At 60.4% G+C, this 115,343-nt stretch carries 67 protein-coding genes and 28 pseudogenes (2 of these 95 cut by a window edge); 37 read left to right on the top strand and 58 right to left on the bottom strand.

Annotated elements, in window-relative coordinates; translation table 11 throughout:
• On the top strand, positions 1–86 hold the 3' end of the coding sequence (locus WS87_RS00940) for a response regulator transcription factor (protein WP_107938073.1). 598 nt of this gene lie to the left of the window's left edge; 86 of the gene's 684 nt are visible here — the last part of the coding sequence; the start codon falls outside the window, past its left edge; its stop codon occupies positions 84–86.
• A gap of 149 nt (positions 87–235) precedes the next feature.
• Here the strand turns inward: WS87_RS00940 and WS87_RS00935 are convergent, their stop codons facing one another.
• Positions 236–3,451: a C2 family cysteine protease gene (locus WS87_RS00935; protein WP_159085624.1), complete on the bottom strand. Its 3,216-nt coding sequence runs from the start codon at positions 3,449–3,451 to the stop codon at positions 236–238.
• A 1,338-nt stretch (positions 3,452–4,789) separates the two neighbouring features.
• On the opposite strand from WS87_RS00935, the gene WS87_RS00930 reads away from it, so the two are divergent.
• The 3 genes from WS87_RS00930 (at position 4,790) to WS87_RS33435 (ending at position 8,596) form a co-directional block, all read left to right on the top strand.
• Positions 4,790–6,772, top strand: a complete 1,983-nt coding sequence (locus WS87_RS00930) for a glycoside hydrolase family 28 protein (protein ID WP_107938071.1) — start codon at positions 4,790–4,792, stop codon at positions 6,770–6,772.
• 259 nt (positions 6,773–7,031) lie between these two features.
• A complete protein-coding gene (locus WS87_RS33440; protein ID WP_159085623.1) occupies positions 7,032–7,484 on the top strand; it encodes a hypothetical protein in 453 nt (150 codons plus the stop codon).
• A gap of 422 nt (positions 7,485–7,906) precedes the next feature.
• Positions 7,907–8,596, top strand: coding sequence for a hypothetical protein (locus tag WS87_RS33435; RefSeq protein ID WP_159085622.1), 690 nt, complete (start codon positions 7,907–7,909; stop codon positions 8,594–8,596).
• A 367-nt stretch (positions 8,597–8,963) separates the two neighbouring features.
• Here WS87_RS33435 and WS87_RS00920 read toward each other — a convergent pair.
• The 14 genes and pseudogenes from WS87_RS00920 to istB (WS87_RS00850) all read right to left on the bottom strand — a co-directional run.
• Positions 8,964–10,103, bottom strand: a pseudogene (locus tag WS87_RS00920) (IS701 family transposase); the annotation flags it as partial.
• A 275-nt stretch (positions 10,104–10,378) separates the two neighbouring features.
• A complete protein-coding gene (locus WS87_RS00915; protein WP_107938069.1) occupies positions 10,379–11,953 on the bottom strand; it encodes a DUF3138 family protein in 1,575 nt (524 codons plus the stop codon).
• A 100-nt stretch (positions 11,954–12,053) separates the two neighbouring features.
• On the bottom strand, positions 12,054–12,893 hold the full coding sequence (locus tag WS87_RS00910; protein ID WP_059819900.1) for an ABC transporter permease subunit: 840 nt from the start codon (positions 12,891–12,893) through the stop codon (positions 12,054–12,056).
• Positions 12,890–13,876 carry an ABC transporter permease subunit gene (locus WS87_RS00905; RefSeq protein WP_059820002.1) on the bottom strand — a complete coding sequence of 329 codons (987 nt, stop codon included), beginning with the start codon at positions 13,874–13,876 and terminating at the stop codon, positions 12,890–12,892. The genes WS87_RS00910 and WS87_RS00905 overlap by 4 nt, the downstream gene beginning before the upstream one ends.
• Positions 13,877–13,886: 10 nt before the next feature.
• Entirely contained in the window at positions 13,887–15,041 is a 1,155-nt protein-coding gene (locus WS87_RS00900; protein WP_059504576.1) for an ABC transporter ATP-binding protein, read from the bottom strand.
• Positions 15,042–15,231: 190 nt separating this feature from the next.
• A complete protein-coding gene (locus WS87_RS00895) occupies positions 15,232–16,314 on the bottom strand; it encodes a polyamine ABC transporter substrate-binding protein (RefSeq protein WP_442861399.1) in 1,083 nt (360 codons plus the stop codon).
• Positions 16,315–16,495: 181 nt separating this feature from the next.
• The gene (locus WS87_RS00890; RefSeq protein WP_107938068.1) at positions 16,496–17,878 is read right to left on the bottom strand and encodes an aspartate aminotransferase family protein; all 1,383 of its coding nucleotides are present in this window, start codon (positions 17,876–17,878) and stop codon (positions 16,496–16,498) included.
• Positions 17,879–17,983: 105 nt separating this feature from the next.
• A complete protein-coding gene (locus tag WS87_RS00885; RefSeq protein ID WP_107938067.1) occupies positions 17,984–19,480 on the bottom strand; it encodes an aldehyde dehydrogenase in 1,497 nt (498 codons plus the stop codon).
• Positions 19,481–20,776: 1,296 nt separating this feature from the next.
• Positions 20,777–21,559 (bottom strand): amino acid ABC transporter ATP-binding protein, encoded by a 783-nt coding sequence (locus tag WS87_RS00875; protein ID WP_107938066.1) that lies wholly within the window; start codon positions 21,557–21,559, stop codon positions 20,777–20,779.
• Positions 21,560–21,591: 32 nt separating this feature from the next.
• Positions 21,592–22,560 (bottom strand): amino acid ABC transporter permease, encoded by a 969-nt coding sequence (locus WS87_RS00870; RefSeq protein ID WP_107938065.1) that lies wholly within the window; start codon positions 22,558–22,560, stop codon positions 21,592–21,594.
• Between the two features lie 47 nt (positions 22,561–22,607).
• Positions 22,608–23,891 (bottom strand): NAD(P)/FAD-dependent oxidoreductase, encoded by a 1,284-nt coding sequence (locus WS87_RS00865; protein ID WP_107938064.1) that lies wholly within the window; start codon positions 23,889–23,891, stop codon positions 22,608–22,610.
• Between the two features lie 91 nt (positions 23,892–23,982).
• On the bottom strand, positions 23,983–24,822 hold the full coding sequence (locus WS87_RS00860; RefSeq protein WP_107938063.1) for a transporter substrate-binding domain-containing protein: 840 nt from the start codon (positions 24,820–24,822) through the stop codon (positions 23,983–23,985).
• A 422-nt stretch (positions 24,823–25,244) separates the two neighbouring features.
• Positions 25,245–25,571 (bottom strand): annotated as a pseudogene (locus WS87_RS00855) (integrase core domain-containing protein); the annotation flags it as partial.
• A 71-nt stretch (positions 25,572–25,642) separates the two neighbouring features.
• Positions 25,643–26,509 carry an IS21-like element ISBcen28 family helper ATPase IstB gene (gene istB, locus WS87_RS00850; RefSeq protein WP_107938061.1) on the bottom strand — a complete coding sequence of 289 codons (867 nt, stop codon included), beginning with the start codon at positions 26,507–26,509 and terminating at the stop codon, positions 25,643–25,645.
• Between the two features lie 198 nt (positions 26,510–26,707).
• On the opposite strand from istB (WS87_RS00850), the gene WS87_RS00840 reads away from it, so the two are divergent.
• A protein-coding gene (locus WS87_RS00840; RefSeq protein WP_107938028.1) for an IS5 family transposase occupies positions 26,708–27,525 on the top strand; the annotation gives its coding sequence in 2 pieces (ribosomal slippage) (positions 26,708–27,056 and positions 27,056–27,525; 819 coding nt in all).
• A gap of 5 nt (positions 27,526–27,530) precedes the next feature.
• Here the strand turns inward: WS87_RS00840 and istA (WS87_RS00835) are convergent.
• The 3 genes and pseudogenes from istA (WS87_RS00835) to WS87_RS00825 all read right to left on the bottom strand — a co-directional run.
• A pseudogene (istA, locus tag WS87_RS00835) lies at positions 27,531–28,646 on the bottom strand (IS21 family transposase); the annotation flags it as partial.
• Between the two features lie 116 nt (positions 28,647–28,762).
• A complete protein-coding gene (locus WS87_RS00830) occupies positions 28,763–29,305 on the bottom strand; it encodes an IS3 family transposase (RefSeq protein ID WP_107938059.1) in 543 nt (180 codons plus the stop codon).
• 38 nt (positions 29,306–29,343) lie between these two features.
• A complete protein-coding gene (locus WS87_RS00825; protein ID WP_009687316.1) occupies positions 29,344–29,604 on the bottom strand; it encodes a transposase in 261 nt (86 codons plus the stop codon).
• 91 nt (positions 29,605–29,695) lie between these two features.
• Between WS87_RS00825 and WS87_RS00820 the strand changes: the two genes are divergently transcribed.
• A protein-coding gene (locus WS87_RS00820) for an IS3-like element ISBvi7 family transposase (RefSeq protein WP_107938004.1) occupies positions 29,696–30,819 on the top strand; the annotation gives its coding sequence in 2 pieces (ribosomal slippage) (positions 29,696–29,957 and positions 29,957–30,819; 1,125 coding nt in all).
• Positions 30,820–30,935: 116 nt separating this feature from the next.
• Here the strand turns inward: WS87_RS00820 and WS87_RS34650 are convergent.
• The 3 genes and pseudogenes from WS87_RS34650 to WS87_RS00805 form a co-directional block, all read right to left on the bottom strand.
• Positions 30,936–31,068: pseudogene (locus tag WS87_RS34650) on the bottom strand (ISNCY family transposase); the annotation flags it as partial.
• A gap of 792 nt (positions 31,069–31,860) precedes the next feature.
• Positions 31,861–33,333, bottom strand: a complete 1,473-nt coding sequence (locus WS87_RS00810) for an ISNCY family transposase (protein ID WP_107938058.1) — start codon at positions 33,331–33,333, stop codon at positions 31,861–31,863.
• A gap of 183 nt (positions 33,334–33,516) precedes the next feature.
• Complete coding sequence (locus WS87_RS00805) at positions 33,517–33,840, bottom strand: hypothetical protein (protein ID WP_107938057.1); 324 nt, start codon at positions 33,838–33,840, stop codon at positions 33,517–33,519.
• Positions 33,841–34,249: 409 nt separating this feature from the next.
• On the opposite strand from WS87_RS00805, the gene WS87_RS00795 reads away from it, so the two are divergent.
• The 3 genes and pseudogenes from WS87_RS00795 to WS87_RS00780 form a co-directional block, all read left to right on the top strand.
• A protein-coding gene (locus WS87_RS00795; protein WP_107937997.1) for an IS3 family transposase occupies positions 34,250–35,412 on the top strand; the annotation gives its coding sequence in 2 pieces (ribosomal slippage) (positions 34,250–34,505 and positions 34,505–35,412; 1,164 coding nt in all).
• Between the two features lie 793 nt (positions 35,413–36,205).
• Positions 36,206–36,526, top strand: coding sequence for an IS66 family insertion sequence element accessory protein TnpB (gene tnpB / locus WS87_RS00785; protein ID WP_107938055.1), 321 nt, complete (start codon positions 36,206–36,208; stop codon positions 36,524–36,526).
• Between the two features lie 99 nt (positions 36,527–36,625).
• A pseudogene (locus tag WS87_RS00780) lies at positions 36,626–37,204 on the top strand (transposase); the annotation flags it as partial.
• Here WS87_RS00780 and WS87_RS00775 read toward each other — a convergent pair.
• A pseudogene (locus WS87_RS00775) lies at positions 37,201–38,682 on the bottom strand (DUF4158 domain-containing protein); the annotation flags it as partial. The pseudogenes WS87_RS00780 and WS87_RS00775 overlap by 4 nt on opposite strands.
• Positions 38,683–38,815: 133 nt before the next feature.
• On the opposite strand from WS87_RS00775, the pseudogene tnpC reads away from it, so the two are divergent.
• Positions 38,816–39,569 (top strand): annotated as a pseudogene (gene tnpC, locus WS87_RS00770) (IS66 family transposase); the annotation flags it as partial.
• 267 nt (positions 39,570–39,836) lie between these two features.
• Here tnpC and WS87_RS00765 read toward each other — a convergent pair.
• From WS87_RS00765 to mdeB, 3 genes are all read right to left on the bottom strand, one after another.
• On the bottom strand, positions 39,837–41,240 hold the full coding sequence (locus WS87_RS00765; RefSeq protein WP_107938054.1) for an MFS transporter: 1,404 nt from the start codon (positions 41,238–41,240) through the stop codon (positions 39,837–39,839).
• A gap of 51 nt (positions 41,241–41,291) precedes the next feature.
• The gene (locus WS87_RS00760; protein ID WP_107938053.1) at positions 41,292–42,542 is read right to left on the bottom strand and encodes a metal-dependent hydrolase family protein; all 1,251 of its coding nucleotides are present in this window, start codon (positions 42,540–42,542) and stop codon (positions 41,292–41,294) included.
• 657 nt (positions 42,543–43,199) lie between these two features.
• A complete protein-coding gene (gene mdeB / locus WS87_RS00755; protein ID WP_107938052.1) occupies positions 43,200–45,923 on the bottom strand; it encodes an alpha-ketoglutarate dehydrogenase in 2,724 nt (907 codons plus the stop codon).
• Between the two features lie 152 nt (positions 45,924–46,075).
• Between mdeB and WS87_RS00750 the strand changes: the two genes are divergently transcribed.
• On the top strand, positions 46,076–46,597 hold the full coding sequence (locus WS87_RS00750; RefSeq protein WP_107938051.1) for an Lrp/AsnC family transcriptional regulator: 522 nt from the start codon (positions 46,076–46,078) through the stop codon (positions 46,595–46,597).
• 290 nt (positions 46,598–46,887) lie between these two features.
• Here WS87_RS00750 and WS87_RS00745 read toward each other — a convergent pair whose 3' ends face one another.
• Positions 46,888–51,165: an autotransporter outer membrane beta-barrel domain-containing protein gene (locus WS87_RS00745; RefSeq protein WP_159085620.1), complete on the bottom strand. Its 4,278-nt coding sequence runs from the start codon at positions 51,163–51,165 to the stop codon at positions 46,888–46,890.
• Positions 51,166–51,640: 475 nt separating this feature from the next.
• Here WS87_RS00745 and WS87_RS00740 point away from each other — a divergent pair.
• From WS87_RS00740 to WS87_RS00730, 3 genes and pseudogenes are all read left to right on the top strand, one after another.
• A pseudogene (locus WS87_RS00740) lies at positions 51,641–51,757 on the top strand (transposase); the annotation flags it as partial.
• A gap of 321 nt (positions 51,758–52,078) precedes the next feature.
• A pseudogene (locus WS87_RS00735) lies at positions 52,079–52,681 on the top strand (IS3 family transposase); the annotation flags it as partial.
• Positions 52,682–52,724: 43 nt separating this feature from the next.
• Positions 52,725–53,848 (top strand): IS3-like element ISBvi7 family transposase gene (locus WS87_RS00730; protein WP_107938004.1). Its coding sequence is split into 2 segments (ribosomal slippage): positions 52,725–52,986 and positions 52,986–53,848, totalling 1,125 coding nucleotides; the frame shifts between segments, so codons are not numbered across the junction.
• A 180-nt stretch (positions 53,849–54,028) separates the two neighbouring features.
• On the opposite strand, the gene WS87_RS00725 is transcribed toward WS87_RS00730, so the two are convergent.
• Together WS87_RS00725 and WS87_RS00720 are read right to left on the bottom strand one after the other, a co-directional pair.
• Positions 54,029–57,217, bottom strand: coding sequence for an ATP-binding protein (locus tag WS87_RS00725; RefSeq protein WP_107938048.1), 3,189 nt, complete (start codon positions 57,215–57,217; stop codon positions 54,029–54,031).
• 97 nt (positions 57,218–57,314) lie between these two features.
• Complete coding sequence (locus WS87_RS00720; RefSeq protein WP_107938047.1) at positions 57,315–57,923, bottom strand: response regulator transcription factor; 609 nt, start codon at positions 57,921–57,923, stop codon at positions 57,315–57,317.
• 540 nt (positions 57,924–58,463) lie between these two features.
• Between WS87_RS00720 and WS87_RS00715 the strand changes: the two genes are divergently transcribed.
• Complete coding sequence (locus WS87_RS00715; protein ID WP_107938046.1) at positions 58,464–59,201, top strand: response regulator transcription factor; 738 nt, start codon at positions 58,464–58,466, stop codon at positions 59,199–59,201.
• A gap of 307 nt (positions 59,202–59,508) precedes the next feature.
• Positions 59,509–60,221: pseudogene (locus WS87_RS00710) on the top strand (IS110 family transposase); the annotation flags it as partial.
• On the opposite strand, the pseudogene WS87_RS00705 reads toward WS87_RS00710, so the two are convergent.
• The 3 genes and pseudogenes from WS87_RS00705 to WS87_RS00695 form a co-directional block, all read right to left on the bottom strand.
• Positions 60,203–60,403 (bottom strand): annotated as a pseudogene (locus WS87_RS00705) (IS5/IS1182 family transposase); the annotation flags it as partial. The pseudogenes WS87_RS00710 and WS87_RS00705 sit on opposite strands and share 19 nt — an antisense overlap.
• Before the next feature lie 82 nt (positions 60,404–60,485).
• Positions 60,486–61,609 (bottom strand): IS3-like element ISBvi7 family transposase gene (locus WS87_RS00700; RefSeq protein ID WP_107938004.1). Its coding sequence is split into 2 segments (ribosomal slippage): positions 60,486–61,348 and positions 61,348–61,609, totalling 1,125 coding nucleotides; the frame shifts between segments, so codons are not numbered across the junction.
• Between the two features lie 86 nt (positions 61,610–61,695).
• Positions 61,696–62,408, bottom strand: a pseudogene (locus WS87_RS00695) (IS5 family transposase); the annotation flags it as partial.
• Between the two features lie 717 nt (positions 62,409–63,125).
• Between WS87_RS00695 and WS87_RS00685 the strand changes: the two are divergent.
• From WS87_RS00685 to WS87_RS00675, 3 genes are read left to right on the top strand one after another with little or no spacing between them, the layout of a single operon-like run.
• Positions 63,126–65,297: a type I secretion system permease/ATPase gene (locus WS87_RS00685; protein WP_257792230.1), complete on the top strand. Its 2,172-nt coding sequence runs from the start codon at positions 63,126–63,128 to the stop codon at positions 65,295–65,297.
• On the top strand, positions 65,294–66,718 hold the full coding sequence (locus tag WS87_RS00680; RefSeq protein WP_107938043.1) for an HlyD family type I secretion periplasmic adaptor subunit: 1,425 nt from the start codon (positions 65,294–65,296) through the stop codon (positions 66,716–66,718). Before WS87_RS00685 ends, WS87_RS00680 begins: the two co-directional genes overlap by 4 nt.
• The gene (locus WS87_RS00675) at positions 66,708–68,150 is read left to right on the top strand and encodes a TolC family protein (protein WP_107938042.1); all 1,443 of its coding nucleotides are present in this window, start codon (positions 66,708–66,710) and stop codon (positions 68,148–68,150) included. The genes WS87_RS00680 and WS87_RS00675 overlap by 11 nt, the downstream gene beginning before the upstream one ends.
• Positions 68,151–68,557: 407 nt before the next feature.
• Here the strand turns inward: WS87_RS00675 and WS87_RS34645 are convergent.
• The 4 genes and pseudogenes from WS87_RS34645 to WS87_RS33430 all read right to left on the bottom strand — a co-directional run.
• Positions 68,558–68,779, bottom strand: a pseudogene (locus tag WS87_RS34645) (integrase core domain-containing protein); the annotation flags it as partial.
• Between the two features lie 27 nt (positions 68,780–68,806).
• Positions 68,807–69,040, bottom strand: a pseudogene (locus WS87_RS00665) (DDE-type integrase/transposase/recombinase); the annotation flags it as partial.
• On the bottom strand, positions 69,013–69,285 hold the full coding sequence (locus WS87_RS34640) for an IS3 family transposase (RefSeq protein ID WP_442861398.1): 273 nt from the start codon (positions 69,283–69,285) through the stop codon (positions 69,013–69,015). The gene WS87_RS34640 and the pseudogene WS87_RS00665, both read right to left, overlap by 28 nt.
• A gap of 137 nt (positions 69,286–69,422) precedes the next feature.
• Entirely contained in the window at positions 69,423–69,755 is a 333-nt protein-coding gene (locus WS87_RS33430; RefSeq protein ID WP_159085617.1) for a transposase, read from the bottom strand.
• 539 nt (positions 69,756–70,294) lie between these two features.
• Here WS87_RS33430 and WS87_RS00650 point away from each other — a divergent pair.
• Positions 70,295–70,612, top strand: a pseudogene (locus WS87_RS00650) (reverse transcriptase N-terminal domain-containing protein); the annotation flags it as partial.
• Between the two features lie 97 nt (positions 70,613–70,709).
• On the opposite strand, the gene WS87_RS33920 reads toward WS87_RS00650, so the two are convergent.
• Entirely contained in the window at positions 70,710–70,847 is a 138-nt protein-coding gene (locus WS87_RS33920; RefSeq protein WP_017924734.1) for a hypothetical protein, read from the bottom strand.
• 48 nt (positions 70,848–70,895) lie between these two features.
• Here WS87_RS33920 and istA (WS87_RS00645) point away from each other — a divergent pair, with 48 nt between their 5' ends.
• The 4 genes and pseudogenes from istA (WS87_RS00645) (at position 70,896) to WS87_RS00630 (ending at position 75,554) form a co-directional block, all read left to right on the top strand.
• A complete protein-coding gene (istA, locus tag WS87_RS00645; RefSeq protein ID WP_107938037.1) occupies positions 70,896–72,446 on the top strand; it encodes an IS21 family transposase in 1,551 nt (516 codons plus the stop codon).
• Positions 72,447–72,460: 14 nt separating this feature from the next.
• Entirely contained in the window at positions 72,461–73,210 is a 750-nt protein-coding gene (gene istB, locus WS87_RS00640) for an IS21-like element ISBmu3 family helper ATPase IstB (RefSeq protein ID WP_107938036.1), read from the top strand.
• Between the two features lie 96 nt (positions 73,211–73,306).
• A pseudogene (gene ltrA / locus WS87_RS00635) lies at positions 73,307–74,497 on the top strand (group II intron reverse transcriptase/maturase); the annotation flags it as partial.
• Between the two features lie 70 nt (positions 74,498–74,567).
• Positions 74,568–75,554, top strand: a pseudogene (locus WS87_RS00630) (IS110 family transposase).
• A gap of 225 nt (positions 75,555–75,779) precedes the next feature.
• Here the strand turns inward: WS87_RS00630 and WS87_RS00625 are convergent.
• Positions 75,780–75,896 (bottom strand): annotated as a pseudogene (locus WS87_RS00625) (transposase); the annotation flags it as partial.
• Between the two features lie 293 nt (positions 75,897–76,189).
• Between WS87_RS00625 and WS87_RS33425 the strand changes: the two are divergent.
• Entirely contained in the window at positions 76,190–76,543 is a 354-nt protein-coding gene (locus WS87_RS33425) for a hypothetical protein (RefSeq protein ID WP_159085616.1), read from the top strand.
• A gap of 565 nt (positions 76,544–77,108) precedes the next feature.
• On the opposite strand, the pseudogene WS87_RS00620 reads toward WS87_RS33425, so the two are convergent.
• The 10 genes and pseudogenes from WS87_RS00620 to WS87_RS00575 all read right to left on the bottom strand — a co-directional run.
• A pseudogene (locus tag WS87_RS00620) lies at positions 77,109–82,679 on the bottom strand (YadA-like family protein); the annotation flags it as partial.
• A 144-nt stretch (positions 82,680–82,823) separates the two neighbouring features.
• Positions 82,824–82,955: pseudogene (locus WS87_RS34635) on the bottom strand (ESPR domain-containing protein); the annotation flags it as partial.
• A gap of 863 nt (positions 82,956–83,818) precedes the next feature.
• Positions 83,819–84,112 (bottom strand): H-NS histone family protein, encoded by a 294-nt coding sequence (locus WS87_RS00615; RefSeq protein ID WP_107938035.1) that lies wholly within the window; start codon positions 84,110–84,112, stop codon positions 83,819–83,821.
• Positions 84,113–84,190: 78 nt separating this feature from the next.
• Positions 84,191–84,904, bottom strand: a complete 714-nt coding sequence (locus WS87_RS00610) for a response regulator transcription factor (protein WP_159085615.1) — start codon at positions 84,902–84,904, stop codon at positions 84,191–84,193.
• 1,181 nt (positions 84,905–86,085) lie between these two features.
• On the bottom strand, positions 86,086–86,346 hold the full coding sequence (locus WS87_RS00600; protein WP_107938033.1) for a hypothetical protein: 261 nt from the start codon (positions 86,344–86,346) through the stop codon (positions 86,086–86,088).
• A gap of 549 nt (positions 86,347–86,895) precedes the next feature.
• Entirely contained in the window at positions 86,896–88,488 is a 1,593-nt protein-coding gene (locus tag WS87_RS00595) for a gamma-glutamyltransferase family protein (RefSeq protein WP_107938032.1), read from the bottom strand.
• A 172-nt stretch (positions 88,489–88,660) separates the two neighbouring features.
• The gene (locus WS87_RS00590) at positions 88,661–89,473 is read right to left on the bottom strand and encodes an amino acid ABC transporter ATP-binding protein (RefSeq protein ID WP_107938031.1); all 813 of its coding nucleotides are present in this window, start codon (positions 89,471–89,473) and stop codon (positions 88,661–88,663) included.
• Position 89,474: 1 nt separating this feature from the next.
• A complete protein-coding gene (locus WS87_RS00585; protein ID WP_107938030.1) occupies positions 89,475–90,242 on the bottom strand; it encodes an amino acid ABC transporter permease in 768 nt (255 codons plus the stop codon).
• Between the two features lie 13 nt (positions 90,243–90,255).
• Positions 90,256–91,062 (bottom strand): ABC transporter substrate-binding protein, encoded by an 807-nt coding sequence (locus WS87_RS00580; RefSeq protein WP_442861397.1) that lies wholly within the window; start codon positions 91,060–91,062, stop codon positions 90,256–90,258.
• 116 nt (positions 91,063–91,178) lie between these two features.
• On the bottom strand, positions 91,179–91,856 hold the full coding sequence (locus tag WS87_RS00575; protein WP_107938029.1) for a GntR family transcriptional regulator: 678 nt from the start codon (positions 91,854–91,856) through the stop codon (positions 91,179–91,181).
• A gap of 272 nt (positions 91,857–92,128) precedes the next feature.
• Here WS87_RS00575 and WS87_RS00570 point away from each other — a divergent pair.
• Positions 92,129–92,946, top strand: a protein-coding gene (locus WS87_RS00570) for an IS5 family transposase (protein ID WP_107938028.1) whose coding sequence is annotated in 2 segments (ribosomal slippage) — positions 92,129–92,477 and positions 92,477–92,946 — 819 coding nt in all. Because the reading frame shifts where the segments join, the coding sequence is not laid out codon by codon here.
• Between the two features lie 13 nt (positions 92,947–92,959).
• Positions 92,960–93,658: pseudogene (gene istA / locus WS87_RS00565) on the top strand (IS21 family transposase); the annotation flags it as partial.
• Here the strand turns inward: istA (WS87_RS00565) and WS87_RS00560 are convergent.
• Positions 93,654–94,045 (bottom strand): annotated as a pseudogene (locus WS87_RS00560) (IS3 family transposase); the annotation flags it as partial. The pseudogenes istA (WS87_RS00565) and WS87_RS00560 sit on opposite strands and share 5 nt — an antisense overlap.
• Positions 94,046–94,406: 361 nt before the next feature.
• Positions 94,407–95,780 (bottom strand): pectate lyase family protein, encoded by a 1,374-nt coding sequence (locus tag WS87_RS00555; RefSeq protein ID WP_107938026.1) that lies wholly within the window; start codon positions 95,778–95,780, stop codon positions 94,407–94,409.
• 299 nt (positions 95,781–96,079) lie between these two features.
• On the opposite strand from WS87_RS00555, the pseudogene WS87_RS00550 reads away from it, so the two are divergent.
• The 4 genes and pseudogenes from WS87_RS00550 to WS87_RS00535 all read left to right on the top strand — a co-directional run.
• Positions 96,080–96,327 (top strand): annotated as a pseudogene (locus tag WS87_RS00550) (transposase); the annotation flags it as partial.
• 64 nt (positions 96,328–96,391) lie between these two features.
• A pseudogene (locus WS87_RS00545) lies at positions 96,392–97,548 on the top strand (IS30 family transposase).
• 6 nt (positions 97,549–97,554) lie between these two features.
• A pseudogene (locus WS87_RS00540) lies at positions 97,555–98,447 on the top strand (IS3 family transposase); the annotation flags it as partial.
• Positions 98,448–98,810: 363 nt separating this feature from the next.
• A complete protein-coding gene (locus WS87_RS00535) occupies positions 98,811–99,116 on the top strand; it encodes a transposase (RefSeq protein ID WP_107938025.1) in 306 nt (101 codons plus the stop codon).
• A gap of 252 nt (positions 99,117–99,368) precedes the next feature.
• Here WS87_RS00535 and WS87_RS00530 read toward each other — a convergent pair.
• Positions 99,369–99,629 (bottom strand): annotated as a pseudogene (locus WS87_RS00530) (transposase); the annotation flags it as partial.
• Between the two features lie 248 nt (positions 99,630–99,877).
• Here WS87_RS00530 and WS87_RS00525 point away from each other — a divergent pair.
• Positions 99,878–100,150: pseudogene (locus WS87_RS00525) on the top strand (IS3 family transposase); the annotation flags it as partial.
• 162 nt (positions 100,151–100,312) lie between these two features.
• Here the strand turns inward: WS87_RS00525 and WS87_RS00520 are convergent.
• From WS87_RS00520 to WS87_RS00510, 3 genes are read right to left on the bottom strand one after another with little or no spacing between them, the layout of a single operon-like run.
• On the bottom strand, positions 100,313–101,665 hold the full coding sequence (locus WS87_RS00520) for a TRAP transporter large permease (RefSeq protein ID WP_107938024.1): 1,353 nt from the start codon (positions 101,663–101,665) through the stop codon (positions 100,313–100,315).
• 4 nt (positions 101,666–101,669) lie between these two features.
• The gene (locus WS87_RS00515; protein WP_059540303.1) at positions 101,670–102,248 is read right to left on the bottom strand and encodes a TRAP transporter small permease; all 579 of its coding nucleotides are present in this window, start codon (positions 102,246–102,248) and stop codon (positions 101,670–101,672) included.
• The gene (locus WS87_RS00510) at positions 102,245–103,231 is read right to left on the bottom strand and encodes a TRAP transporter substrate-binding protein (protein WP_107938023.1); all 987 of its coding nucleotides are present in this window, start codon (positions 103,229–103,231) and stop codon (positions 102,245–102,247) included. Before WS87_RS00510 ends, WS87_RS00515 begins: the two co-directional genes overlap by 4 nt.
• Positions 103,232–103,807: 576 nt before the next feature.
• Here WS87_RS00510 and WS87_RS00505 point away from each other — a divergent pair.
• Complete coding sequence (locus WS87_RS00505) at positions 103,808–105,961, top strand: glycoside hydrolase family 28 protein (protein ID WP_107938022.1); 2,154 nt, start codon at positions 103,808–103,810, stop codon at positions 105,959–105,961.
• Between the two features lie 244 nt (positions 105,962–106,205).
• Here the strand turns inward: WS87_RS00505 and WS87_RS00500 are convergent, their stop codons facing one another.
• The 5 genes and pseudogenes from WS87_RS00500 to WS87_RS00480 all read right to left on the bottom strand — a co-directional run bounded on the left by WS87_RS00500 (position 106,206) and on the right by WS87_RS00480 (position 109,691).
• Entirely contained in the window at positions 106,206–106,595 is a 390-nt protein-coding gene (locus WS87_RS00500) for a helix-turn-helix transcriptional regulator (protein ID WP_236873167.1), read from the bottom strand.
• Positions 106,596–106,665: 70 nt separating this feature from the next.
• Complete coding sequence (locus WS87_RS33420; protein ID WP_159085613.1) at positions 106,666–106,869, bottom strand: hypothetical protein; 204 nt, start codon at positions 106,867–106,869, stop codon at positions 106,666–106,668.
• Between the two features lie 40 nt (positions 106,870–106,909).
• The gene (locus WS87_RS00495) at positions 106,910–107,284 is read right to left on the bottom strand and encodes a tyrosine-type recombinase/integrase (protein WP_236873166.1); all 375 of its coding nucleotides are present in this window, start codon (positions 107,282–107,284) and stop codon (positions 106,910–106,912) included.
• Between the two features lie 272 nt (positions 107,285–107,556).
• Positions 107,557–108,686: pseudogene (locus tag WS87_RS00485) on the bottom strand (IS3 family transposase).
• A gap of 270 nt (positions 108,687–108,956) precedes the next feature.
• On the bottom strand, positions 108,957–109,691 hold the full coding sequence (locus tag WS87_RS00480; protein WP_107938021.1) for a FadR/GntR family transcriptional regulator: 735 nt from the start codon (positions 109,689–109,691) through the stop codon (positions 108,957–108,959).
• 199 nt (positions 109,692–109,890) lie between these two features.
• On the opposite strand from WS87_RS00480, the gene WS87_RS00475 reads away from it, so the two are divergent.
• From WS87_RS00475 to WS87_RS00460, 4 genes are all read left to right on the top strand, one after another.
• Positions 109,891–111,045, top strand: coding sequence for a mandelate racemase family protein (locus WS87_RS00475; RefSeq protein ID WP_107938020.1), 1,155 nt, complete (start codon positions 109,891–109,893; stop codon positions 111,043–111,045).
• A 206-nt stretch (positions 111,046–111,251) separates the two neighbouring features.
• Positions 111,252–112,442, top strand: coding sequence for a porin (locus tag WS87_RS00470; RefSeq protein WP_159085612.1), 1,191 nt, complete (start codon positions 111,252–111,254; stop codon positions 112,440–112,442).
• Between the two features lie 60 nt (positions 112,443–112,502).
• Positions 112,503–114,299: a sodium:solute symporter family transporter gene (locus WS87_RS00465; RefSeq protein WP_107938018.1), complete on the top strand. Its 1,797-nt coding sequence runs from the start codon at positions 112,503–112,505 to the stop codon at positions 114,297–114,299.
• A 70-nt stretch (positions 114,300–114,369) separates the two neighbouring features.
• Positions 114,370–115,343: the 5' portion of an oligogalacturonate lyase family protein gene (locus WS87_RS00460; protein ID WP_107938017.1), read on the top strand. It continues 181 nt past the right edge of the window; the window shows 974 of its 1,155 coding nt (coding positions 1–974); its start codon is at positions 114,370–114,372; the stop codon falls past the right edge of the window.

Raw genomic sequence — 115,343 nt, 5'->3', positions numbered from 1 at the left:
GCAGGTTGGGTTTTCAGGTGGATGGCGGGGTTGCACTGCGGGCTATCTATACGGTCGGGTATCGCCTCGAGTACTGCGGAAAATAACGCCGTTCATCGCGCGCGCGAGCTGCTGACGCGATCGACTCTGGAATTCCTCATGCACCCAGCAGTTCGCCTAGGCGCACGAGGAGCGGTGGTTTTAATCTTCAACGCTGACACGAACCCCGATTTCTACCGGGGCCCGCCCGCTTAAGTTACGCGTGAGCGCTTGCAACCAACATCGGCACGGGTTGAGTTGGCGGGGGGGACATGCTGGCGGCACTTAACGTGCCCGCGGCGGGTACGTCTAGGGTGGCCATAGCCTGGACCAACGGCGCAGACGAGTACTGCGGAGCGACGGCGTCGGACGGGGCACTGTTCGTGGCCCAGATGAATCCGCTGCTGGAGCCGGAGCCGGTCGATCCGGCCCACAGTTGGTCCATGGTTAACTGGAACTCGCCGTTCCAATTCGCTCCGCCTGCCGCGCCCCAGGGGTTTTGCAGCGTAAATTCCCCGGTTGCCGCGTCGTAGCCGGTAACCGCGAATTGATGGTTAGAAACCAGGTCTGTCTTGCCATTGCCGGCATCCGTGGTGTTCTGATAGCTACCGTACATAACCTCCTCATTATTGTTAAGCGCATTGATGACGCTGCTCTCAATCGACGTGTCCCATGTCTGTTCGTTGGTCTTAGCGCACGACTCCCAAGCAGTATGCTTGCCCGTGATCGCAGCCAAAGCTTCATTCCAGCCACCATTGATCGACGCGTAGGCGTTCGCCTTGCCGTTTTCCTCAACTGTATATTCGACAAAGGCCTTCTCGAGCAGAGGAACCCAGCTGTCGGCAAGCGTGGATGTGGCGACGCCGCTCGCCGGCAACGAATCGTTGACGGTCACATAGACAGGATTGTCATTGGCGTCATAGAAACGGACTCCATAGGTACCGTTGCCATTGTTGGTGAACATTGACTCGAGTATGCCTGGGTCGTCCTTAGCCGTCGTGATCAGGGTCGACATCACCCAGCAATCGCCGACGCCTCCCTGACGCACTTCGGATGACTGCGGGCCGCTCACGGTAAAGAGGGGGGCATTGTCAGATTGATAGCTCGAGGTATTGTTGATTTCCATCGTCGGCAGATCCGTGCCCAGCAGCCATTTGCCCATCAGATCGGTGAACTGGGTGTTCGGGCTGCCGACAGCCAGGTTGCCGAGCATTGTGCTGCTGGTCGCGCCGCCGGTCCAGGTCGCGTTGGCGCTATTGCCGTTCACCATATTGTCGAGCACCTGGAATAAGTAGGAATTGGTGCCATCGGCGCCGCCGTATGCCTGAGCCAGCGTTTGCAGATCGGTCATCTGGGCTTGGCTGAGTCCCGCATCGCCGATAGTGGCATCGACGCCGTTCAGCACAGCAACGAGCCCGTTGTAGCTAAGCAGTGAATCTCCCGCATTGATGACGGCCTGAACCTGGTCAAGAATCCCGGCACTGCTGAGATTGTTGAGCAGCGTGGCAACGGTTGAACTTGCATTCTGCACGGCTGCCTGCTGGCTGCTCGAGAGCGCGGCGAATTGCTGGGAACTCAGATCGGAGCCGACATTTTCGAGGCTGTTGTTGCTCAGGCTGGTGACTGCGGCCACACTGAGCGACTGGATATTCGTCCCCATTGCTGCGAGCTGCGATGCACTCAGGACGTCGGCCTGATCCGGCGACAATGCAGCGATCTGCTGCGGACTCAACATAGCGATCTGGGAGGGAGTGAGGTTGCTAAGTTGCGCACCGGACATCTGCTGAATGGTCGAAACCGGAAGTGCGGCGATCACCAAACCATTCAGATCGCCGATGTTGCTGCCCAGCGCTGTGATTTGCGCTGTGCTCAGGGCGCCTCCGGCTGCGGCACTGAGTGCGGCGACCTGCGCCGGAAGCAGTGCCGTGATTTGCGCAGTAGTCATCGACGCGACCTGGGTTCCAGTGAGCGCGCCGATCTGGCCGGCCGAAAGTGCGCCGAGCTGTTTGGTGTTGAGCGCGGCGATGTCGGCGTTGCTGATTGCCGCAATCTGCGTAGTCGTCAGTGCGCCGATTTGCGAGTTGGTAAGTGCAGCTACCTGAGCGGTACTCAGTGCGGCGATATGAGTGGCGTCGAGTCCGGAGAGGTTCGATTGTGCGATTTGCGCAATGCCGGTTGGTGGGATGGCGGCGAAGACGTCTGGAGACAGGGCGTTGAGCCACGCCGAATTCATCCAGGCCCAGGTGGTGCTGATTGCCTGCACCTGGGCGGCCGACAGGCCGGATGCTCCGGCTGGACTCAGCCACCCAGGATCCACCATCGCGGCGATTTGCGCGGTTGTCATGGCTGCAACGTGCGCTGCATCGAGGCTGCCAATTTGCGTTCCGAGTTTCGCGATGCCCGCTGGCGGAATGGCGGCAAAGGCACTGGGGGAAAGCGTGTTGTACCAGGTAGCAGTGAGGCCGTTCCAGTTGACATTGGGACTCAGCGCGGCGATCTGGCTAGCCGTAAGCGAACCAATCTGGGAGGCGGTCATGAAGTAAAGCTGAGTCGTGGTCAGCGCGCCAAGCTGTGCGGTGCTCATTGCCTCGAGCTGCGCGGTCGTCAGCGCACCGATTTCCTGCGTGGTCATTGCCGCTATCTGAGTGGTAGTCAATGCGGCGAAGTGAGCGGCATCGAGCCCCACGATGTTGGAGCTCTGCAACTGGGCGATGGCAGCCGCTGGAATGGCGGCGAAGACGGTTGTTGGAAGCGCATCGAGCCAAGCGGAACTCATCCAGTACCAAGTGACGCTGATCGCTTGTACTTGTGCGCCCGACAGGCAAGCCACGGCGGCCACGCTCAGCGCCTGGGGCGACTGCATCGCGGCGATCTGGGCGGTCGTCATCTCGGCGACAGACGCAGCGCCGAGCGCCGCGGTTTGTCCCGAACTCAGTGCGCCGATCTGTGAAGTGCTCAATGCCGATACCTGAGCCGTGCTCAGTACACCAATCTGCGTCGCCGACAGCCCTTTGATCTGTGCGGTGCTCAACGCAGACATCTGATCAGTGGTCAGCGAGGCGATCTCCGCATTCGTCAATGCTCCAATCTGGGATGCCGTGAGAGCGGCAAACTGAGACGATGTGAGCGCGGCGAAGTGAGCGGCATCGAGTCCCGCGAGGTTCGATTCCTGCAATTTGGCGATTCCGGATACTGGAATCGCGGCGAAGGCATTGAGGGAAAGCGCATCGAGCCAGGCGGAACTCATCCAGTACCAGCTAGTACTGATCAAGGGAATCTGCGCTGCGGAAAAGCCAGCGACTGCCGCTGGGGATAGCCAACTCGCGTGTGCAAGATTTGCAACCTGTGAGTCGGTGAGTGATGCGATGTCGTCGGCTGTCGCGCTTTGATACTGCGCTTGAGTCCACGTCGACGTGTCTGCGGGCAATGTCATGACAATCTCCTCGCTTGGCCTCGAAACGTTTCTAGGCGGCCGATGGGCCGCAGCTACATCTAAGCCAAATTGTGGCAAATTGGTTCTCACCAATTCTGAACATCGAGCAACTCCTTTTTGACACTTCCATGACTTTGGAGAAGAGTACGTTCCGATTGCCAATCGACCGTCACCGGGGATGTTCATCCTGATACCAGATTGCACTTTGCAAGTCTCCGTCAATCGGAATCATTCGCCCGGAAATGGATCAGCCGCCGCAGCAGCCCAGAGAGACGGTGAGCGCTACGGCGCTTCGCAAGATCGCGTCGACGCGTCCGCCAAATCGCCTAACTCCCCAGTTGCATGACTATGGACGTCCCGGTTAGCTTCAGATGAAGCACCGCTTGGACCGGCCAGTCTTTCGCTGAAATCTGCGATGCATAGTTTATGGCAACCTAGAAGATCAGTATGAGCAACAAGCGGTACATGGATTAGTTCAAGACCGAGGCGGTCAAGCAGGTGACTTTGCGCGGTCATACCGTTGGATTTCCACGGCGACAGCCGGGGGAGGGCGAACGGCACTTGGCGTCGCTCGGAAGAATCCCTGTGCCTGTCCGACCGTATCTTGAGCATGCTCTCCGCGTATCGCGTCGACCGTGCGTTGGCTAAGCTGGTGCGGACCAGCACGTGTGCGACGTAGAAGCAGCCGTGCGGCTTCGGCTTCAATCAGTCGGGCGCCTATCCGCTTGCGGTCGAGGAGTTGTGGCCCGCTCTTGCCGTCCACTGGACCGGCCGCCGCATGGGCCTTCTCGACGAGATCGGAAATACCCGGTCGGAAACGCCGGAACGACTGGAGATCGTGGCGTACGGCGGGGCAAACTAACGACGAGTCGTTCGACAAGCGGAACGACGGTTCCCTTCTCCATCCCGACGTGCACGATGCCCGATCAGTTTGGCTGCCAACGGGTGGGTCGTTGTGCTGCCAGATCTGCAGGTAATGTTGCCGGTACACGGCGGATGGCGGGGTACCGACGGCATCATCTTATCGGTTGTCTTATGATCGAGGGACAAATCTGGCTTGCCGTGCCTGCGCAGCGAGCTTGGCTAGTTTCTTTTTGTCACTGATACGAAAATGCTCTAGATGTGTGAGAAATGGGCCGAAAAAATGGTTCAACTTATATCGAGCGCAGCCGATTTACCCGGGAATGTCCCGAGTGTCGTTCTCGTGACGCGACCTTATAGTCGGGTTCATTGTCGTACGACATCCTATTAGTCGGCCTCGGTAATCAGCCGGATCTCTACCAGACAGCAATAGAGGAGGGACGTCCCTTGTTTCGGAGACATGATGTGCATCAATTGATGGGGATCAGCGATGAGCGATTTGGTGTTTCGCGGAGAACGTTCCTGGGATTCGGCGGTGTACTCGCCTGTAGCGTGTTGCTTGGCGGTTGTGGCGGCGAGGAGACGTCGGGTAACGCGTTGTCGGATGGCACGTTGCCGCCAGTCGGGACGGACGATCCTGTCTGGGGTGCGAGCGGTGCGGCCACGGCGATTGTCACTGCGCTCCAGCACGTTGCTCAGTCCGCGTTTCCGCCCGTTGATTTTCCGGTGACAGCATATGGCGCACAGTCCTGCACGGTCGTCACACAGGCGAGTCCATATACGGATGCGGCAAAATCCCCGGTTAGCACCGGGGCGGAACGGACCGTGGCCGCACCCGCATTCGATTCGCGCGCCGCGTTCCTTGCGGCGATCGCCGCGTGCCATACTGCCGGCGGTGGCAGAGTCGTGGTGCCGGCAGGCGCCTGGTATTGCGCGGGCCCTATCGTGCTGCAGGACAACGTGAACTTCCACCTGAGCTCGAACTGCACGATCTACTTCAGTCCCAATCCGGCCGATTATGCAAAAGATGGCCCCGTTGTATGCGGCGCTAACGGCAATCTCTACTACAGCCGCTGGCAATCGAACGATTGTCTGAATTTCGGCTCGCCGGTCTATGCGCGCAACGCGACGAACGTTGCGCTAACGGGCGAGGGCGACACATCAGTATTGAACGGACAAGCGATGACGCCGTTCGCCGGCGCCGGTAACACGAGCGTCTGCTGGTGGACGTACAAGGGAACGAACGGCGCGTATGGGTGCGTCAACGCATCGACGCCGTCGCAAGCATATACGAATCCGGACAACATCGATCTGAAACTCGCCGTGCCCGGCATGTCCGACGCGCTGTACGCGAAGCTCACGAATCCGGCGACTCCTTGGCCGCAGGACCAGAATTACTTGCCCGCCCTGTCGGAAGCAGGTGTCGCGGTCGAAGCTCGAATCTTCGGGCTCGGCCACTACCTGCGGCCGTGTATGGTCGAATTCATCGGCTGCACGAATGTGCTGATGGAAAACTATCGTACCGAGAACACGCCGTTCTGGCAGCATCATCCGACCAACTGCAAGAACGTTGTGATCCGCGGCGTGACAGTCGACAGCATCGGCCCGAACAACGACGGATTCGATCCGGACGCGTGCGACATGGTGCTGTGCGAGAACGTGACGTTCAACACCGGTGACGATTGCATCGCGATCAAGTCCGGCAAGGATCTCGACACTGAATACGGCCCCGCACAGAACCATGTGATCCAGAACTGCACGATGAACAGCGGGCACGGCGGCATTACGCTCGGCAGCGAAATGGGCGGTGGCGTGCAGAATATTTATGCGCGAAACCTGACGATGTTGAACGCGTTCTGGGCGACCAACCCGCTCAACATCGCGATTCGCGTGAAGACCAACATGAATCGCGGCGGTTACGTCAAGAATTTCTATGTCGACGGCGTCACGCTGCCGCACGGCGTGAGCCTCTCGGGCGGCGGCTATGGCAGCAGCATGCTCGCCGGCAGCCCGATCAACGCGACGGTGCCGCTCGGCGTGGCCACGGCGAGCGCGGCGAATCCGTCTGCATCGCAAGGCGGCCTCATCACGTTCGACTGCGACTATCAGCCGTCGAAGGATGCGATCCGCACGCGGCCGGCACTCGTGCAGAACGTCAATATCTCGAACGTGAAGGTCACGAACGTCACGGTCGGCAGCGTGACGGGCTCGTGCTTCCAGGCGATCGTTGCACAAGGCCCGGTTGCGTTCGACTATAACGGCCCGTTGCCCGTCCCTGCGATTCCGCCCATTTCCGGCGTGACGATTTCCGAATGCGACTTCGGTACGCCGACTGCGGTCGGGCCGGCGAGCGCGACGATACCGGGGCCGATCTATGCCTATAACGTGCACGATATCGTGCTGAAAAACGTCACGATCGCAGGCAAACTCTACAACACGACGGTTTCCGACGTGCGTTGACGACAGCTCGCCGACGCTGCTCTAACTACGGCAATATCGGATGCTATTCAGCTTGCAAAGAGGAGCGAAGGTGGGGAGGCGTAAGGCTGGCGACGTGCATTGCGTCGCCGGACTACTGCCTCTGAAGGCATGCGCTCAGGAACGCATCACTCGCATTGCACGAGTGCCTTCACCTGGTCGCGATGGATGCTGAACTCTTCGATTGCGCCATTGAAGAGGTAGTGTTGGCGGAGCGCTTGGCTACAATATTCAAGGTGCGATGACGGCCGCGCAAAACGAGACGCTGAATAATTGGGCGGCGCATGTTGGGTTGGCCGGCAGCGTGCACATTCCGGGGACGGGAGCAAACTACGCTTTTGGTTTTGGTGTGTTGGTGGACAGTAACGGCAATGTCGGCCTTTACAAAAATACGCCATCGACGGTACTTCCAGGGGTAAGCACAGGAGGAGCCGGATCAGTTGGAGTTAGCGTTGGCATCTATCCTGCTGCTTCGACGATCCTAGACTATGCTGGCCCCTTCAACAATATTTCAGTCGGTGCCGGAGACGGAGGTTACGTAGGCGCGGATATATTCCAAAATACATCGAAGTCCCCACTCAATCCCGCTTCCTATGGAGTGGGCTTTACGCTTGGTCTCGGTGTTGGTGCAGGTGGATCAGCTACTCAAGCGAACAAAAAAGTATGTACCGTTCAGTCGGGGAAGTTGATCTGAAAATGAACATGTCGCTAGACCGCAGACGAAAAATTGCCGCTGTCTTGACTATTGACCTATGGACAATAGTTGCGATTGCGACCTGCGTGGGGCTGTATTTCTCGAATCGCCTCATTCAAGCGCCATTGACGCCAAATTCGGTTTCATGGCATTTCATTCCGTTTAATAATCATGGGAAGACGGTCTATATAACGCAGTTCGACGATCAAATGACGACTTGGGGGCCATCGCTTGCGGTTGTGCTATGCGGGCTAGGATGGTGGATAAAAAAATTCAAGAAAGGTAAGGGCGATGCAGGATAGGTTTGCACCGGTTCTTGCCCGGACAGCAAGCGACGAGACAGTGTGTCGGATCATGATCGTTTAAGGATTGACTAATCATCAGGATTTTCCAACCAACTGAAAAAATGGAGAACTGCCAACATGAATCTAAAAACTCTTTCAGCAGTCTTGTGTCTTGCTGCATTGGCTGGATGTGCGACGACGCCACCGATTTCCCTGACGATGCAGGAGCAGCATGAGCTTGGAAATGTCACGGGAAGATTGTTCATCCCTCAGAACAGTTTGATGGTGACGGTGACGCCGACGAATCCGGGGGCTACAGGACTTCTTGGGGCGCTGATTACAGCGGGTATTGATGCTGCGCGGCGCTCCTCGGCAGAAAAAACTGCTTCCCCAATTCTTGAAAAACTGCGTGACTACGATTTCCGTGCGGTAATGAAACAGGCAACCAACGATGCGGTTTCGACGCTTCATGATATCAAGTTTAGTGCTTTGGATGTCGATGCCGTCGATTCGGACTCGCAGAGGAGGATAGTCTTCGACAATTCGTCGGCAAGCGCCATTTTGTTTGTGGACGTAGGTTACCAACTGCAATCGGGAAACCTCTATATTTCTGCTCGCGCCACCATGTATCCGAAATCTGAAAACTTGCTGCAGTTCAGAAAGAAGCCCGATGAGACGAATCCACTGGCCGCCGGAAACGCAATATATCGAAAGACGTTTAACTTCAGTAAATTTAATGTTGCCGAAGTCGATATTAAAGGCGATCTGACGGAAGGCGCAAATAGCATCGCGTCACAACTGGCGGCCGATCTGAACCATCCTTTGTAAGGTGTTGCTGAAACGGCTGGTAAGCATCAGAAACACACACAGATCCGTCCGCGTGCCGGGTTTGTCGCTTGTCGTGCCGGCGAGCGTGACGGAGCTGTTCCGATTTGTTTTCTTCATCGTCAGCCGCGTGCCGGCGTTCGTCCGCTAGAAAATCCTCCCCGCCACCGCGCGGCGCACGTCTTCGTCTCGGTGCAACCTTGGCACGAGTTACCTTCTGCTCCTGAGTCATGGTGGACTCCTTGCTGTTCGCGGCGCGCATTGCCGCTACGGGCTACGCCCTCTGCGCCAATGCGCTCCAGCATGAAAAACCAACCACTGTCAGATTTAGTCTTACTGTGTCAATAAATCAGCATTGGAAGCTGAACAGGTGGTGGAATCCACGCCAGCCACGTCCTTCGAAGTGTCCCAGGCCGAATTCCTGCTTGAGATCCTGATAGTCCTGCTCGATACGCCAGCGCATCTTGGCGACGTGAACCAGACGTTCGAGTGTCGTGTCTAGGGGCAGTGTCGAAAGCCAATATTTGAGCGGCTCCGGATCACCTTCGGGCCATTCGATCAGCAGCCATTCCTCATCGCGCAGTGTGGAACGCCAGTAATCGCGGTGTGAAGCACGCACACGCACGGCGACAAAGCGCGAACTGAGTGCGGTACACGTACCTTCACGCCATATCACCGTGCGATAGTGCGAGGCATCGAGCATCAAGGCCAGATCTTTGACGCCGATCGGCTCATGCCCAGGCGCGCGCCATAATAAGCTGCGTGGCCGGCCCGACTTCCCCGCGGAGGGCACGGGCGGCAGAGGAGCCGTACCCGGCGCCCATACGCGTGTGTTCGAGCGAATGCCTACTGCATACTGCAATCCGAGCTCGCTGACGGCCTCGCGAAACGAGGTGTCGTCTCCATACCCAGCATCGGTCAGAACGACACCGTCGGGCGCGCCGCTTTGCCGAGCTTCGCGCAACTGTCCGGCCGCAATCTCCGGTTTGGTTGCAAACTCAATTTGCTCGGGCACGCCGGCTTTCTGTCGTCGCTCGGGATCGTCGCTCCATTCACGCGGCAGATACAGCCGATACGACACCGGCAAGCTTGCCTCTGCCGTCGCCACCGACAGGCTCACCGCCATCTGGCAGTTGTCCTGCTTGCCCAGTTGACCGCAGTATTGCCGCGCCACGCCGACCGAATGCTTGCCCTTCTTGGGAAAACCCGTGTCGTCAATGATCCAGTACAACCCGCCAGCCGGGTCCATGTGCGGCAGCACCCAGCGCCGCACTTGCTCAAGCAGCGCCTCATCGGACCATTCCGACTTCGCCACGAAATGATGCAGCGACTGGTGCCGCGCGCCCACATGCTCCGGCTCCAGATGTGCCGCCAGCGGCTCGACGCTCTTGCGCCGAATTGGCAACATCAGCCCTTGGCAATAGCCCCTCAATCCTGATTCTCGGTCGTTATGCCCAAGCGCTTCACACAAATGTGCCAGATACGCCTCGAATGACGTCTCAAAGTCCATCATTGCTCACGCCATGGACGAAGAAGTGCCTATAGTGGCATGAATTTATTGACACAGTAGGACTAGCAGTTACGCAATATTTAGGGGGCATGACAGGACGGGCTCGCGTAGCCATCCATGTTCGCGGGGCGCAATCCATCGGATTTATCGCCGAGTACGTCCTATGACGAGCGGGCCCGGTCTCGTCACGGAGCCGCGCCGCGCGCATGGGGCGAGCGAGCTTCCAACCGCCCGACTGGCTTTGTCGGGCTGTCGCACACTGCACGTATGGCGTTTTAGAACGAATAAATGAGCTGCGTCGCGAGCAGGTCGTTGGACTTGCCGTACGAGCCGTCGTTGCGCAGGAACACCTTGTTGTTCGCCCAGTCGTGCCGGTATTCGACCTTCACGGTGATCTGCTGGGTCGGATAGAACAGCAGGTCGAGCGCGACGTCCTGGCGAACCGCGCCCTTGCACTCGAAGCCCAGGCCGCCGCCGGCCTGCGACATCGCCAGGCAGTCCGCATCGACGCCGAAGCCGTTGTTCGGATCCATCCCGTTGCCGTTCAGTGCAATGCCGCCGCCGCCGCCGCCGTTCTTCGTGTTGGCGAGCAGGTCGTAGCGCAGCGTCACGCCCATGCGGCCGACCACCGGCGCGTTGAACTTGCGGTGCGCGAGCAGCGACAGACCGTACCACTGCGCGAGCCCGCCGTTGAACGCCGCATGCTGCTGCCGGCCGTAGTCGACTTCGGCGTTGTACTGAACGTCGGCGAGCGTGTAGGTCGCGTCGAGTTCGCCGAAGAAGAACGAACCATAGGCGCTCGGTGCCGCGCCGCCCGGGCCGTAGTGGACGACGCCGTTCGCATCGACCGCGCTCGCCAGCGTCTGCCGCCCGATGTTGAACGACCCGCCGATATCGAGCGCGCTCGACCACGTGTAGTCCGCGCGTGCCGTGAAGGTCGGCACCTTGTTGCTGGTGCTGATCGGATCGCCGAGCGCATTGGTGCCCGTCTGCGTGACCGAACCGTACGTGCGGTACTGCTCGTTGCCGAGGAAGAACTTCCACGCCCAGTTGCCCTTCGTGTAGTTCGCGCCGACGCCGACGTAGCTGCCCGGATCCGAGAAATCGTACAGCAGGTTGTGCGTGAGCGTGAGCATCTGGTTCGACTGCTGCACCTCGTAGCCGCCGAAGCTCGGGATCAAACCGGCGACGAGCGTCGTCGACGCGGTGATCGGCACGTTGACGACCGCCGTGTTCAGCAGGTTGTCGGTGATCGAGCCGCGCGAGTTCTGCAGCAGCGTGATGCCGTTGCCGCGGTTCGGCATCAGCGTGATCTCCGCCGACGGCGCCATCGGGCCGACGCCGAAGGTCTTCTTGATGTCGAGGTAGAGATCGCCGAACGTGCTGTTGAAGTAGTTGTACGCGTTCTCGTGGTTCGCGAACAGGAACGACGACGTGCCGGCCGCGCGGTTGTAGATGTAGGTCGGGTCGATGTAGCCGGTGACCGACAGGCCCGCGAGCGGCCCGGTGTTGGCCGCGTCTGTCAGCGAGTCGACCTTCAGCTGCTGGTTCGCGATCTGCTGCTTCATTTCGCTGACTTCGTCGTTGGTCAGCGTGGCCTGGGCACGGCCGTAGTCCGGCGAGGACGGATCGGCGGCCACCATTGCCGGCTTGGCGGAGGCCGTCGCGCCGGCCTGCGCGACAGATGCGCCGCCCGGCTTCGCGGCGAGCTGCGCCTGCATGGCCTTCATCTGTTTCTGCAGCGCGGCGACCTGCGCCTGCAGTGCCTTGATTTCGGCGGAGGTCGAGTCGGCCAGCGCGATGCCCGGCAACGCGCCGGCCACCAGCAGGCAGATCAGTTTCTTCTTCATTGCGGATTCTCCTTGTCGTGGGCCTGTCAATGTGTGATCGGTTCGCGCGCCGCATCGTGCGGCGCGCGGGTCTTGTTATCGATGGAAAGGAAGAGGGAAGTCAGGCCGCCGCGAACGCCGCCTTCAAGTCGGCCACCCGGCGCCGTTCGCGCGCGATCATCATCTGGTTCACGACGATCACGCCGATCGTCACCGCCGTGATGAACAGCGTCGCCAGCGCGTTCATCTCCGGGTTCAGCCCGAGCCGCACGCGCGAGAACACCACCAGCGGCAGCGTCGTCGAGCCCGGCCCCGACAGGAACGCCGACAGCACCAGATCGTCGATCGACAGCGTGAACGACAGCAGCCAGCCCGACAGCAGCGCCTGCGAGATCAGCGGCAGCGTCACCACGAAGAACACCTTCAGCGGCGTCGCGCCCAGATCGAGCGCGGCTTCCTCCAGCGACTTGTTCATCTCCTTGACGCGCGACTGCACGATGATCGCCACGTACGACACGCACAGCATCACGTGGCCGATCCAGATCGTCACCATCCCGCGACCCTTCGGCCAGCCGAACATCTGCTCCAGCGCCACGAACAGCAGCAGCAGCGAGATCCCCTGGATCACCTCCGGAATCACCAGCGGCGCGTTGATCATCCCCGTGTACAGCGTGAAGCCCTTGAAGCGGCCGAAGCGCGCGAGCACGAAGCCCGCCCACGTGCCGATCGCGACCGACGCGGTGGCCGTCAACAGGCCGATCTTCAGCGACAGCCACGCGGCCGTGAGCAGCTCGTCGTCCTGCCACAGCGCCGCGTACCACTTCAGCGAGAAGCCCGACCACACCGTCACCAGCTTCGACTCGTTGAACGAGTACACGACCAGGCTGATGATCGGGATGTACAGGAACAGGAAGCCGAAGGCGAGAACGCCCGTCGACAGCGGTTTGCTCGGCTTGATCATTTCGCTTCCTCCAGTTCCTTGACCTGGTAGTACTGGAACAGCGCCATCGGCACCAGCAACAGCAGCACCATCGCGACCGTCACCGCGGACGCCATCGGCCAGTCCATGTTGTTGAAGAACTCGTCCCACATCACGCGGCCGATCATCAGCGTGTCGGCGCCGCCGAGCAGTTCCGGAATCACGTACTCGCCGACCGCCGGAATGAACACCAGCAGGCTGCCGGCGATGATCCCGTTCTTCGACAGCGGCAGCGTGATGCGCGTGAACGCGACCCACGGCTTGGCGCCCAGGTCGTACGCGGCCTCGAGCAGCGTGAGATCCATCTTCACGAGGTGCGCGTACAGCGGCATCACCATGAACGGCAGGTACGAATAGACCATCCCGATGTAGACGCCCGCGTCGCTGTGGTAGAGGCGCAGCGGCGTGTGGATGATGCCCAGTGCGATCAGCGTGTGGTTCAGGAGACCGTCATCCTTCAGGATGCCGATCCATGCGTACACGCGAATCAGGAACGACGTCCAGAACGGCAGCATCACGGCCATCATCAGCACGTTGCGCCGGCCCGGTTCCGATCGCGCGATGTAGTACGCCATCGGGTAACCGATCAGCAGACACAGCACCGTCGACACGGCGGCCATCTTCAGCGAGCTGAGGTAGGTCGCGATGTACAGGTCGTCCTGCAGCAGGAACGCGTAGTGCGACAGCTGCAGTGCGAAGTGCACGACGCCGTCCTTGATCTCGACCAGCGACGTGTACGGCGGGATGCCCATCACCTGGTCGGCGAAGCTGATCTTGAACACCAGCACGAACGGCAGCGCGAAGAAGATCGTGAGCCACAGGAACGGCACGCCGATCGCGATGCCGCGGCCCGACGGCAGGAAGCGCGACAGCGCGGCGAAGCGGCTGCGGCGTTTGGCGGCATGTGTGGCAGCGGTGGCGCCGGTCTGGACCGGCGCGGACGGCGTGGAGGCGGAAGTTCTCATCATGTCGCCCTCACTGCGTCAGCACGACGCCGCTGGCCGGCGACCACGACACGAACACGTCGTCGTTCCACGCCGGCGCGCTGTCGTGCATCAGGTGCGAGCTCGACAGGTTCGACACGACCGTCTTGCCGCTCGGCAGACGCACGTGATACAGCGAGTACGCACCCATGTACGCGATGTCGGTCACCACACCGCGCGCCCAGTTGTGATGCGAGCCGGGTTTTTCGCGGGACACGTGCACGCGTTCCGGACGCACCGAGATGCCGACCGGCATGCCGAGCGGGCCCGTCACGCCGTGGCTCACGTACATGCGTGCCTCGAGGTCGTCGCTCTCGACGAAGATGTGATCGGGTTCGTCCTCGACCACGCGCCCTTCGAACAGGTTCGTCGAGCCGATGAACTCGGCCGAGAAGCGGCTGTTCGGGTATTCGTACACTTCGCCCGGCGTGCCGATCTGCACGATCTTGCCTTCGCTCATCACCGCGAGGCGGCTCGCCATCGTCATCGCTTCTTCCTGGTCGTGCGTGACCATCACGCAGGTCACGTCGACCTTCTCGATGATGTTCACGAGTTCGAGCTGGGTCTTCTGGCGGATCTTCTTGTCGAGCGCGGACATCGGCTCGTCGAGCAGCAGCAGCTTCGGGCGCTTCACCAGCGAGCGGGCGAGCGCGACGCGCTGCTGTTGGCCGCCCGACAGTTGATGCGGCTTGCGCTTCGCGTACTTGCTCATCTGCACGAGCGCGAGCGCGTCGGCCACGCGTTCCTTGATTTCGTTCTTCGGCGTGCCTTCCTGCTTCAGTCCGAACGCGACGTTCGACTCGACCGACATGTGCGGAAACAGCGCGTACGACTGGAACATCATGTTCACCGGCCGGCGGTACGGCGGCAGCGACGCGAGGTCCTCGCCGTCGACGAAGATCTTGCCGGAGGTGGCCGTTTCCAGCCCGGCGAGCATGCGCAGGAGCGTCGACTTGCCGCAGCCCGAGCTGCCGAGCAGTGCGAACAATTCGTTCTTCGCGATCGTCAGGTTGACGTTGTCGACGGCCGTGCTGTCGCCGAACTTCTTCACGACGTTTTCGATGCGCACGAAGGCGTCGTTCTTGGTACGGGCCGTGGCGGCCGGTTGGGTCTGGCGTGCGGCAGCGGAAGAGGGTATCGATTGCATGGGAGTCACCATTCGTTCTTCACGGATTGCGGGCGTGAGCGTCCCCGCGCGAGGCGCGCAACGCGACTCGCGGACAACGGCTCATGCCGGATGGAACAGTGCGCGCGGTGCGCGCGGGCGAACGGAGGTCCGCGTAACTCGCGGCGGGCAGGCGTTCAGCCGCTGCCTGCGCCGCCGCGATGGATTGCGATCAGCGGCCCGTCTTCAGCTGCGCCCACAGACGACCTTCGAGGCGCAGAATGTCGGCGGGAAGCGGCTTCAGCAAGGTCATGCGTTTCAGGACGCCTTCCGGCGGGTAAACGCTTGCATCGTTGGCGACCGATGTGGTGACGAATGGCCGTGCTGCCTTGTTTGGCGTCGGATAGAACACTTCGTTGGTGATTCCGGCGTTGACCTTCGGATCCTCGATGTAGTTGATCCAGGCGAGTGCCGCTTGAGGATGCGGCGCGTCCTTCGGGATCACCATGCTGTCGAACCAAATCAGTCCACCTTCCTTGGCGTTCGAAAACCGGATCTCGTACGATCGCTTGGCATCGAGCGCTCGGCGACGCGCAATGCCGACGTCGCCCGACCACCCGAATGTCACACAGATGTCGTTGTTGGCAAGATCGTTGATGTAGCCCGACGAGTTGAACTGGGTGACGTACGGCCTGACTTTCTTGAGGACCTCAAATGCAGCCTGGTAGTCACCGGGATTCTTGCTGTTTGGATCCCGGCCCATGTACTGCAGCGTGGCCGCGAACACGTCGACGGCCTGGTCGAGGAACGACACGCCGCAGCTTTTCAGCTTTTCCATGTTGGCCGGGTCGAACACCAGCGCCCAGCTGTCGACCGGTGCCTTGTCGCCGAGCGCCTTCTTCACCGCCTGCACGTTATACCCGATGCCATCGGTGCCATACGCGTAAGGCGCGGCGTATTGGTTACCCGGGTCGGCCTGCGCAATGATCTGCATAAGTCCCGGGTCGAGATGCGCGAGGTTAGGAAGCTTCGATTTGTCGAGCTTCTGATACACGCCGGCCTGGATCTGCTTGGCCATGTAGTTCGACGTGGGCACGACAATGTCGTAGCCCGAGCTGCCCGCCAGCAGTTTCGCCTGAAGCGTGTCGTCGCTGTCGTAATTGTCGTATTTGACTTTGATCCCGGCCTGCTTCTCGAAATCGGGAACGGTGTTTTTACCGATGTAATCGGACCAGTTGTAAACATTCAGCTCAGTATCGTTTGCGAAGCCCGACGTTGGAGCGATACATACCGACGTGATCGAGGCAACGGCGATGGTGGTGCGAATGGACACGCGAAAACGGATGCTTTGCACGGCATGGACCTCACGAATGGACGATCCAACGCCGACATGCACGTGCTGACACGTGCTGTCGTTCGGCGTTTGAGCTCGTCGGACCGGAACGGAAAATGAAAGGAGTTGTCTCGGGAGTCGAACAAGTCGCTGTTTGACGTGACTAGCACGCCATGGTGCGCATGGTTTCATCGACCGCCTTGCGCATCGTGCCAACCAGTTCGTCGATTTGCGCATGATCGATCACGAGCGGCGGCGCCACGATCAGCCGACCGTTCGTCGAACGCACGATCGCGCCGAGCTCGAAACCGACCGTCCGGCTGTGCCATGTCAGGTCGGCCTCGTTCGAGAAGCGCTCGCGCGTGGCCTTGTTCTTCGCGAACTGGATCGCGCCGACCGCACCGGTGCCCTGGATCTCACCGACGAGCGGGTGACCGTCGAACGCGTCGCGCAATGCCTTCTGCAGGTACGGGCCGGTGTCCGTCTTAGTCCGCTCGACGAGGCCCTCGCGCTGGAGCACATCGAGATTAGCGAGCGCGACGGCGGCCGCGACAGGGTGGCCCGAATAGGTCAACCCATGCGCGTAGACGCCGCCTTTTTCGACCAGCGCATCGCCTACGCGGTGGCTCATGATCAGCCCGCCCATCGGCACGTAACCCGACGTCAGCCCCTTGGCGATGCAGATCAGGTCCGGCTCGAAGCCGAAATGGCGATGCGCGAACCATTCGCCGGTGCGGCCGAAGCCGCCGATCACTTCGTCCGCACACAGCAGCACGTCGTATTGCCGGCAGATGCGCTCGATCTCCTGCCAGTAGCCGTCCGGCGGGAAAATCATGCCGCCGGCGCCCTGGAATGGCTCCGCGATGAAGGCGGCGACCCGCTCGGCACCGATCTCCAGAATCTTGCGTTCGAGCGACAGCGCCGCCTGCTTGCCGAATGCCTCCGGGCTGAGGTCGCCGCCGTTCGCATACCAGTACGGCTCGTCGACGTGCGTGATGTTCGGGATTGGTAAGTCGCCCATCTCGTGCATGAACGCCATGCCGCCAAGCGACGCACTGCCGACCGTCGACCCGTGATAACCGTTCATGCGGCCGATCAGCACCTTTTTCCGGGGCTTGCCCATCACGTCCCAGAAGCGCCGCACTGTGCGAATCAAGACTTCATTCGATTCGGATCCCGAATTGGTATAGACGACATGACTGAAGCGATTCCCCAGCAGCGCGAACAGCCGCTCGGACAGCTCGATTACCGACGGGTGCGTCGTATGGAAGAACATGTTGTAGTACGACAGTTCCTTCATCTGGCGCACCGCGGCGTCGATCAGTTCCGGCCGGCCGTAGCCGACGTTGGTACACCACAGGCCCGACATCCCGTCAAGATAGCGGTTGCCGTCGTTGTCCCACAGATAAACGCCTTCACCGCGCACCATCACGCGCGCGCCTTCCTGATTCAACGCTTTCTGGTCGACGAACGCATGCAGGTGATGCGCGGCGTCGCTGCGTTGATAGTCCTGCGTCGTGCGGTGCAGAAAGTTGGCCGCATTCATAGGCAAGTCTCCGGTTCGTTTTGTCGATCAAAGGAAAGGGCTGCCGGCGCAGCGAAGCTTCATCTACCCGGCAGCGATATGTACGGTGCGGTTCGCCGCGCCGGATCAGTAACTGATCCAGGTCGTCTTGAGGCCCGTGTACTTGTTGATCGCGTGCAGCGACAGATCGCGCCCGAAACCCGACTGGCGGAACCCGCCGAACGGCGTCTGCGCGCTCAGCGCGTCGACGGTATTGACGGACACGGTGCCCGCACGCAGACGGTCCGACACGCGATGCGCCCGCGACAGGCTGCCGGTCCACACCGACGCGGCAAGACCGTAGATCGAATCGTTCGCGAGACGGACGGCCTCGTCCTCGGTGTCGAACGACATCACCGATAGGACGGGGCCGAAGATCTCGTCGCGCGCGATCGGAGCGTCGTGCTTCACGTCGATGAAGATCGTCGGCTCGACGAAGTAGCCTTTGCCATCGATGCGCGGCGCGCCCCCGCCGACCGCGAGTGTCGCGCTCTTGCGTCCGCGTTCGATCCAGTCGCACACGCGCCGATGCTGGTGTTCGTCGACGATCGCGCCCATGCCGCTCGCCGGATCGAGCGGATCGCCCGGCATGAATGCGGCGGCATGCGCAATCAGCCGGTCGACGAACGCATCGTGAATCGCGCGTTGAACCAGTAGCCGCGAGTTCGCGGAGCACACTTCGCCCTGGTTGAAGAAGATGCCGAAGCAGGCCTTGCGGGCCGCGAGATCGAGATCGTCCGTGTCGTCGAACACGAGGTTCGGGCTCTTGCCGCCGCATTCGAGCCATACCTGCTTCATGTTCGACTGCGCCGCGTATTCGAGGAATTTCTTGCCGACGGCCGTCGATCCCGTGAACGCAAGCACGTCGACGTCGGGGTGCAGGCCGAGCGCACGCCCGGCGGTCTCGCCATAGCCCGGCACGACGTTGAGGATGCCGGGCGGCAGTCCGGCCTCGAGCGCCAACTCGGCGAAACGCAGCGCGGAGAGCGGCGATTGTTCGGCGGGCTTCAGCACGACGCTGTTCCCGGCCGCGAGCGCCGGCGCCACCTTCCACGCGACCATGTCGAGTGGGAAATTCCACGGCACGACGGCACCGACCACGCCGAGCGGCTCGCGAGTGACGATCGCGAGATTGCCGGGGTCGGTCGACGCGACTTCACCGTTCAGCTTGTCGACGGCTTCGCCGTACCAGCTGAACAGGGCGCCGGCGGCCGGCACATCGATGCTGATTGCATCTGCGACGCGCTTACCCATGTTGAGCGAATCGAGCAACGCAAGCTCCGCGCCGTGCGATGTGACGAGTTCGCCGAGTCGACACAGCACGCGCTTGCGTTCGGCAGGCGCGCAACGCGACCACACGCCCGATTCGAATGCGGCGCGCGCGGCATGCACCGCGTCATCTATATCGGCTGCGTCACAAGACGCGACGTCTGCAATGGCGACTTCCGTGGCCGGATTGATCGCGGGGAAGGTCCCGCCGGAGCGAGCATTGACATAGCGGCCGTTGATCCATGCCTGTGTTCTCGGCTTGATGCCGCTGGCAAGGCTTTGCCACTCTGCGTGGCTGGGGCAAGTGGAAGACATGTCGGTCGATGGGAATGCGATTGAGTGATTGAACGTTTCCGGATGTCCTGCGCTACGCGAGCGCCGGCCGGCCCAGAAGCAGCATCTTCCAGTGCGGCGGTGTGGAATACGCCGGAAGCCGGATATGGATGCGCTCTCGGTGACATCGTGATCAATCTATCAAGCCAAATTGACTCGGAAAGTATTGTTTTTAGATCCAGTGGTAAGCTTTTTCCTATGGAGGTCCGAAATATTCATGCCGCCTGTTCGTACTCCTCCATCGATCATGCTGCAGTGCACTAACGCGCAAACACGTAGTTCTACAGCTTGGCCGACGCTGCCTGCCGCTAGATGATTGAGATCGGTGCCGGTGCCGGTGCCTTGACGATCCTGTCGCCAGAATGGACCGGGAAAGGTTAGTACGACGGCGACCACGGCCATCTGATCGAAATGGGCGTCGATCCGGCGCGGTTGTGCCCCGCCGGCAAGTGCGCGACATGCTTGCGGTCAATATCGAGCGTGACAAGATTGCCGGCGTGCCGCAACGCCATCCTCAACGTCGCCCTGAAAGGACAAACCCTCGGCGTGCACGAATTTACGCATCTGGAACCGTGCGCCGGGGCGGTACGTCAGCGGCGTCAGGCATGCCGATATCTGGAACCCTGAGCATCGGCGACTCGGCATCGGTATCGTACGTGAAGGCGATGGCGGTGCTTCTTGCGCGCTTCTCGCTCGATTCAGTCCGGTTCGAGTCGCCGGCCGACACCATGGGTGCCAATCGCGTCAAGGCATGGCATCGGCGCCAATGCGCAGGGAGAGGGCGCGTCCGATTACGAATGCCGACCGAAAAATCTTCGTCGTCGAATTGCTGCCCGACATCGGCAAGGCTTCGCGGAATTCGCTCCTAGGGTCGAACGTATAAACGGAATACCGCCGCAGTCGCCCCAGCGGCGTGGCCTACCTGCACCTTGCCGCTGCGCAATGGCGTAACGGCGAGGAATATCAGATACGTCTCGCCGAGCACTGTCATGGCGACGAAGATCTGCGGCAGTGTCACCATCACGGCGCCGACGCCTAACGCCGCGACCGCCACAACAACACCTTGCGTAGCAGATTACCGCCGCGGTTTCCATAGCGGGCCGAATTGCGGATTACCAGCAGAACGTTCGGTCCCGACGAAATGGTGGTGGCAGATAGGCGGCAGCGAAAAGCAACCAGATATGAAAGGACATGGCAAGCACAGCAGTCCGTTGAGAATGGGCTCCGACAGACCGGACATGATGCCATGGAACAAATCGATGCGGCCATCGCCGAGCGCTAATTGTTACGCACCACCTGACACAAAAACTGTTTCAGGCGCGCGCTTTGCGGGTGATCGAAAACTTCCCGCGGCGTGCCGGTTTCGATGATTTCGCCTCGGTCCATGAATACGACGCGGTCCGCGACCTGGCGTGCGAAGCCCATTTCGTGCGTCACGCAGATCATCGTCATGCCCGAGTGGGCGAGGCCAATCATGGTTTCGAGGACTTCTTTGATCATCTCGGGATCGAGCGCCGACGTGGGTTCGTCGAACAGCATGATCTCAGGTTCCATGCACAGCGCACGCGCAATCGCTACGCGCTGCTGCTGGCCGCCCGACAGTTGCGTCGGATACTTGTGCGCCTGCTCGGGAATGCGCACGCGTTCGATATAGTGCATCGCGAGCGTCCGCGCGTCGGCCTTGCTCATGCCGCGCACATGCGTCGATGCGAGCATACAGTTTTCCATCACGGTCAGATGCGGAAACAGATTGAACGACTGAAACACCATGCCGACCTTGCGGCGAATCGCGTGCAAGGTACGCACGTCATCGGTGATTTCGACGTCGCCGACGAGGATGCGCCCCCGCTGATGCCGCTCAAGGCGATTAATACAGCGGATCAGCGTCGACTTGCCCGAGCCCGACGGCCCAAGCACTACGACGCGCTCGCCCGGAGCAACATTCAGGCTCACATCGCGCAACACATGGATCGAACCGTACCATTTGTTGACGCGCTCCAGCTTAACGGCCTGCGGGGCTGGCGTGCACATCGGGTGCGCAGTGCTCACTGTGGCTTCCATCGTACTGTTTCCTCGAGTGTCGGCGAGTGTCGTCATCGTGCGGACTTCCTGAAGCGGCGCTCAATGCGCGATTGGATCACTTCGAGCACCATCGACAGGAGCCAGTAGATCACCGACGCGCTGATCAACATCTCCATGTGGCGGAATTCGCGCTGGCCTTCGGTGGTCGCGACATAGGTCAGCTCCCAGACGCCGACGACCGACACAAGCGAGCTATCCTTCAGCATCGCAATGAACTGGTTGCCGGTCGGTGGAATGATCACGCGCAATGCCTGCGGCAGAATCACGAGCCGCATCATCATGCTATGGCTCAGACCCAGCGCGCGCGCCGCGTCCCACTGTCCTTTGGGGATGCTTTCGATTCCGGCGCGAAAGATTTCTGTCATGTACGCGCCGTAGCAAAGTGACAAGGCAGCCACGCCAGCCGGAATCGGATTCACGATATAGCCAAGCTGCGGTAAGCCGAGATATAGAATGAAGATCTGCATCAGCAATGGCAGGCCGCGAAACAGCGACGTATAAAACGACGCGATGCCGATAGCGATACCGTTCGACGATAGCTTCGCCAATGCACCGATCAGTGCGAGCAAGAACGCGAGGACGATCGAAATCGCCGAGATATAGAGCGTCGTGGTCGCGCCTTGCAGTATCAGATAACCGATCTTGCGCTCGATGAATTCGGCGCTCAAATTAAACGTCGAAAAGAACAGCACGACCAGCATCGCGAGTTCGCCCCACACTACGGTGATCTGCCAACGCAGCGACAGTCGCAGTAGCAGATAGACATTGGCGCCCAGCGCCGCAATCGCGACAGCGCCGCCCAACAGCATTTGCGACAATGTCGCGCTGATGCCGAGCGTGGGCACGCCTTGCCTGATGCCGGTGATCCAGGCCGGCGCGTGCTGCACCTCGAGGTATCCACCGATCAGCAACGCACCGAGCAGGACGAGTACCGGGCCCGGATTGCGTTTCTCGACACCCTCTGCATCTTCTGCAAACATGTGTTTCTCCATAGATCCGCGCCGCTCGCGTCGAACGACAGGCGGTCTTAAGTCGCGCGCTCGCGCATGAAATCCATCAACTGGTAATACCAGTAGGTAAGTTGAACGGCCGCCGTACCCATCGGTCCGCCGTTCCATTCGAGACCGAACGGCGCGAACAGACGATAGCGGTCGACTTCGTTCGTGATGCCTTGGGCAATCAGCCGACCACCGACCGCCGTCGTGTTCATGCCGTGGCCCCCGAAACCCATGCAGTACCAGACGCCCGTATGTAACCGACCGATCAGTGGCATCAGATGCCTTGCATACGACATGCGGCCGGACCACGCGAGCGCAACCTTTAGTTCGGAAAGTTGCGGATAGGTATCGACCATACGCCGGCGCAGCAACTCGGCGAGCCGGTCCGGCTCTGACTTGCGCGTCGTGATCATGCCACCCCACAGAATGCGCTCACCGTCGGCAACGAGACGGTAATAGTCGCTTGCGCGGCGGCTGTCCCCTACCGACGCGCGCGTGCGAATCGCACTCGCGATCAAATCCGGTGCCGGTTCGGTGACGAGCATGTAGGTCGAGATCGGTAAATAACTGCGCGCGAGTTGCGGCACCACATTGCCCGTGTAGCCGCCGCACGTAAACACCACATCGCGCGCCGTCACCGTGCCGTGTGCGGTCCTCAACCGCTTCACCGCGGACGAGCCAGCGAGCGACAAGACTTCTGAGTCCTCGAATACCTGTCCGCCCAGCCGCTCGACTTCGGCAATCAGACCACGTGCGTAGTTCAATGGATGGAAATGGAAGCCGCGCTCGTTATAGAGCGCATGACGGTACTTATCCGATACGAGCCACTCGCGAATCTCGTTGTGCGTCTTGAACGTGACGTCGTACTGAAACTCGTTGGCAAGCCACGCCTGCTGTGCCTGCATATCGGCGGTGTTCTCGTGACGCGAGACGCGCAGAACGCCATGCACGGCCTGCGCTTCTTCGATGCCGAGTTGACGAATGTTGTCCGATACGATGTCGACACCCTCGATTGACATCCGGTAGATTGATTTTGCGTCTTCTAGGCCGACCCTTTGCGCAATCCGTTCGAAGCTCGTCGAATAGCCTGGACTGACCACGCCGCCGTTGCGGCCCGACGCGCCCCACGACACGCGCTGCGCTTCGAGGAGAATCACCGAGCGGCCACGGCGCAGCAATTCGAGCGCCGTCGTGATGCCGGCCATGCCGGCGCCGACCACACATACATCGGCTTGCAGCGAGCCGCTCAGCGCCGGGCGGGATTCGACCGTGCGCATCGTGCGCGTGTAATATGTATCGAGGTAGGAAGCCATCTCGTGATGGTTGAAGTCTTGTTCGTGGCTATGAGTGATGGCCGCGCGGCTGACGCGAAGACGGCATGGACCGCCGCGCACGGATCAATGCTTACTTTGTGTAGTCGTTGCCGAACCATTTCATGCTAAGCTTGGTCAGCGTGCCGTCCCGCTTCATCTGCGCCACGATGTCGCCGATCTTCTTGTCCCACTCGGCGTCACCCTTGTCGGCGACGATCGCGAGCGGCTCGCGAAATGCGAAGTCGCCCGGGATGATCTTCACCGGATAGCCGTTCTTGATCGCGTTAAGCGCGGTCTGCACCGGTGTCACGATGCCATCGACGCGCTTGCCGTCTCCAAGACGCAGATCGTCGTACGGCAGCATCGAATCCGCGTACGTCTTGATCTCCTTCGGCGGCTGCGTCATGTACTGGAACGGCGGCACCTCGGGGCCTGCGATATTGAGGTGATTGCGTACATAGTCTTCCGATGTGGTGCCCGCTTCGACACCGATCACCTTACCGTTCAGATCAGCACGCGTCTTCGCCTTCGAGTCCTTGTTTACGACGAACACGTATGGGCTGTAGTAATAGACCGCTGGGAAATCGAGCAATTCGGCGCGCGATTTGGTCGGCGTGACGGAAAGCACTGACAGATCCCAACGGCCATGCCAGTGGCCGCCGGTCATCAGGCTGAATTGCGGCGTATCGAATGTGACTTTCGCGCCGAGGCGACGCCCGATTTCTTTCGCGACGTCGATATCGAAGCCGTCGAATTCGTGCTTGTCGTTGAGAAACGCTTGTGGCGGCCACTTACCGCTCGTCGCGACCGTCATCGTGCCGTTCTTCATGACGCGATCCAACGTGGCACCCGCGTGAGCGCTAAAGGCGCTCAAAGCCACGCCGGCGCCGAGTGTGAAGCCGAGCAGGCGGTTCAGGATGGACTTAGCCATGGTGCGTGTCTCCGATGTTTGTTTTTGCGTGGTTCTTGCCTTCGTTTTTCGCGTACCAGGCGTCTTCGAACTTCTCCGGGCCCGGTCCACGTTGGGGCGATCTTATGTCATCGCAGAATCCTCGGCCATTGATAATTCGGCACCAAGTAATTCCGGAAGCGCATCAAGTAGAGCCCGAATATCCGTGCAATTGCTCCGCCGCACCGGACAAACACGGCACGTGCTACCTCTCTTCGACGCACGTAAGCAAGTTTCCGACTGACAACCAGGGAGGTCGATAACGGAGGCGGAGAGGATCACATGCGCGATGTTGTGCGCGACCACGCTCGCCGCGATGTGCGGGTCGCCAGACACGTTGCCGCAGGCGCCAGGCCTGCAACCGCTCGATTGCACGTCGAGCAGACCGTGACCTGCCCCCGGTTTTAGTCCGAACTACAGTTAGAGTCCGAGGTTAAAAACTGCTGCTTCGCGTCGTGCGCCCGGGCGAACTGCGCAGGCGTCAGATAGCCGAGCGAACTATGAGGCCGCTCGGTGTTGTACTCGATACGCCATTCCTCAATCAGCCGCTTGGCGTGGCGCATTGAGACGAACCAGTGCTCGTTCAGGCATTCGTCGCGGAAGCGACCGTTGAAGCTCTCGATATAGGCATTCTCCACCGGCTTGCCAGGCCTGATGAACGACAGCGTGACACCGGCTTCGTAGGCCCATGCATCCAGCACCTTACCAGCGAACTCCGGCCCGTTGTCGACCGTGTGTCAACGTCGGACGTAATTTCCCCAGAAGTGTCGAAGTAAAATTCCCCACCCTGTTCGGACGGTGATCAGCCGGCGATGTGATCGGATGAGCTCCTTCGAGGACGGCCCGGGCGCCGACGAACCGGTTCGGAGGGCACGGGATTCAGAGAGGACGGTCGGTTGCGCAGATGGTCGGGCAGCAGATCAGCGTGTTCTCGCAGGCGGTACGATGTGCCTTCGATCTGCACGACGATCGCGTGGTGCAGCAGCCGGTCGAGCAACGCCGCGGCCACCACGCTATCGCCGAACACGTCGCCCCACTCACCGAAGCTGCGATTGGACGTCAGGATGATCGCGCAGCGCTTGTAGCAGGCGTTGACGAGCTGGAAGAACAGGTTGCCACCGTTGGAGCCGATGGGTAGGTAGCCGATCTCGTCGACGATGAGCAGGCTGTTACGGGCAAGGAAGCGCACGCGCTGCGCCAGGTTGCCTTCGCGTTCGGCCTTGGCCATCGAGTTCACGATCTCGGCCAGCGAGCCGAAGTAGACGCTCTTGCCCGCGCGTACGGCTTCCACGCCCAGCGCAATGGACAGGTGCGATTTGCCCGTGCCGGGCGGCCCCAGGAAGTGAACGGTCTGCCGTCGTTCGATGAACTCGAGTTGCGCAAGCGTCATGATGCGATCGCGATCCAGGCTCGGCTGGAAGCTGAAGTCGTAGCCGGCCAGCGTCTTGATCGTGCCGAGCCGCGCGGTTTGCAGCGCCATCCGGATGCGGCGTGTTTCGCGCGTCGTGAACTCCTCGCCCAGCAACGTTTCCAGCACTTCGAGCAGCGAGCTGTCGCCTTGCTCGAAGCGGTTCAGGGTGGCATCCAGCGTTTCGAGCGCGCGCGGCATGCGCAGGCCGACGAGATAGCGCCGGATGCGCTCCAGTGTCGAGGCAGGCATGCTGTTCATGCGGTCCTCCCGGCGTTCGCGAGGCGTCTGGCGACCTGGTCATAGAACGACAGGGGCCGGCGAGCGACGCTCGCCGTCCCCGATGGCATGGGGTGCCGTGCCGGCTGCTTAGAGACGGTTTCAAAATGGCCCCTTGGGGCTGTTAACTTTCGCGGCGAGCTGTTAACCTCAGGCATCGAAACAACCGAGACTGAGGAGATGGCCAAGCCGATCATCGACGACGAGTTGTGGACACTGATCGAGCCGTTACTGCCGCCATCCAAGCCACGGCGCAAGAAGAACCCGGGCCGCCTGCCGGTTTCGAACCGCGCCGCGCTGACCGGCATCTTGTTCGTTCTCAAGACCGGACTGCGCTGGCGCGATCTGCCTGCCGAGATGGGTTGCGGCTCGGGCGTGACATGTTGGCGACGGCTACGCGACTGGCAGGTTGCCGGCGTGTGGGACCGCTTGCACGAGCTGCTGCTCGCGAAGCTGCGAGCAGCAGACCAGATCGACTTCTCTCGAGCCGCTGTCGATTCATCATCGATTCGCGCCGTTGGGGCAGGCCAAAAACTGGGCCAAACCCTACCGATCGCGCGCGACCCGGTTCCAAGCACCACATCGTCACCGACGCCAACGGCACGCCGCTCGCCGCGATCCTGACCGGCGCGAACGTCAACGACGTCACGCAATTGCTGCCGCTGATCGACGCGATTCCGCCGATTCGCGGTTTGCGCGGCCACCCGCTGCACAGACCGCGTGTGGTCTACGCCGATCGCGGATACGATTCCGAGCGACATCGACGTGCGTTGCGCAATCGCGGTATCGAGCCGGTGATCGCCAAGCGCCGTACCGAACACGGCAGCGGCCTTGGCAAATATCGCTGGGTCGTGGAACGCACGCATGCCTGGCTGCATCACTTCCGTCGTCTCCGTATTCGTTTCGAGCGCCGTGCTGACATTCACGGCGCGTTCCTCAAACTCGGTTGCTGCCTGATCTGCTGGAATACCCTCCGGCGCGCCGAACAGCCTTTATGAAACCGTCTCTTACGCTGATTCGCACGCCGATGACCGGGCAGCAGCGAGGTTCGTCGCCGGCCTTCCAGCACGGGATGAACCGCCAGTAGTTCACCGTCCTCGTAGATGCGGATCTCGTGAGCCAGACTGTGGACGTCGAGCACGCGCTTGCGCGTACGATCGGGCACGCTGTAGTAGTTGCCACCGACCGAGACGAGGCCTTCGTGGCTCACGCGCCGCTCAAGCCGGATCACGCCATTGAAGGTGCCTGCCGGCAACGCCTGCAGCGCGCGACGCTCCTCACTGAAGTGCTGAGCGACGACGCGGTGCGTGGTACCGTGCACGCGGACATTGGCAACCGTGTCGAGCCACTCGCGCAACTGTCGGTTCAGGTCGGCGAGGTTCTGGAAGCGGCGCGCCAGGAAGAAGTCCTGCCGGATATAGCGATACGGGCGCTCGACCTTGCCTTTGGTCTTGGCGCGATATGCCTTGCAGGCGCGCGGCGCGAAGCCGTAGTGCTGCGCAAACGCGACCAGCTTCGCGTTGTAGACGATGTGCTTCTCGACTTCGCCCAGCACGGCCGCCTTCATCCGGTCGTACAGAATCTCGCGCGGAGCGCCGCCGAGGTGCTCGAACGCTTCCATGTGGCAGCGCAGGACGGTCTGCAGGTCCTGATGCTCGACGAAGCGTCCCCAGAGATAACGGCTGTGCCCAAGCACGATCGAGAACAGCCAGATCGAACGTCGCTGACCAGGCGCGTCGTCGAACTCGACATTGAAGTGGGCGAAATCCACCTGCGCTTGATGCCCCGCAGGCGTCTCAAAGCGCACCTCGAAGCCGCGCTGGCGTGGCGGGCGGACCTCCCGAACGAGGTCGCCCAGCGCCGTGCGGCCGCCCGCGTAACCCATGGCTCGAATCTCGCGCAGCAGACGCTCGACGCTCAGGTCGGGAAACTCGCGGACACGTTCGGTGACGTAGTGGACGAACGGATCGACCACGCACGGTCGCGGTGCGCGCGGACCGTAACGCGGCGCCTGAACGCCATTCCTAATGTATTTACGAACGGTCTTGCGGTCCATACTCAGTCGAGCAGCGATGGCCGAAATACTCAGCCCTTGCCGATGCAATTCCAGAATCGTCATCACTTCCTCCAGCTCGACCACCGACACCCCTACGACGGATCTCCAGGGCGATATGGTCGGCGATCGACAGGACGGTGCCGCTACCGCGGCGCCGTCAGACAAAAAACTGGGGAAAATTACTTCGACGAAAGTGGGGAGTATCTATCCGACGCTGACACCGTGATGGATGCGGGTAAGCCTCGCATCTCCTTGAGCCGCTCGAGCACTTGCTGAACGCGTAGGCCCGGCAATGAAGTATCGACCTCGATGGCCAAGCACTCGCGCGTGTAGTCGTCGACCACGTTCAGGCATCGAAACCGCCGACCATAGGCCAGCCCGTCAGAAACGAAGTCCATCGACCAGCTCTGATTCGGGCCTGTTGGTAACGGTAGCGGCGTGCGCTCGACAGCCGCAATACGCTTGCGTCGCCGCTTGCGCACGCTCAGTCCCGCCTTGCTGTACAGGCGCCAGATGCGCTTGTGGTTGGCGAAGCAGCCATCCCGCTGCAACAACACGTGAATCCGGCGATAGCCGTAACGACGCTTCTGCGCGGCGATGGCCATCATCCGGCCAGTCAGCGCTTCGTCGTCAACTCGGCGGCGTGATTCGTAATAGAACAGCGAGCGCGAAATCCCTACCAGCCCGCAGGCCCGGGTAACACCCATGGCGCGTTCGGTCATCAAGATTCGGACCGCTTCGCGCTTGGCCTGCGGGCTTGCTACTTTCGGGCCAACAGGTCCTTCAGCGCGGCGTTGTCGAGCATCGATTCGGCCAACAGACGCTTGAGCTTACTATTCTCCTGCTCCAGTTCCTTCAGGCGCTGCGCTTCGGAGACCGTCATCCCGCCGAACTTCGCTTTCCAGTTGTAGTAGGTCGCTTCCGAGATGCCGTACTTGCGACACAGCTCCGCCGGCTTCAGGCCAGCCTCGGCTTCCTTCAAGATACCGATGATTTGTTCTTCGGTGAATCGCTTTTTCATTGCCGTTCCTCTCTTGAGCGGCCCCCAGCAAACAGTGCCATGATGTAAGCGAGTTTTCGGCGGACTTTTTCAGTATGAAAGGAGCCGTACGATGAAACGCAAGCGCTTCAGTGTGGAGCAGATTGTGGCGGTGTTGAAACAGGCCGAAGCAGGCATGCCGGTAGCGGAACTGATTCGTCACGTGGGCATTTCGGAGCAAACCTTCTATCGCTGGAAGAAGGTATATGCCGGTTTGCAGACGGACCAGGTGCGGCAGCTCAAGCAGCTTCAAGACGAGAACGTCCAACTGAAGAAGGTGGTCGCGGAGCTGACGTTGGACAAGGCGATGCTGACCGACGTATTGAAAAAAAAGTGGTGAATTCATCGCCGAGGCGCCATGTCGTGGATTATCTAAAGTCCGCCTATGGAGTAGCAGAGCGGCGTGCCTGCCGCCTGGTGGCCATATCGCGCTCGGTGTACCAGTATCGCAGCCACCGCGACCCGCAGACTGCATTGCGGCAGCGCATGTGTGAAATCGCGGCGACGCGGGTGCGCTATGGTTACCGCAAGATACGCGTGCTGCTGCTACGGGAGGGCTATCAGGTCAGCAAGAATCGGCTGTACCGTTTGTATCGTGAGGAAGGGCTGTCGCTGCGCTACAGACCAAATCGCAAGCGACGTGCACAGATGAGCCGCCCGGCACGTGCAAAGTCGACGGCGGCAAATCAGGCGTGGAGTTTGGACTTCGTCGCCGACCAGCTTTCGAACGGCCAGAGGTTCCGCGCGCTAACCATCATCGACGTCTTTACGCGCGAAGCACTAGCCATCGATGTTGGCCAGCGACTGAGCGCTTCAGATGTCGTGCGTGCACTGGATGAATTGAGGAGCAAACGCGGAGCGCCCCGCACGCTGTTTTGTGACAACGGCTCGGAATTTACGAGTCAGGTGATGGACCTGTGGGCTTACCATCACAAGGTCGAGATTGCCTTCAGCCGGCCCGGCAAGCCAACGGATAACGCATTCGTGGAGTCGTTCAACGGCACGCTTCGCGATGAATGCCTGAACGTGCACTGGTTCACATCGCTGGCCGACGCCAGGGAGCAGATTGAGCGATGGCGGGTCGAATACAACGAGAGTCGGCCTCACAGGGCTCTCGGTGAAGTGCCGCCTGCCGAATACGTCCGTCAGTTGGGCCTGCAGGCCCAACTGACGGACCAACAGAACGCCGAAGACTAACATTGCCTTTGGCACTGAAAACCGGGACCGTTCAAGAACGCCGAAGACTAACATTGCCTTTGGCACTGAAAACCGGGACCGTTCACTCTGGAACGGACTCTACACCGTCACCGTACTAAACGCGGGGAGCAGGTCAAGCGATCCTGCAACGTCAGATGTGCTCGCTCGACTCGCCCCTTGGCCGGACTGCTGTTCGCACAAAACGTGTCGATGTTCAAGCTCGTACATCGCGCGGCCGAAGTGCGTCACCCGATTACCAGTCTTGCCTGGCGTTACGTTGCGGAACACGCTGTACTTGTCGCTATAGAACGCCCCCGGCTTGCCGTAGCACTCGATGTACGCTCGCATAGCCTCCAAAAATGCTGAAGGTCGACTGCGTCTGCGTGAAATGCAGCATCATCAGTCGGCTCGTCGCGTCGTCTACGTACACCAGCAACATTCAGGCCGGCGCCCGTTCCTCGAACCACCGATGGTCGCTGCCATCGATCTGGATCAGTTTGCCCAGACACGTCCGGCGCGCTCGGCGCTGGTATACCTTCGGCAGCCGTTACCGGCGCGAAATCCAGAGCCCAGCCTCCGTCGTCAGCGTCCTGACCGTTTCCTTGGCCAGCCGATTACCGTGGCACTCCAAGAGCTTCTCGCAAGCCAGCGTCGGCCAGAAATCCAAGGCGATCGCGGATCATCGACGGCGCCCGATCGGTGGTCCCTGGATCCAGGCGGCTGTTGTCGGCCTTCGATCGATGCCCCGAAACCAAACCTGCCGGCCGTGCTCACGCAGCCGAGCAACCAGCCGACGAATCTGCCGCGTCGTCAACTCCAATCGCTCGGCTGTCCGCCATGGTTCTCGCTCGCCGTCCACCACGCCCTGCATGACCTTGAATCGATCCAGCTTGTGCATCGCCATCCCGCTCCGTTGCAGCCATCGCAGTCTCCGGCGCCGGATACCCGGCAACCGGTCAGCTTCCGCACCCCCAAAGAGGACATTTCAATCTAGCCAATACAACAAAATGTCCCCGCTAAGTTCAATTGTCGGGTTTCCCGCTAAATTGAAATGTCGCGGTGTTTGGGCTTTGTCTTGTCCTTGTTTATGGTGTTGGGGTGGGGCGGCGAAGCCGCCCCCCGTTCCCTGATTCCTTTGACGCTTACTTCAAGAATGGCTTGATTCAGGTCAGCAAGCTCGATGGCACGCTGCTTCTTCAGCCCGATGAGCGCCTTCTTTGCCTGGACCTCGGCACCGCAATGGGTGCGCGACGGTGAGCCGGAAGCACGGCGATCGTCACGCATATTCTGGATGCGCCGTGCGACTTCCAGTGCGCTGGACAGCCGCTTGTTCTCGACCTCGGCGCCTTGATCGATGCGTGTGATGCGATCGTATTGCTGACATGACAGCACTGCGCCGTTGGCCTGTACTTCGATCATCCCGTCCGGATATTCGACGACCTCGACGTATTCATGCACGAGGCTCCGATTGGCCACCGAATCGGCCAGCAGATACATCACGCGGTCGTACTGCACTGTCAACGCGTTGGATACTTTGCGCGGCACGCGATACGACAGGATCTGTCTCAGATCCTCATCAGCACGCAGTGGCCGGTGTGCATCGTGATCGCTTTTCGGCGGTTTGCCGAAGCGACGATTGAAATCAGCGATGAAGGAGGGTGCATACGCGTTGGCGGCCTCCCATGTGCTGATTCCGCGCAATCTAAGCTCTTTGACGAGCCGGTCCTGCAGTGTCAGGTTGGCCCGTTCCACACGCCCCTTGGCCTGGCTCGTGTTTGCACAGAACGCGTCGATATTGAGTTCGTACAGCGCTCGGCCAAACTGCGTGACGCCTTTGCCCGCGGTCTCCGAGCGCTTCTTCACGTAAAAGACGCTGGCCTTGTCGCTGTAGAACGCCACCGGCTTGCCGTGCGAACTCAAATACTTCGACAGCGCCTCAAAATAGCTGAACGTCGATTCGGTCGCCGTGAAATGCAGCGCCATTAACCGTCCGGTTGCATCGTCGATGAACACCAGCAGCGTGCAAGCTGGCGCACGGTCCTCGAACCAACGGTGGTCGCTACCGTCGATCTGAATCAGTTCGCCCAGGCATGCACGGCGGTTGCGCGGTTGGTAGACCTTCGGCGGGCGTTGCTTGCGTGGAATCCATAGGCCGGAAGCCCTCATCAGCGTACGAACCGTCTCGACAGCCAGGTCAATGCCATGACATTCGCGCAGTTTCTCGCAGGCCAGCGTCGGCCCGAAATCGGCGTAGCGCTCGCGGATCAATGCCAGCGCCCGCTGCGCCTTTCCAGCCGGCAACTGATGATTGCTCGGGCGCCCACGCTTGCCTGACACCAATCCGGCCACGCCGGCCGCGCGATAGCGCAATACCAGACGCTCAATCTGCCGCACGCTCAACTTCAGCCGTTCGGCCGCCTGGCCAGGCTTGAGCCGACACTCGGCTACAGCCTCGATGACCTTCAGCCGATCCACTTCACGCATCGTCATGGTGATCGTCCCAGTCGCGTTCATCGCCGGCGCTCCCAAGGGTGCAGGCGATCAACCTACAGGCCAAAACACGACATTTTTATTTAGCGGAAACGCGACATCTGAACTTGGGACCTACACAAAATTCGGCGATCATCAGCATTATGTAAAATACGTGATTCCGAATTGTTCAGTCACCGCTAAGCCATTTCCTCGGCTGATTGGCGACTAGGGAACCAGCGCCGACAGCGTGCTGAGCACTAGCGCGACGGCCGTCAGCCGCGCGGCGATCGAATTGAGCCGCCCCATCTGGCGATTGGCCTCCACTACGGCATTCCAGTTCGCCTCTGTCGCCTGCATCTGCCGAACGCGCCACCATAGCTGCTTAAGATCGGGCTCGACAGGTTCGATCGCGAGCGGATCATTCGGATTGTCCGCCTCGACTGCGGGCCGCTGGAAATCGACCTGAGCCGACCGGTACCAGACGCCGGCGCCGGCCACCCCAAACGCGAACCCCATGACTGCCAGCATGATTGCCATTTTGCTGCTCATCGTTGGTTTTCCTTGAGATTTCGATCGGGCTCAGGCGATTGTCACCGACGCCAGACCGGGTTCCGCGCGATGTTTCGACTCAGTCGGCTCCCGAAGTGCACGCTCGAATCACCGTTCCGGGTGCTGTTGGCTCAGCTCGGTAAGTCTCGGACCGGCACTGTGAAAAACCTGTCGCACGCGCTGCAGCGGAACAACCGCAGCGGACCATCCGACTCTGACTTCCTGCGCACAGATCCATGAGGTCGGCCTGGCGCCTCCTTGCCACATTTCGTGCACGAGAGAACCGGCCATGGTGTTTTCAGGCCGAGCTTGACCCGTCGTTCGTATTGGCCGGACGGGTCTAGGTGTAGTGGTCTAATGAATCCGGACACTGATTTAGGCGAGAATGTTCGCCATGAAGAGGTGTCTGATGAGCAAGCAACGACGTACGTTTTCCCCGGAGTTCAAACAGCAAGCCGCCTGTCTGGTGCTCGACCAGGGTTATAGTCATATGGAAGCAAGCCGCTCGGTCGGCGTCGGCGAGACGGTGCTGCGCCGCTGGGTGAAGCAACTTCAGATGGAACGCCAGGGCGTCACGCCGCAGGGCAAGGCAATCACGCCGGATCAACAGCGTATTCAGGAACTCGAGGCGCGTATCGAACGCCTCGAGCGTGAGAAGGCCATTTTAAAAAAGGCTACCGCGCTCTTGATGTCGGAAGGCATCGAACGTACGAAGTAATTGATCAGATTGGCGCAAGCGAATCGGTCGAGCTGATCTGCGCGGTATTCGACGTGTCGCGGTCTTGCCTGTATGCCCACCGAGGGCGAGCCCGACGCGTTGATGCCGAGCGCATGGCACTGCGTAGCCGGGTACACGAGCTGTTCATCGAGAGTCGAAGCTCTGCTGGCAGTCGCAGCATCATGGGCATGATGCGCGAGGAAGGTACGGCGATTGGCCGCTTCAAGGTCAGCCGCTTGATGGAAGAACTCGGGTTGATCTGCAAGCAGCCGGGCCGCCATGCCTACAAGCAGGCCACGGTCGAGCGGATCGATATCCCGAACCATCTCAATCGCGAATTCGAGGTTGGTAGGCCGAATCAGGTGTGGTGTGGTGACATCACGTATGTCTGGGCGCAGGGACGTTGGCATTATCTGGCCGTAGTACTCGACCTGTTCACGCGTCGGGTTGTTGGCTGGGCGTTCTCGACACGCCCTGATGCCGATCTGGTCGTGCAGGCGTTGGAGATGGCCTATGAGCAACGTGGCCGACCGCAAGGCTTGCTGTTTCACTCGGATCAAGGCGGCCAATATGCAAGCCGGAAATTCCGTCAGCGCCTCTGGCGCTATCGGATACAGCAGAGCATGAGCCGTCGAGGAAATTGTTGGGATAACTCCCCGATGGAGAGGCTGTTCCGCAGCTTCAAGACCGAATGGCTACCGTCAGTGGGCTACATGTCGGCGCAGGAGGCACACCGGGACATCAGCCACTACCTGATGCACCGGTACAACTGGATACGGCCGCATCAGTTCAATGACGGACTGGCTCCGGCGGTTGCGGAAGAAAAACTTAACGCAGTGTCCGGGATTAGTTGACCACTACAATCAAGGGCGAGCGCACGCTGGCCGAACTGTTGATATCCAGGCAGAACTGACCCACCAGGGATGCGGTGGAAATCAACAGTTTAGGCCGTTCTCGCGAGCAATTCGCGAGATCGACGCCCCGGACGTCAACGGCATCTCTACAATCGCCCGACGGTACTCGTCGCAGAAATTCGGCCGTTTCGGTTCCGCCGAAGGAACGTAAGCGCGAAATCCTCCGCACCTAGCCGGCACTACTGAATCGATTCACGATTGCGTCCGCAACCCACACTTGCGGACGTAACCACGATGACAGCTGATATGATTGACCTCGAATTCCTGCCCCTGAAGGTGATGCACGTTTCGCCGCACGGCGAACGGTCGTTCGATCCAGATGGGAAACGCCGCCTGGTCGAAGCATGCTTGCAACCCGGCGCGTCACTATCTGGTTTGACGCTCAAGGCCGAGGTGAACGCGAACCAGCCGCGCAAATGGGTCGAGATGTACCGTAAGGCAAGCGTAGTGGCCGGGCCGGCACGGACGATCGAAGCCGGACCTTCGGCGTTTGTTCCGGTGGTGGCGATCGCGAGCTCGGCGCCAGCGGCGGCTCACCTACGGAGTCGTTGCCGGTGCGTCGGGAATCAACCTCGATGTCGGCGCTGCCGCCAGCGCGCCTGTCGGTACGCTTGCCCAATGGCGTCGCAATTGATCTGGAATGTTTGGTGCAGGACGCGCCACCAGTCACAGCGATGATTGCCGCGCTGGGAGTGGGCTGATGTTCCGCTTCGACATCGACCTGCGGATCTAGCTGCATCGCGAGCCGATCGACTTCCGGGCCGGACTGAATACGCTGGTGACGATGTCCGAACAGTCGATGCAGCTCGATCCGCTCGCACGAGCCGTCTTCAGATTCCACAACCGGAAACGGGATCACGTAAAGCTGTTGCTCTATGACGGGGCCGGCTCCTGGCTGATGCTGAAACGGCTCGAGGTGGATCGTTTCGCCTGGCCCCATTGTCGGGGGGCTGTGATCGAACTCACGGTCGACCAGCTCCACATGCTGCTCGACGGCGTCGATCTCAACGCGCTGCGTCCGCATTCCGCCCGACAGTACTGCTTCACGAGTTGAGGCGCGGTATCGCGAACGTTGTTGGTAAACAACGGCCGTCCCGGCTGTTACACATCTGCGCAAACCGGTACGACACAGCGCTTCGCTATCGTGAAGCGCATGAAAGCCGATCTCGCCGAGCGCGATGCCAGAATCGACGAACTGACCAAGCGCCTGGATGCGCTGGAAGAGCAATATCGCCTCGCGTTGGCCCGGCAATACGCGCCGAAGAGCGGGAAGCGCAAGGATGGCGTGTTCAACGAGGCCGCGCAGGCTGCCGACGCCGAGCCTGTCGACGAGGACGACAGTGACGTGCCTTCGCTGCCGGAGACCGGGTTGCCAGAGCTCGACAAGCCTGAGCCCCGTAAGCGCGGCCGCAAGCCGCTGCCTGCGGATCTGCCGCGCGAGCGCATCGAGTACGATCTGCCCGAAGACCAGAAGACCTGCCCGTGCTGCGGCAAGGCACTGCACCGCATGGGCGAGGACGTCAGCGAGCAACTACACATGGAGGTCAAGGTGTCGGTGCTGCAGCACGCGCGTGCCAAATATGCGTGCCGACACTGCGAACGCCACGGCGCGCGTACGCTGATCGTGGTCGCGTCGATGCCGGCGCAGCCCCTGCCAGGCAGCCGCGCCAGTCCATCGATGATCGCCGCCGTCACGGCAGGCAAGTACGTCGACGGCACGCCGCTGTGCCGCCATGGCAACAAGTGATCGCGATAGTCAGCGTAGGCGTCGGAGCCGGACACACAGAGGTCGCCAACTCGCAGTTCTTCCGCCATGTACGAGAGCACGCAGAGCTCAAGATAGCGACGGTTGGTCGGTGGTCCTTCGCCGTGGGAGCGCCGCGTGAGTTTCCGCCACCTCGGCGCCGCGAAGCTCAGATCGACGTCGGCGTCGATCCACTCCCGATGCAGCGTTTCGTTTTCCAGCGCCACGTCGAGTGCATCCAACAGTGTGCGAACCGGGCTGGTCGAATCCCACTCGAGGGAGCTGGCGACACGCATCATGACCGAGCGGTGCGCCTTGAAGTGCTTCCAGAGCAGTGGCAGGTAATTGCGGCCGCTGAACGCACGAATCGCCGCGCAACTCTCGCGCAACGACTCCAGATCGCCTTTGGGCGCGAGCATTTTTCGGACTGCCTTGATGGCGGTCTCGTCGGACTCCTCGGCAAGGATGTCGGCCACGCCGTCGAGCAACCCGACCAGATCCTCGACCTGATCGCGCTGCTTGCGCTGAATCACATCCAGCTCGTCGCTCGCCCGCTTGTGGATGGCCGCCATGCGCCGCACGAACATGTCGGCGAGGTCGTCGCGGGCGCGCACGCGCATGCGGTTGAGCAGCGACGCTCAGCGTGTAGCGCTTCTCGGGCAGCGTGTCATTTCTGAGTGCGGAGGCATCGAGCGCCATCGCCTGCTGCGCGAGCGAGCGCAGCTTCGAGGCCGAAATCCCGGCGAGGGCGAGCGAAAAGTCGCCGAGCTCGTCGAGCCAGGCGATCTGGGCGATCAACTGCTCCAGGTGCTGCCGGGATGGGCGTTTCGCGTGACGCTTGATCCGGTTATAGGCGGTTTGCCGGCTGGACAAATCGCGCGCGAGCAGCCGGTCGAGCACAAGTTTCTGTTCATCCGTCAGGCGTCGCGTGACCCGTTTGAACAGCCGGGACTGAGCGCGAGCGTGGATCTGTTCAGTCAGCCGGTCGAGAGTCGAGAACGCCGGTAGTTCGATATTGCGCGAGATCAGCTCGTCGATCGTCGCGTTGATGATGTCGACAGGCTGGTCCATCGTCAGCGACGCCGTGTGTGCGGCGCGCGTCGCTATCGCGTTCGCATCGGTGCCGTAATACGGCTTCACGCCAAGGTAGGCGCGAACCGCCGAGTAATGTCGGAACAGCGTGGGTGACATCGTGGTGTCGCAGCCGAATCGGGTGGCGTCGCTGATGTCGGCGACGGCACGCACATGGTCGACGATGGCGCCGGGGATGACGCCGAGCACCGGGAAGTAATGCAACTGCTGGAACACCTTCAGCAGCACCAGCAGGCCCAATCGCGGTCGCTCGCCGCGCGTCGACCTGCGTGCCCATTCGAGCTCGTCAGGCAGCGGGGTATAACAGGCTTGCAACTCCCGTGGTGACAAAACCTCGGGGAAGCAGGGTACGCGGTGCGTTCGAGGGTAGCCATTGCGAATCGTCCGGATCGCAGAGGGCCGCTCAGGTTAGCGCAAGAAAAATCAGACGTTACTACGCCAAATGGTAATAAGCAGAAGACTCTTTATTATCAAACGTATTATGATAGGATTTTGCGCTTACCTTGTTCATGCCCCGACAGCGAGGAGCCAGTCGTACTGTTCGAGTATCACCCTGGTCGCGGTGGGGAGCATCCGCGTGCCTTTCTCGGCGACTACGCGGGCACGTTGATGACGGACGGCTGGCCTGCCTGGCGCACGATCAAGACGGCAACCCCACCTGGGATGCCTCGCGCACGCGAGAAGGCTGATTACGGACGCGCTCAAGGGCCAGAAGAACAAGCCGAGCCCCCGCATCAAGAAAGCCCTCGAGTTCTTCCAGGCGCTGTATCAGGTCGAGGGGCTGGCGAAGCAGACGGTTCCTGAAGGCAAAATGCTGACCGATTATCGGTACCGCCAGCGACAGCAGCACAGCGTGCCGCTGTTGACCGCCTTCAAGGCGTGGCTCGACGAACTGGCGCCGAAGGTTCTGCCGCAGAGCTTGCTCGGCGAGGCGATCGGGCACCGCCGCCGGCAATGGCAGTATCTGATCCGCTACGTTGACGATGGCTGTCTGCCGCTCGATAACAACATCATCGAGCGCGACATCAGGCCCTTCGCCACTGCAAGAAAATCGTGGCTGTTCAGCGACACGGTCGCCGGAGCCAACGCCAGTGCGATGGTCTACAACATGATGCTTACGTGCCGTGCCTGCAACGTCGAGCCTCACGCTTGGCTGCTGCACTTGCTGACCGAGTTCCCGCAACGCGCTCCTGACGCGGACATTCGCGACTTACTGCCGTTCAACTATGCGAAAAGGCTGGCCGAGGCGAGCGTGAGCTGACGCAGCGAGCGCACTCCGACCACCGCGTCGACGCGCACTAGCGAGACCCAGCCGTGCACATCGCCGGTCGACCTCGACAGTCGCGATGCAGCTATGCTCGCCCATCAGCCACAAACGATTCTCCATTCGGTTTGCTGAATTTACCGCTTACGAAAGAACGTTGTCAGGCCTGTCCACTATCATGCCCACAATATATTTCGCGGGCGCTATCCTTGCCGCCTTTCGTCACACGATCAAGACCACCGTGACCGGGTGCTTACTTGCCGTTCAACTCCTGGATACCTCCGTAAGCCGCTTTTGTTCATATTCGACTTGTCCTGCTGCAATGTCCTCGAGCGATCTTCCGCGCGTCTGCACCCCCATGAGTACCACGGCCAACGCGCCGATCAGCAGTACCAGCGTAGTCGCGCCAAACACCCCGGCAAAGCCCAATCGCGGATAGACATATCCGACGAGGATAGGCGCAGCAATGGCACCCAGACGACCAATGGACGAAGCGAGCCCGGTGCCGGTTGCGCGCACGTCGGTGGGAAACACCTCCGGGGTATACGCGTAAACGCCGGCATAGGTGCCGTTCATGAAGAACGAAAGCAGGATGCCCGACAGCATGATGCCGGCATCCGTATGTGTCAACGCAAGCCCGAGTGCCGATGCGCCGCCCAATATCATGTATGACGCAATCGTCGCCTGCCGGCCAATCTTTTCGTTGAGCCATGCGCCTGAAAAGTATCCCGGGACCTGTCCAAGATAAATTACGACCGAATACGAAAAGCTCCGCGTAATCGCCATCCCGTTCTGCACCAGCAAGCCGGGGATCCACGTGAAAAAAGCGTAGTAGCTGAACGTGATAGATATCCACATCAGCCACGTCATGGCCGTGATACGCGCGAGCTTCGCCGACCACAATGCTTTGACATTCGCGACGATCGAGGCCCGTCCGGCCGCGCGCGGAACGGCTCCGTCGCGCACGCGAGGCAGGGGCTCCAACTTCATGCCCGAACTCGTCACCACCTCCTCCATCCGCGACACGATCGCGTCGGCCTCCGCCTGCCGGTCGCGCACCTCGAGCCAGCGCGGCGACTCGGGCAACGCGCGACGCCACCACAGCAGCATCACAATGGGCAACGCCGTGATAACCATGACGGCGCGCCATGCATTGGGAGCGAGCGGGATCACCAGATAGCCGAGCAGTGCGGCCGCCACGAAGCCAAAGGAGAAAAACGCCGCGAGGCTGCCGGTGAAACTCCCGCGATACCGTCGCGCCACGAACTCCGAGAGAAACGGCGCGACGATGGCGCTTTCCGCGCCCGTCCCCAACCCCGCGACAATACGCGTCCCAAGAAAAAATCCCCAGTCATTCGCTACCGCGCTGGCGAGCGACGCTACGCAGTAGATCACGAGCGCATACATCATCACCTTGCGCCGGCCGATGATATCGCCAAGCATGCCGGCCAGCATCGCACCGGCGAAATAGCCGATGAACGTACCGCTTCCCAGTACGCCGGTCTGGACACTCGTCAGCCCCCATTGCGTGCGTAGCACCGGCAGCAGGAACGCGAGTACGGCTGCGTCCATCGCATCGAAGGTATATCCAAGGCCGCCCATCAACAGAAGCCGGCGGTGAAAACCTGAAAACGGCAGGCGCTCGATGCGAGCAGCAATCATCGACATGAAAGGGCTCCAATAGGGACTTAGGCGTGTCGCGGATACAGTGTCATGCGGTTAGACGCTTTTGAGCTCATTTACGAAGAGGCGGCCATCTTTCATCACCAGCGGAATATTCTCGCCCTGACCTAACAGGCAGTCGACGGATTTCAGCGGATTGCCGTCGACGACCAGCACATCGGCATGGGCGCCCGGCACGATTCTGCCGAGCTTGTCCTGCATCCCTAGCACCTCTGCTCCAACGAGGGTCGCACTCGCGATGACCTCGGATGGCGAAAGAACGTCGGCTCGGATCCGAAATTCATCACTTTGCAGACGCTGCGCCTCGCCGAGCAAGTCCGTGCCAAAACCTATCTTGACCCCGGCGCGCTTCATCATTTCAATCGAATGCAGGCCGGCGCCACGCACGTCCCCAACCTTCACAATGCTTTCCGGTGGCAGTCCATATTTCTCGCCTTCGCCCGCAAGGGCATCATAAGTGACAAGGGTCGGCACTACATACGCGCCGTGCTCGGCAACAAGACGTGCGGTCTCCTCGTCGATCAGATTGCCATGTTCGATCGTGCGCACGCCACAGCGCACCGCGCGCGCAATTGCCGCTGCCGTATAGGCATGCGCCAGCACATAAGTGCCGCGTCCATGCGCTTCGGCTACGATGGCGCGGATTTCATCTTCAGAGTAACCGAATGCGCTGACCGGATCGGTCGGCGAAGCAACCCCGCCCGAAGCCATTATCTTGATCTGGTCCGCGCCCATCTGAAGTTCCTCGCGCACGGCCCGGCGTACTTCATCGACGCCGTCGGCCACGCGGCCGAGCGCGCCGACGCGCACGCAACATCCGCAGGGTGAATCGGACGGCAAGTAGTCGGAGCGGGCGCGTGGATCGGCATGGCCGCCCGTCTGGCTTAACGCGCGGCCGGATACGAAGAGACGTGGACCTTCGATTAGCCCTGACTCGATCGCCTGCTTGAATGCATACCCTGCCCCGCCCGCGTCGCGCACGGTGGTGAAGCCTCGACGCAGCATCGCGCGCATAATCGGCACTGTGCGCAGCGTAACGAGTACGTTAGGTAGCGTCGCGACGCGCGGTAGATTGAAGTCGCTTGCGACGACATGCACATGCAGATCAATCAGGCCCGGCATAATCGTTTTGCCTTTGACGTCAATGACGCACGCGCTGCGGCTTACTATCGGCTTATCGGAGACTTCGCGGACGTAGCCGTCTTCGATCAGGACTTCGAAACCTTCTAGCAGCTCGGGACGGGTAGGGTCCAGAAGCGCGCCGTTACGGAAGAGGAAGGTGGTCAACGGTTGTCTCCTTCAAGATTTGATTGCAGCGCCCGACATCAGGGTTTCACGTCATGCGCTGTCCAACGGCACGCGCCGCTCGAGCGGATAACGTTACGGCTCACAGTGCCGATCCGTACTTGAATGCATCATGCCGGATTAGCGGTGATGGAAATAACTATCACTGTCCATATTCTCCAAGGCTTGACGGCGATCCCTTTTCAGCATGACGAAATTAGCACAAACGCAGTAGCGCGAAGGCGAAAGCAAATGACATGCACCAGCGCTATTGGGGCAGTCCTGGGGACACCGCTGAACAAGCGGTTGTATTCATCGATTCAGGCGCAAACAAAAGCGGATTCATCGTGAGCGAACTTTCCACCTTCGTTTCCTATTCGCCAGGGCGTTGCGCACAAATCTGCGGCCATTAGGCCCTGTACCACAGATCGCGTGCGCGAGAGATAAACCTCTTTTGCCAGCGCAACGAAAGTGCGATTGGCGCACTTCGCCATACCGGCACATCGCTCATCCTTCGGTGACATGTTCCAATGTATTTTGGGAAACGCCAACGAATCTTTTTTGTACTCCAGCGGGTCACACGGCCCGAATACGCGGCGTGCAACAACCGGAATCGATCTTGGGCCACGCGCGTGTTTGGATAGGCCAGAGGAAAAGAACTTACCGTTCCCACGAAGCCCCATCGCTCGCGTCTTTGCCATACAGTTGAAGCGCCCTGCCCACGAGAGCCCACTCGATCTCACCGTCGTCCGCAAGCGCCTTCAATGCTGCAATCACAATCGACGCACGGTCCACCTCGAAGAATTCGCGTAACGCCTGACGTGTATCGCTTCTCCCAAAGCCGTCGGTGCCGAGCGTGACGTAGCGGCGCGGCACATAGGCCCGGATCAGTTCCGGCACCGCGCGTACGTAATCCGTCGCGGCAATCACAGGCCCCGCCGATGCACCGAGCACCGAGGTGAGATAAGGCACCCGTGACGCTTCGCCTAAACGCAAGGCACGCTCGGCTGCCATACCGTCCCGCTGCAACTCGATGAAGCTCGTAACACTCCATACGGCGGCCGTCATGCCCCAGTCGTCCCTGAGCATCCGCTGCGCGGCGATCACCTCGCCCAGGATCGCGCCGGAGCCGAGCAACTGCATACGGGGGGCTTCGTCCGATTCAACCGGCAACGGATGGATACCTTTGAGAATGCCCTCCCGCAACGTCTGAGGATCGCCTCTCGGCGCCGACGGCTGTGCGTAGTTTTCGTTCATAACCGTCACATAATAAAACACATCGCGCTGATGCTCGACCATCTCGCGCATGCCCTCGTCTACAATCGCGGCGATTTCATACGCGAAGGCTGGGTCAAATGCCCGGCAATTGGGAATCGCCGAAGCGGCCAGGTGGCTCGTGCCATCCTGATGCTGAAGCCCTTCGCCGCCCAGTGTCGTCTTGCCGGAAGTGGCACCGATCAGGAAGCCACGCGCGCGCTGATCGGCGGCCGCCCAGATCAGGTCGCCGATGCGCTGGAACCCGAACATCGAGTAGTAGATATAGAACGGCAGCAATGGCAGGTCGTGCACGCTGTACGAGGTTGCCGCCGCTACCCACGACGACACGGCGCCCGCTTCCGAGATGCCCTCTTCGAGGATCTGCCCCTTGGTGTCCTCACGATAATAGAGCATCGAACCAGAGTCCTCGGGTTCGTACAACTGCCCGAGTGGCGAATAGATGCCGACCTGACGGAACATGTTGGCCATGCCAAAGGTGCGCGCCTCGTCGGCGACGATCGGCACCACGCGCGGGCCGATCTCGCCATCCTTCAGCAGTGCGGTCAGCATGCGCACCAGCGCCATCGTCGTGGACATCTCGCGGCCACCCGCCTCCAGCGCGAACTGCGCCCAAGTTTGCATCGAAGGAACGTTAAGCCCCTTCGATGCGACTTTCCGCCTTCTGGGCAGATAGCCCCCGAGTGCCGCCCGGCGAGCATGCAGGTACTGCATTTCCGGGCTGTCCGCTGCCGGCTTGTAAAACCGGAGCTGCTCGACATCGTCATCCGAGAGCGGCAGACGGAAGCGGTCGCGAAACGCCTTCAGGTCGTCGAAGTCGAGCTTCTTTTGCTGGTGCGTGGTCATCCTGCCCTGCCCCGCCGCACCCATGCCGAAGCCCTTCATCGTCTTCGCGAGAATCACCGTCGGCTGGCCGCGATGCGCGAGCGCCTTCGCGTATGCCGCATGCAGCTTGCGTACGTCGTGGCCGCCGCGGCGCAGGCGGTCGATGTCATCGTCGGAGAGTTGTGCGGCGAGTGCCGCAAGCTCCGGATTCTGGCCGAAGAAACGTTCGCGGTTATAGGCGCCGTCATTGGCCGAGAAGGTCTGGAACTGACCGTCGACCGTATGCGCAAACGCGCGCAGTAACGCACCCGTGCGATCGCGCTCGAACAGCGCATCCCAGTCGGAGCCCCAGATAACCTTGATCACGTTCCAGCCGGCACCGGCGAAGTGCGATTCGAGTTCGTCGATGATGCGACCGTTGCTGCGCACGGGGCCGTCGAGCCGCTGCAGATTGCAGTTGATGACGAACACCAGGTTGTCGAGCCCCTCGCGTGCGGCCAGCGAGAGTGCCCCGGTCGACTCCGGTTCGTCCATCTCGCCGTCGCCGAAAAAGCCCCACACCTTGCGGCCTTCGGTGCGCTTGAGTCCACGGTTCTGCAGGTAGCGCATGAAGCGCGCCTGGTAGATCGAATTGATCGGGCCGATGCCCATCGAGCCGGTCGGGAACTGCCAGAAATCCGGCATCAGCCACGGATGCGGATACGAGCACAAGCCCGGGCCGCCGATCTCGCGGCGGTAGTGCTCCAGGTTCTCCTCGCTCAGGAACCCTTCGAGGTAAGCCCGTGCATACACGCCCGGCGACGAGTGGGGCTGGAAATACACGAGGTCGCCTCCCGTCCCCTCACCGGCCCCGGGTGCCACCGCCCGAAAGAAATGATTGAAGCCTACTTCAAATAGATCCGCCGCCGATGCATAGCTCGCAATATGGCCGCCGAGTTCGCCATAGGCCCTGTTCGCGCGCACTACCATCGCCAGCGCGTTCCAGCGCAGTGCGGCGGAGAGCCGCTCTTCATGGGCGAGATTGCCGGGGTAACGCGGCTGCTCGTCGAGCGGAATCGTATTGACGTAAGGCGTGATGGGCGCGCGGGACGACTCCAGGCCCACCGACAGCACATGCGCCGCAAGCCGATCGAACAGATACTGCGCACGCTCCTTGCCGACATGCGCCATGACACCATCAAAGGCTTCGATCCATTCATGCGTTTCTTCGGGGTCGCCATCGTCGTGCTCGATGGTTCGTCCCAGTGACTGCATCTGTTCGCCACCACTGTATAAATTCGTCATGATTCAACGCCTTGGGGGAGCCGTTCGGGTCGTGAGAGATGCAATACATGTTAGCCATCCACCCACAAAATGAGCCTCTCATTTGCTTGTCTTTTCGAGATGCAGTAGTGTATTTATTCTGGAAATCCGCTCTTCCACGGAATATTTCATCCATGACGACGCTACCCCGCCGACTCGACCGCATCGACATCGGCATCCTCAGCCAGTTGCAGCAGAACGCCCGCATCACCAACTCGGAACTGGCGCGTTCCGTCAACCTGTCCCCGACACCGTGCTTCAACCGCGTACGCGCTCTCGAAAAGCTGGGGCTGTTCAAGCAGCAGGTCACGCTGCTGAACCCGGAACTGCTGGGCCTGCACATCAACGTGTTCATTCAGATCAGTCTGGAAAAGCAGATCGAAGACGCGCTGCAACGCTTCGAGCAGGCGATTTCGGAGCGTCCGGAGGTGATGGAGTGTTATCTGATGACGGGCGATGCGGACTACCTGCTGCGGGTCGTCATGCCGGACATGCACACGCTGGAGCGCTTCATCCTCGATCATCTGACCAAGATTCCCGGTATCTCGAACATCCGTTCGAGCTTCGCGCTCAAGCAGGTGCGCTACAAAACAGCGCTGCCGTTGCCGGCGTCGGGACTGACGCTGGTCGCCCCCGACGACGCGTCGACGGGCTAGCGATAAGTGGTCATCCGACGCGCAGGCACGTACCGCATTCCGATTGTCTACTCAGACTTGGAAAAACCGGTCCTGTTGATGTAACAAGGGATACCGCCATGGTGAGTCGCCATGGCTGGATGGCGATTCCGACCAAGACACTCCCGCAACCAGCCCGAAAGCGGCCCTCGCCAGCTTATATTCACGCCATGCGTTGCTTCGATCTTTGCTTTTCGCAGGCGGGCTACAATGCTTCAACGCAGCCGGCACCGGCCCAGTTCGACGAGCGGGCCCTCACGTAAGGATGCGCACTACCAAATATACTTCGCGCCGACCCGCACGGTCGTGCCTTCGAAGCTTTGGCGACCCCACTGATAGGCAACGTTACCCCAGACCTTCCAACGTTGGCTGACGTCCGCATCGAGCCCCGCCTTGACTTCGACGCGGTTCTTTGGCAATAGGCCTTGCATAACGGTCTGGTTGAACGCCAGCGCATTGTCCACGCTATCGTGCCACCAGTTCAGCGTCAGATACGGCTCGCAGCGCGCACCGTGCTCCCCCTGCCATGAATACGACGTGCGAAGGCCCAGCCGCGACATCCAGCCATTAGGACTACCTTCGTTGCTGACCTGCGTGCCATTGGGCTCGTTGACCGCGTCCTGCCCGTAGTGGACGTAGATCAGTTGCACCTGAGGTTCGACGACCCAGTGACTGTCCGGGCGGATCTTCACCGCATAGCCGGTTTCGCCCGACACGGTCAGCACGTGAGACTTGTAGCCGACCTCAGGCAGCCTATTGCCATCTACAGTATTCCTGAACCATCCATAACTGCTCCACACGTCGACGTAGGCGCCCAGCCGGTTCACGTCGTTCTGGTACCAGGTGCCGTAGACGCCCAAGTTCAGGCCGGCGGTGTGTCCTTGCGAGCCGGCTGGATTGCCGCTGGCGGTATCGTTGCTGTGCCCGTCGCCATAGCCGAACATCGCGCCCACATGCAGCCTGCCATGCGCGCCGCCAAGCTTCATGCTAGTGACATCGGTGCCGCCCTGGATCAGCACGGTGTCGGCGTCGGACGTGAAATTGCGGTCGCCGCTCACAGTGTCCATCGTGCTGCCGACGATACGCAGCCAGCTCGAGCGTCGCTGACCGTCTTGATCGCCGGTGTCCGCATTGTCGAGCCACAGGCTCGGGCCCTGACGGTCATCTAGGGTGTGGACGAACATGCTGACGGCCGCGTACTGGTTGGCAAGATAGGACGCCACCTCGGGGCGATATAGCGGCGCCGATGGCGGTGACGCGACTAACCCAGATCCCGAAGGAGGCTGTGTGGACGCCGGGGGCTGCGGCGGCGAGGTCGGATCAACCCGCTCGGAGCGCAGATACCAGTCCTGCGAGCCGCTCGCATCGACGCTGCCGCGGAATAGTTGGTACTCGTAAGGCCCCGCGACGACGCGGCCGGCCAGAACGAATGCAGCCGGCGTGGTCGTGCCGCCGTTGACGGCGCCGATCACCTCGATACCGTTACCCGGCGTCGAGGCACCGGGGCCGCCCGCGTTGGTGATGCGCAGCGCTGTTGAACCCGTCGCTGTGCCGCCGTTGACGACCAGCATGTCCGAGGGTGCGCCATCGCCGCCCAGATAGCTGTTCAGGCCGATGGTACCACCGCTGCCCGCGTAATTGTTCACGCTCAGCGTCTTGAACGTCGATACCGCGCCGGGCATTCCGGACGGGGCGCTGAAGATGATCTGCGCGCTATTGTTCGTCAGGCTTGTAAGATTCGAATTGCCGGTCAGCGTCCAAAGCGTGCCCGTCTGGAAGATCACGTTGCTGGTGCTGGCCGCATCGGTGACGGCCGCCCCCTGCACCGTCGACGGGTCCACCGTCAGATTCAGCGTGGTCGGATTGCTCGCATTCAGGCTGCTGACGTTGAGCCATTGACCGTTGTTGGCGGTCGCGGTCGAATTATTGAACGCGATGTTGTTGACGCCGCCGGTCACAGCGATCGACGCGCCCTGCGGGCTCGCCAGCGTCACATTCGAAAGCGTGACAGTGTTCACCGCGGTCGGGACGCTGGTGGCGGACACCACGAGGCCGTTGCCGGCCGAGACCGTAAGCGCGCTATTGGCAAGGCTCAGCGCGGCACCGTCATTAACCTGCGCGCCGGCGGCACCCGTGCCGCTCGTGGCCACGCTTAGGCCTGTGGCGGTGATGCTCGAACTGGCATCGGTCGCGAATACGCCTGCGGCGTTGCTCCCGGACGTGGCAATGTTCACATTGGACACCATGGCGGCATTCGCCCCCGCGGACGCGGCGAGGCCGTAGCTGCCCATGCCGGAGGTCGTCAGCGCGCCGTTGCTCATGGTGAGCATCGCACCGTTGTCGACTTGCGCACCGGGCGCGTTCGTGCCATTCGTGGTGACGGTCAGGCCCGTGCCGGCGGCACTTGAACCGACACCGGTCGCGCGCACACCGGCGGCATTGTTGCCGGATGTGTTGATCCACAGCGTGCTGGCCGTCAGCGCACCGCCCGAATCGGCCCGGACACCGCTCGCCAAGGATCCCTGCGTCGTGATTGTCAGATTGCTGAAGCTGCCGGACGAACCGGCACCAGTTACATCCGCACCCACACCGTTGGTCCCGAATGTTGCAATCGTGCCACCGCTGACTGTACCGCTCGAGCCGCTGAAAATGTGCACGCCCTTGTCGAGCGCCGAACTCAGGTTGACGTTGGTCGCGGTGAACTTCGTCCCGGAATCGAAGGACGCGATATCGTCGCCCGTCTGGCCCGTTGTCACGATCTTGAGCTGATCAAGCGTCGCAGCAACGCCGCCCATTAATTGCACCCCGTAGGCGCCGAAATTATTGAGCGAGCCACCGGTTGTCTGTATCGAGGTATTGCTGACGCTGAGCGTGCCACCCGCGGCGCTGATCCCCACTGCGCTGGTGCCGCTCGTACTGATCATGCCGCCAGTGATACCGATCGTCGCATTCGACACGCCGCTCACCCCGAAACCGGTCGAGGTAACCGTCACGTTCTGTAGCGTTGCATTGTCGCCTGCCAGTGTCAAACCGTTCGCATTGCTGCCGGTGGTCGTAATCGACGTGCCGTTCACGCTGACGGTGCCACTTGTGTCGCTGATGCCGGATGCTCCCGCACCGCTTGCGGTGATCGAGCCACCAGTAACTCCAATATTCGCAGCCGACGACGCGACGATGCCTGATGCGCTCGCGGAAACCGTCGTGTTCTGCAGTGTTGCCTTGCCACCGGTGACGCTCATGCCGTCCGTACTACTGCCGGTTGTCGTGATAGATGTGTCAGTCAAATTTCCCGTGGTACCGCTGCCGATGTTCACGACATTGCCAGCTGTGCCAGACGTGCTGACAGTCCCCTGATCGACGATGACACTCGTCCCTGTGCCGCTAGTCGCGATAGCCGCGACGCTTCCTGTCGTCGTGATGAACGTCCCGGTTATGGTTCCGATGGCGCCCGTACCGAGTGTGACACCATTACCGATTGCCGCGATGGATCCTTGCGCGACAGTTACGTTCGTCCCGGCGCCCGTGGCCGACACACCCGCCCCACCCGCATCGATCGTAGTCTGTGTCAACTGCGTGGTTGCGCCGTTACTGACTGTAACGCCAGCGCCCGTCGAGGTAATGCTCGTCCCATTGCTAGTCGCATCGCCAATGGTTGCACTGGTCCCGGAGCCTTTGACCGAGATACCCGCCGCACTGGGGCCCGTAGTAGTAATCGTGCTCTGATCAAATGTGACGCCTGCGTTCGTCCCTGTAACCGATATACCCAAGCCCGCAGTGGTAATGCTGGTCCCCTGGTTGACCGTGGCGCTAGCGCCTTGACCGCTGATCAATATACCTGGTTGGTTGGCGGCTACGCTCCCACCGGTTGTGATAATGGTTCCCTGGCTCACGGTGGCGCTCGCACCCGCGCCAACGAGCTCCAGCGCTGCGGCACTTCCTGTCGTGGCATTCAACCCCGCTCCGGACGTGGAGATCGATGTATTGGTGAATTGTGCAGTCGCGCCCGTACCAAGATAAACCCCTTGGGCTTCTATTCCCGTCGCGCTTATTTTGGCGCCCGTCACCTGCGCGGTCGCGTTTGAACCAAGATAAACCACCGCGGAGCTCGGGCCACTTCCCGTCGTCTTGATCGAGACGCCGGAGCTGCTTGAGGCACCTGCGTCGATAACGAGTGTAGCCACGCCGGATGTGCCTTGCACATAGATAGGCGCACTGGTATAGGTCGAGTTCCCCAATGCGCTGATACTGATCGCACCGGGGCTGGGTCCTGCCGTCGGATCGATCACCACCATGCCACCAGTGACTTTAACGTCAGGGGCACCGTTCGATATGGTTGTGCCACCGACAATCGTGGTGGTGCCTGAGCTGACGATAAGGGGGGGCGTCACCGTGCCGGGGCCAACGGCGTGCGCTGCACCCGTTCCAAGCATTAGGGGAGTGCCGCAAAGGCCCAGTTGAGCGAGCAGCGCCATTAATGGCTTGACGGCCGGCAAACGGCATACGGAAATGTTGCTTTTCATATTTATGGCGGCCGATTCGGAAAACACCACGTGACGTGGAAGACAAGTTGCGGTGCGACTTGGCCTCCCGGCAAGCAAACGCAGCCCATGGTAAGCGCACGGCCGTCATCCGTTGCGTCGCGGAGCGGTCCGTTAGCGAAACTGGTTCAATGGTTACCCCGTGTTAGAACCATGACTTTGCCGGAACCAACATCAATTGGGGTCAATTTACGCGAACCAGCAGAAGACATTGCAAACGAATGTCACCGTTTCAGTGATGGGTGGAACTCGAACGCCATCAAGGCGTGGGAACAGTATTGCTAGTGAGCGTCCAGGGAATCCCGGGGACTGGAAGCGTGACAGCATCGAACTTCGCGGCTTGCATCAGATCTTGCGCAATGATGCCGATCGGATCAGCCGCGTGCACAGATTCCAGACCTTCATATGACCCTGACCCAAGAAATAGTCCGGTGCAAAAGTAGAGAAATTCTGCATGATGTGTCCAAGCAGACACGAAGGCCATGCCATGAAGACGAGCAAGTTTATGGAAGAGCAGATCGCATTTGCACTGAAGCAAGCCGAGCTGGGTACGAAGGTCGAAGAGATCTGCCGCAAGCTCGGAATAAGCGAGGCGACGTTCTATATATATGGACTGCTCCCGACAGCAAACGGAAGTTGACGGACACGGAAGTCGATTGCGTATATATATCCGGCGTCAGGGCAGAGCCCAGCGCCTAACTGGATTTCCGCGCGTGCAGGCCTCAACAACTGGAAGACCGCAGGGGCCGTCATAAAAATCAGGTTCCCTGCTCGCCGGATCGACCGGAGTGCCATTCGTCAGTTCGTCAACGCATCGTTGGTGACATTGCTACACTGCTTTCTGATACGACTGGCCGGTTGCGAGCATCGAGCAGAGCACACGGGCCATCTTGTTCGCGATTGCAACAATGGCTCGGTTGGCGCCTCGGGACTGAGCGTGCGCAAGCGGCGACGCAAGCGTATTGCGGCTGTCGAGCGCACGCCGCTACCGTTACCAACAGGCCCGAATCAGAGCTGGTCGATGGACTTCGTTTCTGACGGGCTGGCCTATGGTCGGCGGTTTCGATGCCTGAACGTGGTCGACGACTACACGCGCGAGTGCTTGGCCATCGAGGTCGATACTTCATTGCCGGGCCTACGCGTTCAGCAAGTGCTCGAGCGGCTCAAGGAGATGCGAGGCTTACCCGCATCCATCACGGTCGACAACGGGCCGGAGTTCGCTGGTAAGGTGCTGGATGCATGGGCCTACGAAGCCGGTGTCACGCTGTCGTTCATCAGGCCTGGCAAGCCGGTGGAGAATGCCTATATCGAGAGCTTCAACGGTCGCTTCCGCGACGAATGCCTAAACGAGCACTGGTTCGTCTCAATGCGCCACGCCAAGCGGCTGATTGAGGAATGGCGTATCGAGTACAACACCGAGCGGCCTCATAGTTCGCTCGGCTATCTGACGCCTGCGCAGTTCGCCCGGGCGCACGACGCGAAGCAGCAGTTTTTTGAGCGGCCCCCAGCAAACAGTGCCATGATGTAAGCGAGTTTTCGGCGGACTTTTTCAGTATGAAAGGAGCCGTACGATGAAACGCAAGCGCTTCAGTGTGGAGCAGATTGTGGCGGTGTTGAAACAGGCCGAAGCAGGCATGCCGGTAGCGGAACTGATTCGTCACGTGGGCATTTCGGAGCAAACCTTCTATCGCTGGAAGAAGGTATATGCCGGTTTGCAGACGGACCAGGTGCGGCAGCTCAAGCAGCTTCAAGACGAGAACGTCCAACTGAAGAAGGTGGTCGCGGAGCTGACGTTGGACAAGGCGATGCTGACCGACGTATTGAAAAAAAAGTGGTGAATTCATCGCCGAGGCGCCATGTCGTGGATTATCTAAAGTCCGCCTATGGAGTAGCAGAGCGGCGTGCCTGCCGCCTGGTGGCCATATCGCGCTCGGTGTACCAGTATCGCAGCCACCGCGACCCGCAGACTGCATTGCGGCAGCGCATGTGTGAAATCGCGGCGACGCGGGTGCGCTATGGTTACCGCAAGATACGCGTGCTGCTGCTACGGGAGGGCTATCAGGTCAGCAAGAATCGGCTGTACCGTTTGTATCGTGAGGAAGGGCTGTCGCTGCGCTACAGACCAAATCGCAAGCGACGTGCACAGATGAGCCGCCCGGCACGTGCAAAGTCGACGGCGGCAAATCAGGCGTGGAGTTTGGACTTCGTCGCCGACCAGCTTTCGAACGGCCAGAGGTTCCGCGCGCTGACCATCATCGACGTCTTTACGCGCGAAGCACTAGCCATCGATGTTGGCCAGCGACTGAGCGCTTCAGATGTCGTGCGTGCACTGGATGAATTGAGGAGCAAACGCGGAGCGCCCCGCACGCTGTTTTGTGACAACGGCTCGGAATTTACGAGTCAGGTGATGGACCTGTGGGCTTACCATCACAAGGTCGAGATTGCCTTCAGCCGGCCCGGCAAGCCAACGGATAACGCATTCGTGGAGTCGTTCAACGGCACGCTTCGCGATGAATGCCTGAACGTGCACTGGTTCACATCGCTGGCCGACGCCAGGGAGCAGATTGAGCGATGGCGGGTCGAATACAACGAGAGTCGGCCTCACAGGGCTCTCGGTGAAGTGCCGCCTGCCGAATACGTCCGTCAGTTGGGCCTGCAGGCCCAACTGACGGACCAACAGAACGCCGAAGACTAACATTGCCTTTGGCACTGAAAACCGGGACCGTTCACTCTGGAACGGACTCTACACCGTCACCGTACTAAACGCGGGGAGCAGGTCACATGGCCTTCGTGTCCGCTTGGACACATCATGCCGAAATTCTCTACTTTCGCATCGGACTATTTCTTGGGTCAGGGTCAATAAGCCATACGATGGTTAGCCGCCGCGCATACGCCCCATGGAAAGCTGCGAGCGTGCGCAGTCCACTAACGCATGCAAGTCCGTGGCGAAATCGAGCAGCGCAGCGCGGTCCAATACACCTCTCTCCAAATGCTGTTCCAGCGCGCTGCATCGTTCTTTCAAAGCAGTCGCCCCGATCGTGCCCAAAATCGAAGCTGTGGTGTGCAACAGTTCCTGCAAAGCCGGCGCGTCGCCCCGCCCTATAGCCTCGCGCAGCTTCGACGGCACGTCCGCGCGTTCATCAAGAACGCGCCGCATGAGTTCCACGTAGACATCAGCGCGGCCAAGCAGGCGGCTTAATCCCAACTGCACGTTCAATCCGGAAACGGCCTTCAATGCGTCGATTTCGATCCAGATCGCCGGACAAGCAGCCTCCTGCTCGAAGGTGGACGGCATCTCCATCCGACGCGCCGATACCCAGCGCGCGATGACCTCGTACAGCTGCGCCGGATCGATCGGTTTCGGAATATAGTCGTTCATGCCCACCTGCATGCAGCGATTGCGACAGTTCTCATCGCCACTCGCCGTCAATGCAAGCAGCGGAATGCCGGCAAAGCGTGTGTGCTGTCGAATCCGGATTGCCGTTTCGAATCCGTCCATGCCCCGCATGTGAAGATCCAGCAGCACGAGGTCGAATTCCCCGATTTCGAGCATACGCATGACGTGCATGCCATCGTCCGCAGTCGAGACTCGGGCGCCCACTAGTTCGAGCAGATCTCTCGCCACCGCCCGATTGATCTCATTGTCCTCGACCACCAACACGCGACTGCCTTTAAGCAGCATTGCGTGTGGCCGCTGGAGCAATTCCCGCTCTTGTGTGAGAGTTCGCGCCCCAGTAGCGTCGGCGGCAACGGCGCGCACTCCGGTCGCCGCGTCTGCCCCAACACATTGAGCCACCCGGAGCGTCAGGTCTAGCGAAAACGTACTGCCTCGACCGAGTTCGGTCGTCACAGCCACGCGGCCACCCATCAACTCGGCCAGACTCTTGCAGATGGCGAGTCCGAGTCCGGCACCCTGAAACGGTCGCGTCGTCGAACCGTGCAACTGATGAAACGGCGTGAACAATGTCACTAGATTCTGTGCAGGAATGCCAATGCCGGTGTCCTCGACATCGAAACGAAGTGAGACGTTCGCATCGTCAGAACTTGTTTCTCTTACACGCAGTGTCACCTGCCCCGCATTGGTGAACTTGATCGCATTGCTGAGAAAATTGATCAGGATCTGTTCGATGCGCAGCACGTTGCCAATCAACATTTCAGGTAGGTACGGCGACGCTTCGCTCGTCAATAGGAGGCCCTTGCTCGCCGCAGCATCGGTGAAGTGTGCGGTCACCCGGTCCAGCATCGCACGTATCGAGAATGTGCCGATTTCGATAGAAAGTTTGCCCGCCTCGATCCGGGAAAAGTCCAGCAGATCACTAACAATCTGAAGCAGGTGACGGCACGAGACATCGATCCGCCTGAGATAGCTACCGACCTTGGGCTGACGGTTGGTCTGCGCGGCCAGATAGGTCATGCCAACGATCCCATTGAGCGGCGTGCGAATCTCGTGGCTGATGTTCGCGAGAAATTGCGACTTAGCACGGGTCGCCGCCTCCGCTGCCTCGCGAGCTTCGGACAGCTCACGCGTTCGCTGCTCGACCTTCGACTCGAGCGTGCCAGTAAGCAATTCCAGCGCGCGCCGCGTCTCCTCCTGCTCGGTCAGATCTAGAACGGCAGTGCCTACGCCGACGATCCGTTTGCCGTCGGTGCCATGCATCGGGAACTTGACAAGGCGAAACGTACCAGATGCACCATTTGTAACCACTATCGAATGCACTGCGCTATACGGCAGCCCAGTTTGCAGGACTTGTTCGTGTGCGCGCCTGCTGATTGTCGCTACTTTGGAGTCCGATATTTCCTGCCAGATTGGTCGTCCCGACGGGGAGCAAGTCTTCAAGCCAACGAATTCCCTGTATGCCCCGTTTGAGGAAATGACATGACCGGACACGCTCATATACGCGAACGGAAGCGGGACGTTCTCGCGAAACGCGCGCCACCTCTCCTCGTTCTCTTGCGACACGCGCCGGCTGCGCCACTGGAGGACCACGATCGACAGGATCAGTGCGATGGCAACTGCGGTCAAACCGATGATCGCGCTGCGAAACAGGTAATAGGAGTCGTAGGCTTCGTCCAGATCCTGCTCGACGATGAGCCCCATGCTGACGTCAGACTGCCAGTATCCCGCGCCGACCACCCTTCTCCCGTGATAGCCGACATAGCTATCGATAACACCGGTCGCACCTTGCTTCATATGCTGCAGCCTCGCCATTACTTCGGTGGACTGACCGCTGCCATCGGCAGGTACAACCACGTCTTGGCCAATCCGATGCGACGGCACCTGCGCCCACAACGCGTGGCCAGACACACCGCTGGACGCCTGATGTGTCGCGAATTCGCCCGCGAAGCGGCTCGGGGACAGCAACCGTCCAGTCGCGTCGACGACATAAGCCTCGCCGGTTTTACCGGTCCAGCCAGCACGGAGCATTTCGAAAAGGCGCAAACGCGGATCGGTTCTCAAACATAGAAATCCGATAGGCTGGCCGTCGTCGATCCTCGCGCACGCGAATTGATACGGCGTTCCCGCCGGCACCATCCTTCCATGAACTATGAAAGGCCGAAATGAGGATATCGGGCGGGTAAACGCAACACCACCTGCTGCCGCGCGCATCAGCGCGTCTTTCACCATGGGCTGTGCGACGTGCTGTCCAACGCGCGTGTGGCTACTGGCCGCGATGATCTCACCATTACGATCGATCAGGGCATAGCCTACAAAGCCCCAGCTACGATAGATTGGTGTGATCGTCGACTCGTATTGGTCACGCAACGCAGGGTTCTGCGGATTGATCACCAACCGTCGCGCCATCGCGATCTGCGCTGGCTCGGAAGCGAGGGTTTGCACCCGCGTCGAAGAATCCTCCTTCAGCATGCCAAGAATGTCGATGATGATTTCCAGCGTCGAGTTTTCGTACGCAGCCGAGCGGATACGCTCCCGCTCTTTCGCCGCATAGAGAACGGTAGTGCACAACACAACGAGACAAAGGATGGCGACGCCGACCTTGGCGGGAGATATCCAGAAGTCTGCGTTCAGGATTCGGCGAACGAGTGAGACCGGGTTCTTCGACATGATAGTTCGGCCTTTCCCGAAGCTAGGGTACCGCCGACCAAGGCTTTAACTGATCAGCGCGCATGCCGAATGAAGCGTCTAGATTGACGACAAACATTCAGTGACGCTCGTAAAGCAAATGCACCAATTCTACGCTGGAGTTGACACCGAGCTTCTGCAGGATCCGTGCACGATGATTTTCGACGGTGCGTACGCTGATGCCGAGCACGTCGGATATCTGCCGACTCGAATGACCGGCAACCACCTGCTCCGCAATCAGTCGCTCCTTCTGCGTGAGCAACGCCAGACGAGCCTGCCGCGCAGTCCTTTGCTCGTGCTCGAAATGCAACTGGCGGCTCTGCCCTAGCGCCTTCCTGACCTTTTCTTGCAGATGCGCACCGTCCACGGGCTTTTCCAGAAAATCGAGCGCGCCCCCCTTGATGGCCTCGACGACGCTTGGCACTCTCGAGTAAGCCGACACGAAAATGATCGGCAGACGGGCCTGAGTGGCAATCAACTCGCGCTGCAGATCAAGCCCGCCAAGTTCCGGCATCTGTAAATCGCAGATCAGACACTCCTGAAATCCCGGCACATAGGTGTCGAGAAATTCGCGTGCCGAACGGAAGACCTTGAACACGGCACGGACATCCCACAGCAACCGCTGATACAACCAGAGGATCCATTCGTCGTCGTCGACGATATAAATAGTAGGGGGGCGCTCGTTCACCCGACACTCCAGAAGTCTCTATTCGGGACGCGCCGAACAGTCCATGAAGATCAAGCTCTTCGACATGATGGTGCGAAATTCCCAAGGTAGTGTACCGGAGCCCCCGGCTCACGCACAATAGCGCGCCGCCCACCATGCCCGCCCCGACAGAGGGGCGATCCAATCAGGGTATTTGCCGACTTGTGCGATCAGCGGCATTCCATTCGGCATACCGTCAATCCTTGAACATAGTAAGGCCACTCGGGTACGCCGCGTACTTGGCAATGGCCAGGCAACGGCGTGCACATTGCAAGCTGAGTATTTCCACTCTCAGCCGTCAGCCAAAGATGAGATAGAACAGCCTAAGTTAATTAGCGTCGGCGCAGAGAGTTATGCCCAACGTGGCCAGAAGCAGAAACCGGTCCCCCACCGGCACCATGATTGCAACCGCTTTGATCGCGACCCGGCAGCGCGCTCCGGGCCGCTGCAGCCTTGGTTGGGGGGACAGCCGCGACCCCACTCGCCATGACATAAACATGAATTTCCGATAGGAGGCACCCCATGAAAATTCTTTGCTTGGAAGACGATCCCGCGCATGCGGAGCTGATAAGAGCATCGGTCGAAAGCGAAGGCCACGATGTACAGCTCGCGTCGGCCGGTCGCCAGGCGATCCGTCATCTGCAAACGTCTCATGTGGACCTAGCCGTCATCGACTGGCAGGTTCCAGATATGTCGGGACTCGAAGTGCTTGGGTGGCTGCGCGCCCATATCGGCCCGCAATTGCCGGTGCTCTTCCTGACTTGCCGCTCCGGCGAAAACGTGATTGCGCAAGCACTCGACGCGGGGGCCGACGACTATATGATCAAGCCGGCCAAAAGTCTCGAACTGGCCGCGCGCATCAAGGCGTTGCTGCGGCGCGCTTACCCGAGTGAGTCGTTTAATACGACCCGCATCGAGATAGGCGCGTATGTGGTCGACATACGTCAGCGCACAATCACGCGAGGGGGACAGGAACTGACCCTGACACCTCGTGAATTCGATCTGGCCTCGCTACTGTTCCGCAATGCCGACCGCGCGGTTCCGCGTGAGCATCTGGTCCGGCTCATCTGGGGTCGTGAGGCGACGAGCGATTCGCGCAGTCTCGACACGCACGTTCACCGCCTGCGCCGCAAGCTCGAAATTGGTCCACAATATGGAGTCAGGCTGCGTGCCATCTATCAGCTCGGCTATTGTCTCGAGGTAACGCGAAACGACGAGGCCGAAGCCCAACCAGCGCCTGCCATTCCCGGCATCTCATGAGGGCTTCGCGCTAGAGATAAGGGCGCTTGATCGCATTGCCGACATCGAAGACAGGACCGCATCGCCGGATTCGTATCACCGCGTGAAGGAGTCGGGCCTCCCGTCGCTTCGGCTACGGACGCTATCACCTCAGGCGCCCCGTTACTAACTTCATGCCCCGATAATCGGAGCTTTGACCGGCCAGGCCGGCATGATTTTCGCTACAGTCGCAGTCATGATCTCGGGGTGTTTTCACCGAGTCCGGTGCGTGGCTGATGATCGCTAATAAGGGTTTGGCCGGGATATCCTGACGCCGTCCGTAACGTGGATGCCGAGACGTGCCACCATTGTCGCAGGCCAATCCGTTCACTCTGCTCATACGTCGATGCAAGAACTCAACAACATGGCGCCGTCGATGTCTTCGTCGGGGCCGATGTCGGTAAAGGCCAGCATCACGCCGTCGCGCTCGATCCAAACGGGAAGCGACTTTGCAACAAGGCGCTACCCAACGACGAGGCCAAGCAGCAAACTCTCATTGCCGAACTCAAAATTCAAGGTCGACTGCTGTTCGTCGTTGATCAACCGTCCACCCTCGGCGCGCCTCCTTTAGCCGTCTCCCTCGCTGACCGCGTACTCGTCACCTATTTGCCCGGACTGGCCATGCACCGCATTGCTGACTTGCACGCCGGCGAAGTCAAGACCGATGCCCGCGACGCTGCAATCATCGCCGAAGCCGCGCGCCCGATGCCGCATACCCTGCGCTCGCTTCGACTGGCCGATGAGCTACTCGCGGAGGTCACCATGCTCCGCGGCTTCGATGGCGATCTCGCCGCTCAGGTCACTCAACCCAGCAACCGCATTCGTGGCCTGCTTAACCAAATCCATCCGGCGCCCGAACGCGTTCTCGGACCACGCCTTGACCATCCGGTGGTGCTCGATCTACTTAAGCGCTACCCGTAGCCCGCCGCGCTTGCCGCCACCGGCGAAAAGACGCCCGCCAACCGCCTCACCAAGCTCGCTCCTCGTATGGGCAAAGGCTTGCCGTAGCCGACGTGCCGGGTAGTGCACTCGTTGTTCGCGCTGCCGCCTTGGTGTGCGTCGTTGCGCGCGACATACGGCATCACCTTGCCCGCACGACAGTCCCGTACAAAGTTGCGCATGTCATAACCCTTGTCGGCGCCGAGCGTCTTGGCATGACAGCCTGGCAGGCAATCGAGCAAATGAACGGTCCCGGTTTTCAGTGCCAAAGGCAATGTTAGTCTTCGGCGTTCTGAACGGTCCCGGTTTTCAGTGCCAAAGGCAATGTTAGTCTTCGGCGTTCTGTTGGTCCGTCAGTTGGGCCTGCAGGCCCAACTGACGGACGTATTCGGCAGGCGGCACTTCACCGAGAGCCCTGTGAGGCCGACTCTCGTTGTATTCGACCCGCCATCGCTCAATCTGCTCCCTGGCGTCGGCCAGCGATGTGAACCAGTGCACGTTCAGGCATTCATCGCGAAGCGTGCCGTTGAACGACTCCACGAATGCGTTATCCGTTGGCTTGCCGGGCCGGCTGAAGGCAATCTCGACCTTGTGATGGTAAGCCCACAGGTCCATCACCTGACTCGTAAATTCCGAGCCGTTGTCACAAAACAGCGTGCGGGGCGCTCCGCGTTTGCTCCTCAATTCATCCAGTGCACGCACGACATCTGAAGCGCTCAGTCGCTGGCCAACATCGATGGCTAGTGCTTCGCGCGTAAAGACGTCGATGATGGTCAGCGCGCGGAACCTCTGGCCGTTCGAAAGCTGGTCGGCGACGAAGTCCAAACTCCACGCCTGATTTGCCGCCGTCGACTTTGCACGTGCCGGGCGGCTCATCTGTGCACGTCGCTTGCGATTTGGTCTGTAGCGCAGCGACAGCCCTTCCTCACGATACAAACGGTACAGCCGATTCTTGCTGACCTGATAGCCCTCCCGTAGCAGCAGCACGCGTATCTTGCGGTAACCATAGCGCACCCGCGTCGCCGCGATTTCACACATGCGCTGCCGCAATGCAGTCTGCGGGTCGCGGTGGCTGCGATACTGGTACACCGAGCGCGATATGGCCACCAGGCGGCAGGCACGCCGCTCTGCTACTCCATAGGCGGACTTTAGATAATCCACGACATGGCGCCTCGGCGATGAATTCACCACTTTTTTTTCAATACGTCGGTCAGCATCGCCTTGTCCAACGTCAGCTCCGCGACCACCTTCTTCAGTTGGACGTTCTCGTCTTGAAGCTGCTTGAGCTGCCGCACCTGGTCCGTCTGCAAACCGGCATATACCTTCTTCCAGCGATAGAAGGTTTGCTCCGAAATGCCCACGTGACGAATCAGTTCCGCTACCGGCATGCCTGCTTCGGCCTGTTTCAACACCGCCACAATCTGCTCCACACTGAAGCGCTTGCGTTTCATCGTACGGCTCCTTTCATACTGAAAAAGTCCGCCGAAAACTCGCTTACATCATGGCACTGTTTGCTGGGGGCCGCTCACAAACCCGATGCGCTCGCGCATTCGCCAAAGCCATCGGCATGACAGGCCACGGCACCGACCATCAAGCCCGATCGGCTCTCCATCAGGATGTGCCCCTGGGAACCCAGGATGGACGGCGTGCCTTTGCTCTTCCTAGACAGCCGCGCGTCCGAATCGGTGCTCGACTCAGGGGTATCGTTGCTGCGCCACTTGCCCTTCCTGTCGGTGTCCACATTGCGGCCACCGCCGACCGGAGGATCGTCCGAGCCCTACTTGGGCCGAAAGCTTTTGTGGCTGGTCCACGCCTGGATCAGCGTCCGATCGACCGAGAAGTGTTCTCTGGACAGCACTCTTGCTTGTCGGCGAAGCTCATGACTTCGATAAAGAACGCGTCAATCACTTCGTGCTCGAACAGACGATAGCGGTTCTTCGAGAACATCAAGTGGTCCCAGACAGCGTCTTCAATCGCAAATCCGACGAACCAACGGAGCAGCTAGTTGTAGCGCATTTGCTCCATCAATATGTGCTCGCCGCGGACCGAGTAAAACACTTGCAGCAGCAACGCACGCAGCAGCTTCTCAGGCGCAATCAAGGTCCAGCCGCTGCTGAGCAGCCCGGCGAGCCGCTTCGGCGCCTGATTGTCCAGCAGCCGAAGCGGCCGCAGCGGGTAATCAGCCGGCACGAAGTCTCCCAGCTTCACCGTCGTGAACAGCGGTTTTTGCATCTCGTCCGTTCCGCGCATCGCTCTCGTCTGCCCTAGATCATGAACACGATATCTCTAACGCGCCACCCGCAGCGCCCGCTTACACAGTGTCCAATTTCAAGAACCTGCGACGCCGTCGATGTCGACTGTGAACTCACCATGCTATCCGTCGTGCTCGAAGCAGTCGACGCAAATGTCGAGAGCGACAACAGCCCAGTCGACATGGAGTCGACAGCGTATTGGCCGACTGATCGGCGGCATACAGTGCGAGCCGGCCCCCACGTCCGTGCTCAATGCAACTGGTCTGCAGGCCGCGACGTTTGTGATCTATCGCCCCGCGTCCGACGCGCCGACGCTGACCACGCTCGGCGGTGTCGCGCCGACGAACGGTCATGGAAGGGCCATTTCCCTAACTGTGGGGACTTCAAAATCCAACGGTGCAGCACCACCACGCAACGTCGCGCTCTGCACGATCCGCAGCAGGCGCAAAATTGGCTACGCACACATCCAACGGCTCACCTTGATCGTTCAGAATTGTTCAAAATGTAATCACATCTTCGATCCATAATCTCAGCAAAGTGGCATTTTTTAATAAATAACCAATTCCATTTTATTCGACTCCATCCGCGAATTGCGAAATATATTATTAATACGAATTATCTTTCGCGCTTTAATTAAAATCGCGCGAATCACAGATTGCAGAATCTCGATTTAATTATTTAACAATTCAAGTCCGACCGATGCGAGAGGTTTCCGTTGTTTAATTCCCAACCCGGAGCCGATGAGTCGGGAGGCACGGCTGACGGCGGCTTTTGCCCTGACACCGGACTCGACTCACTGCTGATGATCGCGGCACTGCACGGTATCGCCGCCGACGCGGCGCAGCTCCGCCACACTTTCGGTCACCACCGGTTCGACACGCAAACATTGCTGCTCGCCGCGCGCAAGCTGGGAATGGCGGCGAAGCTCGTACGCCAGGTGCCCGAGCGGCTCGCCACGGCGCCCCTACCTGCAGTCGGGATCGACAATGACGGTCAGTACTTTATCGTCGGCAAATTCGACCCTAACACCGGACAGCCCCGGTTGCTGATCCAGCGCCCGGCCGAGCCGCCAAGTATGGTGTCGTTTGCCGATTTCCTGAAGCTTTGGTCAGGAGAATTGATCCTCTGCACGAACAAAGCGAATTTTGCGGCTGGCTTGGCAAAATTCGACTTCACCTGGTTTATCCCGGCAATCGTCAAATACCGCAGACTTCTTAGTGAAGTGCTGTTGATTTCCGTGGTTTTGCAAATCATCGGCCTGACGACACCAATGTTCTTCCAGGTCGTGATGGACAAGGTGCTCGTCAATCATGCGATGAACACATTGAATGTGATCGCCATCGGATTGATCTGCGCCAACCTGTTCGAAGTCGTTCTCACTGGCATTCGGACTTGGGTCTTTTCCCACACCAGCAGTAAGATCGACATCGAACTCGGAGGCCGGCTGTTTCGGCACCTGCTGGATCTGCCACTCGCTTACTTCCAGGCGCGACGCGTCGGCGACTCTGTCGCACGCGTGCGCGAGCTTGAGAACATCCGGAGCTTTCTGACCGGCAACGCAATGACGCTCATGCTCGATCTGCTGTTTTCGACCATCTTCGTTGCGTTGATGTTTCTATACAGCGTACCGCTGACGCTCCTCGTGATCGGCTCCATCCCACTGTACGTAATGCTGTCGGCCGTATGCACCCCGATGATTCGGGCCCGGCTGGACACCAAGTTCAATCGCAATGCCGAAAACCAGGCCTTCCTGGTGGAAACGATCAGCGGCATCGACACAGTCAAGGCGATGGCCGTCGAGCCGCGCTGGACGCAGCGGTGGGATGAGCAACTGGCCGCCTACGTGACGGCGGGTCTCTCGGTCACGAATGTCGCCACGTTCGCCAGCAATGGCGTCACGCTAATCAGCAAGCTCGTCAGCGCCGGCATCATGTGGTGGGGTGCCACGCTCGTGATCGGACACAAGATGACGGTGGGTGAACTCGTCGCCTTCAATATGCTGGCCGGGCAGGTGTCGAGTCCAATTCTACGCCTCGCCCAGTTATGGAACGACTTTCAGCAAGTCGGGATTTCTATGGGACGTCTCGGGGACATTCTGAATGCCAGGACGGAAATCGCCAGCCAGAAATCGCGCATGCCGAGAGTCAACGGCGCGATTCGCTTCGATCAGGTCGCCTTTCGATATCGGCAAGACGCGCCAGAGGTTATTCGCAACCTCTCGCTCTCCATCGCGCCCGGTGAAGTGATCGGAATCGTGGGTCGCTCAGGTTCGGGAAAGAGCACCCTCAGCAAACTCGTACAAAGGCTTTACGTGCCCGAGCGTGGACGTGTGCTGGTCGACGGACATGACATTGCGACCGTCGACACCGCATCGTTGCGCCAGCAGATTGGCGTGGTGCTGCAGGAGAACATTCTGTTCAACCGCACGATCCGGGAGAACATCGCATTGGCCGCGCCAACAGCTCCGCTCGAAGCCATCATCGCCATCGCCAGGCTGGCTGGCGCGCACGAATTCATTTGCGAACTGCCGGAAGGATACGACACGCTGGTTGGCGAGCATGGCACAGGTCTGTCTGGCGGACAGCGTCAGCGCATCGCAATTGCGCGTGCCCTACTTAACAATCCGCGAATCCTAATCTTCGACGAGGCGACCAGCGCCTTGGACTACGAGTCCGAAAAGATCATCCAGGACAACATGCGCAGCATCTGCCAAGGCCGCACGGTGATCATAATCGCACATCGGTTGTCGGCCGTACGGGAAGCGAATCGCATCGTGGTATTGGATGGCGGCCAGATCGTGGAAGCAGGTAGCCACGATGAATTGCTCGCGCGGCCGCGAGGAATCTACGCCCATTTGCATGCCCTTCAGCACGGGACCGTTGTATGACACTGCGTCACCGATTCGAAGCCTGGGCCGACCTCTGGAAGCGGTATGGCGCGCACCTGAGGTACGCCTGGAATCATCGCGCTGAACTCACGCCACCCCACCTGACGGCGGACGAAGCCGAATTCCTGCCCGCGGCCCTTTCCTTGCAGACCAAACCCGTATCGCCGGCGGGACGCTGGGTCGCCCGCATTCTGATACTGCTGATCGCCGGGCTCTTCGTATGGGTGACGCTAGGTCGGATAGACATTATCGCGACGGCGACCGGAAAGCTCGTGCCCGACGCGCGGGTTAAAGTAATTCAGCCGGCAATTACGGGGGTCGTCCGCGAGATTGCCGTGCATGACGGAGACCGTGTGGTAGCCGGTCAGCTCCTCATGCAACTCGACACCACACAGGCAAGCGCCGACGCGGACAAGGCGAAAAGTACGAAGCTCGATGCAACGCTCCTGGCCGCTCGCGCGCATGCGTTGCTGAATGCACAGCAAACGGGGACGCTACCGCACATTGATGTGGTGGACGGTGTGCCAGCCAGCCGGCAAAAAGAGGCACAACGCTTCGCGGAAGGAATCTGGCGCGAATACAAGGACAAGTTGATCGGTGCGCAGGCCGAGTTGCTCAAACGTCGCGCGGAACTTGACAGCACGCGCCAGGAGATCGCCAAACTCGTCGCTACGGCGCCACTCGCCCGTGAGCAGGCCAACGAATACCGGGTCCTTGCCGCGAACAAGTATGTAGCCCAAAGCGACTACCTGGACAAGGAGCAGGCGGCACTCGGTCAGGAGCATGAATTGGCCGCGCAGCGCAGTCATGCGGCCGAGCTTCTCGCCAGCGTCGCTGTTCAACGAGCGCAGATCGAACAGAACGGCTCCGAATTTCGACGCACCCAATTCGACGAACTGGAGAAGGCCACCGAGCAACTCTCGCAAAGCCGGAACGACGAAACCAAGGCAAACGCCCGAGAGTCGCTCATGAAGCTGACCGCGCCCGTGGCGGGTACTGTGCAACAACTCGCGGTTCATACGTTGGGCGGTGTCGTGACGACCGCGCAGTCCCTAATGGAGATCGTGCCAGACGACGCGCTGCAGGCCGATGTCGTCGTGGAAAACAAGAACATTGGTTTTTTGCAGACAGGGCAGCGAGCAGCCGTCAAAATCGAAGCGTTTCCCTATAGCCGCTACGGGATGATCGAGGGCGAAGTGTCTGAGCTATCGAACGATGCCGTGCAGGACAAGAAGCAAGGGCTGGTCTTCAACGCGCATATTCACCTGAAAACGAACCAAATGTGGGTCGACAAGCGATGGATCCCGCTGACACCCGGCATGACCGTAACGGCGGACATCAAGACGGGCACTCAAACGATTGCGCAGTATTTTCTCGGCCCACTCGTCGACGGTGTGACGGAGAGCATGCATGAGCGGTGAACGGGCGCTGCGACTCGCCGCCGTCGTTGCGTTTTCCATGTCGATCATACCGGCCGCGTTCGGCTTCGATCCGCTGCTCGCCGAGCGCCCCATTCCGCCCAATGCCGGTTCAGGCGGGATTAGCGGCACTCAGCCCTGCGAGTTCGGCGCGCTGGCCGAACCACTGTCACTGCGCGAAGCGGTGGAGCGCACGCTATGCAGCAATCCGAAAACGCGCCAAACGTGGGCCAGCGTGAAAGCGCAGGCAGCAAACGTGGGCGTAGCGCGTGCCGCTTATTTGCCGACACTCAACGGCGAGTGGCAGCGCGTACGCGACGATTCCGAAGTCAATATCCAGAATCATCCCGAACTCAGCTCGAGTACTTCGGCGACAGTGAACTCCGAGAGCTTGTCACTAAACTGGGTGCTGTTCGATTTCGGCGGCCGCAAGGCAGCCCTCAAAAATGCCGCTTCCGTGTTCGATGCCGCGGTCGCGACGCATGACGCGACGTTGCAAACGGTCTTTGCGACCGTGGCAAAGGATTACTATGCGTGTGAGGCTACGCAAGGCGAACTGAGCGCAGCCCGCGATGTCGAGCGCATGACTCATGAGACCGTGCTCGCCGCACAGGCCCGAGTGAATCACGGCGTCGCGCCGATATCCGATGCGCTGCAGGCAGAAACCCAGTATGAACAAGCTGTGTTCAATCTTGCGAAGGCGGAGGGCGAAAGCCAAGTCGCGTTCGGCACACTCGCATCGGATATGAATCTTGATCCGGGCGTGCCGATCAGCATGCCGGTCGTCACAGACACCGATTCGCCGGGCAAGACTTTCAGCGAATCGATCGGGCATCTGATCGACGAAGTCAAGAGCACACACCCGTCCGTCCTCGCTGCCCAGGCGCAGTACGAGGCCTCGCTCGCGAAAGTCGAACAGAAACGCGCGGAGGGATTGCCACGCGTGAGCCTCGTCGGCAAATACAGTCGTGACAATCAACCACAAAGCATGGGACTTGGGTTGCAAACTTATCCCTCTAACGGTCACGATGCCTATATCGGCGTGCAGATCACGATACCTCTGTTCGAGGGGTTTGCGCGCCATTACCAAGTCGATGAAGCGCGAGCCGAGAGCGAACGGCAACTAGAAGTGGCACGCCAGACGGAGCAGCAGGTCGCGCTCGATGTCTGGAATAGCTATCATGCGCTTGCGACGGCTACGCAGAATGTCACAAACAGCACGAACCTCGTCGCGATCTCGCAACAGGCATTCCGTGCCTCGCAGGAACGGTATCAGCACGGTGTGGGAAACATTCTGGAACTGATGAACACGCAGGCCGCACTCGCCAATGCGCGTGAGAGACAGATTCAGGCACTGTCCGACTGGCACAGTTCACGCATCGATCTGGCTTCGAAACTGGGGCGTCTGGAACTTGGCGACGCAGACGACAATTGATCCACCCATAGTCTGGGCATGTATTTTCCCACAAATGGAAAAGCATTTGCGGATCCCGTGAGAACGAACTCAATGGTCAACTTTTGTGACCATGCGTTGATGTGATGCCATATTTCTATAGAATGACTCTTATCGTAGCTGCTGCGTCTCCGGCCACAAAACTTTTCGGATAAACCGACATCCATTGTTGGACCTCGCGCCTGATGGGTTCCCTCCCCTCGGGTCTTTCGCCTGCCTCTCTGAGGCAGGCTTTTTTCTTTTCGCAGATGCACGTGATTCTGCGCTGTACGATTCAAAGCAAACGTCGATAAACCGATCTAATAAAAAACTACTGTTGCTTCACTTTTTTCAACCCTTAAAAATAGCGAGCGAGCAGTTCGATATTGATAACTTGATTGACGCTGACCTTACCCCGCCGAGTACACCATTCGTAATTTAGTGGACTCGCCGGTTTTCGGTTGATGCAGTTGCCGGAATTGGTCCGGCGCCAGTTGCCCCAAGGCGCTATGCGGGCGCACTGAGTTGTAGTCAGTGCGCCAGCCTTCGATTCGCATGCGTGCATCGTCGAGACTGACGAACGCATGCTGGTTCAAACATTCTTCGCGCAGTCAGCCGTTGAAGCTTTCGATGTGCGCGTTTTCCACCGGCTTGCCTGGACGGATGAACTGCAGCTTGACGCCATGTTCGTGCGCCCAGGCATCGAGCGCCTTGCTGACGAACTCCGGCCCGTTATCCACCTGAATCAGGTTGGGACATCGTCCTCGTTGCCGCAACTGCTCGAGCACACGCGCCACGCGTGCTCCCGTTAGCGAGAAGTCGATCTCGATGTGCGGGCACTCGCGGTTCCACGCGTCGATGATCGTCAACATGCGTATGCGTCGGCCACGCACAGCGCGTCAGCAACAAAGACCATCGCCCAGCTTTCGTCTGCGCCGTTGGGCGTCGGCATGACTACGCGTAGATGACTCGGGCGTTTCTTACGACGTTTCAGGCGAAGCGATAGGCCTTCTGCGCGGTACAGCCGCTCAGTGCGCTTGTGGTTCTGGACCAGGCCCTCTCGGCGTAGCAAAACATGCAGGCGAGGCGAGCCAAACCGTGGCCGCTCCTGTGTCAGCTCGCGCAGCCGTTGCCGCACTTCGTGGTCGGCGTCAGGCGGCGCCGGCCGCCGGAACGTTCGGCGATTCAGGCCAATGAGCGCGCACGCCCGGCGCTCCGAATAGTCGTGCTGTTCAATCACCTACTGCACAACTTCTCGACGCTGCGCGGGCGAACTCACTTTTTTCCGAGAACGTCCTTCAGAACCTGGATGTCCAGCGCCTGGTCGGCCACCAGCCGCTTGAGCCGCTGATTTTCTTCCTCTAATTGCCGCAATCGTCGCGCTTCCGACACGTCCAAGCCGCCGTAACGGCTACGCCAGTTAATGGTATGGACCGCTGCGGCAGGCGTATCGTAACTGCTGGCGTTCCCGTTCATAGGAGTATCGTCATGGACACCGTTCGCTTCCTTGCCATAGATCTCGCGAAGAATGTCTTTGTGCGACCTGCAAGTCGCGTGAGTTTCTGTTTCACAGGAGCAGGTATGACTTGATGAAACCGGTTGTTCCATCAACCGTTCCCTACCCGGACATGCGGAGCCGGCAACAGCTCGGTATGAAGCTTCGGGGACAACGTAGCCGCCGGTTACCCGGTACGCTGAGCCGTGAGGCGAAGCGGAATCTGCCAGCACAAAGGCGGAGAGGAGCAAGGGATGAGCGAGTACGACCAACATATGTGAACTTCAGTTTAACGTCGTGATCTTGAACAAGCCAAACGTGCTGACAGGCTTGAACCAAAACGGTACGCGGTGAGGAATGGTCTCCGAAGACTGGACCATCATGGACAGAACCACCGCCGGCGAAGCAGAAGGGTCCGCCCCGCTCGGATATTCATGCGGAACAGGGTAAGCCCATAGTGTCGCCGGGAACGGCAGGCGAACCGCAAGGAACGCTGTTGGTGCTGTGGGTAAAGGAATGCGGAGAAAGCGAATGCCCGTCTGTAATGGCCGGGATACGGGCTGAGACATCGCCCGACGCGAAAGCGGGCAGACTTCCGCGCGGTCATTCATGGCGAGAGAACTTTGACAAATCGTTATACGAGGAAAAGCAGATGACGGCGATCGACGCGAAAGCGACCGGGGCCGGTGCGTCCTCGCGCGCTGCCCAAATGTGGGATCAGGTGAACTGGTCGCACATTGAGGCAGATGTGAAACGACTTCAGGTGCGTATCGCCAAGGCAGTTCGAGAAGGCCGATGGGGCAAGGTGAAAGCCTTGCAACGTCTGCTAACCCGCTCGCATAGCGGCAAGATGCTGGCCGTGAAGCGAGTGACGGAGAATCGCGGTAAGAGAACGCCGGGGGTGGACGGCAAGATATGGTCATCCCCGGCGGCCAAGTGGAAAGGAATGTTGTCGCTTCGACATCACGGCTGCGTATTTCGGCGAACGTGATCAGCGATTTCGGTTGAACGTGATCAGTGGTTCCGATTGATGGTGATCGGCCGTTTCGGTCGAAGGTGATCGCTGATCACCGGTTTCCGAAACGAGCGATCATCTTGCCGAAACGGGTGATCACGTTCCCGGAATGAGTGATCAGCGAACCGAAACAGCTGATCACGCGACCGAAACGGGATGGCCGTTCCGGCTCGGGGGTGGTGTTGCGCATGTGATCAACGACGGGCGTTAGCCTTGTCTCTTTTTAGGGGACAGGTTGATGCCGGCACATCGGATGAGCATGCGCAAACTGAAGGAAGTATTGCGGCTGAAGTGGGCGTGCGGCCTGTCGCACCGCCAGATCAGCCGCGCGATCGGCATCAGCGTCGGCGCCATCTCGGCATACGCCGCACGCGCCAGCGCGGCCGGCCTCGACTGGGCTGCTGTCGAACCGCTCGCCGACGACGAGCTCGAGATCAGGTTGGACCTGCCGGAGGAAACGGCGGCCCCGACCCGGCGGGCCGAACCGGATTACGCGGCGATGCACCGCGACCTACGCCGCAAGGGCGTGACGCTGCAGCTGCTCTGGGAGGAGTACGTCGAGGCCCACCCCGGCCAACGCACCTACCGCTATACGCAGTTCTGCCAGCGATACAAGGACTGGGCCGCGGCGCTGAAGCGCTCGATGCGCCAGCAACACCGCGCCGGCGAGAAGCTGTTCGCCGACTTCGCCGGACAGACCGTGCCGATTCTTGGCCGCGACGGCGGCGTCGCGTTCAAGGCCCACGTGTTCGTGGCCGTCCTCGGCGCCTCGAACTACACCTATGCATGTGCCGCGCGTTCCGAGGCCATGCCCGACTGGATCGGCAGCCTGATCGACGCGTTGGAATTCTACGGTGGCGTTCCCGAACTGCTGGTGCCCGACAACCCCAAGGCATTGATCGCCAAGGCCGACCGGTACGAACCGGTGCTGGGCAACACGACGCAGGACTTCGTGAACCACTACGCGACCGCCATGTTGCCGGCGCGGCCGCGCAAGCCGCAGGACAAGGCGAAGGTCGAGGTCGGCGTACAGATCGTCGAGCGCTGGATCCTCGCTCGGCTGCGCAACCACCGCTTCTACAGTCTGGCCGAGCTGAACAAGGCGATCGGCAAACTGATCACCGATCTAAACCAACGACCGTTCAAGAAGCTCGACGGCAACCGTCGCGAATGGTTCGAGCGGCTCGATCGGCCGGCACTGCGCCCGTTGCCGGCACGCCGCTACGAGATCGCGACCTTCGTGAAATGCCGCGTCAACATCGACTACCACGTCGAAGTCGATCACCACTATTACAGCGTTCCGCACAGCCTCGTACGTCAGGAAGTCTACGCACGCGTTACGCGCCATGGGGTCGAGATCCTGCACCGCGGCAAGCGCGTTGCCGCCCACGCCCGCAGTCGACTACGGAACAAGCATACGACGTTGCCAGAGCACATGCCGGCAGCGCACCGCGCTCACATGGAATGGACGCCCGGGAGATTGCTGAACTGGGGCGCCTCCGTCGGTCCCGGTGCCGAGACGATCGTCAAACACCTGCTGACCAACCGGCCGCACCCCGAGATGGGGTACCGCGCGTGCCTCGGATTGCTGTCGCTCTCGCGCAAGTACGGCAAAGAGCGGTTGGAAGCCGCGTGCCAGCGGGCGCTCGTGATCGGTTCGCCGACCCGCCGCTCCGTGCTGTCGATCCTCAAATCCGGTCTGGATCGACAGCCGGTGCTCCCGATTCCTCTCACCGAATGGCATTCGCCCGATCACGAGAACGTGCGCGGGCCCGACTATTACCACTGACCCAGGAGGTCGCGATGTTGATGCAGCAAACTCTCTCTCAGCTCAAGGCGCTCAAGCTCGACGGCATGGGTCGCGCGTTCGAGGAGCAGGCGGCGCTGACCGCCAGCACCAGCCTGTCGTTCGAAGAGCGCTTCGGCATGGTCGTCGATCGCGAACTCGCCTGGCGCGATACCCGGCGGCTCGAGCGGCTGCTGAAGTCCGCGAAACTCAAGAATCCTCAGGCCTGCATCGAGGACATCGAGTACCGGCAGAGCCGCGGTATCGACAAGAGCGTCGTCGCGACACTGGCCGGCTGTGACTGGATCCGAAATGCACAAAACCTCATCCTGACGGGGCCGACCGGCGCGGGCAAGACGTGGATCGCCTGCGCGTTTGGTCAGCAGGCCTGCCGACGGGGCTTCTCCGTGATGTACGTCCGCGTTGCTCGGCTGTTCGAGGAATTGAAGATCGCCCACGGCGACGGCAGCTTCACGCGGCGGCTCGCGCAGCTCGCCAAGATGGACGTCCTCCTGCTCGACGACTGGGGCCTGCAGGACCTCGATCAGAGTGCCCGAAACGATCTGCTCGAAGTGCTCGACGATCGCGTCGGCACGCGATCCACGATCATTACCAGCCAGCTACCGCTCGAACACTGGCATGCGTGGCTGCAGGACCCGACGCTCGCCGACGCGATCCTCGACCGGCTCGTCCATCAGGCCCACAAGCTACCGTTGAAGGGCGAATCGATGCGAAAGACCAACGCCAAGCAGTCCTCCGAATCCTGATCGTGATCACCTTCGCTATAATCCATTGACCGCGCAACACCACCTTCCTGACTGATCACGTTCGCCGGAACGGCTGATCACCATCACCGAAATCCGCATCACGGCTATCGTGCGATGCCGCTGCGGCGTGTCTACATTCCCAAGAGTAACGGCAAGAAGCGTCCGCTGGGGATTCCCTGTATGCGGTGCCGGGCGATGCAGGCATTATGGAAGCTCGCTCTGGAACCGGTAGCGGAAACACTGGCGGACCCGAATTCCTATGGATTCCGGCCCGAACGCTCGACGGCTGATGCCATCGAACAGTGCTTCAACACTCTGGCGAAGCGAGCTTCGCCAGAGTGGATTCTGGAAGGTGACATCCGTGGTTGTTTCGACAACTTCAGTCACTCCTGGATTCTGGAGCACGTACCGATGGACAAGGCTGTCCTGCGGCGGTGGCTTCAAGCCGGATATATCGATGAGGGAACCTTGTTCGAGACATCGGCGGGTACCCCGCAAGGGGGAATCATCTCACCGGTGATCGCGAACATGGCGTTGGATGGACTTGAGGCGGCAGTCTATGCAAGCGTGGGAAGGACCAAACTTGCTCGCAGCAAGGCCCAACTCAACGTCGTCCGCTATGCCGATGACTTTATTGTCACCGGCGTGTCGAAAGAAGCGCTTGAATGCAAGGTGCTTCCGGCGGTCAGGCAGTTTATGGCTGCTCGAGGTCTGGAACTCTCGGAAGAGAAGACCCGGATCACGAACATTGCGGACGGTTTCGATTTCCTTGGCCAGAACGTGCGCAAGCACGACGGCAAGCTACTGATCAAGCCGGCAAAGAAGAGCATCAAATCGCTCCTCGACAAGGTCAGGGAAATCATCAAAGGCAACGCGAGCGTCACGCAGGAGGCGTTGATCCAGAAACTCAACCCGGTTATTCGGGGATGGGCGATGTATCACCGTCACGTCGTGGCGAAAGCGAGCTTCTCATCGATAGACTCGCACATCTGGCAACTGCTCTGGAAATGGGCCAAGCGTCGGCATCCCATGAAAGGGGCACGGTGGGTGAGGAACCGGTACTTCCTGGTCGACGGACACCGGTCATGGGACTTTGCTACGAAGGGTCCAGCTGATGACACCATCAGCGGGTTTCGGCTCTTCCGCGCAATGACGATCCCGATTACGAGACACGTCAAGGTCCGGGGACTGGCTAATCCATTTGATCCGGTGTGGACCACGTACTTCGCTCGCCGTCGAATTGCGAAACGTTCCGTCAAGTTGTTCGGTGCCACCCCATGGTGCTGAAGAATGGCTTGAGCCGGATGCGGGGTGACTCGCACGTCCGGTTCTTAGGGGGCGGCGGCGCAGCAATGCGCTGCTGCTACCCGACCAGGTGCAAGGCGTGGATGCTGCTGGCCGGCTGGTGCTGCGCCGCCGCGTCGGGCGAGCCTGACTGACTGAACTGGTTCTTCGAATTGCACCATGCACGATCGGGATGGAAGCCTGCTCAAGCGCCCATCATTGGGCACGACAATTTCAACAGCAAGGCCACACGGTAAAACTCATCAGCCCGCAATTCGTGAAGCCCTTCGTGCGGGGCAACAAGACCGACGGCAACGACGCCGAAGCTATTTGCGAAGCCCTGCAGCGACCGTCGATGCGCTTCGTGCCGATCAAGTCCGTCGAACAGCAAGATGTGCAGAGCCTTCACCGTGCTCGTAGCCGCCTCGTTAGCAATCGAACTGGCCTTGTGAGTCAGATGCGCGGCATTCTCGCCGAACGAGGCATCGTATTCGCGCAATCGATTACGCGTGCGCGTCGGGAGATTCCCGCAGTCGTCGCCGACACGTCGAACGCTTTGACGCCGCTCGCGCGCGAGATGCTCGCCGATCTGATGGATCAGTTGCGCGAGCTCGACAAACGCATAGCCGGGTTCGACAGGCGTATCGATGCGGTGTTCAAAGCAAGTGAGACTTGCCAGCGCCTTGCGCAGATCGAAGGAGTCGGCCCAAAGACAGCGACAGCCATCGTTGCCGCCGTGTCCGATCCCAAAGACTTTCGAAACGGCCGTCACTTTGCGGCCTGGCTCGGCCTTGTTCCGCGTCAGAGTTCCAGTGGAGACCGAACGCACCTGCTCGGCATCAGCAAGCGAGGCGACCGACATCTACGTACCTTGCTCATACATGGCGCGCGTGCGGTACTCCGAACCGCACCAACCAAACATGACAAGAAGCACGCATGGGCTCTTGCTCTGCAAGCCAGACGAGGCGCCAACCGAGCCATTGTTGCAATCGCGAACAAGATGGCCCGTGTGCTCTTCTCGATGCTCGCAACCGGCCAGTCGTATCAGAAAGCAGTGTAGCAATGTCACCAACGATGCGTTGACGAACTGACGAATGGCACTCCGGTCGATCCGGCGAGCAGGGAACCTGATTTTTATGACGGCCCCTGCGGTCTTCCAGTTGTTGAGGCCTGCACGCGCGGAAATCCAGTTAGGCGCTGGGCTCTGCCCTGACGCCGGATATATATACGCAATCGACTTCCGTGTCCGTCAACTTCCGTTTGCTGTCGGGAGCAGTCCATATATATAGAACGTCGCATCCGATATGCCGTGTTTGCGGCACAGCTCCGCCGGCTTCATGCCTGCGTCGGCCTCCTTCGGCACCCCGATAATCTGCTCTTCGCTGAACCGCGACTTCTTCATGACAAGGGTTCTCCTGCGGCCTTGCCACTAGCTTTACAGTGGGATACTTCAGAGGGGAAAGGTCAACGCCCCGGGCCTACGCCTCCGGCGCATGTAACGATACGGTCGAGTCAATCCGTAACGGACAAATTAGCAGGCGAATTCAGGCGCTGACGCGTCGCGATTCATCACACGAAAAATGGACGAGCTCCGGATTGGGATTGGCAAGGACCTGATGCTGTACGCCACGGGCCCAAGAGGTGAAGATCAGATGCCGGCGACAGAGGAGGCGTCGGGTCTTCCAAATTACCCCCTTGATCAGGCAAGTCATGCCCCGGGGGGGCGGCATTCTCTCCGCTTGGCGCGATGGCAGCCACGCGACGTGGCCATTCGACGTTCGCCAGCTCAACGTCGAGCGAACCTGGCTTACTCGCAACGCCGAGGTGCGCGTATCGATCAAGGCCTGTCCCTTCGCCGAGTTATTATATGTCTACATTGAATGGCTCACCGAGCTGCCGCTCGATTTTCGATCCAGTGGAAAATCGATCATGCAGCTCCGAACAAGCCATCTGGGATCGACAAGAAGTTATACGCGACCTCGCATTTCAGGTATCTCTGATCGACAAAAACGGCAAACTGGTTTTTTCGTTCATTGCCTCACCCATTGATTCGATCAAGCTCAGATGACGGGAACATTTCCTGGCTCAGCGCGACGCTGCCAGTCCCGACAACCTTTTATCCCCCCAAGCCCGGGGAAAGCTCTCGCAAGGATGTTTCCAGCCAATTCATCCGTCCGATCTTACAACGGGGTCAACTTGAGGGCGATGCCGCCATCGAGGGAACATTCAGCAAACGGCCTGAAACAGTTGGCATCGAGCATCTCTTTGGGTAATACCACGTTCCCGAAGTTGGGTAGACCTTCATCATCTGCGAGTCGATGGCAACCGTCATGCCAACACGTATTACGCGCACCTCGTTTCCGCGTTTATCGGTGCGTCCGTGCTGTCGTTACTGATCGCGTTTCTGTATCTGGCGCTTTGTCGATCGCCTACGGATCACACAAGGTACGCGACGAGATCCGGTCCACGCACTTAGCGTTTTCTTCGATCAGCGAAACCATCCATATGATCCGGCATAGACGGCAAAGTGGCCAACGTCAATGCGGCGTTCACCGCCGCCATTATTTGTCGACCGAAAGCCGTCTGGCTTCCGGTCGATTTGATGTACCAACACTTACCACTGGTACGCTGCACCAATACCAACACTGGTGCCTTGCGAACTGTAACCTGCGCCAATTTTCCCCTTGACGTTCTGTGTAAACCGAATGGACGCCCCTAACGCCACAGCCTGCTGTCCCTTGTAGGCACCTGCGCCAATACCAACTGCAATCGTTTTACCAATGTCCACCTCAGGGATCATCGTCAACGCGGTGGCAGCGGCCACGCCGGCATATGCGGCTTTTGCCACCTGGTTGACCTGGGCCGATACCTCATTGATCCGCTGGTCAGTGTATTGATTCGACTGGGAAAGCGATTCGTTCAGCTGGTTCACGTTCACCGCGTCGGTGCCTTGCGTACCCGGCGCGACGTTCGTGATCTGGCGCTGCTGCGTGTCGCTGCCGACTGACACCACGTTCGAACGGCCGCCGTCGGTCGAATTCGCGCCGATCGCCACCGAGTTCGAGCCGGCGGTGACCGTCGGCTTATCGGTGCCGGTGCCGTTCATGTCGGCCGCGATGCCGTTGTTGTTCGCCATGCGTGTCTGGTTCTGGTTGATCGTCGTAGACAATTGGGTTACCTGATCGCCGAGGTTCGTCACGCCGGTCGACAGCGAGGCGACCGTGCTGTTCGTCGAGCTGAGGCCGGTCGACAGCGAGCCGATGCCCGTCGACAGCGAGCTGATCGCCGTCGAGGTCGACGTGGACAGCGACGTCAGCAAGCTGTTGGTCGAGCTCAGGCCCGTGGACAGTGAACCGATGCCGGTCGACAGCGACGAGATGTTCGACGCGGTCGACGTGGACAGGCTGTTGACCGCCTGGTTGGTCGCGTTGAGCTGGCTGCCGTTGATCACGTCCGTGCTGGTGGCCGATACCTGGCCCGCCGCGACGTTCGTGATCTGGCGCGTGGCGCCCGTGGCAGGGTCGCCGACGCTGACCACGCCCACCGGCGAGGTGCCCGCGAAGAAGTACGTGACACCGCCGATCGTGGCGCTCGAGGTGCCCACCGCGGTGCCCGTGACCGAGCCCGCGCCGAGCGCGATCGAGTTCGCGACGTTAGCGGTGGCGTTCGAGCCGAGGGCGAGCGCGTTGGCCGCGCTGGCCGTGGCACTTGCACCGTAGGCCTGGGCGCCGGTGGCGCTGGCCGTCGACTGGTTGCCCAGCGCGATCGTGTTGTCCGCGGTGGCCTGGTTCGCGCTGCCGAGGGCGAGTGCGCTGTTGCCGGTTGCCGTGTTCGCGTTGCCGAGCGCCACTGCGCCGGTGCCGGTGGCCGTGTCGTTCGCGCCCATTGCCACGGCGCCGGTGCCCGTTGCGACACTCGGGTCGCCGATCGCAACCGCGCCGTCGCCGCTCGCCGTGTTGCCGGAGCCGATCGACACCGCCTGGCCGCCGGTGGCCGATGCGTTCTGGCCGATGGCAACCGCGCCGGTCGACTGCGCGTTCGAGCCGTCGCCGACCGCGACGCTGCTGGCGCCCGCCGCGCTGGCATTCACGCCGGCTGCGAGCGAGTTGACGCCCGTTGCGCCGTTGTTGGCGTAGTTGCCTTGCTGCGTGCCGTTGTCGTTGACGCTGTAGTAGTGCGTCTTGGCGGCTTCGATCGCGGTCGAGGTCGAGGTGGACAGCGACGTGATCGAGCTGGTGGCCGTCGACAGACCGGTCGACGTGGAAGTCGACAGCGAAGCGACGGTGCTGTCGGTCGAGCTGAGGCCCGTCGACAGCGAATTGATGCTCGTCGAAGTCGAGGTGGACAGCGAACTGATCGAGCTAGTGGCCGAGGACAGGCCAGTCGACGTGGAAGTCGACAGCGAAGCCACCGAGCTGTTGGTCGAACTCAGGCCCGTGGACAGCGACGTGACGCTGCTTGCGGTCGATGTGGACAGCGACGTCAGCGAACTGTTGGTCGAGCTGAGGCTGGTCGAGAGTGAGTTGATGCCCGTCGAGGTCGAGGTAGACAGCGAGCTGATCGAGCTCGTTGCCGACGAGAGGCCGGTCGACGTGGAGGTCGACAGCGAAGCCACGGTGCTGTCGGTCGAGCTGAGACCCGTGGACAGCGAGCTGATCGAGCTGGTAGCCGACGACAGACCGGTCGACGTCGAAGTCGAGAGCGACGCCACGGTGCTGTCGGTTGAGCTGAGGCCCGTCGACAGCGAGTTGATACCCGTCGAGGTTGAGGTGGACAGGGAACTGATCGAGCTGGTAGCCGAGGACAGGCCCGTCGACGTAGAGGTCGACAGCGAAGCCACAGTGCTGTCGGTCGAGCTCAGGCCCGTCGACAGGGAGTTGATCCCCGTCGAAGTCGAAGTCGACAGCGAGCTAATCGAGCTGTTAGCCGACGACAGACCCGTCGATGTGGAGGTCGACAGCGAAGCCACGGTGCTGTCGGTGGAGCTCAGTCCCGTCGACAGGGAGTTGATCCCCGTCGAAGTCGACGTGGACAGCGAGCTGATCGAGCTGGTAGCCGACGAGAGGCCGGTCGACGTCGACGTCGACAGCGAGCTGATCGAGCTATTGGCCGATGAAAGGCCCGTCGACGTGGAAGTCGACAGCGAAGCCACCGAACTGTTGGTCGAGCTCAGGCCCGTCGAGGTCGAGGTGGACAGCGACGAGATCGAGCTGTTAGCCGACGAGAGGCCAGTCGACGTGGAGGTCGAGAGCGACGCCACGGTGCTATCGGTCGAACTCAGTCCCGTCGACAGCGAGTTGATGCCGGTCGAAGTCGAAGTCGACAGCGAGCTGATCGAGCTGTTGGCCGATGAAAGGCCCGTCGACGCGGAAGTCGACAGCGAAGCCACCGAACTGTTGGTCGAGCTCAGGCCCGTCGAGGTCGAAGTCGACAGCGAGCTGATCGAGCTCGTCGCCGAGGACAGGCCCGTCGACGTAGAGGTCGACAGCGAAGCCACAGTGCTGTCGGTCGAGCTCAGGCCCGTCGACAGGGAGTTGATCCCCGTCGAAGTCGAAGTCGACAGCGAGCTAATCGAGCTGTTAGCCGACGACAGACCCGTCGATGTGGAGGTCGACAGCGAAGCCACGGTGCTGTCGGTGGAGCTCAGTCCCGTCGACAGGGAGTTGATCCCCGTCGAAGTCGACGTGGACAGCGAGCTGATCGAGCTGGTAGCCGACGAGAGGCCGGTCGACGTCGACGTCGACAGCGAGCTGATCGAGCTATTGGCCGATGAAAGGCCCGTCGACGTGGAAGTCGACAGCGAAGCCACCGAACTGTTGGTCGAGCTCAGGCCCGTCGAGGTCGAGGTGGACAGCGACGAGATCGAGCTGTTAGCCGACGAGAGGCCAGTCGACGTGGAGGTCGAGAGCGACGCCACGGTGCTATCGGTCGAACTCAGTCCCGTCGACAGCGAGTTGATGCCGGTCGAAGTCGAAGTCGACAGCGAGCTGATCGAGCTGTTGGCCGATGAAAGGCCCGTCGACGCGGAAGTCGACAGCGAAGCCACCGAACTGTTGGTCGAGCTCAGGCCCGTCGAGGTCGAAGTCGACAGCGAGCTGATCGAGCTCGTCGCCGAGGACAGGCCCGTCGACGTAGAGGTCGACAGCGAAGCCACAGTGCTGTCGGTCGAGCTCAGGCCCGTCGACAGGGAGTTGATCCCCGTCGAAGTCGAAGTCGACAGCGAGCTAATCGAGCTGTTAGCCGACGACAGACCCGTCGATGTGGAGGTCGACAGCGAAGCCACGGTGCTGTCGGTGGAGCTCAGTCCCGTCGACAGGGAGTTGATCCCCGTCGAAGTCGACGTGGACAGCGAGCTGATCGAGCTGGTAGCCGACGAGAGGCCGGTCGACGTCGACGTCGACAGCGAGCTGATCGAGCTATTGGCCGATGAAAGGCCCGTCGACGTGGAAGTCGACAGCGAGCTAATCGAGCTGTTAGCCGACGACAGACCCGTCGATGTGGAGGTCGACAGCGAAGCCACGGTGCTGTCGGTGGAGCTCAGTCCCGTCGACAGGGAGTTGATCCCCGTCGAAGTCGACGTGGACAGCGAGCTGATCGAGCTGGTAGCCGAGGACAGGCCCGTCGACGTGGAAGTCGACAGCGAAGCCACAGTGCTGTCAGTCGAGCTGAGACCCGTCGACAACGAGCTGATCGAGCTATTGGCCGACGACAGCCCGGTCGAGGTCGATGTCGACAGACTCGTAATACTCGACATCGTCGTACTGGCAACCGAGTACAGCTGACTTCCATTGATTGCATCGGTGCTGCTCGCACTAATCAGCCCTGCGGCGACGTTCTGAATACGTCGCTCGGCTCCCGCCGCGCCGACGCTAACAACACCAGTGACGGAACTCGTCCCGGCATAGTTACTGAATGTTTGACTGCCGATAGTCGTGCTGCTGACAATACCGGTGCCACCCGTGGCTGTACCCGCGGTACCGGTTGTGACGGCACTGGAACCGAGCGCGACCGAACCCGCCACATTCGCGTTTGAACCGGCGCCGAAGGCCTGCGCGTTCGTACCGCTGGACATCGCAGTATCACCGATCGCGACACCGCCGGCCGCAGTGGCTGTGCTGCTATTGCCCAATGCGACCGAGCCCTGACCAGTCGCAGAATTGGCATTGCCTATAGCGACTGCGCCTTGGCCGTTCGACGAATCGTTCGCGCCAAGTGCAACAGCCCCCGTCCCGATCGCTGAATTCGGATCGCCGATCGCGACCGCTCCATTGCCCGTCGCCGTCTGGCCGCGCCCAATTGCGACAGCGCCACCGGTCGCCGTGCTGCTGTTTGCTGTGGTGCCGCTCGAGCCGATCGCGACGTTCTGCCCGATCGAGCCAGACGTGATTCCGTCGCCTTGGGCAATGCCGAACGCGCCATTCACCGTCGCGCCACGTCCGACCGCAATGCCGGAAGTTCCATTGGTAACTACACTGGACTCGCCACCGATGGCAACCGCATCGGTCGCGGCAGCCTCAGCACCGGCAATCGAATTGCTGCCGATGGCCGTAGCGCCCGCCGCCGTTGCCTGTGCTCCTAAATTGGCCCCTGATGAATTGCCACCAATGGCTGTAGCATTAGCGGCCGATGCCTGTGTGTTCGCCCCGATCGCCGTACCGCTTTGGCCTATTGCGTTCGCGAGGGTACCAAGCGCAACGGTGTCGGTAGCTGCGGCATTCGCACTGGTCCCGACCGCTATGGAACCTTGCCCGGTCGCATTGCTGTAAATGCCCGATGCAAAACTGCCGGCGCCACTCGCGGCTGCGCCCCAGCCGATTGCAGTTGCACTCAAACCTGTTGCTTTGGCGCCGCACCCTACCGCAAAGGTATTTAAGCCTGTCGCCGCTCCGGCAAAAGCTGCCTGAGTGCTCGAACCTCCATAAATGACATTCCCAAATGTTTGCGTACCGCCGGTCCACGTCACAATACCCGCGTTGGCTCCAGCATTAGTCGGGGTGGCATAACCGGGAGAGCTTGTTGCTGACTGTGCGCCAAAACCAAACAACCCTCCAACGTACGTCCCACTATTGGTCCCGTAAATATAATTATATGATAGCCCACCTGACGCTATGGAGGTGGATGAAGAGCCCGTAGAAAGCAATGGCGAACAATCGCTGTCGCCTCCCAAAGCCACGCCTGTATCGCTATAGTAAAAGCCGCCGCCGCCACTTGAGCCACTCTGATGGCCAGCCCCGCTCCCTGCGGTTGACCCGCCGTCATTGACAACTACGCCGGCAGACGCAATTCCAGCCATCGACAGCAAAACTGAAGTTGTCAGAAATGAGAATGCCAGCCCACCGATACATGAAGACAAGCAAGCCGAACCTTTCTTTGATGCCTTACCAGTGGTAGTTGCCAGCTCCGAAGCAACAATAAACTGACTAAGTCTCCGGCTCCACACCGTGCGATAAATTCGATTCATTTTTAGCCCCTTGCCGAATGTTCTTGCGATTTTTTGGCATGCTATTTTTATTTTACAAAATTATATGAAATAGCATACACCCTACTCGCACATCAATCAAAATAACAATGCGCGATAAATTCGCGAAGGCACTTCCACATTTATACAAAAAATTTCACGCAAATTATTAACTCGCCGCAGACGACCGATAGTCACTGAGATTTACCCTTCATTTCGGCATTCGACCTACGCCTCACTCCGTCGTCCCGCTATTGAGTGGGCGTGAATTTCACAACCCCCCCGAGCATTACCCCTAAGCCGCAGGCACCACTCATTCGCCATTGGCTACTTTCTGGTCTTTACAATTCTGGCGACCTTACATTAATTTCACAAACACCTTCGCTTTATAGAATAAAACGTGACGCCGCCGATTTTGTCAGAATCGCCGCACCCTAGACCAATTCATACGCCTCTCTGCAACAATAATAGAAATTCGCTCATCTCTTGAGCGCGATGGGTAATTTATGTAGCGGCGCCATGCTGACACATTGCATCCCCGGCTTCTGGCCAACGCCCACTTCCCAACCGGCTTGGCGGTTTAAAAAGCGAAGTGCAACACCTCGACGGTTACCGATCGGATGCTCAGTCAGTGCAATTGACCAGACACCAAACACACCTCCCTCCACCCATGTCAAAGTTTATATTTTTGAATAATTTCAATTGACAACTTATGTGTCGAAAATTTCAAGAATTGCAAAGCCAATTGTATTAATAATATTTTTACGTAGAGCGCTCTACCTATGGTCCCCTTGTATAGGTCTACCATTACGGATTCAACATCGCCAACGATGCCGTGCGCCAAACGCCGGGGTCGGGGGGGCCGCCTATTCCTTTTCGACGGGAAGTTCGAACTGGCTGCGATCCTTGCCGCGGATCCACAGCGGTTCGCGCCCCACGCCAGACCACGTGGCCCCGCTAACAGGATCGTAGTAGCGCGCACGCCTTGCGCGGACATGATGCAGCACATCGTCCGAGAAAACATCCTGCGGAGTAAACCCAAACTCGCGGATGCACATGCGAATCTCTTCAAGCACAGCCGGAGCGGCAAGCTGTCGCTCGCTGGCGATCAGCGCCTCCAGTTCGGCGGTTCGCTTCTTGAAATTTCGATACGAGTCCATACTGCCCCACCTTCTCCGGCTCCGTTCGTCCCAAGCATTGCCGAGCGGCCCATATCTTCCGACCTAAGCTCGACGGCTTCAATCCGACTCTAACGGCGCCTGTTCAGTCGCTACCGGATCAAGCCTGTAGCCATGCGTATAAGCAGCTCGCAGACAAAGCCCATTCTCCGGACGAAGGGCTAGTTTCCGACGAATCCGGGAAACATGCGTATCGATCGTCCTCGACGTACGGTCGAGGCTTCTTCCCCATGCAAGCCTCGCAAGCAGATCCCGGGAAATCACTCGACCAAGATTGCTGAACAGGTACGCAGCAAGTGCGAATTCCTTTGCCGTCAAATCGATCGGTTTTCCATAGCGCGAGATCGTACGCATCGACGGATCCACCGCATAAGCGCCAACCCGGATGCGCTCACCACTCCCCGGTAAGCGCCCGTGACGTCGCAACAACACTTTGATGCGCCCGATGAGCTCAACCTCGCGTAACGGCTTTTGGAGATAGTCGTCAGCACCTTCCTTCAATGCGACGGCGATGTCGTCATCCAGCATTTTTGACATCAGCAGCAGTGCTGTTGGCTCCTCTCCCAGATGAGCGCGCATCCAGCGCAATACATCCAGACCGCTCATACCGGGCAACCGCCATTCCAGCACAACCGCATCCACCATGCGGGTCCTGAGAAATCGAACTGCACTCTCACCATCCGGCATACAAACGACCTCATGCCCAAATTCCTGCAACACCTTTTTGACGATACTCGCCTGTCCGGGATCGCCATCCACCAATAAGATACTCATGACCTCATCACATGTTCTCGTAGCGGAAACCCAACGCGCGAGCACTGAACCGATCGCCGAATCACGATCTTCCCCTGGCGGACGCCGTGGCTCAGCCATCGTATTGATCATCTCACTCCGTACGTTCACACGTATTGCCGCCGCTGACAGTCCGTGCGCAATCGCGCGGCGTGCCTTGCTCAAATTTATACGCTATGTCCTTGGGCTTCAGCAGGCGATGGCGTTTGCGCCCCATTCGTCTCGCTGTCGAATTTTTCATCAACGAACGCAATATATACAAGCCCCATCAAATCGCGCTAATTTTATATTTCCATAAAATCACCATTGTGAACTTATGTGACACGAATTTTACAATTTGTCAGATATAGAACCCACAAATCATCGAGTCAATTTGAATGACGTCTATTCCCAAATAAAATTATTTTTAGTTAGACAGCACCCAAAACGAAATTACGGGTATCGTCGTACAGTTTTGCGTACCCGACAACATCCCGGTTGGCTCCGAGGACGGCTGTTCGCCTGCGAGTAGATCGAGTCGGTAGCCATCGGCATGCACGCTTCGCAGACAAAGGCCGTTCGCCGGATCAAGCACGAGCCCTCGTCAGATCCGGCATATATGCGTGCCGACCATTCTCGACATATGCTCAAGACTACTCCGCCGTATAGTATCGACGCCACTTACTCGATCTCAGGAATGAATTCGGAATGTAGGTTAAAAGAACAGCGCGCACCTTCGTAAATGGCTCGCTGGACCTCGCCGCGGCAGTCGGATATCGGGTGTACTGCATGCCCAGGAGTGCCGGTGAATTTTCGGGCTTGACGATCGATAGACGATGCCCCGGAACAAGAGAATGCCCTCGTACCGCTCTAGTTTTCAAAACGTACGATAGTTCATGCGCTTAACTACATATCAATGCCATCCTCTGTGCCAACCGTATCGTGGATGCCACCATCCCCAGCCATAACGCGCGTGGTAGCGCCACGAGTAGCCGGGACCAGGCATAGCGCCGACTGGCGCAACGTAGACGGCGCCAGCCGGGGCAACCACTGGAGGCTCACCTGTAGCCACCACGCATCCGGACAGCGAAACGCCCAGCAACAGCGGAGCGATCACCGTAAAACACGATTTTGATCTCATCATTTACCATCCGAGCGTTGTTGCCATAAGTTTCCGGGCGTCATTATTGCCAGCCGGGGTGCCGCTCCCGGTAGTATTCCAGCGCTGCTGCGCGCTCCTGCTCGGCCTGCCGGGCAAGTTGCTCCGCGCGTTCCATGTGACCGCCAAACTGGCCGCCATGCTCCTGCTGGATGACAAGCATTTCCTGAATAGCGCGCTGGAGATCGTGCGTGGCGGCCATCGCCTTGTTGTGAAGCTCATCGGCAAACGCAACATTTGCAATCAAAGCAGCGCACAGAATAACCGGAATATACTTAGTCTTCATGATGCAATTCTCCGTTCGTAAATGGGACTATTCCCGTAGCGAACAACGCTTCATCTATGAGGAACGTTGACGCCGATCTTACTCGTTTCTATAAATCAGAATTACCAAATATTTCATCAAGTCACCATCTTTCCGTTTCGATAATAGGGGCTATGGCCCGCCAGTCATGAATTTCGACTGCAATCGCAGTCATGATCGATGTGTTGTCACACGGTCTGGCGGGTGGCTGGTGATCGCTGATAGGGCTTTGGCGTGGATAACCCGACGCCGTCCGAAACATGGATGCCAAGACCTTCCACCGTTACTGCAGGCCGACCCGTCACACTGCATATACTGCGATGCAAGACACGCAATAACATGACGCGCCTACCTCATTCCGCCGTAGTCCGTAGAGACAACGTTAAAACCGTCGCTCCCGAAAATTGCCGGCTGGTACCGGGCCGGGACTGCCGGCAATGGCTAGAACCGACCGCGAGGTCTTGCTACAACAGGCTTTGCGCAACCCGCAGATTTTCACGAAAGGGACGCTTGCCCCTGGATGAGCTGCGCTCAATATCCCAGCGCACAGCCGTCTTTGCGATGATCGGATGCGCCGATCAGCACCCCTTCGTCCCAATCAATCCAGATCGCCTGCGACCCGCCTATGGCCGTCGAAGGCACAGAAAACCTGAATCCGCGATCGGCCAATGCAGCGCACACCGATGCCGGCATCGTCGCCTCGACGTCGACCGAATCGGTACCCGGGCGCGGGAAGATGCGCGGCAGATCCATCGCCGACTGAATATCCATACCATAGTGCAGCACCTTCGACAGGAAATGTGCGTGCCCCATCGCCTGATAGTGGCCGCCCATCACGCCGAAGCCCATCCGTACACGGCCTCCTTGCGTGATCATGCCCGGGATGATTGTATGCATCGGCCGCTTGCGAGGTCCAACCGCATTTGGATGTCCCTGCTCCACAACGAAGCTCTGCCCGCGGTTATGCAGCAGCACGCCCGACTCAGGTGCCATCAGCCCGCTGCCGAACGGGTGGAACAGCGAGTTGATGAAGCTCACGCAGTTGCGGTCCTTGTCGACGACCGTGATATACACCGTGTCCTTGTGCTCGGCTGGCGTCAACGCAGGCGCGGCCGGCAAGGCCCGCGTAAGATCGATGCGGCCGCGTAATTCGTCGGCGAGGGCATCGGACAGCAACCAGTCGACATCGACCTTCCCGTGACGCGGATCGCCCAGCATTGCGTCGCGCATCGAATACGCGAGCTTGGACGCTTCGATTTCGCGGTGCAGGCGGTCGGCGTCGAGCGGGTCGGCATCGGCCGCGCACTTCTCGAGGATCTTAAGGATCATCAGCGCGATCACGCCCTGGCCGCCTGGCGGACATTCCACGACGTCGTAGCCCCGAAAACTCGCGCGGATCGGCGTCACATATTCACCGTGGTAGTCGGCGAAATCGTCGAGCGAATGCAGGCCACCTTGCGCGTTGAGATGCGCGACGATATTCGCTGCAAGCGGGCCGCAATAGAAGCCGTCCCGTCCTTCTTCGGCGACGAGCCGCAGTGTGTTCGCCAGATGTGGCTGCCGATGCACACTCCCTTCACGCGGCGCGGCGCCCTTGACCAGCATCGTCGCGCGGGCCTCGGCGTCCCGTGCGAGCGTGCCGGCTTCCTGTGCCCAGTCCCACGCGCTGCGCGGCGTGATTGCGTAGCCGTCTTCCGCATATCGGATCGCCTGCGCGAAGACGTCGCGCAGTGGCAGGCGGCCGTGCTCGCGATGCAGCGTGGTCCATGCGTGCACGGCACCCGGCACCGTGACTGCATGCGGCGAATGACGCTCAATTGTATCGACGCCCAACTTTTGCAAGCGCTCGACGCTTGCGGCAGCCGGGGCCCAGCCCGACCCGTCGTATGCGATGATGTCGTCCGTGCCGCCACGCGAGTACAGCGCGAAACAATCCCCACCGACGCCCGTCGAGCCCGGCTCGACCACGCATTGCACCGCACACGCGGCGATCGCCGCATCCATGGCGTTGCCGTCGGCCGCGAGCACGTTGACCGCCGCGAGCGTGGCCGCCGCATGCGACGTCGCCGCCATGCCGTTGCGGGCGAAAGCGAGCGATCGGCCGGGCTTCTCGAAGTTGCGCATAGACACGTTCTCCAGTTGATCGAACAAGCGCGCGCGGTGCAGGCAGCTAGCGTTGCCTGAGCGTGCGCTGGAAGAGTATTCACACCGCGCCGCGCGAGGACGGCTACGGCGACGACAGTAATGATTGCGATGACTACGCAATCGCATGTTCAGCTCACGCGCAATGCGATGTTCAATACGCTGCATCCGGCGCAAGCAACGGCGAGGCCTTCAGCGTGCGATGCAGGAACGCCCGCGTGCGCGGATGGGTCGGCGCAGTGAAAATCTGCCAAGGAGGCCCTTCTTCAATCAGTTCCCCTTGGTCGAGCACGACTACCCGATGCGCGACCTCGCGCGCAAACTCCATCTCGTGTGTGACGACAACCATCGTCATGCCGTCTCGCGCGAGTTCCTTCATCACCTGCAGTACCTCGCCAACCGTCTCGGGATCGAGCGCGCTTGTGGGTTCGTCGAAAAGCAGTACCTTCGGCTGCATCGCAAGTGCGCGGGCAATTGCGACACGCTGCTGCTGGCCGCCCGACAACTGCGACGGGTAATGACCCGCGCGATCGGCAAGCCCAACGCGAGCGAGAAGCCGCTGCGCCTGTTGAACCGCTTCGTCGCGCGATACCTTCAGCACATGGACCGGTGCCTCGATCACGTTTTCGAGCGCGGTCATGTGCGGGAACAGATTGAAGCGCTGGAACACCATCCCGATATCGCGACGCTGCCGTGCCAGCTCACGGGCCGTATCATGCGCGATCTTTCCATCGATGCGCTCGACGAAGCCGAGCAGACGGCCGTTTATGCGTACACAGCCGGCGTCAAATGTTTCGAGCAGATTCAGGCAGCGAATAAAGGTGGTCTTGCCCGAGCCCGACGAGCCGATCAGTACCACGACCTCGCCTTTTGTCACGCTCAATGAAATGCCGTTCAGCACCTTCATCGAGCCGAATGACTTGTGAATGTCCGACGCTTCAATAATAACTTCATGTGTCTGCCTCATTTCAACGCCCTCTCAGAAGCTTCATGGTTTTCGCACCGAACAGGCGCCGACCGGACGACACATGCACTTCGCCACGACCGAAGTGCGCCTCGAGGCGCCGCTGAACGACACTCCACAGCGTCGTTAGCAGCAGGAAATAGAGCGCAAGAACGAGGTACAGCTCGAATACCCGAAAATTGACCGAGGTGATCATCTGCGTGCTCAACATCAGCTCCTGAACGCCGATCACACTGACGAGCGTCGTGTTTTTCAGCATCACATTGAATTCGTTGCCCATCGGCGGGACGATCACGCGCAGCGCCTGCGGCAACACGATGCGTCGCATCAGTAGCACCGACGTCATCCCGAGCGAGCGCGACGCCTCGTACTGCCCGCGATCGACCGCGCTCAGACCCGCGCGGATGATTTCCGCCATATAGGCGGCCGAGTTCATACCGAGCGCGAGTACCGCCGCTTGGATGTTGCCGGGCAGAGTAAACACACCGAAGTCGAGATCGTGGAAGCGGAAAATGTCAGCGGCTGCGAACGCCGTGTACAGGAATACGATCTGCACGAGCAGCGGCGTTCCGCGCACGACCCAGATGTAGCCGCGCGCGATGAACTGAAGAGGACGGCTCGGCGACAGCCGCAAGAGCGCGACGCAAAGACCGAGCATGACGCCCAGCAGAATGGCGCAGACACTAATTCCGCAAGTCAGCAGCAGCCCGTGCAGATATGCGGGACTGGGCGCCATCAGGAATTTTCGGAAAATCTCCCAGCTGAAGTTCATGATTCGATCCCGCTCAGAAACGTTCGTTCTCGAGATTCCATTTGCCGAGCATCCGCGTATAGCGGTCGCTCTTCGTCAGTTCGGCGGTGGCCTTCGCGACCGCGCCGGACAGCGGTTCGCCCTTACGCGCGCCGATGCCTGTCGCGATCCGCGCGAAACCGGCGACCGCCTGCTCGAACGAATTACCCGACACCTTCTGGAATTGACCAGCGGTTTCGGCGGTTGTGCCGTACGCGTCGACCTGCTGCAGGCGGAACGCCTGGAAAGCGTCGGAGTCGGTGTTGTAGACGACGATGTTCATCGGAGGCTTGTGCGCGGCCGCGAGCTTCTCGTTCTCCTTTTCGAGCAGCGAGCGCATCGTCGAGCCGTTGATTACGGCAACCTTTTGACCGGACAGATCGTCGAGTAAATGCACCTTGCGCGGGTTGCCACGCGGCACCATGATCGACTGGCTCGAGTACATGTAGTCGATGATGTCGATGATTTTGCGACGTTCCGGCTTGTCGAACAACTGGCCGATGATCAGGTCGCACTGATGCGCCTTGAGCGCGGGGATCAGGCCGCTGAACGGCACCACATGCCAGTCGACCTTCAGGTTGCCCATCGACTTCGCGACGTCGCGCGCGACGTCGATCGAGAATCCCTGCGGCTTTTGCTGCTCGTCATAGAACGCGAGCGGCGGCGCATCCATGCTCGCGCAGTAAGTGAGCGTACCGTCCTTAAGCAGGCCGGCAGGCTGCGCTTCATCCGCGAACGTCATACCCGCATGCAACAGCATGGCGACGCCTGCGAACACGGCGGCAAGACGGAAACGCATCATCTTGTTTGCTGACATGGGCTTGCTCCTGTTATGTGTTGTTGTGACCAGTGGTGGCCGGTGTGATGTGCTGTTCCGACGGACGAACTCCGGGCGCGCAATGCAGACCATTGTCAGCCTCATGGTTTGGGGAGGCCGAGAAGCGTTAGCACGCGCGGCACTGTCGATTCGATGTGTTCGCGCATCGCCTGCTCTGCAAGTTCAGGATCGCCGCTGCGTAGCGCATCGATCAGCAATTGATGGTAATCGCGCGCGCTCTTGCGCCTGAAGGCGGTTTGCTCAATCCATAGACGCATCGGCCCCTCGATCAATGCGTACAACGAACAGATCTGTTCGTACAGGCGCGTGCGACCGCTGATACCGCACAGATACTCGTGAAACGCACAGTGGCGCTCCACCCATAGGTCGGTATCGCCGACGGAGGTGTCCATATCGTCGAGCAGACGCGCAAGCGTGCGCAGATGCTCGTCGGTGCAGCGTGGGGCCGCGACGCGCATCGCGAGGCCTTCGAGCGCGACGCGCATGTCAAAAATGTCGTCGAGTTCTTCGGCGCTCAGTCCACGCACGATGGCGCCGCGATTCGGGCGCAGTACCACGAGCCCCTCAGCATGCAGCCGTCGCAGCGCTTCGCGCACGGGCATCCGGCTCATTGATAGTTCCGCGGCGACCGTTTCGGCGACGATGCGCTGCCCGGTCGCGAAACGGCCCTGCGAAATCGCGTCGAACAGATAGCGGTAGGCCGCTTGTTCGGCAGTGGTCCCGTGTTCCGGACTTCGCAATGCGGCGGATCTTGTCATGAGTTTTGGGAGGGGTGCGAGAATTAGAAGCAGAGTACTTAAAATGGATTTTTGTATCCAGTTTTTCAAAGCGAATTAGGGAATGTCCTAGGGACCGTTGTTGCGTAAGCGGCCGGCAAGGAAGGGCTCCGATTCGCGCGCGTACGCGAGTTTCCCGACCGGAGCGTCGAGCGTCTGTTGCCTAAGAGACGGTTTCAAAATGGCCCCTTGGGGCTGTTAACTTTCGCGGCGAGCTGTTAACCTCAGGCATCGAAACAACCGAGACTGAGGAGATGGCCAAGCCGATCATCGACGACGAGTTGTGGACACTGATCGAGCCGTTACTGCCGCCATCCAAGCCACGGCGCAAGAAGAACCCGGGCCGCCTGCCGGTTTCGAACCGCGCCGCGCTGACCGGCATCTTGTTCGTTCTCAAGACCGGACTGCGCTGGCGCGATCTGCCTGCCGAGATGGGTTGCGGCTCGGGCGTGACATGTTGGCGACGGCTACGCGACTGGCAGGTTGCCGGCGTGTGGGACCGCTTGCACGAGCTGCTGCTCGCGAAGCTGCGAGCAGCAGACCAGATCGACTTCTCTCGAGCCGCTGTCGATTCATCATCGATTCGCGCCGTTGGGGCAGGCCAAAAACTGGGCCAAACCCTACCGATCGCGCGCGACCCGGTTCCAAGCACCACATCGTCACCGACGCCAACGGCACGCCGCTCGCCGCGATCCTGACCGGCGCGAACGTCAACGACGTCACGCAATTGCTGCCGCTGATCGACGCGATTCCGCCGATTCGCGGTTTGCGCGGCCACCCGCTGCACAGACCGCGTGTGGTCTACGCCGATCGCGGATACGATTCCGAGCGACATCGACGTGCGTTGCGCAATCGCGGTATCGAGCCGGTGATCGCCAAGCGCCGTACCGAACACGGCAGCGGCCTTGGCAAATATCGCTGGGTCGTGGAACGCACGCATGCCTGGCTGCATCACTTCCGTCGTCTCCGTATTCGTTTCGAGCGCCGTGCTGACATTCACGGCGCGTTCCTCAAACTCGGTTGCTGCCTGATCTGCTGGAATACCCTCCGGCGCGCCGAACAGCCTTTATGAAACCGTCTCTAAGGTCCGGGCGATGGGTTACGCGGGTGGTCGCACGGCGCTGAGCGACCTGGTTCGGGACGTTCGGCCCCCGCGCCAGCGCGGCTTCGACGCGCGCTTTGAGACGCCCGCCGGCCATCAGGCTCAAGTGGACTTCGCGCACTTCAGTGTCGAGTTCGACGACGCGCCCGGCCAGCGGCGTTCGAATTGGCTATTCTCAATCGTGATTGGGCGCAGCCCCTATCTCCGGGAACGTTTCGTCGGGCATCAGGACCTACAGACTGCCCTGCGCTGTCACACGGAAGCAATCGAGCACCTCGGCGGCGCTCCGCGCGAGATTCTGTATGGCCAGATGAAGGCCGCCGTGGTCGGCGAAGTCGAGAAGCACATCGTCTACAACGCCAAGCTAGTCGCGTTTGCACAGCACTACGGCTTCACACCACGCGCCTGCAAAGCGTATCGCGCCAAGACCAAAGGCAAGGTCGAGCGCCCGTATCGCTATATCCGGCAGGACATCTTCCTGGCACACCCCTTCCAGTACCTCGCCGACCTGAGCCGACAGTTGCGGGAGTGGCTCGACGCGGTTGCCAATGTCTGCGTGCACGGTACAACGCACCGCGTCGTCGCTCAGTACTTCGGTGAGGAGCGTCGCGCGCTGCAGGCGTTGCCCGGCGGCACCTTCAATGGCGTGATCCGGCTTGAGCGGCGCGTGAGCCACGAAGGTGGTCGATTCGCCGCATCAACAACAAATCGGTTTCGCTGACTGGCTGCGGCCGGTAATACGCACTCGACCTCGCGATGCCGACCAGTCGCATCTGTCGCGAAACCGGCAGCGCAAGCGTACGGTCAATCATCGCTTTGCGCTCAGCAGTCCGGCCTTGCCGAGTGCTTCCGACAAAAAATTATTCTCCAGCGTCAACTGTCCGATCTTCGCGTGCAGCGTTTTCACGTCCACCGGTGGTTCGTTCGATGGTGTACCGGCCGCGTCGAACACATCCACCGCACGCTCCAGTAGTTGCCGCTTCCACTCCGCGATCTGGTTCGGGTGCACATCGAACAGCTGCGCCAGTTCGGCCAGCTTGCGCTCAGCCTTGACCACCGCCAGTGCCACTTTCGCTTCGAACGCCGCTGAGTGCGTCCGTCAGGTTCTCTCCGTCATCTTTTTGGTTTCTTTGCCTGCATTATCGCTGGCTCAGGCCCCGGGCATTCCACTTACCCAACTGTTCGAATTTGCGCGGTCACCTCTCCAGTGCCTACGCGGCATGGCCGTCCGATCTCTTCACGCCCTTGAGCCCGTCGACGACGGCTCGACGGGCATCAGCCAGGCAAAGCCGAGGTGCGTCGGACCGTCGAGTGTGCGCCAGCCCGTTCGGGCGCAACTTGTACTGCGGACATCACTCATTTCGTGCTACTACTTCGGAATAGGGCGCGGCGAAGGCCGCGCCATCACAACCGAGCTACCGCCTTCAACTTCAGTAAGTGGTTTGCATCCAGTACTGAGGAGGCCAGTGCTGGATACCCGATCCTGCACCCTCTGTCAGGCTTGTCAGCCTCGCAACAATCGACCCGGCCGGCCAGGTTCGATAGGTATACGGCAGTTGCGAGAAGCCATTCCATGAAAATGGAATGACCGGTGCCGGCATCGGAGCGAGAGGGCTTCCCGGAGAGTCACTGCTGCCGTGAAACTCATTATCGCCTAGTATGTAATAGAGATCGACTGCGTGGATTTTCCCCGTATATCTTGTATCGTTCGGATCACTCTGATTGTTACGGATTGGGTAACGAACTCCAGTGATGTATGAATCTTCGATGAGGGCGGCCCCGCCTTCCGTCGAAATAGCGCCGTTGCTGATCACGTCGAAATGGTAGCCAGCGGCTGCAATGGCTAGGGCCGCGCTGGACGATATGCGGCTTCTCGCAAGATAGTTGTCGCGGCAATCCATCACGATATTGAACGCATGCGCATTGCCGGCTCGCAAACGCGGCATGCGGTCCTGTGCGTTCTTGTAGTAGTTGTGATGCAGCGTCACTTCCAATGCGGCATTGGACGCCTCGAATGGCGTCGCGCCGACCAGATGAACTTTCTTCTGACCCTGTATCACAGCCGCGATATCGTCATTGGCTAGCCCCTGCCGTCGAATGAAGTCATACATTGGGTAGCAGCCAATACAATCTGGCTCATCCATCGCCCTGAGCTGCTGCGTGACCCAACTGTTCGGCGTCAGATCGTCGCTCTTTAACATGCACCACGAAATCGTAACGCCGGATGTGCCCGCCTTGACGTCGATAGTACCGTCATAGGACTTGTGAAAAGTGCAGTGATCAATCCAGACCTTCTTGCAATCCTGCAGGGTGATATAGTCCCAGTCCTGCAAATCGTAATCGCCTTTGGTGGCTTCGTCCCATTCCCACAGTTCATCGAATTCGATGTTCCGGATGATGACATTGGAACTACGCCGGATGTCAAATGTTGCGTGCCTGAGTTTGGCACCATTGGCGGAAAAAATGGTGAGCCCCGATCTACCTTCCCTGAACTCGTCCCTGAAGTCGTCGAGATAAATCCGGCTAACGCCGGTACGAATCAGCACAGGATGAGTCAATGGCCGGTTGGGATGCTCCACCCACTTGCTCCCCGTAACTGCTTTGGTGTCGTCGGAGATTTCATTCCAGCCCAGATCGAGATCGTTCATGATCTCGAGAACTTTGTAGTTGCGGTTGGTTTGAATGGCTTCCGCCAATTGACGGGTTGTGTAGATCTTCAGATAGGCCGGATCGACCTCTGGAAGGACTCCTCCGCCCGTGTTTCCGAGTGAGAATCCAGTCAGGGCGTAGTCAGCAAGCGCCATGTTTATCTCCTTATTTGAAATTGGGCTCTAGCAAACATGCACGGTGACAACAACGCACGATTCGACGATTGGGCCGTGCGGTACGCAGCCCGGGATGTTGGCCGTCAATTTCAACAGCCCTGTCAGGGCAAAATTAATATACATCCAAAACCGTTTGTATATCTCTCGCATCTCCAGCGTCAATTCTGAACTTTTGTGTCCGACACCATGGACCGGCCATCGCTTCATAGACACTCTGGACCGGCCAGCCTTTCGTAGACATCTTCGAGCCATAATTTATGGCAACCGAGGAGGTCAGGATGAGCGGCAAGCGGTACACGGATGAGTTCAAGATCGAGGCAGTCAAACAGGTAACCGAACGGGGTCATTCGGTGGCGGATGTGGCGCAGCGGCTGGCATCACGACCCACAGCCTTTACGCCTGGAAACTGAAGTTCGGCAGGCCCGACGTCGTGCGGCAGGCGGAGCTGGATCAGAGCGCCGAGGTTCGGCGACTGAAGGCCGAGCTCAAGCGCATGACCGAGGAGCGCCACATTCTAAAAAAAGCCGCGGTAGGTTCAATCGATCGTTGCAACACCTTCCTATTAATATCGAATGAGGGAGGGTTGACGAATGGCACAAATGGGACGTCCGGGGTTGTCGCCAGAAGGCAAGTCCGAGGTTTGGCGGCGGTGGCAGGCAGGTGAATCGTTTCTTGGCATCGGGAAGGCGCTAGGCAAGCCTGCAGGCTCGATCTACGGCGTGATCCGACTATGCGGAGGGTACACCCCTGCTGCTCGTAAGCCGTCGTTGCGGGCATTAACCTTGAGTGAACGTGAAGAGATCTCGCGTGGCGTCTCGGCTGAACTTTCAATGCGAGCGATTGCCTGCCAGTTGAACCGCGCGCCTTCCACGATTTCCCTTGAGATTGCGAGTAACGGCGGAACGGGCCACTTTCGAGCTCTGGAAGCGGATGAGCGAGCCTTGCAGGCTGCTCTGCGACCCGAACGCTGCCTTCTGGAGCAGAACCGGCGCTTACGCTATGCGGTCGAGCGTAAGCTTTGCCGCGAATGGTCTCCAGAGCAAGTGCGCGGTTGGCTTAAGAACCGATATGCCGATGCCGAGGCGATGCGCGTGTCTCACGAGACGATATATCGCAGCCTGTTTGTGCAAGCGCGCGGCGTTCTGAAGAAGGCACTGCAGTATCACTTGCGAACCCAGCGGAAGATGCATCACTCACGCTCGTCCAGCACGAAGGGCGCTCGCAATAAGATTGCTGACGCGGTTTCGATTCACGAGCGACCGCCTGAAGCAGCCGACCGTGCGGTGCCGGGTCACTGGGAAGGAGATCTCGTCAGCGGCGCCAACAATATTCATGTCGCCACTTTGGTCAAGCGACGCTCGAGGTTCACCATCATCGTCAAGGTAAAGGGAAAAGACACGGTGAGCGTTGTGGCGGGCCTGAAGCGCGAGGTTAAGCGGTTGCCGCAGCATCTACGCAGTCGCTCACCTGGGACCGCGGCATGGAGCTGGCGAACCACAAAGACTTCACGATCGCGACGGACGTGAAGGTCTACTTCTGCGACCCGCGAAGTCCTTGGCAACATGGTACCAACGAAAACACGGACCGACTCCTGCGTCAGTACTTGCCCCACGGTACGCAACTTGATCAATACTCGCAGGCGGAATTGAACAAGATCGCAGCGCGGCTCAATGAAAGGCCCAGAAAGACATTGGGCTTCATGTCTCCGGCCGATAAACTATGCGAGGCTGTTGCAGCAACTCATTGAACCTACCGCCGCGTACTTTGCAAAGGGATAGCGGCAAGGTACGCGTTCATGCGAGCCCATCTCGGCGAGTTCTGCCTGCACGCGATAGCCGAGTCCTTGGCGTACATCGCAGCGGCTATTACGTCTGGCAGCGGCAGACAGTCGGTGCCCGCAAGCGTGAGGATGATCGATTGCTCGGCCTGATCAAGCATTCCTGGCTGGCCAGCGGCGGCGTCTATGGCTACCGCAAGGTCACAGTGGATTTGCGTGAATCGGGAGAAACGTGCAGCCGTCACCGCGTCCATCGCCTCATGAAAGGCGAAGGTCTGCGGGCACAAGTGGGTTATGGCAGCAAGCCCCGCTATCGGGGTGGTCCGGTCGGCGTAATCGCCAACGTGCTGAACCGTGAGTTCGCGCCAACCGCACCGAACCGTGTCTGGGTAACGGACATCACGTACATCCGGACCTACGAGGGCTGGCTGTATCTGGCGGCTGTTATGGATCTGTACTCGCGCCAGATCGTCGGTTGGGCTACGCGCTCGACGATGACCAGCGATCTGGTTTTACAGGCGCTGTTGGCTGCGGTTTGGAAACGCAAACCGGGACCCGGTGTCATGGTGCATTCCGATCAGGGTAGTCAATTCACGAGCGATGACTGGCAGTCATTCCTGAAGGTGCACCATATGGTGCCAAGCATGAGTCGGCGCGGTAATTGCCACGACAATGCCGTGGCCGAGAGCTACTTCAGCGCCCTAAAAAAGGAGCGAATCAAGCGGCGCATCTATCCGAGTCGGGCGACGGCTACCTCGGACCTGTTCGATTACATCGAAATGTTTTATAACCCGGTTCGTCGGCATGGTTCCGCAGGCGATCTTTCACCAATTGAGTTTGAGCGGCGCTACGCGCTAAACGGCTCGTGAGTGTCTATGAAACTCTGGCCGGTCCAAGCGAACTGCTGTTGTCAATCAGATGAGGGCACTGCTTCTCGAGCATGGCATCGTCATACCGGTTGGGCGTGCACTCTCCGCACGACGCGTGCCAGCTGTACTGGCCGATGCAGAGAGCGGCTTGTCGCCACGACTGTGCCAGCTCATCGCACGGTTGCGTCAGCGATGGTTAGCCTTGGACGAAGAGATCGACACAGCCGCAGCCGAAATTACCCAGATCGCTCGTGAATCGGAACTCTGCCGACGCGTCAGCACGGTACCTGGCGTCTGACCAGTTGTGTCGACCGCGCACATTGCTGCTGTTGGCAATGGCACCGCTTCAAACGGGCCCGCGATATGTCGGCCTGGCTCGGCCTTGTGCCGAAGCAATACTCAACCGGCGGCAAATCAAATCTTGGTGGCATCAGCAAGCACGGCAACGCCTATTTGCGAATGATGGTGATCCAGGGCGCGCGCGCCTTGATGATCCACATGAAGTGCGACCAGTCCAGAATGGGCTTATGGCTTCGAGAAGTCGAGCAACGTAGTCATCCGCACGTTGCCCTAATCGCGCTGGCCAACAAAATCGTTCGTATCTGCTGGAAGGTGCTGACCAGCCAGCAACCCTATCGACCGTCTTTGGAAATATCCGCAGCCGCCTGAGCAACCCCGAGCACGACCGTCCTGTTTTGCGAGCCCTGAATAGCTGATGACACAGAACCGTTGACCGGCATACCGAAAGCCCTGCTAAAAAAGCAGTCCGTAATGACCGAACGCTTTATTGGGTTAGGTGTGCGCGGATCCCATCATGGCCAGCAGTCTCGAACTGCACGAACAGGCCGGATACATTGACGCAAACGTAGTTCTGTCGAAACGGTAACCCAGCGACTTGCAAATCCGGGGCAGACCATACATTTTTAAAATGGCCTTCTCACGCTCGAGGCGTTCGATACGCGCCTCGAGTTCCTGAATACGCTATTGATCCGGCGTGATTGCCTTGCCCTGCGGCGTAACGCCCTGGCGTTCCATCTGAAGTTGCTGCACCCAGCGGCGGAGCACCGTCTCGCCGACGCCGACCGAGCGGCTTGCTTCCATATGGCTATAGCCCTGGTCGAGCACCAGACAGGCGGCTTGCTGTTTGAACTCCGGGGAAAACGTACGTCGTTGCTTGCTCATCAGACACCTCTTCATAGCGACCATTCTCGCCTAAATCAGTGTCCGGGTTCATTAGACCACTATACTTTCATACTGAAAAGGTCCGCCGAAAACTCGCTTACATCATGGTACTGTTTACCGGGGGCCGCTCAATGGTGCACCTGGCGAGCGCATCGCTCCTCGCCTCGTCAACTGTTGTATCCACTTCGATAGACGACCCATGAAACACCTCCTGGATTAAGGTGTTGCGACGGGCGGTTGAATCCACTCAATATGCCAGTCGCGCGTACCGGAAGCTGACCGCTGCGTTCAAGATAAACGTCTCAAGGAGCCGCCGTGCCAACGCTTGGGACAACGCGCCGATGGAGAGCTTCTTCAAGACATTGAAGGTCGAGAGAATCTATCAGAACCACTATGAAACGCGCGCCCACGCCCGCCTGTATATCGTCGACTGGATCGAGGGCTATTACAATCGCCAACGCCTGCATACCTCGATCGACTACCTTACCCCCGTCGACTACGAGGCCAGGTTGATTGCCGCATGCGCGAGCGAGGCGGCCATCGTCAATGCGACCGCCGCAATGGCGCGCCACAGGAAAGTCGTTTTCATGGAAGTGACGTGAAGTGAAGAAAGGAAACGGCGGATGCGCGCGCGGCGCCGGACCACCTCGGCCATCCGGCGCCGCGACAAGCGAAACGCGCGCTCAGAACACCGCGTGCCCGCTGATGAGGCTCGGCAGCCAGGTGGAGAAGAACGGCATGTACGTGACGATGTTGATCGCACTGAAGATCGCGAGGTAATACGGCCACGCCATCTTCGTCGTCTCGCCGATCGACACGTTGCCGATCGCACAGCCGACGAACTGCACCGAGCCGATCGGCGGGTGCACGAGGCCGAGCGAGCAGTTCAGCAGCAGCATGATCCCGAACTGCACCGGCCCGACGCCGCATGCCATCGCGATCGGCAGGAACAGCGGCGTCGTGATCAGGATGTGCGCGGCCATGTCGACGAACGTGCCGAGGAAAACCTGGATGATGTTGATGTACAGTAGTATCAGCCAGGGCGCTGCGGTCGACTGCTTCAGCAGCCCCTCGATCGCATCCGGAATCTCCAGGTACGACATCTGGAAGCGCAGCATGTTCGACACGGCGATCAACAGCAACACGACGCCCGTCGTGCGCGCCGCATGCGACAGCGCGCGGCGCAGCTTCTCGACAGTCAGCGTGCGGTACACGATCGCGGTCAGCACGAGCGAATACACGACGGCGATCGCGGCCGCTTCGGTTGCAGTGGCGATCCCCTTCGCGACGCACACGAGGATGATCGCGATCACCATCAAGCCCGGCACCGCGCCGACGAAGCTGCGCAACACCGCATACCAGCCCGGGAACACCGGCAGCGCGGACGATCCGTCTTCACGGCGCGGATAGCCGTGACGCACGGCCTGCCAGTACGCGGCGGCGAGCACGAAGCCCATCACCCACAGCACCGGCAGCAGGCCGGAGAACAGCAGGTCGCCGATCGACACGCCGCTCACCTGCTGGCCGTGCAGCATCCCGGTGATGCCCTGCGCGGCGAATGCGTAGATGATCATGTTGGTCGACGTCGGCATCAGCGCGCCGGCGAGCGACGCGTGGGTCGTCACGTTGACCGCGTAGGCAGCGCTGTAGCCTTCGCGCTTCATCAACGGAATCACCACGCCGCCCATCGCGGACGTATCGGCGGTCGGCGAACCCGATACACCGCCGAACAGCGTGCACGCGACGACGTTGGCCATCCCGAGGCCGCCGCGGAAGTGGCCGACGGTCGCCTGCGCGAAACGCAGGATCCGGTCCGCGATGCCGCCGTGCAGCATCAGCTCGCCGGAGAAGATGAAGAACGGCACCGCGAGGAACGAGAATGCGTTCATCCCCGAGATCATCGACTGCATCGCGGTCGCGATCGGCAGCCCTTCGACCATGTAGGTCAGCACGCAGGCGATCCCGAGCGCGAACGAAACGGGCACGCCGAGCACGAGGAAAATCAGAAAACTGATGGACAGAATCGCGAGTTCCATGGCGTTATTGGCCCGACGAAGAACGACGAAGCGCGAGCAGGTGCTCGAGCGAGAAGAGGATGATGGCGATCGCCGCCGGAATCGTGATCAGGTAGCGCACGCCTTCGGGCAGCCCGATGATCGGAATGCGGTCGCCCATCGTCTCGGCGGCCATGCTGCCGCAGCCGACCATGATCGCGATCGCGAACGCGATCAGGCTCGCATGCTGGATCGCGATCACCACGGTGCGCGCGCCCGGCGACAGGCGCCGCACGAGCGAGTCGAGGCCGATGTGGCCACCGTCGCGCACCTTCATCGCCGCGCCGAACATCGCGATCACGATCACCAGCAGCAGCGCGATCGGCTCGACGAAATCGGGCGCGTTCTCGAATACGTAACGCATCACGACCGCGTAGAACACCAGCACGGTGAGCGCCGCGAGGCACAGCGACGCAACCACGGCCAGCGCGCGGAACAGCAGGTCGTTCACACAACGCAGGCGCGGCGCCGCCGCGCGCGGCCGGCACGGTGCCGCGCCATCGGCGGCAGCCGCATCCGGCGAGCCCACGGCCGCCGCGCCGTTCAGGGAAGTGCGACGGGTCACTTGGTGGCCTCGATCTCGTCGACGATCTGCTTCATCTGCGGCGTCTTCTCGTACTTCGCCCACAGCGGCTGCATCGCCTTCACGAAGGCCGCGCGATCGATCTGCGCAGCCGGCAGGATCTTCGCGCCGCCCTTCGTCACCGCCTGCTGCGCCGATGCCTCGCGCGCGGTCCACAGCTTCTGGTAGTACGGCACCGAATCGGCCGCGGCCTTCTTGATCGCGGCCTGTTCCTGCGGCGACAGCGTGTCCCAGATCTTCTTCGAGAACACCAGCACTTCCGGCGTCATCGCGTGCTGCGTCTCCGAGTAGTCGGGCGCCACCTCGAAGTGCTTGGTTTCCTCGTACGACGGCAGGTTGTTTTCCGCCGCGTCGACGAGGCCCGTCTTCAGGCCCGTGTAGACCTCGGCGAACGGCATCGGCGTCGGCGTGCCGCCCATCGCCTTGATCTCGTCGACCATCAGATCGGACGGTTGCACGCGCACCTTCAGCCCTTTCATGTCGGCCGGCGTGCGCACCGGGCGCTTCGCGTAAATCGAGCGCGCGCCACTCTCGTAGAACGTCAGCGCGATCATCCCCTTCGCCGCGAACGCGTCGAGGATCTTCTGGCCGGCCGGGCCGTACATCGCCTTGCGGAAATGGTCGACGTCGCGGAACAGGAACGGGAACGACGGAATCAGCGACTCCGGCACGATCTCGTTGAACGACGCGCCGTTCACGCGCGCCATGTCGATCGCGCCGATCCGCACCTGGTCGACCGTGTCCTTCTCGGAGCCGAGCGCGCTGTTGCCGAACACCTTGATCGAGTCCTTGCCGCCCGTCAGCTTCGACAGCTCATCGCCCATGTACTTGACCGCCATGTTGGTCGGGAAGCTGTCGCCGTGCACGTCCGCCGAGCGGAACACGCGGGCCTGCGCGGACACCGCGAAGCCGGCCATCAGCGCGACGGCCAGTGCGGTATGGGAGCGGGTGAATTGATGCTTCACGGTAAGTCTCCTTAATGGTCGATCGTTGTTGCGCGGAGATCCGTCGGCAGGCGCCTGCGTCGCCGATACGCATCCTCCAACCACAGAGTCATACGTCGTATGACATGTCGGGCGAACGTACGTCAGTTAATCGCTTAACTCACTTGGTGCATACCCCTATAACCACTGCCATCAATTGTTCATGGCAGGAAACGAGGAATCTTGTTCTCCGATTTCACGCCTTTTAGGGAAACGTTTTCCGTAAACGGGTCGACATGCGATGCGGACACCGATGACGCGCTTTCCCGACATCCGACGGTCTTCTTTCGCTTCGCTTGCCGTTGTTATAGGATGACTGATCACGCCGTCCTCACACCGTCGCGATAGCACGAGCATGCGCCGGCCCGCATTCGCGCGACGCGATTCGCGCCCGCGGCGCCGGGCCCGACGCCCGCCGGCGGCCGCGACCGCCCGTTTCGATCTTGCCGGCAACTCGTCTACCACCCGCCCGCTTGCGTCGTGGGACACGCGCCTGCCGAACACCCCGATACCAACCCGGCATCGTCCGCAGGCGATGCCACATCAGGAGATACCGTCATGACAACCCGATTTTCCGGGCCGCACGCACTTCCGCGCGTGCTCGGTCTGTTCGCAGCGCTCGTCGCGACCGCCGCGGCGTTGAGCGCGTGCGGCGGCGGCGATTCGAGCACCGCCAGCAGCGCGGCCGCCACCTCGCCGCCCGCCGCCGCCGTGTTCCAGGTCGGCACGACCACCATCGACGCCGCGTTGCCGGCCGAGCCGGCCCTGCCCGCCGATACGCAGGTCTGCAGCACGCTCGAAGCCGCCAATACGCTCGTGAGCCGCCCCGACGGCTCGCTGCCGCCGGAGGCCGATCCATCGATCGCAGGCGTCGGCAAGGCGGTGTCGAGCGCGACGGCGAACCCCGACCAGGCGCGCATCCAGGCCGCGCTCGACGCATGCGGCGCCATGGTGGACGCCGAGGTCGGCGCCACGATCGCGGCCGCCGACGCATCGGCCACCGCCGCGCAGAAGACGGCGGCCGTGCCGAACGTGAACATCGCCGGTGCGTCCGGCGAGGAGCTGGCCAAGCCCAAGTACCGCGCGAGCAAGTTCGCAGTGCGACTCGTCGTCAACCAGACCGGGGGCGGCAACAGCTTCATCAGCGGGCCGCTGACACTGCCGTCCGGCGTGACGCTATGGATCGACAAGGGTGTGACGCTGTACGCATCGCGCGACGTGAAGGCGTATGCGCCGAACGTCGCCGGGCCGTATTGCGGAAACACGGCCGTCAGCGCAACGAAGGCCGGCAGTTCGTCGAACTGCCTCGCGCTGATCACCGGCACGAATCTCGTGAATTCGGCCGTGGTCGGCGACGGCAGAATCGACGGGCGCGGCTACGCGGAACTCGTGACGTCCGACGCGAAATACCCGCTGATGAAAGTCGACCTCACCTGCTCGAACACCTACGCGGCATACAGGAGCGGCACGGTCGCGCCGGACGGCACCGCATGCGACGACGGCGGCACCGTCGTGGATTCGAAGTCGACCGTGCGCAACATGACGTGGTGGGATCTCGCGTATCTCGGCAACATGGTGCAGAACGGCACGACCGGCTTCGGCTCGCAGTCGAATTTCCGATTGATGGTGTTCAACTACGCGAAGAACCTGACGCTGTACCGCATCACGCTGAACAACAGCCCGAATTTCCACGTGGTGCCGAGCGGCGTCGACGGGCTGACGATCTGGAACGTGAAGGTACAGACGCCGACACTCGCCGCGTTCGCGAACCCGGCCGGTAACGGCAACCCGCTGTACAACGGGCAGACGTTCAACGCGGACAACGTGAAGAACACCGACGCGTTCGATCCGGGCTCCGCATCGAAGCCGACCTCGACGACGCTGTCGACCGGCAGCACGACGACGTCGACCAGTGCGATTTCGTTCGACGGGTATCTGAAGAACTTCGTGTTCGCGTACAACTACGTGAGCACCGGTGACGATGACATCGCGCTGAAGGGCAGCAACAATCCGTCGCCCGCGGGCTCGGGCCTGTTCGGCATCGACGGCAATCGCGACGTGCGTTCGGATCGCAAATGGGGCGTCGCGATCGCGCACAACCACATCTACTGGGGGCACGGAATCTCGATCGGCAGCGAGACCAACGGCGGTGTGACGAATGTTCAGGTGTACGACAATGCGTTCTGGGATTCGGAGGAAGGCTTGCGGATCAAGTCCGACTATGCGCGCGGCGGCGAGGTGAGCAACATCGGCTATTCGAACATCTGCATCCGCGACGCGAAGAACGCGCTGCTGTTCACGCCGTATTACAGCACCAAGGCCGTGCCGGCTACCGGGCCGCTGTATCCGAACTTCCACGACATCTCGCTCGCCAACGTCATGATCTTGGGCGCGGCCGGCGTGAAGCTGCAGGGGTTCGAAGCGAATACCGGCGGGTATGGCGAGCCGGCGTTCCCGCTCGTGATGTCGCTGACCGACGTGGTGGCCGACACGCCCGACGCCATCTCGACGATCGCATCCGATGCGAACCTCACGCTGCGCAACGTGAACCTGCCGGTGTTCGCATCGACCGCGAACCGCGTCGTCGTGAACGGCCAGGCGACGCTCAATGCGCGGCCGGCCAACGTGGTCGACTGCAGCAAGGCGTTCGTCGACTTCCCCGGCATCGACCAGTCGAACCCGTTCGGCTCGACGTGGGCGCCGTCGTTGTAACACGCGGTCGTTCCGTCGCCGTCGCGCGTGCCGCCCGGTGGGCACGCGCGATGCTCACCGCGACATCATGCAATGAAAAACGGAGCCTGCGATGTCGACCACGAAGCCATCAGCGCTCCGTGATCCTTCTACCTCGCTCAATGCCGGCGACTAAGGCCCGGGTCTGCGGCGGGACCGGCAAGATACTGCAAGGAATCGGCGGCGGCTAGGTAAAAATGCAGTCGCAGCGGCGTGCGCTGGCCGCTCAGGTCTGCATGATCCGCGACGTGAGCTGGGCTGCGCGCGCCACGTCCGTTTTCGTGTAGATCGACTTGATCTGCGCGCGGACCGTGCCGCTCGACACGCTGCGCCGCGCCGCGCATTCCTGCGGCGAGTGCCCGTCGCAGCACAGCAGCACCGCGAGCACAGCTGCCGCCGACGACAGCCGGTAAAACACGCGCAAGCGCTGCGCGCGCGCCGACGGCGAACGCAGGTCGACGGCCGTCATCAGCACCGCGACGCTGGGCCGTTCGCGCACGAGGCGTGACTGTTCGGGAACGGGAATCAGCACAAGCGGCAGCGGCTCGCCCGTCGCACGACGCAGCAACAGTCCGCCGCATGCGAATGCATGCCGCCATTGCGGGCGGTCCAACAAGGTAAGCGCTATGCTCTGCAGAGCATAGCGCTTACCTTGTTCGTTCCCGGACACTGCAAAGCGCATTGATTTACGCGACCGCGAGCAGGTCCGCGCACATCAGATGGATCAGGTGCGCCAGCACTACGCGCGGGCCAAACAGCACCCGAGTGGAGTGCGCATCGCCACTATCGAGCTCGTGGTGCTCTAGCCGGTCGGTTTCGTGTTCGAGAAAAAGATCGGCCAGATGCATCGCCCGCCCATAGCTGGAGAGACGAACGATACCGTGACGCATCTGGCCTATTTCTGATCTGTGCACTAGCGAGGCGCGCACTTCACTTCTCACGCGCGCGCCGCGCGTGGTACTTCGCCGCCTCGCCCCGCAACCGCGCCTCTTCCGGCGACACGTAGATCGACGTCGTGCCGAGCGACGCGTGCCCAAGCGTGCGCTGCACGACCTCGAGCGCGACGCCGACGGCCAGCATCTGCGTGCCGACCGTATGCCGGAACGTGTGCGGCGGCGTGCCGGCCAGCTTGGGCCGTTCGGCCTCAGACAGATCCGGCATCTGCTCGCGCAGCTGCTCGATCGCCGACTGCGCGAGGCCGCACGCGCCGCGCACCGAATACCCGCGGGCTGGCGTGCCAGCGGCCGCAGTCGCAGCATCGAGCCTTGTCTGACGACCAACGGCCGCCTCCGTATCTGCCACCACGGATCGCGCATCGATACGGCGACTCGAGCAGGCGAGCACTCACGACGTAGGGAGCCTCATAGCCCCAGCGGCGGCACGCAGTTTCCAATTGCTGATGCGCGCCGGACAGGTATTGAATTTCAGCATTTAGTGCCCCACGCTATGGTAGCCGCGCGCAATGCAGCTTCGGCAGTGACGCAACAGCGGGTTGTATTGGCGCCGCTGACTCGGCTGTAGCTGCCCGATCTCGAGCGACGCATAGGGGTGAGGCTAGCCCAATTTCCGTCCCAGTCTTAGCTGGAAAATTCCGGCTCTTCGGGGTGGGCCGAACCGGCCCGATCGTTGCACTGGCGGGCGAATTCCGCCGGTGTCATCCACTGCAGCGCAGAGTGAGGACGCGCCTCGTTATAGTACTCGCGCCAGACTTCGATTTTGCGTCTGGCGTCTTCAAGCGACAAGAACCAGTGTGCGTTGAGGCACTCCTCCCGAAAGCGCCCGTTGAAGGATTCGTTCTTCGCATTGTCGGTCGGCTTGCCAGGACGCGAGAAGTCAATCTCCATGCCATTTTCGTACGCCCATTTGTCGAGCGCCTTCGAAATGAACTCGCTGCCGTTGTCTGCCTTGATATAGCGGGGAAGCGGACGATGATGCGCGAGCCGAGCCAGCGCGGCGACAACGTCTTCGCCATGCAACGAATCATCGACTTCGATCGCCAAGCATTCCCGCGTGTAGTTGTCCACGATCGTAAGCGTGCGCTAGCGTCGACCATCAAACAGCGCGTCAGCAACGAAGTCCATACTCCAGATTTCGTTGATTGCGCTTACTGACTGCTTCGGCTGGCGGCGGCGAGCCGATTTGTTTCGCCGGGGTCGCTTATGGCGCAACGAAAGGCCCAGTTCGCGATACACGCGTTCTACTCTCTTGTGGTTGTCTCTCCAGCCTTCCCGGCGAAGCATAACGTACACGCGCGGCGCACCGTAATGCACCCGCACTTCCGTGATCTCCTTGATGCGCATTTCCAGTGCGCTTTGATCCCGCGCGACTGACTCGTATCGGTAGACCGTGCGGGATAGCTGCAACAACGCGCAGGTCTGCCGCTGACTTGCGCCGAAACGTTGCATCAAGTCCGTGACAAGCTCACGGTGCCGGGAAGGCGTCAGAGCCTTTTTGACAGCACGTCCTGCAGCATGGCCTTGTCCAGCGACAGATCGGTCACTAGCCGCTTGAGCTTCGCGTTCTCTTCCTCAAGTTGCTTCAGCCGACGCAGCTCCGACGGCGACAGCCCACCGTACTTCATCCGCCAGCTGTAAAACGTCGCGTCGCTGATTCCCATCTTGCGGCAGACCTCCGCGACTGGCGTGCCCTGCTCGGCCTGCTTCAACGCATAGGCGATCTGTTCTTCGGTGAACTTGCTCTTCCTCACGGCATGACCTCCTGGTCTCGATGACCATGCCGAAATTTTCCAGTTCCAAGTGGGACAGTTTTGCGGGCTAGGGTCACGGGGCCGCCTTCCGCTTCGCTGGCGAATGGCAGACTAACTCATTGTCTTGTTGCAGCAATTATTTAGGGCCGCAATAAAAAGCCTTGCCAGGCTTAAAGGCCCTTAACCGGAAAAACGCATAGAAATCAAATGCACCCCACACTACTTGGCCGGGTGCCATCCTCCGCGACACCACTCGGGACGCTTTCGCCCTCATCGGTCGGAGTATTGTGCGCCACGCACTTTCGCTTCCAGCAGCCGTGCTCGGCTGTTGGACAAATGAATTTGCATCGCCGCGCGCGCAGCACCGACATCGCCACGCCGGATGGCCTCGAAAATGTTCGCGTGTTCACCACTCACCCGCATCGCGTAATTCGCCGGGCCGAGACGGGGACGCGGTGCGAACGCAGGATCGAGCTGCGACAGCACGTCGACAAAGAACGGGTTCCCCGTTGCGCGAGCAATCTCAATATGAAACTGGAAATCGTACGGCGCGGCATCGTCGCCGGCCTCCGCATGCCGGTCGAGCGCTTCGAGCGCTTGTCCAATTGCATCGATGTCTTGGCGCGATGCTCGCTGCGCCGCAAGCCCCGCACTCTCCGTTTCAATACACATTCGCAGTTCGAGAATCGACAGCACGTCGCGACGTGTCTGAGTCTCCACAGGCGGCAATTCAACGGCCGGCGGTCGGCATGCATCGTCAAGCACATAGCTGCCAATGCCCTGACGCGTTTCCACCATCCCGGACATCCGAAGCCGCTGGATCGCTTCGCGAACAACGGCCCGACTCACTTCCTGCGTGCGCATAAGTTCCGATTCCGTCGGCAGCAAGTCGCCGGGCTTGAGTGAACCAGTGCGAATCTGCCCGCTGAGCAGATCGAAGATGCCTTCGGCGCGACGGCGTGAACGCCGCGAAGCCGGCGGAGCCTTCAGGGCAGAGTTGATCATGATATATTATCAGTCATCTGATGACTGACAGTAGATAACAAGTGAAGTATACCTCTGCAGACGGCGTCGCGAGAAACATTTGCTCTCCGGTCGCATCAAATGCGGCCCACGCCAAGCCGGCTCCATTGTCCGCAACTTCGCGACCGCATGCGCGAGCCATCTTCCGCGCCCCCACCCACCTTTCCATGGAAACGCTCACATGAAGATCAACCGCATCATTCGTACCGTCTTTACCTTTCCGACGCGCCGCGTCGTCGACAGCGGTGGCCATTCGCACCCGGGCGGCGAACGGCAGGCGACGATGGCCCTACTAACCATCGAGACCGATGACGGCCTTGCCGGTCATGCATTCGGCGCCCCCGACGTGATCCGGGGAACGCTCGTCGAACACCACATCAGCCCGGTGCTCGTCGGGCGCCACCCGTTCCAGCGCGAACGCATCTGGCAAGATCTCGCGCATCGTCAACGCGGCAGCGCCGGGCAGCTAACCGATCGGGCGCTCGCGATCGTGGACCAGGCGCTGTGGGACCTAGCCGGACGGGCGCTGTCGACGCCCGTGTACCAGCTCATCGGCGGATACCGCGACAAGGTCCCGGCCTACGGCAGCACGATGTGCGGCGACGAACTGTCCGGCGGTCTCGCCACACCAAACGACTATGCACGCTTCGCGGAGCAGCTCGTCGCGCGCGGCTATCGTGCGATCAAGCTGCACACATGGATGCCACCCGTCGCATTCGCGCCGGATCCGCAGATGGACATCCGCGCGTGTGCAGCAGTGCGCGAAGCGGTCGGCCCCGACATTGCGCTGATGCTCGACGGCTATCACTGGTACTCCCGCTCCGATGCACTGCGTATCGGCCGCGCGCTCGAGAAGCTCGATTTCACGTGGTTCGAGGAGATGATGGACGAGCAAAGCATGGACTCGTATCGCTGGCTCGCGCAGCAACTCGACATTCCGATCGTCGGCCCCGAATCGATGGCTGGCAAGCATTACACACGGGCGGACTGGATCGCGGCCGGCGCATGCGACATCCTGCGGGCCGGCGTCTCGGGTGTCGGCGGTATTACGCCGACACTAAAAGCGGTCCATGTGGCCGAATCGTTCGGAATGAACTGCGAGATTCACGGCAACGGCGCCGCCAATCTCGCGGTGACCGCCTCGACCGCGAACTGTCGATGGTACGAGCGCGGCCTGCTGCATCCGTTCCTCGACTACGACACGCCGCCCGCATATCTTCGCAGCCTCCCCGATCCGATGGATGCGGACGGCAACGTCCACCTGTCACAGGCACCCGGCCTCGGCGAAGACATCGACTTCGATTACATCGCCGCGCACACCGTCGAACGCGGCTGATCCGCAGCCCCTTTTCGAATCCTTCCGACCGCTGCGAGGGTTTACCTCCACTTGATGGTTTTGTCGTGCCGCTGATATTGTTCGTCATCAGTTGTACGATGACTAATAAATAAGAGCCATCCTCATCGATGGCCAGCGCCTCTCGCAAGGTATGTACGCAAGCGTTAGCCGGGAACGCTTGCGCCACTTTCAGGATTGGATTCGGAATGTCGACGAAAAAACATGCACGTGCCCTCGTTACGACCTGGGTGGGCTTTATCGCCGCAGCGAGCTGTTCCGGCTCGCTGCACGCTCAAACCGCGCCCGTGGATTTCTCCGGCTGGACAGACAAGGCCTATCAGGCGCCGCGCAGCGATGGCGTCCAGCTCTACGGTCGCTTCATCAATTCGATCGATTACGTGACGGGCGGCGGCAACCCGCCGAGCGAACGGATGGCCAACTACGGATCGGCGTGGGGTTTCCGCGGCACGGAGACGCTGACCTCCGATCTGAAAGCCGTATTCCAGGCCGAAAGCGCGTTGAGCACGAACGACGGCACCGGCACGTTCGGTGCGCGCGAAACCTTCGTCGGCTTGTCCAGCAAGACGTTCGGCACGCTGCGGATGGGGCGCTTTCAGGCGCCGTACGACCGCCACGGCGTCTTCGGCGACGCACTCGCCGAAACCCAGGGTCTCGGCATCACGACCGTACTGTGGTCGAACTGCGGCATCGCGATGAAAGGCACCGCCGGCTATACGAAGGCGCAGGGTTGTTTCGACATCAAATATCCGGATTCGATTCGCTACGACTCGCCAAATTTCGGTCCGTTCTTCGGCGCGGTCCAGTACTACGCTTACAACCAGGACATCAACAACCAGGGTCTGGGCGGTGCACACGTATGGTCGGGCTCGATCAACTACGTGAGCGGGCGCCTGCAGGCTGCGATCGGCTTCGAGGGCGACTACGGCGTGCTCGGGCCGGGACAGGACAGTTACGCGGCCGAAATCACCGCCGGATACCAGGTGACTCAGAACATCTACTTCGGTGGCATCGTGCAGCAGCTCAACTACGAAGTGGATGCGCAAAAGCACAACATCCGGCAGAACATGCTCGGCCTTGTCGCCCGCTATACGCCGGGCCCGTGGGGCTTCGAATTCAACTACGGGATCGCGGGCAGCGGTTACGGCAGCGCGCCGGCCGGCTCCGCAGTCGGCTCGGTCAAGAAAGGCCCCGGCACGGGCGCGCAGCACTTCGTGCTGACGGCCCGCTACAACTTCTCGAAACGGACTGCGCTATACGGCCAGCTCGTGGAGGTCAAGAACGCGGCGAACGGAATCTACAGCATCAAGCCAGCCGGCGCGCGGCAACCCGGCGAATCCGAGCACGGCGTATCGCTCGGGATCATTCACTACTTCTGATCCGGCTCCCGGCGCGTCCCCCTATTTACTTCCGGCATCAGCTATCGCGGAACCCGAAGCATGGACATCAACATTCTCGTCGTAATCGCCTACATCGGCTTTCTGATTGCCATCACCCTGTCGTTCCGTTCGTTCAACCGGAACACGAGCGACTACTTCAGCGGCGGCGGCAAGGTGCTCTGGTGGATGGTCGGCGCCACCGCGTTCATGACGCAGTTCTCCGCGTGGACCTTCACCGGCGCGGCGTCGAAAGCGTTCAACGACGGCTTCGCGATCGTCGTGCTGTATCTCGCGAACGCGGTCGGCTATCTGACGAACTACCTGTATTTCGCGCCCCGCTTCCGGCAGATGCGCGTAGTCACCGCGACCGAAGCGCTGCGCTCGCGCTTCGGTCGCACAAGCGAACAGAGCTTCGTCTGGATCAGCATGCTCGACGGATTGCTGTCGGCCGGACAGTGGCTGAACGGCCTCGCGATCATCACGGGCGCCGTGTTTCACTTGCCGGTCGGCACCGTGATCGTCGCCACCGGGCTCGTCGTGATCGCGATGGCGCTCGCCGGTGGCGCATGGGTGATGGTCGCATCGGACTATCTGCAGATGCTGATCGTGATGGCCGTCACGTTCACGTGTGCGATCGTAGCGCTCGGCAACGCAGGCGGCATCACGCCGATCGTCGACAGCTTTCACGATTCGTTCTGGATAGGCCACGGCTACGCCTATGCCGGCCTCTTCGCGCTATGGGTCGTGATGATCGTCGTGAAGCAGATCTTCATGATGAACAACGGCCTCAACTCATATCGCTACATCTGCGCGAAAGACAGCCAGCACGCACGCAAGGGCGCTCTTCTCACCTGCGTGCTCAGCATCGTCGGGCCGCTCATCTGGTTCGTGCCCGCGTGGTTCATGCATTACAGGATGCCTGATTTCGCCAGCGATTTCGGCATGCTTGGCCACGATGCGCGCGAAGCCGTATTCGTTGCATTCGTGTCGAAATTCATGCCGGCCGGCATGCTGGGCCTGTTGATGGCCGCCATGTTCGCGGCGTCGATGTCCGCGATGGACGCAGGCATCAACCGCAACGCCGGCTTCTTCGTGCGCAATTTCTATCGCACCGTGCTGCGCCCGCAAGCGACCGAAAAGGAACTGATGGTCGCGTCGAAGTTTGCGTCGCTCGTCTTCGGGTTGCTCGTCGTCGGTGTGGGCATTGTGATCAATTCGGTGCACGGTATGACGCTGTTCGACATCCTCGTCACGCTGAGTGCGATGGTCACCTTTCCTCTTGCGGTGCCGGCGATGCTTGGCTTCGTCGTACGTAAGACGCCGGACTGGTCGGGCTGGGCAACCCTGCTGGTCGGCCTGGTCGTTTCGTACATATTCGGGATGCTGATCGGCCAGACGACAATCGAGTCGTGGTTCGGCCTGAAGCTGAGCGGCCGCGAATGGGCTGACCTGCGCGTTTCGATCGTGCTACTCGCACACGTCGTGATCACTGGCGGCTTTTTCGTGTCGACACGCTTGTTCTACTCCGAGACCGGGCAACAGCGTGCGGCCGAACGGGCCGACCTGTTCCGGTGCTGGGACACACCCGTCGAATCAGACGACTCCGATGAGGCCGACGATGCCCGCGAACGTCGCCAGCGCGGCCTGCTCGGTCGGCTCGTCTGCCTCGCCGCGCTCGGCATTATGGCGCTCTCGCTGCTGCCGAATGCACTGCACGGTCGCATTGTATTCCTGATCTGTGGCGCGATTCTCCTCCTGCCCGGTGCGGGGCTAGTCCATTCGGCCGACAGACGCTCCGGCCGTCGTACGCAACGCGCGGCCGACAATAAAGACTCGATCACGCAATCGCACACCTGACCATCCATCCGACCTACTCGACGTGACAGCGAGGCATGCGCACTGGGTCGTCACCCAGCAAGGACAAATCATGAGCAAAGGCCAGACCCTGCATTTCGTCTACGACGAATACGCCGACCCGCAAACCAGAATGGTCGTGACGCGCCTCACGCCGCCCGATGTGACGTGCCACCGCAATTACTTCTATCAGAAGTGCTTCAGCAACGACGGCACGCGGCTGCTGTTCGGCGGCGGTTTCGACGGCCACTGGAACTATTACCTGCTCGACCTGCCGACTGGTGTCGCGACGCAGCTGACGGAGGGGGCGGGCGACAACACGTTCGGCGGCTTCCTGTCGCCGGACGACCGTCACCTGTACTACGTAAAAGGCGATCGCCGGATGATGCGGCTCGATCTCGAGACGCTAGACGAATCAATCGTCTACGAAGTGCCGGGCGACTACGTCGGCTACGGCACCTGGGTCGCAAACTCCGCCTGCGATAAGGTCGTCGGCATCGAGATCGCAGCGAGCGACTACGAGCCGCTCACCAACTGGCACAAGTTCAAGGAGTTCTACTATCGCCGCCCCCGTTGCCGGCTGTTGAGCATCGACCTGCGCGACGGCGCCCGGACCGTCGTCCACGAGGCGAACCAGTGGCTCGGTCATCCGATCTACCGTCCGTTCGACGACAACACGGTGGCGTTCTGTCATGAGGGGCCGCATGACATCGTCGAGACCCGGATGTGGCTCGTCGACGAGGACGGTTCCGATCTACGCAAAGTACACGAGCATGCCGACGGGGAAAGCTGCACGCACGAATTCTGGGTGCCCGACGGCAGCCGCATGATCTATGTGTCGTACCGCCGTGGCGACCCGAGACGCTACATTCGCGGTTTCAATCCCAAAGACGGCACGGACACCGAACTGATGCAGATGCCGCCCTGCTCGCATCTGATGAGCAACTTCGACGGCTCGCTGCTCGTCGGCGATGGCTGCGGCACGCCCGTCGACGTGAACGACGTCGGCGCGCATGAAATCGACGACGACCCTTACCTCTACCTGTT

It is taken from the genome of Burkholderia sp. MSMB0856 (genome assembly GCF_001524645.2).
GTDB lineage: Bacteria > Pseudomonadota > Gammaproteobacteria > Burkholderiales > Burkholderiaceae > Burkholderia > Burkholderia diffusa.
Note: the sequence above shows the minus strand (reverse complement) of the source record. Positions and strands in the feature narration are given on the sequence as shown.

Bases quoted from the DNA above. Each gene is read 5' to 3' on its own strand.
- WS87_RS00465 (WP_107938018.1), top strand. From the start codon at position 112,503: ATGGACATCAACATTCTCGTCGTAATCGCCTACATCGGCTTTCTGATT.
- WS87_RS00480 (WP_107938021.1), bottom strand. From the start codon at position 109,691: ATGATCAACTCTGCCCTGAAGGCTCCGCCGGCTTCGCGGCGTTCACGC.
- istB (WP_107938036.1), top strand. From the start codon at position 72,461: ATGTTGATGCAGCAAACTCTCTCTCAGCTCAAGGCGCTCAAGCTCGAC.
- WS87_RS00935 (WP_159085624.1), bottom strand. From the start codon at position 3,451: ATGACATTGCCCGCAGACACGTCGACGTGGACTCAAGCGCAGTATCAA.
- WS87_RS00580 (WP_442861397.1), bottom strand. From the start codon at position 91,062: ATGATGCGTTTCCGTCTTGCCGCCGTGTTCGCAGGCGTCGCCATGCTG.
- WS87_RS00900 (WP_059504576.1), bottom strand. From the start codon at position 15,041: ATGCAATCGATACCCTCTTCCGCTGCCGCACGCCAGACCCAACCGGCC.
- WS87_RS00810 (WP_107938058.1), bottom strand. From the start codon at position 33,333: ATGAACGCGACTGGGACGATCACCATGACGATGCGTGAAGTGGATCGG.
- WS87_RS00870 (WP_107938065.1), bottom strand. From the start codon at position 22,560: ATGTTTGCAGAAGATGCAGAGGGTGTCGAGAAACGCAATCCGGGCCCG.
- WS87_RS00930 (WP_107938071.1), top strand. From the start codon at position 4,790: ATGGGGATCAGCGATGAGCGATTTGGTGTTTCGCGGAGAACGTTCCTG.
- WS87_RS00825 (WP_009687316.1), bottom strand. From the start codon at position 29,604: ATGAAAAAGCGATTCACCGAAGAACAAATCATCGGTATCTTGAAGGAA.
- WS87_RS00910 (WP_059819900.1), bottom strand. From the start codon at position 12,893: ATGATCAAGCCGAGCAAACCGCTGTCGACGGGCGTTCTCGCCTTCGGC.
- WS87_RS00725 (WP_107938048.1), bottom strand. From the start codon at position 57,217: ATGTCGAAGAACCCGGTCTCACTCGTTCGCCGAATCCTGAACGCAGAC.
- WS87_RS00585 (WP_107938030.1), bottom strand. From the start codon at position 90,242: ATGAACTTCAGCTGGGAGATTTTCCGAAAATTCCTGATGGCGCCCAGT.
- WS87_RS00750 (WP_107938051.1), top strand. From the start codon at position 46,076: ATGACGACGCTACCCCGCCGACTCGACCGCATCGACATCGGCATCCTC.
- WS87_RS00715 (WP_107938046.1), top strand. From the start codon at position 58,464: ATGAAAATTCTTTGCTTGGAAGACGATCCCGCGCATGCGGAGCTGATA.
- WS87_RS33435 (WP_159085622.1), top strand. From the start codon at position 7,907: ATGAATCTAAAAACTCTTTCAGCAGTCTTGTGTCTTGCTGCATTGGCT.
- WS87_RS00865 (WP_107938064.1), bottom strand. From the start codon at position 23,891: ATGGCTTCCTACCTCGATACATATTACACGCGCACGATGCGCACGGTC.
- mdeB (WP_107938052.1), bottom strand. From the start codon at position 45,923: ATGACGAATTTATACAGTGGTGGCGAACAGATGCAGTCACTGGGACGA.
- WS87_RS00600 (WP_107938033.1), bottom strand. From the start codon at position 86,346: ATGAAGACTAAGTATATTCCGGTTATTCTGTGCGCTGCTTTGATTGCA.
- WS87_RS00470 (WP_159085612.1), top strand. From the start codon at position 111,252: ATGTCGACGAAAAAACATGCACGTGCCCTCGTTACGACCTGGGTGGGC.
- istA (WP_107938037.1), top strand. From the start codon at position 70,896: ATGCCGGCACATCGGATGAGCATGCGCAAACTGAAGGAAGTATTGCGG.
- WS87_RS33420 (WP_159085613.1), bottom strand. From the start codon at position 106,869: ATGCGTCACGGTATCGTTCGTCTCTCCAGCTATGGGCGGGCGATGCAT.
- WS87_RS33920 (WP_017924734.1), bottom strand. From the start codon at position 70,847: ATGCGCAACACCACCCCCGAGCCGGAACGGCCATCCCGTTTCGGTCGC.
- WS87_RS33430 (WP_159085617.1), bottom strand. From the start codon at position 69,755: ATGGAACAACCGGTTTCATCAAGTCATACCTGCTCCTGTGAAACAGAA.
- WS87_RS00505 (WP_107938022.1), top strand. From the start codon at position 103,808: ATGACAACCCGATTTTCCGGGCCGCACGCACTTCCGCGCGTGCTCGGT.
- WS87_RS00885 (WP_107938067.1), bottom strand. From the start codon at position 19,480: ATGTCTTCCACTTGCCCCAGCCACGCAGAGTGGCAAAGCCTTGCCAGC.
- WS87_RS00805 (WP_107938057.1), bottom strand. From the start codon at position 33,840: ATGAGCAGCAAAATGGCAATCATGCTGGCAGTCATGGGGTTCGCGTTT.
- WS87_RS00830 (WP_107938059.1), bottom strand. From the start codon at position 29,305: ATGACCGAACGCGCCATGGGTGTTACCCGGGCCTGCGGGCTGGTAGGG.
- WS87_RS00475 (WP_107938020.1), top strand. From the start codon at position 109,891: ATGAAGATCAACCGCATCATTCGTACCGTCTTTACCTTTCCGACGCGC.
- WS87_RS00905 (WP_059820002.1), bottom strand. From the start codon at position 13,876: ATGAGAACTTCCGCCTCCACGCCGTCCGCGCCGGTCCAGACCGGCGCC.
- WS87_RS00675 (WP_107938042.1), top strand. From the start codon at position 66,708: ATGAGCGGTGAACGGGCGCTGCGACTCGCCGCCGTCGTTGCGTTTTCC.
- WS87_RS00595 (WP_107938032.1), bottom strand. From the start codon at position 88,488: ATGCGCAACTTCGAGAAGCCCGGCCGATCGCTCGCTTTCGCCCGCAAC.
- WS87_RS00890 (WP_107938068.1), bottom strand. From the start codon at position 17,878: ATGAATGCGGCCAACTTTCTGCACCGCACGACGCAGGACTATCAACGC.
- WS87_RS33440 (WP_159085623.1), top strand. From the start codon at position 7,032: ATGACGGCCGCGCAAAACGAGACGCTGAATAATTGGGCGGCGCATGTT.
- WS87_RS00535 (WP_107938025.1), top strand. From the start codon at position 98,811: ATGTCGGCCTGGCTCGGCCTTGTGCCGAAGCAATACTCAACCGGCGGC.
- istB (WP_107938061.1), bottom strand. From the start codon at position 26,509: ATGAACAGCATGCCTGCCTCGACACTGGAGCGCATCCGGCGCTATCTC.
- WS87_RS00765 (WP_107938054.1), bottom strand. From the start codon at position 41,240: ATGTCGATGATTGCTGCTCGCATCGAGCGCCTGCCGTTTTCAGGTTTT.
- WS87_RS00615 (WP_107938035.1), bottom strand. From the start codon at position 84,112: ATGGACTCGTATCGAAATTTCAAGAAGCGAACCGCCGAACTGGAGGCG.
- WS87_RS00680 (WP_107938043.1), top strand. From the start codon at position 65,294: ATGACACTGCGTCACCGATTCGAAGCCTGGGCCGACCTCTGGAAGCGG.
- WS87_RS00875 (WP_107938066.1), bottom strand. From the start codon at position 21,559: ATGGAAGCCACAGTGAGCACTGCGCACCCGATGTGCACGCCAGCCCCG.
- WS87_RS00610 (WP_159085615.1), bottom strand. From the start codon at position 84,904: ATGAGTATCTTATTGGTGGATGGCGATCCCGGACAGGCGAGTATCGTC.
- WS87_RS00860 (WP_107938063.1), bottom strand. From the start codon at position 24,822: ATGGCTAAGTCCATCCTGAACCGCCTGCTCGGCTTCACACTCGGCGCC.
- WS87_RS00575 (WP_107938029.1), bottom strand. From the start codon at position 91,856: ATGACAAGATCCGCCGCATTGCGAAGTCCGGAACACGGGACCACTGCC.
- WS87_RS00555 (WP_107938026.1), bottom strand. From the start codon at position 95,780: ATGGCGCTTGCTGACTACGCCCTGACTGGATTCTCACTCGGAAACACG.
- WS87_RS00915 (WP_107938069.1), bottom strand. From the start codon at position 11,953: ATGAAGAAGAAACTGATCTGCCTGCTGGTGGCCGGCGCGTTGCCGGGC.
- WS87_RS00590 (WP_107938031.1), bottom strand. From the start codon at position 89,473: ATGAGGCAGACACATGAAGTTATTATTGAAGCGTCGGACATTCACAAG.
- WS87_RS00520 (WP_107938024.1), bottom strand. From the start codon at position 101,665: ATGGAACTCGCGATTCTGTCCATCAGTTTTCTGATTTTCCTCGTGCTC.